Source organism: Streptococcus chenjunshii, from assembly GCF_003086355.1.
Taxonomy (GTDB): Bacteria; Bacillota; Bacilli; order Lactobacillales; family Streptococcaceae; genus Streptococcus; species Streptococcus chenjunshii.
In genome coordinates, this window is record NZ_CP031733.1 from 2,184,646 (window position 1) to 2,299,988 (window position 115,343).

General features: G+C 44.2%; 91 protein-coding genes, 10 tRNA genes, 3 rRNA genes and 4 pseudogenes (1 of these 108 running past the window's edge). 9 read left to right on the plus strand and 99 right to left on the minus strand.

Going from position 1 to position 115,343, the window contains the following annotated elements; genetic code table 11:
* From accD to DDV21_RS10585, 12 genes are all read right to left on the minus strand, one after another.
* A protein-coding gene (accD, locus tag DDV21_RS10530) for an acetyl-CoA carboxylase, carboxyltransferase subunit beta (RefSeq protein ID WP_116879045.1) crosses the window boundary here: on the minus strand, positions 1–513 show its 5' portion. It extends 357 nt beyond the left edge of the window; the window shows 513 of its 870 coding nt (coding positions 1–513); the start codon lies at positions 511–513; its stop codon lies off the left edge, out of view.
* Between the two features lie 15 nt (positions 514–528).
* Positions 529–1,896 carry an acetyl-CoA carboxylase biotin carboxylase subunit gene (accC, locus tag DDV21_RS10535; protein ID WP_116879044.1) on the minus strand — a complete coding sequence of 456 codons (1,368 nt, stop codon included), beginning with the start codon at positions 1,894–1,896 and terminating at the stop codon, positions 529–531.
* A 34-nt stretch (positions 1,897–1,930) separates the two neighbouring features.
* Positions 1,931–2,353 (minus strand): 3-hydroxyacyl-ACP dehydratase FabZ, encoded by a 423-nt coding sequence (gene fabZ, locus DDV21_RS10540; protein ID WP_116879043.1) that lies wholly within the window; start codon positions 2,351–2,353, stop codon positions 1,931–1,933.
* On the minus strand, positions 2,350–2,829 hold the full coding sequence (gene accB, locus DDV21_RS10545; protein WP_116879042.1) for an acetyl-CoA carboxylase biotin carboxyl carrier protein: 480 nt from the start codon (positions 2,827–2,829) through the stop codon (positions 2,350–2,352). The genes fabZ and accB overlap by 4 nt, the downstream gene beginning before the upstream one ends.
* A gap of 2 nt (positions 2,830–2,831) precedes the next feature.
* Positions 2,832–4,064: a beta-ketoacyl-ACP synthase II gene (gene fabF / locus DDV21_RS10550; RefSeq protein ID WP_116879041.1), complete on the minus strand. Its 1,233-nt coding sequence runs from the start codon at positions 4,062–4,064 to the stop codon at positions 2,832–2,834.
* A 190-nt stretch (positions 4,065–4,254) separates the two neighbouring features.
* On the minus strand, positions 4,255–4,986 hold the full coding sequence (fabG, locus tag DDV21_RS10555; RefSeq protein WP_116879040.1) for a 3-oxoacyl-[acyl-carrier-protein] reductase: 732 nt from the start codon (positions 4,984–4,986) through the stop codon (positions 4,255–4,257).
* A gap of 10 nt (positions 4,987–4,996) precedes the next feature.
* Positions 4,997–5,923 carry an ACP S-malonyltransferase gene (fabD, locus tag DDV21_RS10560; RefSeq protein WP_116879039.1) on the minus strand — a complete coding sequence of 309 codons (927 nt, stop codon included), beginning with the start codon at positions 5,921–5,923 and terminating at the stop codon, positions 4,997–4,999.
* A 3-nt stretch (positions 5,924–5,926) separates the two neighbouring features.
* Positions 5,927–6,892 carry an enoyl-[acyl-carrier-protein] reductase FabK gene (fabK, locus tag DDV21_RS10565; protein ID WP_116879038.1) on the minus strand — a complete coding sequence of 322 codons (966 nt, stop codon included), beginning with the start codon at positions 6,890–6,892 and terminating at the stop codon, positions 5,927–5,929.
* Positions 6,893–6,991: 99 nt separating this feature from the next.
* Positions 6,992–7,216, minus strand: a complete 225-nt coding sequence (locus DDV21_RS10570; protein WP_116879037.1) for an acyl carrier protein — start codon at positions 7,214–7,216, stop codon at positions 6,992–6,994.
* Between the two features lie 57 nt (positions 7,217–7,273).
* On the minus strand, positions 7,274–8,248 hold the full coding sequence (locus tag DDV21_RS10575; RefSeq protein ID WP_116879036.1) for a beta-ketoacyl-ACP synthase III: 975 nt from the start codon (positions 8,246–8,248) through the stop codon (positions 7,274–7,276).
* Positions 8,248–8,682, minus strand: a complete 435-nt coding sequence (gene fabT, locus DDV21_RS10580) for a fatty acid biosynthesis transcriptional regulator FabT (RefSeq protein WP_116879035.1) — start codon at positions 8,680–8,682, stop codon at positions 8,248–8,250. The genes DDV21_RS10575 and fabT overlap by 1 nt, the downstream gene beginning before the upstream one ends.
* A gap of 93 nt (positions 8,683–8,775) precedes the next feature.
* Positions 8,776–9,567 (minus strand): enoyl-CoA hydratase, encoded by a 792-nt coding sequence (locus DDV21_RS10585; protein ID WP_116879034.1) that lies wholly within the window; start codon positions 9,565–9,567, stop codon positions 8,776–8,778.
* Between the two features lie 387 nt (positions 9,568–9,954).
* Here DDV21_RS10585 and DDV21_RS10590 point away from each other — a divergent pair, with 387 nt between their 5' ends.
* Positions 9,955–11,316, plus strand: coding sequence for an aspartate kinase (locus DDV21_RS10590; RefSeq protein WP_116879033.1), 1,362 nt, complete (start codon positions 9,955–9,957; stop codon positions 11,314–11,316).
* 184 nt (positions 11,317–11,500) lie between these two features.
* Positions 11,501–12,757, plus strand: coding sequence for an ISL3 family transposase (locus tag DDV21_RS10595; RefSeq protein ID WP_117287801.1), 1,257 nt, complete (start codon positions 11,501–11,503; stop codon positions 12,755–12,757).
* Positions 12,758–12,839: 82 nt separating this feature from the next.
* On the opposite strand, the gene DDV21_RS10600 is transcribed toward DDV21_RS10595, so the two are convergent.
* The 13 genes from DDV21_RS10600 to DDV21_RS10660 all read right to left on the minus strand — a co-directional run bounded on the left by DDV21_RS10600 (position 12,840) and on the right by DDV21_RS10660 (position 18,649).
* Positions 12,840–12,913, minus strand: a tRNA-Pro gene (locus DDV21_RS10600).
* 5 nt (positions 12,914–12,918) lie between these two features.
* Positions 12,919–12,992 (minus strand) — tRNA-Arg (locus tag DDV21_RS10605).
* A 14-nt stretch (positions 12,993–13,006) separates the two neighbouring features.
* A tRNA-Leu gene (locus DDV21_RS10610) sits at positions 13,007–13,092 on the minus strand.
* 6 nt (positions 13,093–13,098) lie between these two features.
* Positions 13,099–13,170: transfer RNA gene (locus DDV21_RS10615), tRNA-Gly, on the minus strand.
* A 2-nt stretch (positions 13,171–13,172) separates the two neighbouring features.
* Positions 13,173–13,245 (minus strand) — tRNA-Thr (locus tag DDV21_RS10620).
* A gap of 10 nt (positions 13,246–13,255) precedes the next feature.
* A tRNA-Leu gene (locus DDV21_RS10625) sits at positions 13,256–13,339 on the minus strand.
* 14 nt (positions 13,340–13,353) lie between these two features.
* A tRNA-Lys gene (locus tag DDV21_RS10630) sits at positions 13,354–13,426 on the minus strand.
* Positions 13,427–13,439: 13 nt separating this feature from the next.
* Positions 13,440–13,512, minus strand: a tRNA-Asp gene (locus DDV21_RS10635).
* Between the two features lie 79 nt (positions 13,513–13,591).
* Positions 13,592–13,664: transfer RNA gene (locus tag DDV21_RS10640), tRNA-Val, on the minus strand.
* 4 nt (positions 13,665–13,668) lie between these two features.
* Positions 13,669–13,784, minus strand: a 5S ribosomal RNA gene (gene rrf / locus DDV21_RS10645).
* Between the two features lie 58 nt (positions 13,785–13,842).
* A 23S ribosomal RNA gene (locus tag DDV21_RS10650) occupies positions 13,843–16,742 on the minus strand.
* A 205-nt stretch (positions 16,743–16,947) separates the two neighbouring features.
* Positions 16,948–17,020: transfer RNA gene (locus tag DDV21_RS10655), tRNA-Ala, on the minus strand.
* A 72-nt stretch (positions 17,021–17,092) separates the two neighbouring features.
* Positions 17,093–18,649 (minus strand): 16S ribosomal RNA (locus DDV21_RS10660).
* The 16S, 23S and 5S rRNA genes sit together here with 10 tRNA genes alongside, the layout of an rRNA operon.
* 431 nt (positions 18,650–19,080) lie before the next feature.
* Here DDV21_RS10660 and DDV21_RS10665 point away from each other — a divergent pair.
* Positions 19,081–20,031, plus strand: coding sequence for an IS30 family transposase (locus tag DDV21_RS10665; RefSeq protein WP_116879182.1), 951 nt, complete (start codon positions 19,081–19,083; stop codon positions 20,029–20,031).
* Here DDV21_RS10665 and DDV21_RS10670 read toward each other — a convergent pair.
* Positions 19,990–20,481, minus strand: a complete 492-nt coding sequence (locus DDV21_RS10670) for a MerR family transcriptional regulator (RefSeq protein ID WP_116878898.1) — start codon at positions 20,479–20,481, stop codon at positions 19,990–19,992. The two genes, DDV21_RS10665 and DDV21_RS10670, sit on opposite strands and share 42 nt — an antisense overlap.
* Positions 20,482–20,644: 163 nt before the next feature.
* On the opposite strand from DDV21_RS10670, the pseudogene DDV21_RS12030 reads away from it, so the two are divergent.
* Positions 20,645–20,905, plus strand: a pseudogene (locus DDV21_RS12030) (site-specific integrase); the annotation flags it as partial.
* 497 nt (positions 20,906–21,402) lie between these two features.
* Here DDV21_RS12030 and DDV21_RS10680 read toward each other — a convergent pair.
* The 9 genes and pseudogenes from DDV21_RS10680 to DDV21_RS10720 form a co-directional block, all read right to left on the minus strand.
* Positions 21,403–22,836 carry an ATP-binding protein gene (locus DDV21_RS10680; RefSeq protein WP_116878899.1) on the minus strand — a complete coding sequence of 478 codons (1,434 nt, stop codon included), beginning with the start codon at positions 22,834–22,836 and terminating at the stop codon, positions 21,403–21,405.
* 267 nt (positions 22,837–23,103) lie between these two features.
* Entirely contained in the window at positions 23,104–24,561 is a 1,458-nt protein-coding gene (locus tag DDV21_RS10685) for a nucleotidyltransferase (RefSeq protein ID WP_116878900.1), read from the minus strand.
* A gap of 13 nt (positions 24,562–24,574) precedes the next feature.
* Positions 24,575–25,273 carry an SMODS-associated NUDIX domain-containing protein gene (locus tag DDV21_RS10690; RefSeq protein WP_116878901.1) on the minus strand — a complete coding sequence of 233 codons (699 nt, stop codon included), beginning with the start codon at positions 25,271–25,273 and terminating at the stop codon, positions 24,575–24,577.
* A 3-nt stretch (positions 25,274–25,276) separates the two neighbouring features.
* Positions 25,277–29,953, minus strand: a pseudogene (locus DDV21_RS10695) (DEAD/DEAH box helicase).
* A 383-nt stretch (positions 29,954–30,336) separates the two neighbouring features.
* Positions 30,337–30,696 (minus strand): transposase, encoded by a 360-nt coding sequence (locus DDV21_RS10700; protein ID WP_116878902.1) that lies wholly within the window; start codon positions 30,694–30,696, stop codon positions 30,337–30,339.
* Complete coding sequence (locus DDV21_RS10705; RefSeq protein WP_116878903.1) at positions 30,693–31,055, minus strand: plasmid mobilization protein; 363 nt, start codon at positions 31,053–31,055, stop codon at positions 30,693–30,695. The genes DDV21_RS10700 and DDV21_RS10705 overlap by 4 nt, the downstream gene beginning before the upstream one ends.
* Positions 31,048–31,338, minus strand: a complete 291-nt coding sequence (locus DDV21_RS10710; protein ID WP_116878904.1) for a DUF5962 family protein — start codon at positions 31,336–31,338, stop codon at positions 31,048–31,050. The genes DDV21_RS10705 and DDV21_RS10710 overlap by 8 nt, the downstream gene beginning before the upstream one ends.
* A 12-nt stretch (positions 31,339–31,350) precedes the next feature.
* Complete coding sequence (locus tag DDV21_RS10715; protein ID WP_116878905.1) at positions 31,351–32,193, minus strand: phage replisome organizer N-terminal domain-containing protein; 843 nt, start codon at positions 32,191–32,193, stop codon at positions 31,351–31,353.
* Between the two features lie 12 nt (positions 32,194–32,205).
* Positions 32,206–32,490 (minus strand): DNA-binding protein, encoded by a 285-nt coding sequence (locus DDV21_RS10720; RefSeq protein WP_116878906.1) that lies wholly within the window; start codon positions 32,488–32,490, stop codon positions 32,206–32,208.
* 153 nt (positions 32,491–32,643) lie between these two features.
* Here DDV21_RS10720 and DDV21_RS10725 point away from each other — a divergent pair, with 153 nt between their 5' ends.
* Together DDV21_RS10725 and DDV21_RS10730 are read left to right on the plus strand one after the other, a co-directional pair.
* Entirely contained in the window at positions 32,644–33,162 is a 519-nt protein-coding gene (locus DDV21_RS10725; protein WP_116878907.1) for a helix-turn-helix domain-containing protein, read from the plus strand.
* A 57-nt stretch (positions 33,163–33,219) separates the two neighbouring features.
* On the plus strand, positions 33,220–34,374 hold the full coding sequence (locus tag DDV21_RS10730; RefSeq protein WP_116878908.1) for a site-specific integrase: 1,155 nt from the start codon (positions 33,220–33,222) through the stop codon (positions 34,372–34,374).
* Between the two features lie 128 nt (positions 34,375–34,502).
* Here the strand turns inward: DDV21_RS10730 and rpsI are convergent, their stop codons facing one another.
* From rpsI to rpsO, 15 genes and pseudogenes are all read right to left on the minus strand, one after another.
* Positions 34,503–34,895, minus strand: coding sequence for a 30S ribosomal protein S9 (gene rpsI / locus DDV21_RS10735; RefSeq protein WP_116878909.1), 393 nt, complete (start codon positions 34,893–34,895; stop codon positions 34,503–34,505).
* A gap of 22 nt (positions 34,896–34,917) precedes the next feature.
* Complete coding sequence (gene rplM / locus DDV21_RS10740) at positions 34,918–35,364, minus strand: 50S ribosomal protein L13 (RefSeq protein ID WP_116878910.1); 447 nt, start codon at positions 35,362–35,364, stop codon at positions 34,918–34,920.
* Between the two features lie 461 nt (positions 35,365–35,825).
* Positions 35,826–36,269, minus strand: a complete 444-nt coding sequence (locus DDV21_RS10745; protein WP_116878914.1) for an Hsp20/alpha crystallin family protein — start codon at positions 36,267–36,269, stop codon at positions 35,826–35,828.
* A gap of 249 nt (positions 36,270–36,518) precedes the next feature.
* On the minus strand, positions 36,519–36,704 hold the full coding sequence (locus tag DDV21_RS10750) for a DUF6440 family protein (RefSeq protein ID WP_116878911.1): 186 nt from the start codon (positions 36,702–36,704) through the stop codon (positions 36,519–36,521).
* A gap of 171 nt (positions 36,705–36,875) precedes the next feature.
* Positions 36,876–37,736: pseudogene (locus tag DDV21_RS10755) on the minus strand (DegV family protein).
* Positions 37,737–37,842: 106 nt separating this feature from the next.
* Positions 37,843–38,592, minus strand: a complete 750-nt coding sequence (gene rlmB, locus DDV21_RS10760) for a 23S rRNA (guanosine(2251)-2'-O)-methyltransferase RlmB (RefSeq protein WP_116878912.1) — start codon at positions 38,590–38,592, stop codon at positions 37,843–37,845.
* Positions 38,593–39,024: 432 nt separating this feature from the next.
* Entirely contained in the window at positions 39,025–39,426 is a 402-nt protein-coding gene (locus DDV21_RS10770) for a Mini-ribonuclease 3 (protein ID WP_116879139.1), read from the minus strand.
* Positions 39,419–40,762, minus strand: coding sequence for a cysteine--tRNA ligase (gene cysS, locus DDV21_RS10775; RefSeq protein ID WP_116879140.1), 1,344 nt, complete (start codon positions 40,760–40,762; stop codon positions 39,419–39,421). The genes DDV21_RS10770 and cysS overlap by 8 nt, the downstream gene beginning before the upstream one ends.
* 138 nt (positions 40,763–40,900) lie before the next feature.
* Positions 40,901–41,071, minus strand: coding sequence for a hypothetical protein (locus tag DDV21_RS11820; RefSeq protein ID WP_162886319.1), 171 nt, complete (start codon positions 41,069–41,071; stop codon positions 40,901–40,903).
* Entirely contained in the window at positions 41,049–41,828 is a 780-nt protein-coding gene (locus DDV21_RS10780; protein ID WP_116879138.1) for a nucleoside phosphorylase, read from the minus strand. Before DDV21_RS10780 ends, DDV21_RS11820 begins: the two co-directional genes overlap by 23 nt.
* Positions 41,829–41,852: 24 nt before the next feature.
* The gene (gene cysE / locus DDV21_RS10785) at positions 41,853–42,476 is read right to left on the minus strand and encodes a serine O-acetyltransferase (RefSeq protein WP_116879137.1); all 624 of its coding nucleotides are present in this window, start codon (positions 42,474–42,476) and stop codon (positions 41,853–41,855) included.
* Between the two features lie 635 nt (positions 42,477–43,111).
* Positions 43,112–43,861, minus strand: coding sequence for an SseB family protein (locus tag DDV21_RS10790; RefSeq protein ID WP_116878826.1), 750 nt, complete (start codon positions 43,859–43,861; stop codon positions 43,112–43,114).
* Positions 43,854–46,028, minus strand: coding sequence for a polyribonucleotide nucleotidyltransferase (gene pnp / locus DDV21_RS10795; protein WP_116878827.1), 2,175 nt, complete (start codon positions 46,026–46,028; stop codon positions 43,854–43,856). The genes DDV21_RS10790 and pnp overlap by 8 nt, the downstream gene beginning before the upstream one ends.
* A 391-nt stretch (positions 46,029–46,419) precedes the next feature.
* The gene (gene adhE / locus DDV21_RS10800; RefSeq protein WP_116878828.1) at positions 46,420–49,101 is read right to left on the minus strand and encodes a bifunctional acetaldehyde-CoA/alcohol dehydrogenase; all 2,682 of its coding nucleotides are present in this window, start codon (positions 49,099–49,101) and stop codon (positions 46,420–46,422) included.
* A gap of 690 nt (positions 49,102–49,791) precedes the next feature.
* On the minus strand, positions 49,792–50,061 hold the full coding sequence (gene rpsO / locus DDV21_RS10805; RefSeq protein WP_067064034.1) for a 30S ribosomal protein S15: 270 nt from the start codon (positions 50,059–50,061) through the stop codon (positions 49,792–49,794).
* A 373-nt stretch (positions 50,062–50,434) separates the two neighbouring features.
* On the opposite strand from rpsO, the gene def reads away from it, so the two are divergent.
* Together def and DDV21_RS10815 are read left to right on the plus strand one after the other, a co-directional pair.
* On the plus strand, positions 50,435–51,049 hold the full coding sequence (gene def / locus DDV21_RS10810; RefSeq protein ID WP_116878829.1) for a peptide deformylase: 615 nt from the start codon (positions 50,435–50,437) through the stop codon (positions 51,047–51,049).
* A gap of 27 nt (positions 51,050–51,076) precedes the next feature.
* Positions 51,077–53,698 (plus strand): LTA synthase family protein, encoded by a 2,622-nt coding sequence (locus DDV21_RS10815; RefSeq protein ID WP_241964719.1) that lies wholly within the window; start codon positions 51,077–51,079, stop codon positions 53,696–53,698.
* A gap of 105 nt (positions 53,699–53,803) precedes the next feature.
* Here DDV21_RS10815 and DDV21_RS10820 read toward each other — a convergent pair whose 3' ends face one another.
* The 7 genes from DDV21_RS10820 to DDV21_RS10855 form a co-directional block, all read right to left on the minus strand.
* Positions 53,804–54,352 carry an NADPH-dependent FMN reductase gene (locus tag DDV21_RS10820; RefSeq protein ID WP_116878838.1) on the minus strand — a complete coding sequence of 183 codons (549 nt, stop codon included), beginning with the start codon at positions 54,350–54,352 and terminating at the stop codon, positions 53,804–53,806.
* Between the two features lie 136 nt (positions 54,353–54,488).
* Positions 54,489–54,914 carry a MarR family winged helix-turn-helix transcriptional regulator gene (locus DDV21_RS10825; RefSeq protein WP_116878831.1) on the minus strand — a complete coding sequence of 142 codons (426 nt, stop codon included), beginning with the start codon at positions 54,912–54,914 and terminating at the stop codon, positions 54,489–54,491.
* A gap of 196 nt (positions 54,915–55,110) precedes the next feature.
* Complete coding sequence (locus DDV21_RS10830) at positions 55,111–59,505, minus strand: PolC-type DNA polymerase III (protein ID WP_116878832.1); 4,395 nt, start codon at positions 59,503–59,505, stop codon at positions 55,111–55,113.
* 470 nt (positions 59,506–59,975) lie between these two features.
* Positions 59,976–61,838, minus strand: a complete 1,863-nt coding sequence (locus tag DDV21_RS10840) for a proline--tRNA ligase (protein ID WP_116878834.1) — start codon at positions 61,836–61,838, stop codon at positions 59,976–59,978.
* A 213-nt stretch (positions 61,839–62,051) separates the two neighbouring features.
* A complete protein-coding gene (rseP, locus tag DDV21_RS10845; protein WP_116878835.1) occupies positions 62,052–63,311 on the minus strand; it encodes an RIP metalloprotease RseP in 1,260 nt (419 codons plus the stop codon).
* A 246-nt stretch (positions 63,312–63,557) separates the two neighbouring features.
* Positions 63,558–64,352 (minus strand): phosphatidate cytidylyltransferase, encoded by a 795-nt coding sequence (locus DDV21_RS10850; RefSeq protein ID WP_116878836.1) that lies wholly within the window; start codon positions 64,350–64,352, stop codon positions 63,558–63,560.
* A 13-nt stretch (positions 64,353–64,365) separates the two neighbouring features.
* A complete protein-coding gene (locus DDV21_RS10855) occupies positions 64,366–65,112 on the minus strand; it encodes an isoprenyl transferase (RefSeq protein ID WP_116878837.1) in 747 nt (248 codons plus the stop codon).
* A 384-nt stretch (positions 65,113–65,496) separates the two neighbouring features.
* Between DDV21_RS10855 and DDV21_RS10860 the strand changes: the two are divergent.
* A pseudogene (locus tag DDV21_RS10860) lies at positions 65,497–66,749 on the plus strand (ISL3 family transposase).
* Between the two features lie 41 nt (positions 66,750–66,790).
* Here DDV21_RS10860 and yajC read toward each other — a convergent pair.
* The 42 genes from yajC to DDV21_RS11075 form a co-directional block, all read right to left on the minus strand.
* The gene (yajC, locus tag DDV21_RS10865) at positions 66,791–67,147 is read right to left on the minus strand and encodes a preprotein translocase subunit YajC (RefSeq protein ID WP_116879072.1); all 357 of its coding nucleotides are present in this window, start codon (positions 67,145–67,147) and stop codon (positions 66,791–66,793) included.
* A 597-nt stretch (positions 67,148–67,744) separates the two neighbouring features.
* Positions 67,745–68,089, minus strand: a complete 345-nt coding sequence (locus tag DDV21_RS10870) for a DUF6568 family protein (RefSeq protein WP_116879073.1) — start codon at positions 68,087–68,089, stop codon at positions 67,745–67,747.
* 53 nt (positions 68,090–68,142) lie between these two features.
* Positions 68,143–70,644 (minus strand): leucine--tRNA ligase, encoded by a 2,502-nt coding sequence (gene leuS / locus DDV21_RS10875; protein WP_116879074.1) that lies wholly within the window; start codon positions 70,642–70,644, stop codon positions 68,143–68,145.
* A 283-nt stretch (positions 70,645–70,927) separates the two neighbouring features.
* The gene (locus tag DDV21_RS10880; RefSeq protein ID WP_116879075.1) at positions 70,928–72,688 is read right to left on the minus strand and encodes a Spy0128 family protein; all 1,761 of its coding nucleotides are present in this window, start codon (positions 72,686–72,688) and stop codon (positions 70,928–70,930) included.
* 314 nt (positions 72,689–73,002) lie between these two features.
* Positions 73,003–74,052, minus strand: coding sequence for a hypothetical protein (locus DDV21_RS10885; RefSeq protein WP_116879076.1), 1,050 nt, complete (start codon positions 74,050–74,052; stop codon positions 73,003–73,005).
* 79 nt (positions 74,053–74,131) lie between these two features.
* On the minus strand, positions 74,132–74,395 hold the full coding sequence (locus DDV21_RS10890; protein ID WP_116879077.1) for a hypothetical protein: 264 nt from the start codon (positions 74,393–74,395) through the stop codon (positions 74,132–74,134).
* Positions 74,396–74,432: 37 nt separating this feature from the next.
* Positions 74,433–74,732, minus strand: coding sequence for a DUF4176 domain-containing protein (locus DDV21_RS10895; RefSeq protein WP_116879078.1), 300 nt, complete (start codon positions 74,730–74,732; stop codon positions 74,433–74,435).
* A gap of 42 nt (positions 74,733–74,774) precedes the next feature.
* A complete protein-coding gene (locus DDV21_RS10900) occupies positions 74,775–75,311 on the minus strand; it encodes a hypothetical protein (protein ID WP_116879079.1) in 537 nt (178 codons plus the stop codon).
* Positions 75,312–75,396: 85 nt separating this feature from the next.
* Complete coding sequence (locus DDV21_RS10905; RefSeq protein WP_142917781.1) at positions 75,397–75,690, minus strand: hypothetical protein; 294 nt, start codon at positions 75,688–75,690, stop codon at positions 75,397–75,399.
* Positions 75,691–76,273: 583 nt separating this feature from the next.
* Positions 76,274–76,549: a hypothetical protein gene (locus tag DDV21_RS10910; protein WP_116879081.1), complete on the minus strand. Its 276-nt coding sequence runs from the start codon at positions 76,547–76,549 to the stop codon at positions 76,274–76,276.
* A gap of 20 nt (positions 76,550–76,569) precedes the next feature.
* Entirely contained in the window at positions 76,570–77,160 is a 591-nt protein-coding gene (locus DDV21_RS10915) for a hypothetical protein (RefSeq protein WP_116879082.1), read from the minus strand.
* 26 nt (positions 77,161–77,186) lie between these two features.
* Positions 77,187–78,521, minus strand: coding sequence for a hypothetical protein (locus DDV21_RS10920; protein ID WP_117287802.1), 1,335 nt, complete (start codon positions 78,519–78,521; stop codon positions 77,187–77,189).
* 35 nt (positions 78,522–78,556) lie between these two features.
* Positions 78,557–79,012 carry a DUF5085 family protein gene (locus tag DDV21_RS10925; RefSeq protein WP_116879147.1) on the minus strand — a complete coding sequence of 152 codons (456 nt, stop codon included), beginning with the start codon at positions 79,010–79,012 and terminating at the stop codon, positions 78,557–78,559.
* Positions 79,009–79,476, minus strand: coding sequence for a hypothetical protein (locus DDV21_RS10930; protein ID WP_116879146.1), 468 nt, complete (start codon positions 79,474–79,476; stop codon positions 79,009–79,011). The genes DDV21_RS10925 and DDV21_RS10930 overlap by 4 nt, the downstream gene beginning before the upstream one ends.
* An 11-nt stretch (positions 79,477–79,487) precedes the next feature.
* Positions 79,488–80,390 carry a hypothetical protein gene (locus tag DDV21_RS10935; protein ID WP_162886320.1) on the minus strand — a complete coding sequence of 301 codons (903 nt, stop codon included), beginning with the start codon at positions 80,388–80,390 and terminating at the stop codon, positions 79,488–79,490.
* Positions 80,391–80,427: 37 nt separating this feature from the next.
* Positions 80,428–81,894, minus strand: a complete 1,467-nt coding sequence (locus tag DDV21_RS10940; RefSeq protein ID WP_117287803.1) for a T7SS effector LXG polymorphic toxin — start codon at positions 81,892–81,894, stop codon at positions 80,428–80,430.
* A complete protein-coding gene (locus DDV21_RS10945; RefSeq protein ID WP_116879099.1) occupies positions 81,884–82,279 on the minus strand; it encodes a DUF3958 family protein in 396 nt (131 codons plus the stop codon). Before DDV21_RS10945 ends, DDV21_RS10940 begins: the two co-directional genes overlap by 11 nt.
* Positions 82,280–82,304: 25 nt before the next feature.
* Positions 82,305–82,739, minus strand: a complete 435-nt coding sequence (locus DDV21_RS10950) for a TIGR04197 family type VII secretion effector (RefSeq protein WP_116879100.1) — start codon at positions 82,737–82,739, stop codon at positions 82,305–82,307.
* Between the two features lie 25 nt (positions 82,740–82,764).
* Positions 82,765–87,183 (minus strand): type VII secretion protein EssC, encoded by a 4,419-nt coding sequence (essC, locus tag DDV21_RS10955; RefSeq protein ID WP_116879101.1) that lies wholly within the window; start codon positions 87,181–87,183, stop codon positions 82,765–82,767.
* Positions 87,184–87,192: 9 nt separating this feature from the next.
* Positions 87,193–88,425 (minus strand): type VII secretion protein EssB, encoded by a 1,233-nt coding sequence (gene essB, locus DDV21_RS10960; protein ID WP_116879102.1) that lies wholly within the window; start codon positions 88,423–88,425, stop codon positions 87,193–87,195.
* The gene (locus DDV21_RS10965) at positions 88,426–88,668 is read right to left on the minus strand and encodes an EsaB/YukD family protein (RefSeq protein WP_116879103.1); all 243 of its coding nucleotides are present in this window, start codon (positions 88,666–88,668) and stop codon (positions 88,426–88,428) included.
* 1,138 nt (positions 88,669–89,806) lie between these two features.
* Positions 89,807–90,274, minus strand: a complete 468-nt coding sequence (locus DDV21_RS10975; RefSeq protein WP_116877860.1) for a type VII secretion protein EssA — start codon at positions 90,272–90,274, stop codon at positions 89,807–89,809.
* 1 nt (position 90,275) lies between these two features.
* The gene (esaA, locus tag DDV21_RS10980) at positions 90,276–93,206 is read right to left on the minus strand and encodes a type VII secretion protein EsaA (RefSeq protein WP_116877859.1); all 2,931 of its coding nucleotides are present in this window, start codon (positions 93,204–93,206) and stop codon (positions 90,276–90,278) included.
* 82 nt (positions 93,207–93,288) lie between these two features.
* Positions 93,289–93,579, minus strand: coding sequence for a WXG100 family type VII secretion target (locus tag DDV21_RS10985; protein WP_067064223.1), 291 nt, complete (start codon positions 93,577–93,579; stop codon positions 93,289–93,291).
* A gap of 412 nt (positions 93,580–93,991) precedes the next feature.
* Positions 93,992–95,134 carry a tRNA guanosine(34) transglycosylase Tgt gene (tgt, locus tag DDV21_RS10990; protein WP_116877858.1) on the minus strand — a complete coding sequence of 381 codons (1,143 nt, stop codon included), beginning with the start codon at positions 95,132–95,134 and terminating at the stop codon, positions 93,992–93,994.
* 257 nt (positions 95,135–95,391) lie between these two features.
* On the minus strand, positions 95,392–95,859 hold the full coding sequence (perR, locus tag DDV21_RS10995; protein WP_116877857.1) for a peroxide-responsive transcriptional repressor PerR: 468 nt from the start codon (positions 95,857–95,859) through the stop codon (positions 95,392–95,394).
* 139 nt (positions 95,860–95,998) lie between these two features.
* Positions 95,999–96,430, minus strand: a complete 432-nt coding sequence (locus DDV21_RS11000; protein WP_116877856.1) for a CoA-binding protein — start codon at positions 96,428–96,430, stop codon at positions 95,999–96,001.
* Between the two features lie 11 nt (positions 96,431–96,441).
* The gene (locus DDV21_RS11005; protein WP_116877855.1) at positions 96,442–96,870 is read right to left on the minus strand and encodes a hypothetical protein; all 429 of its coding nucleotides are present in this window, start codon (positions 96,868–96,870) and stop codon (positions 96,442–96,444) included.
* A gap of 408 nt (positions 96,871–97,278) precedes the next feature.
* Positions 97,279–99,918, minus strand: coding sequence for a DNA polymerase I (gene polA / locus DDV21_RS11010; RefSeq protein ID WP_116877866.1), 2,640 nt, complete (start codon positions 99,916–99,918; stop codon positions 97,279–97,281).
* Positions 99,919–100,162: 244 nt separating this feature from the next.
* A complete protein-coding gene (locus DDV21_RS11015) occupies positions 100,163–100,378 on the minus strand; it encodes a helix-turn-helix transcriptional regulator (RefSeq protein ID WP_116877854.1) in 216 nt (71 codons plus the stop codon).
* Between the two features lies 1 nt (position 100,379).
* Entirely contained in the window at positions 100,380–100,961 is a 582-nt protein-coding gene (locus DDV21_RS11020) for a hypothetical protein (RefSeq protein WP_116877853.1), read from the minus strand.
* Positions 100,962–101,447: 486 nt separating this feature from the next.
* Positions 101,448–103,157: an ABC transporter permease/substrate binding protein gene (locus DDV21_RS11030; RefSeq protein WP_374936031.1), complete on the minus strand. Its 1,710-nt coding sequence runs from the start codon at positions 103,155–103,157 to the stop codon at positions 101,448–101,450.
* A gap of 31 nt (positions 103,158–103,188) precedes the next feature.
* Positions 103,189–104,382, minus strand: coding sequence for a quaternary amine ABC transporter ATP-binding protein (locus DDV21_RS11035; RefSeq protein ID WP_116877850.1), 1,194 nt, complete (start codon positions 104,380–104,382; stop codon positions 103,189–103,191).
* Positions 104,383–104,858: 476 nt separating this feature from the next.
* Positions 104,859–105,500: a GntR family transcriptional regulator gene (locus DDV21_RS11040; RefSeq protein ID WP_116877848.1), complete on the minus strand. Its 642-nt coding sequence runs from the start codon at positions 105,498–105,500 to the stop codon at positions 104,859–104,861.
* 135 nt (positions 105,501–105,635) lie between these two features.
* Positions 105,636–105,773 (minus strand): hypothetical protein, encoded by a 138-nt coding sequence (locus tag DDV21_RS11825; protein ID WP_162886322.1) that lies wholly within the window; start codon positions 105,771–105,773, stop codon positions 105,636–105,638.
* A gap of 79 nt (positions 105,774–105,852) precedes the next feature.
* Positions 105,853–107,826, minus strand: coding sequence for a transketolase (gene tkt, locus DDV21_RS11045; protein ID WP_116877847.1), 1,974 nt, complete (start codon positions 107,824–107,826; stop codon positions 105,853–105,855).
* Between the two features lie 386 nt (positions 107,827–108,212).
* Positions 108,213–109,304, minus strand: a complete 1,092-nt coding sequence (gene ulaG, locus DDV21_RS11050; RefSeq protein WP_116877846.1) for an L-ascorbate 6-phosphate lactonase — start codon at positions 109,302–109,304, stop codon at positions 108,213–108,215.
* Positions 109,305–109,557: 253 nt separating this feature from the next.
* Positions 109,558–111,612, minus strand: coding sequence for a BglG family transcription antiterminator (locus DDV21_RS11055; protein WP_116877845.1), 2,055 nt, complete (start codon positions 111,610–111,612; stop codon positions 109,558–109,560).
* Between the two features lie 35 nt (positions 111,613–111,647).
* Positions 111,648–112,283: a beta/alpha barrel domain-containing protein gene (locus tag DDV21_RS11060; protein ID WP_116877844.1), complete on the minus strand. Its 636-nt coding sequence runs from the start codon at positions 112,281–112,283 to the stop codon at positions 111,648–111,650.
* 4 nt (positions 112,284–112,287) lie between these two features.
* Positions 112,288–113,187 (minus strand): 4-hydroxy-tetrahydrodipicolinate synthase, encoded by a 900-nt coding sequence (gene dapA / locus DDV21_RS11065; protein ID WP_116877843.1) that lies wholly within the window; start codon positions 113,185–113,187, stop codon positions 112,288–112,290.
* Between the two features lie 4 nt (positions 113,188–113,191).
* Complete coding sequence (locus DDV21_RS11070; RefSeq protein ID WP_374936030.1) at positions 113,192–113,803, minus strand: SIS domain-containing protein; 612 nt, start codon at positions 113,801–113,803, stop codon at positions 113,192–113,194.
* 50 nt (positions 113,804–113,853) lie between these two features.
* Entirely contained in the window at positions 113,854–115,116 is a 1,263-nt protein-coding gene (locus DDV21_RS11075; RefSeq protein ID WP_116877842.1) for a PTS ascorbate transporter subunit IIC, read from the minus strand.
* Positions 115,117–115,343 lie beyond the last annotated feature (227 nt).

Below are 115,343 nucleotides of genomic sequence, written 5' to 3' on the forward strand. Positions count from 1 at the left end.
ACCGCCGGAAGCTGTAAAAATCACAACTGGCAGTTTTTCTTTAAGAGCCAGTTCAAACAGCTGTGTGATTTTTTCTCCGACAACAGTCCCCATACTTGCCATAATAAAATTTGAGTCCATAACAGCAAGCGCCGTAAGCTGACCTTTGATTAAAGCCTTACCTGTTATGACAGCCTCATCTAAACCCGTCTTTTTTCTGGCTTGAGCTAATTTCTCTTCATAGTCAGGAAATTTCAACGGATTCTTTGTCTCCATTCCGGCAAATAACTCTTCAAAAGACCCGTCATCGACAGTGATAGCCAAGCGTTCCTGAGCTGAAATACGGAAATTATAAGAACAAGACGGGCAAATCTTAGCTGGCCCCAGATCTTTCTGATAAATCATATGCTTACATGCTGGACATTTAGCAAATAACTCATCAGGAACTTCCGGAGCTTCCCGCTGCGCTTCTCTTTTCACGGAATGATTAGGGTTTATTCTAATATATTTATCTTTTTTACTAAATAAAGCCATGAAACCTCCCTCCTATCAATCCTTCTTATGATAATTCGGCAGGAATGATTCCATCAGGAAAGACGTATCATAATCACCGGCAATAACATGGCTGTCAGAGATTAAATCCATTTGAAAGCTGGTATTCGTTATAACACCTTCAATCTCTAACTCATACAAAGCCCGCTGCATTTTCATAAGCGCATCAAAGCGGTTTTCCCCGTGGACAATGATTTTAGCAATCATACTGTCATAGTAAGGAGGAATAGTGTAACCGGGATAAACAGCAGAATCAACACGTAAACCAACTCCTCCGCCCGGCAGGTAGAGGTCTGTAATTTTTCCGGGACTCGGCGCAAAATTGAAATCAGGATTTTCAGCATTAATTCGGCATTCAATGGCGTGCCCCTTAATGGTAATATCAGTCTGTGTAAAAGATAAAGCCTGACCGGCAGCTATCTTAATCTGTTCTTTGATGATATCAATTCCTGTCACAAATTCTGTCACTGGATGCTCAACCTGCACACGGGTATTCATCTCCATAAAATAGAACTGTCCCGATTTTTCATCCAAGAGGAATTCAATCGTCCCTGCACTTTCATAAGCAACAGCCTGAGCAGCACGTACAGCAGCAGCACCCATTTTCCCTCGAAGTGTAGGGCCGATGGCAACTGAAGGGCTCTCTTCAAGCACTTTTTGATTATTACGCTGCAAGGAACAGTCTCTCTCTCCTAAATGGACGATATGGCCAAAACTGTCTCCCAAAATCTGGACCTCAATATGCCGAGCCGGATAGATAACCTTTTCGATGTACATGGCACCATTCCCAAAAGCGGCTAAAGCCTCCTGGGAAGCAGATTCAAAAGCAGGAGCCAGATCGCTTTTCTTATCAACTTTGCGAATGCCCTTGCCGCCGCCGCCTGCAGAGGCCTTTAGCATGACGGGGTAACCGACCGTCTCAGCTATTTCAAGGGCTTCTTCGACAGTAAAGACTTCCCCGGGAGAACCCGGAATAACAGGAACGTCAGCTTTAATCATCTCTGCACGCGCATTAATCTTATCCCCCATCTTATCCATGATGGAACCGGCCGGACCGATAAATTTAATATTCATTTCCTCGCACATGGTTGCAAATTTAGCATTTTCGCTCAAAAAGCCAAATCCTGGGTGGATAGCTTCCGCTCCAGAGACAACAGCTGCCGATAAGACTGAATTCATATTCAAGTAAGAATCAGCCGATTTGGCAGGACCTATGCAGATTGCTTCATCAGCTAAATTAGTGTGGAGAGCCTCTTTATCAGCCTCTGAATAGACAGCAACTGTTGTAATTCCAAGCTCACGCGCTGCTCGAATAATGCGCACCGCAATTTCACCGCGATTAGCAATTAAAATTTTTTTAAACATAGTGCTGTACTTCTCCTTTATCAGCTTTTTTATTTTAGCTGCCAATCGCAAAAGTTAAGGTCCCGCTGGCGGCTAACTGTCCGTCTACTTCCACCTTTGCCTCAACAACAGCAATCGTCCCGCGGCGTTTTATGAATTTAGCGGTCATAACCAGCTGATCCCCTGGGACAACTTGCTTTTTAAATTTCACCTTATCCATTCCGGCGTAAAAAACCAATTTGCCTTTATTTTCCTCTTTAGACAGCTCCAGAACCCCGGCAGTCTGTGCTAAAGCTTCCATGATTAAGACTCCCGGCATCACAGGATACTGAGGAAAGTGACCGTCAAAGAAAGGTTCATTGATGGTGACATTTTTTAAAGCAACAATTTCATCCTCTTCTGCTTTGATAACACGATCAACTAAGAGCATAGGATAACGGTGGGGCAATGCTTCACGAATTTTTTGAATATCAATCATTTTATACGTACCAACCCTTCGCCAAATTCAATGACCTTTTCATTAACTGCCAAAATTTCCGTCACGATTCCGTCACGTGGTGCAGGAATTTCATTCATGACTTTCATGGCTTCGATAATCAGCAAGGTCTGTCCCTTTTTAACGGTATCGCCAACAGATATAAAAGGCGGTTTATCTGGCGCAGGAGCCAAATAAGCAACGCCCACAAGCGGACTCTCAACAAGATCCCCTTCAGCTTCTGCAGTTGCAGCAGATGCTGAAGGCTCAGCTGAATCCGCAGAAACTAAAGATGAAGGTGCTGGTGATTCCTTTTCTGAAACCGGTTCAGCAACAGAATTGGCAGGAGCTGCAGGCTCTGGTAAATGAGCAGTGTTTTTACTAAAAGTCAGTTCATCATTTGCACTGCGGTAAGAGAATTCCTTAAGACTTGACTGATCAAACTGAGCCATTAAGTCTTTAATTTCTTCAATATTCAAGATTAGTCCTCCCAACGTTTGAAGGCTGTCACCGCATTATGCCCGCCAAAACCAAAGGTATTGGACAAAGCATATTTAATTTCTGCAGCCTGTCCTTGTCCATAGACAACATTAGCTTCGATGTCAGCTGACAGTTCTTTTGTTCCGGCAGTCATCGGAACAAAACTGTTGCGGATTGCTTCAATTGTAGCAATTGCTTCTACACCGCCTGCTGCACCGAGGAGGTGACCGGTAAACGATTTAGTTGATGATACTGGAACATTTTTCCCGAGAACCGCAACAATAGCCTGACTTTCTCCTTTTTCGTTAGCCTGCGTTGAAGTCCCATGTGCATTGACATAATCAATATCTGCTGCTTCAACCCCTGCTTCCTTCATTGCCAGCTGCATAGCTTTAGCTGCTCCGGAACCGTTTGGATCCGGACTGGTTTGGTGATAAGCATCACAGGTATTTCCATAGCCGACAATTTCCGCTAGGATGGTCGCCCCGCGTTTTTGAGCATGTTCAAGACTTTCAAGAACTAAGACTCCAGCGCCTTCTCCCATAACAAAACCATTGCGGTCTTTATCAAAAGGAATAGAAGCACGGTTAGGATCTTCGGTCGTTGACAGTGCCGTTAAAGCATTGAAACCGCCAATACCGATCTCGTTAATAGTACATTCAGCCCCGCCAGCAAGAACAACATCCTGAAAACCAAATTTGATTTCCCGGAAAGCTTCACCGATAGCATCATTAGCTGACGCACAAGCTGTTGTAATAGATTTACATACCCCTTTAGCGCCAATACGAAGAGCAATATTGCCGGCTGCCATATTAGACAATGCTTTAGGAACAAACATTGGCTGGATACGCTTAATGCCTTTTTGGTGCATCCGGATAATCTGTTCCTGCATCTCCTGCAGACCACCAATACCGCTGGAGACAATTACACCCGTACGGTCGCGATCCACTGCTTCCATATCTAAATCAGCATTTGCCAATGCTTCCAAGGTAGCATAAATCGCATAAATCGAATACATGTCCATCCGGTTTTTATCCTTGCGAACAAAATATTTATCAAAAGGAAAATCCTTAATCTCACCGGCATTATGAACTGGAATTTCCGATGTGTCAAATTTGGTGATCGGACCAATCCCAATTTTCCCTTTTTCCAAACTGTTCCAAAATTCTTCTGGTGTATTACCTATTGGCGATGTCACCCCATAACCTGTAACTACAACTCTGTTGAATGTCATAATGTTAAACCCTTCTTTGTTTATTATATTGAGGAAAAACTAGAGATCTTTAGTTTCTCCAAAAACAGCAACTATTACTAGGCATAAGAACTGACCAGCAATATTGATATGATTTTTTCACAATAGTTTAGCGAAAACAAGCTGTATAAAAACCAGCAAAAATGTAAATTTATCCCAAAAATATCAGTACCTACATCGTCATCCCGCCGTCAATGGCAATAACCTGACCTGTAAGATATTCTTGCTGTGCTAAAAAAGCGGCGACTTCAGCGACTTCTTCGGCCTTGCCGATCCGTTTCATCGGTATCTGTGCCAGCATGCTTTCTTTCATCTTATCAGGAATGGCATCTGTCATATCTGATTCAATAAAACCGGGAGCAATGGCATTAATTCTCACCCCACGGGCAGCAACTTCACGTGCAACTGACTTTGTCAGACCAAGAAGTCCCGCCTTAGAGGCTGCATAATTAGCCTGACCGACATTTCCAGTCAAGCCGACAACACTGGACATATTAATAATAGCACCTTGACGGGCCTTTGTCATCGGTTTTAAGACTGACTGTGTCATATTAAAAGCCCCAGTGAGATTGATTTTTAAAACACTTTCAAAATCAGCTTCTGTCATTTTTAACATCAGTTTGTCATTAGTAACCCCAGCATTATTAACCAAGATATCAATATTCCCCAGTTTTTCCTGCGCTTCTTTCACCATCCGCTGAGCATCCGCATAATCCGAAACGTCACCCGAGACAGCAATCACTTTTACACCGTAAGGAGCAAATTCTGCCAAGAATTCTTCCGAAATAGCAGAACGTCCGTTCAAAACAATATTAGCACCCAAAGCGGCAAATTTATGTGCAATGGCTAAACCGATACCCCGTGTTGACCCTGTAATAAAAGCATTTTTATTTTGAATTTCCATGATATCCCCTCTATGACTTTTCATTAACTAATGCTTGAAGACTTTCAAGGTCTTCAACATGTGCAACAGATACGTTTTTATCAATTTTCTTAACAAAACCGCTTAGAACTTTACCCGGACCAACTTCAACAAACGCTTCAACTCCTGCATTTTTCATTGTGGCAACTGAATCATAAAAGCGTACTGGCTCCATCACTTGACGGGCTAAGAGTGCTTTTATATTTTCTGTTTCCATAACTTTGGCCTCTGTGTTGCCAACTAAAGGAATCTGCAAAGGTTTAACAGTTACTTTTTCCAGTTCAGCCGCCAGCTGTTCACTGGCAGATTTCAGAAGAGCTGTATGGAAAGGACCGGAAACCTTAAGCGGAATCAGCCGTTTAACCCCAGCTGCTTTGAAAAGCTCTACAGCATAGTCCACTGCAGCGGTCTCACCGCCGATAACAATCTGCCCCGGAGTATTGTAGTTAGCCGGACTGACAATTCCTTTAACTGACGCCTTTTGGCAGATTTCTTCAATAACAGAGGGCTCTGTATTCATAACAGCCACCATTTTGCCTGTCCCTGCAGGCGCAGCAGTCTCCATAAATTGACCGCGTTTAGCCACTAAATCCACAGCCTCTTCAAAACTCAGTGCCCCTGCAGCAACTAAGGCAGAGTATTCACCTAAAGATAGGCCAGCTACCATATCTGCAGCAAACCCCTTTTCCTGCAGCACTCTGTAAATAGCTACAGAAGTTGTCAGGATGGCTGGTTGAGTATAACGCGTTTGGTTAAGTTTTTCCTCATCATGATTAATCAGTTCGCGAAGATCATATCCCAAAATACGGCTGGCAGTTGAAAAAGTTTCTTTAACGATGGGATACGCTTCATATAAATCAGCTGCCATACCGACTTTCTGTGCCCCTTGACCGGCAAATAAGAATGCTGTTTTTGTCATTTTTTAATTCTCCACATCGGCCCAACGTGCCGCTTCTGCTTTAATGATTTCAGCTGCTCCGTAATACAAATCTTCTAAAATTTCTTTACAGCTTTCTTCCTTGCTGACAAAGCCGGCAATTTGACCAGCCATTACAGAACCATTATCAACATCGCCATCTACAACTGCATTGCGCAGTGCACCCGCACCGAGCTCTTCAATTTCCTGCTCATCTTTGATACCGCGCAGATAGTCTTTTTCAGCGTTGGCATAGGCCGTTGACAGTCTGTTTTTAATTGCCCGCACCGGATGGCCAACTACTTGGGCAGAAATAACAGTATCAATGTCCTTAGCCTTAAGAATCTTGTTTTTGAAGTTTTGATGGGCATTAGATTCTTTAGCTACCGCAAACCGAGTTCCGACCTGAACAGCATCAGCCCCAAGCATAAAGACTGCCGCAGCTCCGCGCCCGTCAGCAACACCGCCGGCACCGATAACCGGGATATCAACAGCAGCAGCCACCTGACGGACTAATGTCATGGTGGTCAATTTTCCGATATGACCGCCGGCTTCCATCCCTTCAGCAATAATGGCATCAGCCCCAAGCTTTTCCATCCGCTTAGCCAATGCAACGCTTGGGACAACCGGAATAACAGTAATTCCTGCTTCATGGAAACGCTCCATATACTTCCCAGGGTTACCGGCTCCTGTTGTCACCACTTTTACCCCTTCTTCTATAACAAGGTCAATAATGTCATCAACAAATGGTGACAAGAGCATAATATTTACACCAAAAGGCTTATCAGTAATTGATTTTACTTTATCAATATTAGCTTTTACGACTTCTTTCGGCGCATTCCCGCCGCCGATGATACCAAGGCCGCCAGCATTTGATACTGCCCCAGCTAAATCACCATCGGCAACCCAGGCCATACCTCCTTGAAAGATAGGATATTTAATATTTAATAATTCTGTAATTTTCGTTTTCATTTACTCAACCTTCTAAGTGTAGCTTTTAATAATTTGACAATCAAACTATCAAAATAAGAAGAGAGAATATTCGGCTACGAATACTCTCAAATCTTCCTATTATTTTGTTTTCTCTTCAACGTAAGCAACCAAGTCACCTACAGTGTTCAGACCATCTTCAGTTTCAATTTGAATATCGAATTCATCTTCAATTTCTGAAATGACTTGAAAAACATCAAGTGAATCAGCATCAAGCTCATCGAAAGTTGTTTCTGCTTTCACTTCTTCAGCTTCTTTGCCGAGTTCTTCTACGATAATTTCTTGTACTTTTTCAAATACTGCCATGTTTATTTCTCCTTAAAATAAATATTTTTTTATAATGTGCTGATGCACAAGATATAACTAGATTTTAACAATTAGTGAGCCCCATGTCAAACCCCCGCCGAAACCAGCCAGCAAAATTGTCTGAGAACCATCTAATTTGATAAGGTTATTTTGAACACATTCAGATAATAGAATAGGAATGCTCGCCGCACTGGTATTCCCGTATTCCATCATATTGGCTGGGAATTTTTGGCGATCAATCCCCATTTTCTTTGCCATCTTATCTAAGATTCGGCTGTTAGCCTGATGCAAAAGAAAATAATCGACTGATTCAGCAGGCAAACCAGATTCAGCAAGCAGGTGAATGATACTTTGTGTAACATCTCTGATTGCAAAATCAAAAATAGCCCGCCCGTCCATCTTCAGAAACTTATCATCTTCACCTTTTTCAGAAAAAGGTGAGTCAAGGGCTGCCACCCCCGAAGATAAACTTTCACCGCGGCTGCCGTCAGAATGCAGCGATTCTGCAAGAAAGTGCTGCTCTTTGCTTTTTTCCAGAAGAACGCCGCCGGCACCGTCACCAAACAGTACAGCTGTCCTTCGGTCAGACCAGTCAAGGGTTTTAGACAGTGTTTCTGCCCCAATAACAAGGCCTTTGCGGTAAGAGCCACCCTCCAGCAGTTTTTGAGCAGCAGAGAGAGCAAAAACAAAGCCGCTGCAAGCCGCTGTCACATCAAAAGCAAAAGCTTTTACAGCCCCAATATTAGCTTGGACACGAGCCGCTGTAGAGGGCATTAAAGAATCCGGCGTAATGGTAGCTATGATAATAAAATCTAACTCTGAGGCATCTGTACCTGACCGCTGTAAAAGTTCCTCAGCAACATGCGTGGCCAGTTCACTGGTTGTCTCAGTTTGACTGATATGACGCCGGCGGATTCCTGTACGAGAGGCAATCCACTCATCGCTAGTATCCATAATTTTTGCGAGGTCATCATTACTGATGACCTGCTGCGGAGCATAGTGAGCCACTTGTGTGATTTTTGCAAATGTCATTACACCAACTCCTCCAGAAACTTATGAAGATTGCTTAGCCCTCGAGTCAAGACTTTTATCTCATCGCTGTCTAAACCTTCTACTATATGTGTAACCATAGATTTGTGAAATCTGCTGTGCAGCCGATTAAGCAGCCGGCCTTTTTTCGTCAGACGCAAATGGACAACACGCCTGTCTGCTGTTGAACGCATTCTTTCAATATAACCTTTTGTCTCTAATTTATTTAAACTGGTTGTAACAGTCCCGAGAGTTAACATCAATTCACGAGCAATATCACTTGGTGTCACATCACGTTGTTTGCCGATAATTTCAATTGTGTGCATTTCTTTTAAAGAAACGTCTTTAAACCGGCTGGTTTTTAGGCTAATTTCTTCAATGACCTGAACTCTATTGAAAATATCAACAAGATACTCGTTTATTTTGTCATATTCCAAGACCTTACCCCCTTACCATAAACTTTGACAATCAAAGTATATCAAAACTTAAAACAATTTTCAATGTTTTTCTGAAAATAAATGAGTATTTGCTTACTTCCCTGTAAACTTTGGCCGCCTTTTTTCGCCGTAAGCCCGAACTCCTTCTTTAAAGTCTTCTTTAAAAGCCAGTTCTTCCTGAAGTTTTAGTTCGGTTTCAGCATAATCATCCCAGCCAGCAAACGAAGAAGCCCAAACCATCTCTTTAATAGCACGGTAAGAATTAATAGAACCGCGCAATAGACGTTTAACAAGCTGCTTGGTCGTCCGTTCAAGCTTTTCACTTTCACACAGCCGGTAAACAATGCCGTAATCAAGTGCTTTTTCTGCTGTTAGGCCCTCCCCTGTCATAGCCAGCTGAGTGGCACGCGTTATACCGATAGCCCTGCTCATCAAAAACAAGCCGCCGGCATCAGGTGCCAGACCAACATTAACAAAAGCCTGAATAAATTTTGTCTGAGGTGTAGCTATAACGAAATCAGCCGCTACTGCCATATTAGCCGCTGCTCCTGCAACTGCGCCGTCAATACTCATAATGACCGGTTTGGGCAATCGTTTAATGGCAAAAGAAATCTTATTGACTAATTCAGCAATCAAAACAAGAGACTGGACATCATCAGCCTCTACTGCCCGCTGCATCTCCACCAAATCGCCGCCAACAGAAAAAACTTTGCCGTTAGCGTTAATAATCAGGATTTTAACCTGTTCATCTGCTTCTGCCTCTGCTAATGCAGCCAAAATTTCCTGACAGACTGGGATATTAAAACCATTTGAAACATCCGGTCGATTAAACGTTAATGTCGCAACCTCATCACTGACACTGTAAAGAATTCCATTATAGGACATGTTTTTCCTCCAAAATAGACTAAAAAGTTTGACAGTCAAATTATTTTTGAAATTGCTTTTATTTTACACAAAAAAAAGCCTGAACGCAAGATAAAAAGCAATTATTTTCTTGACAAAAGCAGAGGCTTCCGCCTAATAACACTGATTTATCAAACTTTCCGATGATAACAAAAATGAATTTAGCAACACAAGATGTTACAAAGCCTCATTATAAACAGAAAGCAGACTGGAACACTTCAAAACAAATACAGTTTACAGCCATATGATCCTGTTTTCCCCCAACTTTTGCAAATATGAAAAGAAAGCAGGCCGATTTTCCGAAAACTGCTGACACCCGCCCTAAATTCTGCTATAATTTACTTAAAAATGACAGTTAATGGAGAAATTATGAAAGTCGTTAAATTTGGTGGAAGTTCATTAGCTTCTGCAGAACAACTGAGAAAAGTTTTTGACATTATAAAATCCGATAAGGATCGCCGCTTTGTTATTGTGTCTGCTCCGGGAAAACGCGATGCTGATGACAGTAAAGTAACGGATGCTTTGATTAGGTATTACCGGGCGTATACGAGCGATCAGGATGTTACAGAAAAACAAAACTGGATTATCCAGCGCTACAAAGCAATTGTTGATGATTTAAATTTAGACTATTCAATTTTAGAAAAAATTTCAGAATCTATCACAAAGCTGGCAACCTTGCCTATCGAGGGCAATGATTTTCTTTATGATACCTTCTTAGCAGCAGGTGAAGACAATAATGCTAAACTCATTGCCGCATTTTTCCGTAAAAACGGTCTGTCAGCCCGTTATCTCCATCCCAGAGAAGCTGGTATTGTTGTCTCAAGTGAACCAGGCAATGCGCGAATCCTGCCTTCCAGCTATGATAAATTGGAAGAATTAAGAGATGAAGATGATATCTTGGTTATCCCTGGATTTTTCGGTGTAACGGTCAATAACCAAATCTGTACTTTTTCACGCGGAGGTTCTGATATCACAGGCTCAATTTTAGCAGCCGGTGTTAAAGCTGATCTTTATGAAAACTTTACTGATGTGGACGGCATCTTTGCCGCTCACCCTGGAGTCGTCAGAAAACCGGACTCCATTAAAGAACTGACTTACAAGGAAATGAGGGAACTTGCTTATGCCGGATTTACAGTCCTTCACGATGAAGCGCTAATTCCAGCTTACCGCGGAAAAATTCCTTTAGTCATTAAGAATACAAACAACCCGCAGCACCCCGGAACTAAGATTGTCACAAAACGCCGCAGCAACGGCATGCCGGTTGTTGGAATTGCCGGAGATGACAACTTTGTCAGCATCAACATTTCAAAATACTTAATGAACCGCGAAGTCGGTTTTGGGCGCAAAGTCATGCAAATTTTGGAAGAACTCAACATTCGTTGGGAACACATCCCTACAGGAATTGACGACATGTCCATTGTTCTGCGTACGCGTGAACTGACACCAATCAAAGAGGAAGAAATTGTATCGCAGCTCACACGCAAACTGGAAGTTGACCATGTTGATATTGAGCGCGATCTTTCCATCATTATGCTTGTCGGTGAAAATATGAAAAGCCATGTCGGTGTTGCTGCAACTGCGACAAAAGCACTGTCAGACAAGGGCATCAATATAGAGATGATTTCTCAGGGCTCCAGCGAAGTCTCTGTCATGTTTGTTATCAAAACCGAAAATGAAAAGAAAGCCGTGCGGGCACTCTACCAAGCCTTTTTCCCGCACGAAAACAGCTAACCACTTTCTTATTTATATTAAAAAAACCGATAAAATCTAAATGATTCTATCGGTTTTTAATGGCTCTATAATATCTGTAGTGGGTAACTCCACACTGGAGATTATGGAGCTTTTTGACTGTAGAAAAAAAGTCCCATATGACTTATAATGAAAAGCGTTCAAACAACTCATTAGAAAGGCTCATATGGAACATCTTAAGCATACCACAGAATTAATCGGAATGAAAGACCCAAATATCATCATAGGGAGTGCTGTTAAATACGATAGTCATATTGTCATCAACGCTATGCTGGATTATCCACCAAAACAGTGTCCTCTCTGTAATCACCACATGATTAAATATGATTTCCAAAAGCCATCTACCATTCCAATCTTAGATATCCAAGACATGCCAACCCTCCTTAAACTCAAAAAAAGACGCTTCCAATGCAAGTCCTGCCGTAAAGTCAGAGTCGCTCAAACAAGTTTGGTTAAGAAGAATCACCAAATCTCACATCCTGTCTGCCAGAAAATCACCCAACTTCATACCGAAAAACGGACCAATACAGACATCGCTAAAGCCCTTCATATCTCCGTTTCTGCCGTCCAACGACAGTTAGAACTATTGACCTTCAAAGAGGACTTTTCAAGACTTCCTGAGGTCTTATCCTGGGATGAATTCTCTTATCAAAAAGGAAAACTCGCTTTTATCGCTCAAGATTTTCAAACCAAAAAGATTATGGCCATTTTAGACAACAACCGGCAAACAACTATCAAGAACCACTTTTTGAAGTACTCTCGAAAGGGTCGTGAGCAGGTTAAGGTCGTGACCGCAGACATATCTGGAAGCTATATCCCCCTAATCAAAAGATTATTTCCAAACGCCAAGATTGTGTTGGACCGTTTCCACATTGTGCAGCACCTAGGACGTGCTATGTTGGCTACCAGAATTGCCATCATGAAAACCTTTGATAAAGGCTCATTACCTTATCGTGCCTTAAAAAATCACTGGCGACTCTTCCAAAAAGAGAGTCGGAAGCTCTCTGACAAACCCTTCTATTCACGAACTTTCAGACAGACTTTAACACCTCGTGAAATCATTGAGAAAACATTAAATCTCTCAGACGAACTTCGCTATTACTATGATCTTTATCAGCTGCTCTTATTCCATTTTCAGCAAAAGAATTCCAAGTACTTTTTCGAACTGATCGAAGAACACATGGGCACGGTCAACTCAGTGCTTCAAACGACCTTTAAGACCTTCAAGAAATACAAAAAAGAGATTATCAACGCCCTTGAATTCCCCTACTCCAACGCCAAACTCGAAGCTACCAATAAGATTATCAAAGACATTAAGCGAAATGCCTTTGGTTTTAGGAACTTCAAAAACTTTAAAACTAAAATTCTAATCGCTTTGAACATTCAAAAAGAGAGAACCTCTCTGATTCTCTCTCGTGCTTAGCTATAAGTCACCCACTACAGTTGACAGTGAGCCTTTTTAATGATAAATTCAAACAGCCAGCTGAGCTACACCGCCATGCGCATCGGGAAGACAGGATTCGAACCTGCGGCCCCTTGGTCCCAAACCAAGTGCTCTACCAAGCTGAGCTACTTCCCGCTCTATGCACCCTGCAGGATTCGAACCTGCAACCGCCTGATTCGTAGTCAGGTACTCTATCCAGTTGAGCCAAGGGTGCTGATTACCTTTTAATGCCGAGGACCGGAATCGAACCGGTACGATGTGAAACCATCGCAGGATTTTAAGTCCTGTGCGTCTGCCAGTTCCGCCACCCCGGCGCTAAAAGCGAACGACGGGATTCGAACCCGCGACCCCCACCTTGGCAAGGTGATGTTCTACCACTGAACTACGTTCGCTATGCCGGCTACATGACTTGAACACGCGACCCTCTGATTACAAATCAGATGCTCTACCAACTGAGCTAAGCCGGCCTTTCCTCTATGCGGGTGAAGGGACTTGAACCCCCACGCTTCCTTAAGCGCCAGATCCTAAATCTGGTGCGTCTGCCAATTCCGCCACACCCGCCTCTTCTCCCCTCATGACCCGTACTGGGCTCGAACCAGTGACCCTCTGATTAAAAGTCAGATGCTCTACCAACTGAGCTAACGAGTCCTCTACTGCCTAACGGTCCCGACGGGAATTGAACCCGCGATCTTCGCCGTGACAGGGCGACGTGATAACCGCTACACCACGGGACCAGGTAACTCTTGTACAATCAAATAAATAGTACTCAGGCTAAAAGCATGCGCCTTTCTTAACGCCCTTAGTTACTTTTTATGGGAGTTAACGGGATCGAACCGCTGACCCTCTGCTTGTAAGGCAGATGCTCTCCCAGCTGAGCTAAACTCCCCCTTGCTAAGCGACTTCCTTATCTCGCAGGGGGCATCCCCCAACTACTTCCGGCGTTCTAGGGCTTAACTGCTGTGGTCGGCATGGGTACAGGTGTATCCCCTAGGCTAGCGTCACTTAACTCGATGAATAAACCTCTAGTCTACTCAAAATTGAATACCTCTCCCTCTCCTTACGCCTTGGTTAAGTCCTCGAGCAATTAGTATTAGTCCGCTTAATAGCTCACACTACTTACACTCCTAACCTATCTACCTGTTCTTCTCTCAGGGCTCTTAATAACCTACTGTTATGGGAAATCTCATCTTGAGGCAGGCTTCACACTTAGATGCTTTCAGCGTTTATCCTTCCCCTACTTAGCTACCCAGCTGTGCCCTTGGCAAAACAACTGGTACACCAGCGGTAAGTCCACTCCGGTCCTCTCGTACTAGGAGCAGCCCCTCGCAAATTTCCTACGCCCGCGACGGATAGGGACCGAACTGTCTCACGACGTTCTGAACCCAGCTCGCGTGCCGCTTTAATGGGCGAACAGCCCAACCCTTGGGACCGACTTCAGCCCCAGGATGCGACGAGCCGACATCGAGGTGCCAAACCTCCCCGTCGATGTGAACTCTTGGGGGAGATAAGCCTGTTATCCCCAGGGTAGCTTTTATCCGTTGAGCGATGGCCCTTCCATACGGTGCCACCGGATCACTAAGCCCGACTTTCGTCCCTGCTCGACCTGTATGTCTCGCAGTCAAGCTCCCTTCTGCCTTTACACGCTATGATTGATTTCCATCCAATCTGAGGGAACCTTTGGGCGCCTCCGTTACCTTTTAGGAGGCGACCGCCCCAGTCAAACTGCCCGTCAGACACTGTCTCCGTAAGGGATAACCTACCGGGTTAGAGCAGCCGTAACACAAGGGTAGTATCCCAACAACGCCTCCAGAGAAACTGGCGTCCCTCCTTCTTTGGCTCCTACCTATCCTGTACATGTCTTACAGATACTCAATATCAAACTGCAGTAAAGCTCCATGGGGTCTTTCCGTCCTGTCGCGGGTAACCTGCATCTTCACAGGTACTAAAATTTCACCGAGTCTCTCGTTGAGACAGCGCCCAAATCATTACGCCTTTCGTGCGGGTCGGAACTTACCCGACAAGGAATTTCGCTACCTTAGGACCGTTATAGTTACGGCCGCCGTTTACTGGGGCTTCAATTCACACCTTCGCTTCCGCTAAGCGCTCCTCTTAACCTTCCAGCACCGGGCAGGCGTCACCCCCTATACATCATCTTGCGATTTCGCAGAGAGCTGTGTTTTTGATAAACAGTTGCTTGGGCCTCTTCACTGCGGCTGACCTTAGTCAGCACCCCTTCTCCCGAAGTTACGGGGTCATTTTGCCGAGTTCCTTAACGAGAGTTCGCTCGCTCACCTGAGGCTACTCGCCTCGACTACCTGTGTCGGTTTGCGGTACGGGTGGTATCTCTCTACGATAGAAGCTTTTCTTGGCAGTGGGACATCACTCACTTCGCTACTATTAACTTCGCTCCCCTTAACAGCTCAGTGTCATTAGTGATAAGCATTTGACTCTTCACTCACCTCACTGCTTGGCCGGACTCTTCCATTCGTCCGGTTGAGCTAGCCTCCTGCGTCCCTCCTTCTCTCCTGATACCAGTACAGGAATATCAACCTGTTGACCATCGGATACACCTTTCGGTCTCTCCTTAGGACCCGACTAACCCAGGGCGGACGAACCTTCCCCTGGAAACCTTAGTCTTGCGGTGGACAGGATTCTCACCTGTCTTGCGCTACTCATACCGGCATTCTCACTTCTATGCCCTCCAGTGCTCCTCACGGTACACCTTCGCCGAACATAGAACGCTCTCCTACCATACCTTGCGGTATCCACAGCTTCGGTAAACTATTTCAGCCCCGGTACATTTTCGGCGCAGGGGCACTCGACTAGTGAGCTATTACGCACTCTTTGAATGAATAGCTGCTTCTAAGCTAACATCCTAGTTGTCTCTGCACCCCCACATCCTTTTCCACTTAATAGTTATTTGGGGACCTTAGCTGGTGGTCTGGGCTGTTTCCCTTTCGACTACGGATCTTAGCACTCGCAGTCTGACTGCCGGGCGGAAGTCTATGGCATTCGGAGTTTATCTGAGTTTGGTAATCCGGGAAGGACCCCTTACCCAAACAGTGCTCTACCTCCATGACTCCTTCACACCGACGCTAGCCCTAAAGCTATTTCGGAGAGAACCAGCTATCTCCAAGTTCGTTTGGAATTTCTCCGCTACCCACAAGTCATCCAAGCACTTTTCAACGTGCCCTGGTGCGGGCCTCCAGTGCGCTTTACCGCACCTTCACCCTGCTCATGGGTAGGTCACTTGGTTTCGGGTCTACATCTAGATACTCATCCGCCCTCTTCAGACTCGGTTTCCCTGCGGCTCCGCCTCTTCAGCTTAACCTCGCATCTAAACATAACTCGCCGGTTCATTCTACAAAAGGCACGCTCTCACCCATTAACGGGCTCGAACTTCTTGTAAGCACACGGTTTCAGGGGCTATTTCACTCCCCTTCCGGGGTTCTTTTCACCTTTCCCTCACGGTACTGGTTCACTATCGGTCACTAGGGAGTATTTAGGGTTGGGAGATGGGCCTCCCAGATTCCGTCGGGATTCCTCGTGTCCCGACGTACTCAGGATACTGCCGGTTATATATAACTATTTCAAATACGAGGCTCTTACTCTCTCTGGCTTATCTTCCCAGATAATTCTTCTATAGCTCTATGTAACCTGACGGCAGTCCTTCAACCCCGAAGTGTAAACACTCCGGTTTGCCCTCCTGCCCTTTCGCTCGCCGCTACTCAGGCAATCGCTATTGCTTTCTCTTCCTGCAGCTACTGAGATGTTTCAGTTCACCGCGTCTTCCTTCCTCACACGCTATCGTGTGGGATACCAGCCTCTAGCTGGTGGGTTCCCCCATTCGGACATCTCTGGATCCTCGCTTACTTACAGCTCCCCAAAGCATTTCGTTGTTTGTCACGTCCTTCTTCGGCTCCTAGTGCCTAGGCATCCACCGTGCGCCCTTACTAACTTAACCTTATTTTCTCTCTTCGGTCTTCTTTCAGCGTTTCGGTTTCTTTTTATGTTCTATCATGGCAGGCACAGACCTCTCTCTGACCTGCCATCATAAATGTGGTTGAGGTATTCAATTTTCAATGGACTAAAGCATAGAACCATCCCCCCTGCGACTTGCGCATGAGGCGGCATACGTCCTATCTCTTTATCTAGGTTCCCCTAGATAATGGAGCCTAGCGGGATCGAACCGCTGACCTCCTGCGTGCAAAGCAGGCGCTCTCCCAGCTGAGCTAAGGCCCCACATGACCTCTCAAAACTGAATAAAAACCTCTGACGTATCCGTTCTAAAGTCTTGCGACTTCTTTTCCTTAGAAAGGAGGTGATCCAGCCGCACCTTCCGATACGGCTACCTTGTTACGACTTCACCCCAATCATCTATCCCACCTTCGGCGGCTGGCTCCATTAGGTTACCTCACCGACTTCGGGTGTTACAAACTCTCGTGGTGTGACGGGCGGTGTGTACAAGGCCCGGGAACGTATTCACCGCGGCGTGCTGATCCGCGATTACTAGCGATTCCGACTTCATGGAGGCGAGTTGCAGCCTCCAATCCGAACTGAGACTGGCTTTCAGAGATTAGCTTGCCGTCACCGACTCGCAACTCGTTGTACCAGCCATTGTAGCACGTGTGTAGCCCAGGTCATAAGGGGCATGATGATTTGACGTCATCCCCACCTTCCTCCGGTTTATTACCGGCAGTCTGGCTAGAGGGCCCAACTGAATGATGGCAACTAACCATAAGGGTTGCGCTCGTTGCGGGACTTAACCCAACATCTCACGACACGAGCTGACGACAACCATGCACCACCTGTCTCCTCTGTCCCGAAGGAAAAGTCTATCTCTAGACCTAGCAGAGGGATGTCAAGACCTGGTAAGGTTCTTCGCGTTGCTTCGAATTAAACCACATGCTCCACCGCTTGTGCGGGCCCCCGTCAATTCCTTTGAGTTTCAACCTTGCGGTCGTACTCCCCAGGCGGAGTGCTTATTGCGTTGGCTCCGGCACTAAGCCCCGGATAGGGCCTAACACCTAGCACTCAGCGTTTACGGCGTGGACTACCAGGGTATCTAATCCTGTTTGCTCCCCACGCTTTCGAGCCTCAGCGTCAGTAACAGACCAGAGAGCCGCTTTCGCCGCCGGTGTTCCTCCATATATCTACGCATTTCACCGCTACACATGGAATTCCACTCTCCCCTTCTGCACTCAAGTCCTGCAGTTTCAATAGCATACATTGGTTAAGCCAATGCCTTTGACTTCTGACTTACAAAACCGCCTGCGCTCCCTTTACGCCCAATAATTCCGGACAACGCTCGGGACCTACGTATTACCGCGGCTGCTGGCACGTAGTTAGCCGTCCCTTCCTCGTAAGTTACCGTCACTGCCTGAACTTTCCACTCTCAAGCACGTTCTTCACTTACAACAGAGCTTTACGAAACGAATTCCTTCTTCACTCACGCGGCGTTGCTCGGTCAGGGTTCCCCCCATTGCCGAAGATTCCCTACTGCTGCCTCCCGTAGGAGTCTGGGCCGTGTCTCAGTCCCAGTGTGGCCGTTCACCCTCTCAGGCCGGCTATGTATCGTCGCCTTGGTAGGCCTTTACCCTACCAACTAGCTAATACAACGCAGGTCCACCTCTAAGCGGAGCTCTTGCCCCTTTCTTCCCTCAAACAGGCGTCTGAGAAAAATATGCGGTATTAGCTATCGTTTCCAATAGTTATCCCCCTCTTAAAGACAGGTTACCTACGCGTTACTCACCCGTTCGCGACTCCTCTTCCTTGTGAGTGCAAGCACTCGGTAAGAAAGAAGCGTTCCACTTGCATGTATTAGGCACGCCGCCAGCGTTCGTCCTGAGCCAGGATCAAACTCTCATCACTAATATGAGCTTGTTCTTGCTCGTCTTTTCTGTCCGCTGACAGATTCTTTTTTTGACAGGTTAATTCCTTAACCCGCACGTCTTGGTTTTTATTCAGTTTTCAAAGGTCATGTCCTCCTGCGAGACCAACTCCTTTATTCTAGCAAATCCCGACTCGGCTGTCAAGAACCTTTTGGACTTTTTTTCACGCTCATCACATATCAAAAGCCTCTTAAAGAAAGATTGGGCCTACAGAAACCCTTCCCCCTCTGACAGCTTCATTAGTATAGCATCTCTCTGCCCCTGATGTCAACCCTTGAAAACGGTTTTTTGTACTAGCAACGAGGAGCACTGGGAATTGAAAGTTCTAAAATGAAGTTAGCCACTTAGATGCAAAAAAACACCTCTATGTTACACTTGTAGTTGACGAAAACACAAGTAAAGGACATAGAGATGCAAGACCATTATACACCAACAGGCAAGCACTTGACAATAGCTGATCGCCGCTTGATTGAACGCTGGAAGCAAGAAGGGAAATCTAATCGTGAGATTGCAGGTCTCTTAGGCAAAGCTCCTCAAACGATAAACAACGAGATGAAACGTGGACTGGTCCTCCAACAGGTGCGTAAGGGGAAGTTTGAGAAGCTTTATAGGGCGGATAGAGCTCAGGAAGTGTATGAGATTAATCGAAAAAATAGCCGTAAAGCTGTTAGTCTCACGAAGAAAGTCAAGGAAACCATTGTCCACTACATCAAGCTGAAGTGGTCACCTGAGATGATTTCAAAACGTAAAGTCAACGTCCCACAATCCACCATATACTACTGGATGGACAAGGGGTACCTGGGGCTGACTAAGGCAGATAGGCTGTATCCAAGAAAAGGCAAATCCCCTAAGAAAACAGCCAGTCCTAATTTCATGCCTGTTGGAAAGTCGATTGAGGAGCGGCCTGAAGCGATCACTCAACGACTGGAGGCTGGGCATTATGAGATTGATACGGTTGTTCAGACACGGGCTAAAGCGCCTTGCTTTCTGACATTAACAGATCGAAAAACCAGGTATGAAATCATTCGTTACTTGCCCAGTAAGACAGCACAAGCCGTTAACGAAGCCTTGTCGAGCATTTTACAGGAATATCAGATCACGTCAATCACAGCTGATAATGGGGCAGAATTTGCTAGACTAAGCGAGATTTTTAGTGAAGAGAAGATCTACTATGCTCACCCTTATTGCTCTTGGGAAAGAGGCTCTAATGAGAATCACAACCGTCTTATTCGACGTTTCCTACCCAAGGGAAAAACAAGAGCGACCAGAAAACTGGCCACTCAGATTGAATGGTGGATAAACAATTATCCCAAACGAATATTAAACTACAAGACACCTAGAGAAATTGTATTCAGTGGCTAACTTCAACTTGAAATTTAGCGGAGCACTGGGAATTTTATCTATCTCCATATTTGCTTGGCTGGCCGGCACATCAGCTACTGCAGCTTCTGTTCCGGCAGCGATGGCAGTTTCATAATACCATTCTTTGAATTCAATCTCTTGGAGATAGTGGTTCAGCTTTGTGATTTGATCAAGAATTTGTGCTTTTTGTTCTGTAATCAGTGCATGGCGTTCAGCTAATGTCCCATCGCCTTCTTGAGCCAAATCAACATATTGTTTTATTTTTTTGATGGGCATTCCTGTATTTTTTAGGCAATTCAGGACACGCAGCCATTTGAAATCTTCATCTTCAAAAATACGTTTCCCATTTTTCCGGCCGATCATCGGAAGTAATCCCTGCTGGTCATAATAGCGCAAAGCAGATGGAGTGACTCCCATAATTTCAGCAACTTCTTTTATTGTATAAGACATAAGCACCTCACAATTTTATGTAAATCATATCTATATTAACACTTAAAATAGTGTTTAAGTCAAGCATTATTTTTTTATCTTGAAACGCCTTTTATTTACAGCTTATCGCTGAAAATAAAAGGCTTTATAAATTATTTAAATAGCACAAGAAAAGTCTTAACAGGCAGTTGCACCTCCTTCTATTGAGCAAGACTTTTACTTTGTTTACTGCACTAGATCAAGCTCAACAGACCTACTTCATTCAAGCTATCAACAATGTGCTGTCACGGGTCATCAAAAAACATAGCTTAAGGAAATCGGACCTCATGCGTACCTGAGAGCTGATCCAGTCAATACAGCAAAAAGGCTAGGTCATGTCAGCAGTCAATTGACTTTAAATACTTGCAATCATTCAACAACTAACGAAGAGGATAAGTCAATCTAACAATTATCGGACTATCTCAAAGTAAAATAAGAGCCAAAAAAAATGATGCAGAAGCACTTCCAAAGCGGTATTAAAAGAAAAAATCATCAAAAAAGCACCTTGCAAGAGACTTGCAAAATGCTTGTAAGCGTTGATGTAAAGCAATTTTTAACGTTTTGAGAACTGGCTAGCTTTACGCGCTTTCTTAAGACCTGGTTTTGGGTGATAGAAGTAAAATATCTGCAAAAGGCTATTAAATCAAGCTTTCAATACTCATTTTCATCTCAAATAGACACTTATAACTCAATCTTACAAACAATGGATTACCATTAGATTACCAAAAATCTGTTTTCGGAGCTTATGTAGTTGAGGAATGTCCGTTACTGTATTCTACTGTATTCTACTGTATTCTACTGTATTCTACTGTATTCTACTGTATTCTACTGTATTCTACTGTATTCTACTGTATTCTACTGTATTCTACTGTATTCTTATTACTAATAGTACCCTGACTGCAATCACTTATCAACTAAAAGATAATATTGGTTGCGGTCATTTTTGCTTGAACCAAACCAAGTGATGATTTCTAAATCACGAAGATGATGCAACATTTTAACGACAAACGAGCGACTTCTTCCTGTTAGTTCAATGGCTTTTGCTGTTGTCATTTTCTCACCTGAATTATACATGAAATGAACCAGCAATTGCTCGTCTGCATTGAGGTCTCCAAAATCAGTAAACTGTTTTTCTAAACTGTCTCTGGTTCGCAGGTGTCGGCTGACAATATTATTTTCAAGCGTCAGAACAACCTTGTTTCCAGGTTCAGAGTATTTTGGCTCATGGAGGAAGGCTGATTCCATCTCTGAGTAAATCCGTTTAACACCTTCATTCATCTCACGGACCCATCCAAACTCCGTCAGGGTTCTGGCAATCCGAGGATTTCTTGAAAACCGTTCATGCTTAATATTATCAACAGTGACGATATTTGGTAGCTTTCCTGGGCTATGAATTTCCAAGCGGTCATCAAACATAAGCACACGAATATGGTCGCCATAGACAGAGTAATCACGGTGAGTAACAGCATTGACAACACCTTCAAACCAGGCAAATTCTGGATATTCAGGCAAAATTTGAAATTGCCCATTGTCATCCAGATATTGGAACTCACGCAGCTGGGTACGAATAAAGTCACGAGCCTTGATAATCAGGCTTGGTAGAGCATCATCAAAGGTCACTTCCTTAATGACGTTGAAACTGCTACCTGTCCCCATATCCGTACCATCAAACCGCTGGAAACGAACACGAGCTTGAGGGAAGAAGGCTGATGGATACTTCCCAAAAAGTAATATCGCTGCCTTGGTCAATTTTCCATGGACCAAAAAACGCCGAGCTTTGAGAATTTCTTCCGTAGAACGGTCTGAAATATCAAATCGATTCTTGAAATCCTGCACCAGACTACCATCAATGTCTTCCAAGGTCGCGTCAGCCACAACCTCATCCTCAAAGAAACGCTGTCCCTTATCATAGCTGAGTTGAGTTCGTTGTTCATAACTGAGCTTAACGATCTCATCACCCTGACGCAGGTAAACCTCATCATTAGGCGCAGCAATCACTCGGTTTGAAGACAATTCAACTGAGATGACCAAAATCACATCGTCTTCACCCTTGTGATTAACCACAGGAATTTCTTCAAATGACAAATCCAGAGGTGTCTCACGCATTTCACGGTCAATCTTTTTAAACTCATCAATGGGATAGGCTCTGCCATCTTTGAAGCCAGTAATGATGTTATTTTGCTTGTCGTCCTCAATACCGATTACCAGCTGGCCACCATCTGCATTAGCAAAGGCAATCAGGTGTTTAAGAAGTTCAGACGGCTTTTTGCGTGCAGATTTCCTGTCCAAGTATTGAGTTTCTGGTGAGAATTGGTAGTGGGATAGGGTTTGATTCATATCATTCTCCTGAGTGTTATAGCTCTATTATAACATAACCAAATCAGTTTTTTGTCACTATGGAGCAACTGCCTGATTTATCATGATTACACTCTAATTACGCCTAAACAATTAAATCAAGTAGCATCTAAATACTGTTACAACCCAGCCCTCTGTAAGCCATAATAAAATCAGCAATCTTCGATTTTAGATATGGACCACCTAAACAGACTAGAACAGAACTATTTTTAGATAATAGTGTGTAACAAAAGTACAACCTAGTCCTCGTCACCTTGCAAAATCTATTGAAAATTTATCGGTTATAATAATCTCAAATGGATTACTTTTTCCATAACAGACTCCATTCTTGACTAAATACGCTTCAACATAATGTCTTCCAGTGTAAAGTGTACTTTCTTTTCTAACTCTTCTACCTTCGACTAACTCCGAACCGTAAAAATCACCTCGTAAGGAATTTGCCAATTCAGCTTCTCTACCAGTATTTGTTACCTGCCACCAAATGTCATAATCTTGTAAACCACTAGCTTGTACTTCAAATTTAAGACTACCGTGCTTATTCAATATTGTTCCGCTTTTAATATCCTTCCACCTGAATCCTTTATGCAGATAACTTGCCTTTATTGATACATCTTTTATCAACAGTTCTCTCCATTTTGAATTTTGATGGTGACTGATGGAGTTGACATTAACAACTGGAAATTGATCCCCAATTTTCTTAAATAAGCTTTTCCTTATACAGTTAATTTTGTCTAAATAAGATAAATTATTATTTCCAACATTGAAATCTAGTTTAAGTTGTTCCAACCACTTTTCAAATGCTTCAAAGTAACTACTATCTTTATCCCATTTATTAGATAGGACTTCTGCTTTGTTTACAGGGTTATATACACAAGGTTTTCCGTCTCTAAATTCAATACTATCCTTTAAGTGTTCTATAATATAGTTAATAATATCCATAAAATCACTATGGCTTGTACTAGCAGACTGATATTGCTTTGCTGCTAATGTTGTAATGATAATAGAGCTTGGTTTATGTTCAAAATCTTCTTCAAAACAAACCTCTGCATGACGTTTCAGGAGTTGGACAATCCTTTGCAAAGGAGTTCTTACTTTATATTCAGGAACCTTTTCAATAGATGCATGAAATCTTTTAGCAACTTCTGTTTGATAAATAGAGAACCTTGAAATATCTCGAAACCACGTGGCATATCCTTTTGGATTGCTTGTCTCCCAATTAGAAATTATTTCAAAATAAGCATCATGAGTTTTATCCGTAATTGCTATAAATCCATCATCCTTTTCGTTTAGAGGAACTGATGGTAGTATGTCTATATGAAAGTTGCTTTCATCAACATATTTTAATGTCCAACAACGTTTGCTTTCCTCCGGATCATTAGACATGGACTGAGCTTTAGCATAACTCTTTACAACTTCACCCAAGTCATATTTTAAAGAAAATTGTGATTGATTTTCTCTTCTTAATGCTGTGAAATTGCAAACTATATCTATATCATAACCACCATCATCTGTCAGAGGTCTAACTGCTGTTCCTAGCTTAAACGATCCTTGCAAATATATATCTGGTCTATTTGAATTAAGTTCCGAATTTTTGATATAGTTAGCGATAGAATTATATCTCTTAGTTGCTTGCTCATACTTGGAGTCAGGAACATCTAATTCTTGAATTAGATCTTGAATCTCGTTGTTGATAATAATATCTTTCAAATACTCTTCCTTTCTAAATTATATATTTTGAGGTTGCAGAAATCCTTTTAGAGAGCCCGTCTTTAGTGAAACAATTTTTTTCTATATCCGCAGCCTCTATAATAAAATAGTCATCACTCTCCAATACCTTTTCCAGTATTTCTTTAGGTATGTCTGCTTCAAAGATTTCAAATATCTTTAATTCATCCATTTGAAAGTGAGTTGAAAACATAATCGGTTCCTTAATAGTTTTTAAGTACTCAACTTGTGTCTCTTTTACTAGGTGCTCTATAGAAATTCCAGCAGGTTCTAATTCTTCAATAAGCTCTCTAATTACAGTTACTTCCCTATTTTTCCTCGAATCAAACCAATCAAGAAACTTTACAAGGTGCTTACCTTTTGTTATCAGTCTTAAATCTTCACCTTCGTAGAATCGAGTTTCAGATTCATCTTTCAACTCTAATTCTTCTTTTAGTCTTTTGAAGGAGTCGTGATATTTATAGACACCTCCTATAGGTTGATATTGATCTATTCGTTTCCCTTTTATCAACAAATATCGATTATTATGCTTAATTTGAAATAGATAAGCACAACTCAGTCTTATATTTTTATTCCACCGCAAAAGAGACTGATACAATATTTTTATTCTACGTTTATTATGAAATATTGTTGAGGCAAGAAAACTAATAATAGCAACAATTAGATTGACAATTATGTTCTGTATTATCTCCAAATCCTACTCCTCCACTTCAAACTTAGGCAGACTATTAATTAAATCTACTGTCTGCATTGATACATTGATAATTCTAAGCAATAGATTAAAGATATACTTTTCATCTGTGCTGTAATCGTTAGGGTCATCAGTAATCCCAGACTTCTTATCCGTTTTAACTTGGTACTGGTCCATAATCCACTCAATCGCCGAGCGACCGTTGACCATGTACTCATAGGCTTTTTCAGGAATATTTCTGATGGTAATATCGTTATTATAGACAATAGCAGAACGGTCACCTTTTTTAATAAACTTCATCTTCGTAACCCTGTAAGAAGGCTGACCTGATAGCTGAATCTCCACATCATCATAGACAGGCACCTCTTCATAGTTGAGGTGTAAGTCCATCAAAGCTTTACCGACCTCAACATACTTATCTTTCTGATTAACAATCGGAATCCGAGCCAAGTCTTTCTTCAAGTCATTGGCATACTTTTCTTGATATTCACGAGAATTAAGCAGACCATAAACATAGGCAAAAGTGTCATCCAAACTTAAACCCAACTTGTCAGCAAATGCTTGGTTCATGTTGCTATTAGTTTGGAACAGTTGAGTTTCACCGTTTTCATTATCATAGCGCATGAAGCCTTGACCAGTGTCCATCGTATGCTGATTCGGCATTATATTGCTCACAAGAACGGAAAAATCTCTCGAAACCCCACGTCCTGTTGTATTGAGGACAAGATTATCTTGACCGAATTTATTGTAGTAGAGACGAGCTTCTTCATTAAGTGCCTTATCATGATAGACCTATTTTTTAGTAAATGGTCTATAAAGGCTAAGTTTTAAATGACTTTGATGGTATTCTAGTTCAATATCATTTACAGCAAATCTTTCAAGCTTACGTGACCAGTTGATATAATCAGACTTTCTATTCAGCAAATCTTTTCGTTCACCTGCAGGAATTGTTTTCAAACGTGTAAGTTCACTATTATAATTTTGAATTAATCTTTCAGTATTTTTAGCTACTTTTAACTTTGAATACCCATATACCCAAGTGTCACGACTTGTTAAAATACCCATGGAATTGTTTAAAAACACTGAATCTTGCTCCCCAGCCATAACAGTATATTTTTGGTAATTCGGATCTCTTTGATTGAGCCAGTCATTATTGTCATCAGGTATAATCTCTTGCCATTCAATAGCTGAAGTGTCACCGAAGTCAGATATGATATTTAGCTTTTCTTTTTGTGACAGGTAATCACCAATATCGTGATAATGCAGGACATGGTCATCTGAACCATCTTTAACTAGAATAGAGATTGCAACTGTTGTTCTTGTACCTCCGCCAAAGACATTTCCCCCTTCTTTTTTACGAAGTTCCCCAAGTCCAAGGGCATTCCCACGCATATTGAAAATATAAAGGTGATTAAAATCCTCATAAAGTCCTGCACGCAAACCATCTGTAGAATTTGAATTTAGAAAGCCGCCATTGGTTACAAAACCAATGATACCATTATCCTTGAGACGGTCAGACGCCCAACGGAAGGCTTTGACATAAGAATCATACAGTCCACGTGTTAATCCAGCATTCGACTTAGCCACATAGGTATCTGCCAATCGTTTATCTAATTTTGGATAAGAGATATTTTGGTTATTGTCATTCTGACTGTCTTGTCCGATAGAGTACGGTGGATTACCAATAATGGCTGTAATCGGCTTTTCTTGCTGACGTTTAAGGCGTTGGTCATTGGTGCCAAAGAAGGAATCATCCAGCGTATCTTCGGTTTCTGTCGATTCAAAAGTATCTGTTAAAACAATGCCTTCAAATGGAAGATAATCTTCTTCTCCGTTAATGTCATCAAAGACCGATTCAATATTGATGGCAGCGATATAATAGCTGAGCAGGACGATTTCATTGGCATGGAGTTCTTGCGTGTACTTTCTCACCAAGTCAGCGTAGCTGATTTCCCCCTTATCCATGAGTGTTTTGAGATAGTGGAGGGTTCTGGTGATAAAGGTACCTGTCCCCGTAAAGGGGTCAAGGATATGAACATTCTCGCTGGCTAAGGTCTTACCAAAGTGTTTTCTCAAAACGACATCAACAGATTTGACGATAAAATCTACAACTTCAACAGGGGTAAAGACAATCCCTAGACGCTCCGTGGTAGATTTAAAACCAGTTGAGAAGAACTTGTCATAAAGGGTGATGATGATTTTCTGCTTAGCGTCAGCATTATCAATTCCTTCTGCACGTAAACGGACGGATTCATAGAAGGGTTGGAGTTCTTTTTGTTCTTTTTCAAAGCCATATTGAGACAGTTCTGTCACAATTTGTTCCATGGCAGAGCTGACAGGATTGTTTTTGATAAAACCATACTCACCAAAAAGCGCATCAAAAATAGGCAAGGTAATCAGGTGCTGTGCCAACATTTCAATGGCTTGCTTTTGGTCAATGGATTCATTGATATTGTGTTGTAAACTAGACAAGAACCGTTCAAAGGCTCTTTGACTGTCAGCATTATTTTCCAGTATAATGTTAATCCCTTGAATATGACGTCGTGCAATATCTGCCACATCTTTTGACCAATCTTCCAGATAGCGCCTATCACCCACTTTTTGGACAATCTTCCCATAGATTGCCCCTTCGACAGCTTCCCATTCTAGCTCCAGTTCCGTCTGGTAGCCTACTGTTGGTTCCTCAACAAAACCACCACTAAAATTAGGGTCATCTGGAGCTCCGCCAACACCAATTACTTGAATGTTTTTTGGTTTCTTCCTATTTAACTCTAATTTATTGATTGTCGCCTCAAAACGTTCATCAACCGAACGCAGAGCGTTCAAAACCTGCCAAACCACATCATAAGATTTGTTGTTATCCAAAATTGTTTCAGGGGTTTCACCAGCAGGAATAACAATCGGAAGAATGATGTAGCCGTAATCTTTCCCTTCAAACTTACGGATAATTCGACCAACCGCTTGGACGATATCGACTTGCGATTTACGAGGAGAAAGGAAGATGATGGCGTCCAAGTTTGGCACGTCAATCCCTTCTGTCAAGAATCGGACATTGGATAAAATTCGAGCTGAATCTTCAGGAATATCATCGCTAGCAAGCCAGTCCAACGCCTCGTTCTTCTCCAAGGCGTTCATATTACTGTCAACATGTCGGACATTAACAGAATAGCCATCCTCTGAGTTAAGGTAATCATTAACGACATTTTCAAATTGGGCTGAAAGACGTTTGCTATCTGCAATCGTTCTTGAAAATGCAATGGCCCGTTTCATCGGCTCACCAGATACCTTATCTGTAAAACTCTCACGTTTTACCATCGCATTCCAAACACCGATGATACGACCGACATCATCAATGTTCAGTCCATTTTCAGGGTCTGACAGAGATCTCTGCATGTCTTTTTGAACAACAGTTTCATCAACTGCCAAAACCATGAGCTTATAGTCGGTCAAAATATCATGACTAATCGCATCGCCAAAACCAAGACGATAGAAAACTTTACCATAAAGTGACTCGTCGTCCATACTTGAGATGACAATCGAATTATCCTCTGCTTTTTTCTTAGCATCCGTGCCATAAAGTTTCGGTGTTGCCGTTTGATAAAGACGTTTCATGCCTTTAACATTTACATCGCTATGAACTTTGGTAAATACAGATGCCTCTTCACCAAAAGATTTTGCACCAGTTGTTCGATGAGCCTCATCTGCAATAATCAAATCAAAATCTGGGAAACCATTCTTCTGAGCTTTCCCTAGAACATCAATGGATTGATAAGTTCCAAAAACGACAAGTAGTTCCTTTTTAGGTTGTTTCATCAATTCTTCATAGTTTTCCACTACCTTTTTAGCGGAAGTAGTAGCAGGAAAACCGATATCACTTGCCTTTATCCGAATATCTGATTCATCATTTTTTACGCTTCCACGACTAGCGTTTCTATCACTAGTAACAGCCATAGAAGACATGCTCATAACGGTATCATTATTCCAACCACGTAAAGTCTGAGTTAATAACTGAATACTTGGCACGAGATAAAGGACAACATACTGTTCTTTATAAGCCTCCTCTGCTAGAGCCTCCGCGATTTTCAAACTTGTAAATGTTTTTCCGGTACCGGGAGCCATGATGAGCTGACCACGGTCATGTTCCTTGAAATAGACCAAGGCGTTAGAGATGGCATTGTTTTGATAATAACGCGGTTGCTTTTTCGTTTTAACGCTAACAACATCAGGACGTTCAAAGGAAAACTGTGACCAATCAATACGTGAATTTCTAAGGTCAGATAGACCAATACGGATAACATCACTACGATCAGCTAAAGATTTCTCTGCATTCGCTCCCCATTTATCTGTTGATGCAACGATTATTCCTGACTCATAATAATCTTTGCCTAACTCACCAAGAAACGAATCGATATCTTTCTTCTGAATAACATGATTATAGAACTTGGCTTGAATAGCTACCAGTTCACCAGTGTATCTTTCAGCAACTAAATCCACGCCAATATCAGCTTTGGGAATGCCGTATTCAACTGGAACATCCGATAACATCCAAACATGTTTAAATTCATTTTTATATGTTGGTTCATTTTGAAAATAAGCTCGAGCTAAATATTCAAAATATGTCCCTCTATCTCTCTGTGTTGTTGCCAACTCATTAATCTGTTTAATTAGCGCTTCAAAAGTCATCGTGCTTCCCTTTCTCCCATTAAAGAGCAAGGGACTGATAGGATTAGTGTATTACAATGTAATACACTAAGGGTACCCTTAGCTCATATTTCCATCTCCATTATATCATGTTCTATCTTTTTAATCTCGCACAACTCAATTAGTTTAAGGGGTTTGGGGCTTTGCCCCAAGTACTAAATCCACCACCTAAAGGAGCTGTCTGCTCACTCTGGGTGGTGGATTTTTTGCGATAGTGTGTATACACTATCTGAGCTCGCAAAGACCTAAACTCAAGTTTCTCAGTCCTTTCTCATTGTCCCGGGGTAAATACGGGGGTGACATTGCTAGGCAACTGAATTTCCGAAGAACACAATAAAGCCGCTGGCTGCTGCCAACGGTTTTATTCACTTTTTGCGGGACTTCTTTTGGGATATGACTGAAATTTCTTTCTCCACTGCTTCCATCAATCGAGTCACCAACTGACCAAGCTCTATAAAATCCGATTGCGAAATCATTCCAACCTGAGTTGACAACTTAGCAATCGCATTGATTGAACGACCAAGCTGAATCAATTGCTCTGTCAACTGCTCATACTCAGGAAAACTGACTGTCCATGATTCTAGTTCGTTGTTAAAAAGTTTCTTTCTGGCATAGGCTGAAAAGTTTGTCTCCCCTTCCTCCGACATCAAAGCTAGCAATCTCGCATTTTCTTCCTGAGTCAGAAAGACTTGCTTCACAACATTCTTGATTCTCTTCTTCCTCAATCCACTTTTGATAGCAACCTCTTCCTCTTCTGTTTATGGTGTTTGAGTAACACTTTTTCATACTTTCCAATCATTTGAACACTATATCCCATAGCTCGCATGGCTTGACTATCCTGAGATTGTTCTGCAATCCTTACCAACTGATTCAAATTATTCTCAATTCTCCTCAAGGAAAATATCAATGATTCAAAAGCTGTTTCATCAAATGTCACAACAATTGGCTTTTTCTTGAATAACATTTTCCTAGCATAGCTGGAAAAATTTCTTAATTCTGTATAGCTGATAAGATAATCTAAGGCTTGATTCTGTGATTCAGTAATGTAGAATTTTTTCAGGACTGTTCGATAACGGTCAACCATGCTGCACCTTCTTTCTATAAAATTCCGCCTGAACAACATCATGCTTTCGTAAACGTTCCACCAGGGCTTGATAGTCATGTAGCAAACCTAATTCCAAATCTGGAAAATCATTTTCCTTGGTTTCGATAATAACTTCCAACTGACTAACAATTTCTCTGATTGAAAAACTGTAATCCATCGTCTCAGCTTCGTAGTTTTGCTTTAACTCTTGATAGCGTTCAAATTCATCTTGCGACTTAAAACCAGCCACCAGCATGTTCTCAAGTTGATAATAATTTGTCATTTCTTCTTACCTCTATTTCTTTTGATACTTTCTTCTAGCATTTTCATGGGCAATGGCTTTCGCTTCTAACAACCTCTCCTCCTTTAACCGTTCCATGGAACTGATTAGATAAGCTAGGGGAGATTCTACATCTTCTGGAATCCTATCAATCATAGCCAAAACCTCATCACTTGTCATGTAGCCATCACTCAAAAATTGACCAATCAGCATCTTTTGTTGATGGGTCAGACTATAATTGTAAGGATAAATAAACTTTTCGTTGTACTTGTCTGCAATGATTTGTAGCAAAGAATAATATTCAGGTTTGATATAAGGTTGAGTCTCTCTAGAACTATTATCCAGTATAGTCTTATTCTCTTTCTTATTCTTGTTTTTAATCTGTTGCGTTACTTGACCGTTACCATCCGTTACAGGTAACGCTTCAGTAACGTTACACTCTAGTTTTAACTGCTCTTGACCAGCCACCAAAGCTTTTTGCTTTTGACGGTAGCGAGCCACTCTTTCTCTAGTCTGCTGGCGAATTTTCTCTAAACCATCAATGTTCTGATGCTTTTCCCAATTTGGAATGGTGACAGCACCATCTACAAATGCTATCATGCTAAACTGTTCAAAGGTCTTTAAGGCTAACTTGACCGTTGTAGCTTTTCGCCTGAAAACCGTCGTCAACATTTCTTCAGTGTAAAAGATTTTATCGCCTAGAGCTAATACGCCACTGTAATTCTGTTTACCTGCTAAAACCAACAACTTGAACCAAATAACAATCAGGGTATCTCCTTCTGGCATTGATTCAATCAACTGAATCTTTTCATCATCAAAAATATCCGTTGTAATCTTAATCCACCGAACATCACTCATAAATGTTCCTCTTTATCTTTCATATTGCTTCAACCAGCGTGTCATAGCCCGCTTATCGTAGAGAGTTGCACCATCTATCACCATAGTTGGCATGCCCTCACGTGTCCATTTTTGCAAAGTGGTTGTGGAAACATCTAACCATCTTGCCAAAGCAGCCATACGCACCATCAGTTTATAGAGCTCTTTATCCTCTAAAGCTCGCTCCACTGCTGTTGCAATCATCTCATCATAGTGAGCTCGTAATTGCTTTTCTAGTGTTTTGGGAAGTTGGACAACCAAAGTTGTTTCTTCTGACATATCGTTACCTCATTTCTATTTCTCAATTAAATAAACTCCGAAATTTGTATATTTTTTTATACATCTTAAATTATATATACTTTTTGTGTTTTTGTCAACTAAAATTATACTTTTTGTATTGAATGTGTTACAATATCTAACAGGAGGTTACCCATGACCAATAATATCGCCAAACTTATCGAAGAAAGTGGCAAAAAAATAAAAATTATTAGTGAAGCACTCGATATATCTTATCCCACATTATCTAGCTACAATCAAGGTATACGGAAACCCAAAAAAGAAAATGCCCAAAAGCTTGCAGACTACTTTGGTGTTTCAGTAGCCTATATTTTAGGTCTAGATGATAATAAAAATGCACCATCTAATTTGAAAATCGTCGCAGATAGTTTTAAAACATCAGAAATCACCTCTGTAACGCCCTTTAAGAGCGATATGGATAGACTTAAGAAAAGTATCGAGCTTGGAGAAATTCATCTGTCTATGCCCCTAAATGAGACGTTCTCAGATGAATTTAGACGTGTCTTATCAGGTTACTTGGTTGATTATGAAGAGACATTTATCAAACATTTAATCAAGCACATGAACAGCCAAAATCGTGAATCAGATCTTTGGAAGACCTGGACTCAGACAGAAGAGTATCAAATTAGACGAACAGATCGCGAAAAAAAATAAGCTAACATTTCTCAATTACATAAGCTCCGAAAACTTGAATAAATACGGAGGAATGTTATGTCAATTCATAAATACCAATCACTTAAAGGAACAACCTATTTTGTCAAAATTTACCTTGGTCTAAACGACTACGGTAAGAAAAAATATTACACCAAGAGAGGATTCAAAACTCGCAAGGCTGCAAAAGCACATGAAGCGGCTATTACTCACCAGCTGAATTCTGGAGTTTTTGTTCAACTTTCAAGACAGGCCTCATTTACCTACAAAGAGTTGTATCAAAAGTGGTACGAAGCTTATAAAGATACTGTGGAAGCAACCACAGCTGCGAAAACTGCTGACTTATATCGCCTTCATATTCTACCAATCTTTGGGGAGAAAAAGATTTCAAAAATTAGTCCATTGGATTGCCAAACCTTTATTACAGATAAGGCCAAGTCATTCAAGAATATGAAACAAATCAAGTCATATACCTCAAAAATCTTTGAATTTGCTATCAACATGAATTACATTGAACGTAATCCAATGAGCAAGGTGATTATGCCTAGAATCAAAAAAACTGCCAGTGAAAATTACTGGTCAGTTAGTGAGTTGCAGCAGTTTTTGCAAATCATTTTAGAAAATGAACCTTATAAACACTATGCCTTGTTCAGACTATTAGCTTATAGTGGTTTACGAAAAGGTGAACTATATGCTCTTAGGTGGTCAGACTTTAATCCAGATACCCAATTACTAACTATCAATAAAAGCTTGGGTAGGATAGATGGTCATGCCGTTGAAAAAGACACGAAGAACTCATTTTCTGTGCGTTCAATCTACCTTGACGATGAGACTTGTACCATACTCCATAAGTGGAAACAAGAATCTATCCAAGAGAAAGGCCAGCTACATATCGCACCTCTCTCCATAGAAGATAATTTTATGTTCACTTACTGCACAAGAACAGGTGATATTGAACCTCTTCATGCTGACTACATCAACAACATTCTCAAACGAATTATTCGCCAGTATAAGCTAAAGAAAGTCAGTCCACATGGATTTAGACACACCCATGCTACCTTAATGATTGAAATGGGAGTAGATCCTGTGAATGCTGCCAAACGGTTAGGACATGCAAGTAGTCAAATGACTCTGGACACCTATAGCCATGCCACAAAAGCTGGTGAAAAACAATCCATTACAACATTCGCTGAATACCTCAATAAAGCTAAATAACCTTAGCTTTCTTTTTCCACCAAAATTTAACCAGTTCTTAAGAGATTACCAAGCCCACTTTTCCACAAAAAAAGACACCTTGCAAACCTGTTGCAAAGTGCCTTGAAACGTTGATATATCGCAGATAATTAACGTTTTGAGAATTGTGAAGCCTTACGCGCTTTCTTAAGACCTGGTTTTTTCCGTTCAACCATACGGGCGTCACGGGTAAGGAGGCCTGCGCGTTTAAGCGAGTCACGGAAGTCAGGGTCAACTTGGAGAAGCGCACGGGCAATACCGTGGCGAATGGCTCCTGATTGTCCGGCATAACCGCCGCCGACAACATTGACAAAAACATCATAAGAACCTGCTGTAGACGTTACAGCAAACGGTTGGTTGATGATCAGACGTAAATCAGCGTGGGGAATGTATTCTTCAACGTCTTTTTTATTTACTGTAATTTTTCCAGTTCCTGGAACTAAGCGAACGCGGGCTACCGCATTTTTACGGCGTCCAGTACCTGTATATTGTGCTTGTGCCATCTAGTTAGTGCTCCTTTCTCTCTTAGATAAGTCCTGTAATATCAAGCACTTCTGGCTGCTGAGCAGCGTGAGTGTGCTCCGGACCGACAAATACTTTCAGTTTCATGCCCTGTGCACGGCCAAGAGTATTATGCGGGAGCATACCTTTAACTGATTTTTCAATTAAGCGCACAGCGTTTTTAGAGCGCAGTTCTCCTGCCGAAATTTGTTTCAAACCGCCAGGATACATTGAGTGAGTGTAATAGATTTTATCACTTGCTTTTTTGCCTGTCAGCTTCACTTTTTCAGCATTGATCACAATGACAAAATCACCTGTATCAGTGTGAGGCGTAAAGGTTGGTTTGTTTTTTCCGCGAAGAACGCTAGCAACAACTGCTGAAAGACGGCCGAGGGGCACATCGGTTGCATCGACAAGATACCATTTGCGTTCAACTTCACCTGGCTTAGCCATGTATGTTGTTTTATTCATGATTTCTCCTATACGAATCTTTATGTTTACAAGCAGTGGATGTTCCGGTCCACTAGATATTTGAAGGGTTCCGGGGCCTTTCAAATGGGGTAAACAATACCATTCATAATCATACCAAAAAACCAAGACAAAAGTCAAGGTTTTTTTCTTAAAGGTATGTGTCTGAGTTTTTGAGCAAAGCGTATTTTATAAAAAAGAGCTAAAAATTGTTTTATTTCTCGATTCTCAAGTCTAGGACAGTCTCTCTTGGCTCATTAGTTTTTTCGAACAATGGCTAAACGACACTGTATAAGTAAATTCTTGTCACAGCGGATTCGGATCTTTTACTGCCTAAGTAACAGGAGCTATCCTAATCAGCTGATAGAAAACGGGCTGCCTTACGGCAGTCCGAACATTAAAATTAAAGACGAAGAAAAGCTTACAACCTGAGAGTCCCATCTCCCTCTCTTTTTTTAAAAAGCTTAATCGATTGAAATACGATTAGGATTATCTAGCTTTTCAATAGGCTCTTTTTTAGGAATAGTCAAGGTAAGTACGCCATCCTCAAACTTCCCGCGAACATCATCTGCCGTTATGCCATCGCCTACATAGAAACTCCTGGACATCGTGCCATAATAGCGTTCCTGGCGGATAATGTTATCTTCCTCATCTTTTTCTTCTTGATCATGGCTTTTTGAAGCTGTGATATTAAGATAGCCGTTTTGGAGTTCAATAGTTATATTTTCTTTTTTAACTCCCGGCAAATCAATTTCCACATCATAATGGTCCTTTTTGTCCTTGACATCCATCAACATTTCACGTCCAACGTTTTTACTGAGACTGCGACGAATATTGGTGAATTCTTTTGAGACATCATCAAACCAGTTATCTAATAAGCCATCTGAAAATAATTTAGGTGTCAGCATTTTCATTTACCTCCTCCACCTTATTGTTGTATCCCCTTTTTTCGGAGAAACATTTTTCATGCAGCAAGTAAGACTAATTAAAAAACAGTCCCTTGCCTTACAAGATAATTATACCGCTGGAAAAACCTATTTTCAAGCATTTAGCAGGCTTTTCCTGTGATTTCAACTCACAATCTGCAGGGGCTATTTAAAAGCAGGACAATAGCTGTAAATGCTGGCAAATTCGTTTTGCCGCTTGTTTTTGCATATTTAGAAAGAAGTATCAGCGATCTCTGTTACAACGACCTTTCCTTCTTTGTCCAGCAAAGGGGTTAAACCGCCGGCGTTGCCATTGGAGTGAAAGAAATAGTTGACCCCAGTTTCTTGATCCACAAAGATTTCACTAACAGCCATGGCGCCTTCATTATAAACTCTTTTAAAACGTTTAGTTTTCATTCTTATTCTCCTTGTATATAAACACAAAACGGTTTTTGCTGGTTTCCCAGTTATTCCTGACCTCATTTATCATGCAGAATCCACTGCCTCAGAATATGCCCAAAGACCCGGTCCCTTCACTTCCGTGTGTCTTTAATAGATCTCAGAACGTTCAGTCAGCCGAGCTTTTACTCATCTCGCACTTTTAGTAATTGTAAACACGGCTAACGTATTAGGTCCAACATGGGTTGAGATAACAGGACCGAGAGGAAGGATGACAACCTGTTTTATAGCTTCATACTCTAAAAGCTGCTCTTTCAGGTTCTGAGCAGCTTCAGCATCATTGGCATAGGCAACTACAGCAGTATCATGAGCGAGATTGACAGCTGCTTGCTTCACCATTTCCCTCATGCCTTTTTTACGACCTCGCAGTTTTGCAAGAGGAACGAGTTTCCCGCTTGCATCCAGCCACAAGAGCGGTTTGATATTAGCGAGGCTGCCGACCACCGCTGATGCTTTGGAAAGCCGTCCGCCGCGCATCAAATGGTAGAGATTATCAACGAGGAAAAAGGTACGCAGCCGTGGAGCTGTATCCACAATCAGCTCTTTGACAGCCTGCAGTGACTTCCCCTGTGATCTGGCCTGAGCAGCCAGCATTACCAAGTAACCTTCTCCTCCTGCTGCTGCCAGAGTATCCACAATTTCAATGACAGCTTCTGGATAATCTTCTAATACAAGATCACGCGCGATCAGAGATGACTAATAGGTCCCTGATAAAACAGACGAAAAGGCTATATAGAGCACTTCTTCTCCGTCTTCAGCCGCCTGCCGAAAAACCTTTTCAAACTGACCGGCATTCACCTGGCTTGTGGTCGGTTTACTGCCATCTGCTATCTTTTTCAGCAAAACCTCACTGGTCAAACGGTTAGGGCCAACTGTCTCATAGGTCACACCATCCAGCTGAACGGTCAGTCCCAAAATTTGAACATCGTTTTCCAAAGCCCAGCTCTCTGGTAAATCGGCTGTGGAATCCGTTATGATTTTAAATCCCATATTACTCCTTCTCAACTCACCTCTCTTATATCATTTGACTGACAAATGATGTAAGATATTATAGCAAAAACCAGCTCAAAAGCGATTGAGCTTCATAAACATAAAATTAAGACAAGCGGCGTCTAAAGACCTCGTACATAAGAATCCCAGCAGCAACACCTGCATTAAGACTCTGCACATGCCCATTCATTGGAATAGCAATCATTTCGTCAACCTGCTTTTTAAGCCGAGGCGAAACCCCTTTGCCTTCGCTGCCAATAATGAGGGCCAGTTTCCCTTCTGTTCGCCAGTCATAAACAGGTGTGCCTGTCATGTCAGTACCAAAAATCCAAAATCCCTGTTCTTTAAGCTTATCTATTGTTTGACTAAGGTTAGTCACACGGGCAATAGGGACATGCTCAGCTGCACCGGTTGATGTTTTAAAAACAGCAGGCGTTACCCCAACTGCCCGGTGCTTGGGGATGATGACCCCGCAAACATTTGTCGCATCAGCGGTTCGCAGAATTGACCCAAAATTATGCGGATCAGTCAGTCCATCTAAAATAAGCAGAAGAGGATTTTCTGCGGCCTGAGCTTTTTGCAGCAGACTATTGAAATCTGTATAGGAAAATTCAGGCACCTGCAGGACAAAACCTTGATGCACTGCTCCAGCAGTCATATCGGACAACTCTTTTTTAGACCGGTAAGAAACGGTAACCTGTTTAGCAGCTGCCAGTGCTTTGATTTGATTAAGATTTTTTCCCCGCAAATCTTCCTGAATATACAGCTCGAGACCGCTGTTGACCTGCAGGCTTTCTGTTACAGCATGCACCCCATAAACTATATTAGAAGGTGTTCCAGAATGTCTATTTTTCATAACAACATTATAACACGAAAACAGCTTTTGGATAGAGCAAATAAACAAAAGATACAAAGGCCGTTAAGAACGCAAAGAGAAAATAGGAGTCTGACCGCCGAGTCACTAAAGACTCAAGGGAGGACTGTCTTTTTCTCACAGCGTTTAGGCCGTGTTCAATTCCAACAAGATACAAAAGCCGTGAAGAACGCAAAGAGAAAATAGAAGTCTGACCGCCGAGTCACTAAAGACTCAAGGGAGGACTGTCTTTTTCTCACAGCGTTTAGGCCGTGTTCAATTCCAACAAGATACAAAGGCCGTGAAGAACGCAAAGAGAAAATAGGCGGTAAGTCCGAAATTTTTGATTTCGCAGACGCACCCCTGCCAGGATGACTAGGGGCGAGACAGAATCCTAGACTATAACGTTCGACGTCCCACCGTCTCCCTAGGCGGCTAGCCATTATTTTCTACTGCAGCCAGACACCAGGTAATGACTTCCTCCAGCCGACTGTGCTGCTCGGTCATGTGCAGATAGCCGATAACTGCTTCAAAACCTGTAGACATACGGTAGGTAACGATGTCTGCATTCTTGGCTTTAGTATAGCTTTTAGCATTGCGGCCGCGCCGGTAGACAGCCGCCTCTTTTTCAGTTAAAAAATCAATTGCCAGCATTTGCTTGATTAGCTCAGCCTGCGCTTTTGCAGAAACATAGTAAGTAGCCCTGCGGTGAAGCTGATTAGGTTTAGTCAGTCCTTGAAAAATCAAATGCCGGCGGACATACATCGAATAAACTGCATCTCCTTCAAAGGCTAAAGCAACACCGTTAATCAGTTCAACATCAAGTCGCTCATTCACGGCTCCACCTCACCCCGTCCTTGGTATCAAGCAGCTTGATGCCCCGTGCTGCTAGTTTGTCACGAATGGCATCTGCTTTCGCAAAGTCACGTTTAGCGCGGGCTTCCTGCCGTTCCTCAATCATTTTTGCGATATCTGTATCTAAAACGTCTTCTTCAAAAACAATCCCAAAGACAGCCAGCATTTTGGCAAAGGCATCCTTGACCGCCTGATTATAATTACCAGAGTTAATCCATTTGGCCAGATCAAAAAGAACTGTGATGCCGTTCGCTGCATTGAAATCATCGTCCATTGCAGCCTCAAAATCGGTCATAAAGTCTGCCAAAACTGCTTCATCTGGCGTTCCGCTGACAGGCAGTGTAAAAGTATTTTTGAGATATTTAAGATTGACTGCAGCATCATGAACAGCTTTTTCTGTAAAATTAACCGGCCTGCGGTAGTGCTGAGTTGCCAAGAAAAAGCGCAGCACCTGACCATCAACCGTCTTTAGCATATCATGAACGGTTACAAAGTTGCCCAGAGATTTAGACATTTTCTCATTGTCAACATTGACAAAGCCATTGTGCATCCAATAATTAGCAAATGTTTTACCTGTTTTAGCTTCTGACTGGGCAATTTCATTGGTATGATGAGGAAATTCTAAATCGGTGCCGCCGCCATGGATGTCAATGGTATCTCCCAGAATCGCTGTCGCCATTACAGAACATTCGATATGCCAGCCGGGACGTCCGGCGCCCCACGGGCTTTCCCAGGAAATTTCTTCCGGTTTCGCAGCCTTCCAGAGAGCAAAATCAAGCGGATTTTCTTTATCAGCACCTTCTCCATCTACTCTGCCGCTGGCGCCAGCTTCAAGCTCTGCCAGTGTTTTATTAGCCAATTTAGCATAATTGTGGGATTTAGCTACACGAAAATAAACATCGCCATGACTTTCATAAGCATAACCTTTATCAATCAGTACCTCTACAAAGCTGATAATCTCATCCATATAATCAATCACACGCGGATGTTTTGTCGCAGGTTTCACCCCAAGCTGTTTCACATCTTCCATAAAAGCAGCGATAAACTTATCAGAAAAAGCTTTGGTATCCATGCCAGTTTCACGTGCGCCATTTATAATCTTATCATCAACATCGGTAAAATTGGAAATATAGTTGACAGTGTAACCGCGGTATTCAAAGTAACGGCGAATAGTGTCAAAAGCAACAACACTGCGCGCATTGCCAATATGAATATAATTATAAACAGTTGGCCCGCAGACATACATGTTGACTGTGTTCTCCTGCAGGGGCACAAATTCACGCAAACTGCGGGTCATGGTGTCATAAATTCGAATCATAGGCATGTCTACCTCCCTTTAACATTTAGTATCTCTTTTTACTGGATTTTTCTCTGAACAATAAGGGGTTATTAGCTGTTTCGAACAGCCTTGGACATTAATTATAGACGTCCTGCTGAATCCTAAATCAAGCATTCACTATTTCCTGTTTTTATCTGCCCAATAAAGATATAAAAGCAGACTGGGAATTAAAATAAGCACCGGATAAACGGTCTTGTAATGACCTGTCTGGATCTGTGAGCTGACATAGCCAAGACTGCCTATCAAATAAACTGCCAGCCACTTGTTACGTTTCCAAAATTGCTTCATCTTCAACCTCTTTTGCAATCGTTAAAGCCAAATCAAGCAGTGCTTCTGAAGCAGCAAGGTCCTTGCGTCTTGTTTCCCACTTATGGCTGATAGAATTAACATAATCAGCCGGATAGAAAAACTGATAGACTGGCACTTTACGAAACTGTGCCCAAGCCATAACAGCCGCCGCTTCCATGTCAACCACCTGTGCACCAGCTGCCAGACGCCGCTGCGCCTTCGCTGGAGTCTCACGGTAGAAAGCATCTGTCGTCCAAGTTTTTGCAGTGATATAGCCGATACCGTGTCTGTCAAAAATCTTTGACATAGCTGAAAGTAAAGCTGAATCATAAGCTATCTCATCACTGGGTGCAGCATAGTGATAACTGGTTCCCTCATCACGCAAAGCAGCAGCAGGTAAGATAAAATCATGGTTCTTTATGGTTTCATCTAAAAAACCGCAAGTCCCCATGATGATAAAACGGCGGAAGCCTTTGGCATTTAATTCTTCCAAATGCCCCACCAATGCGGGAGCCCCAACAGGGGCCAGACTCACTGCGGCTTTGAATTTATCTTTTTCATAAATATACCAAAAATGCTTCCCATTGAGGTTCTGCAAATAGCCGCCAATATGTGTTTCAGGACAGGCTGCCGCTGCTTGGACCGTCTCTCCGGCAAATGGGAGGATAATCGTATCACAGATTTCTCCGCCGCCTCGAATCCCCCGATCTGTTGGCTCAATAATGGCCGGAATATTTTCAAATTCATTTAAGAGCATGCCTTTTCCTCAACAGTTTTTACGTCAAAGCTTAGACGAATGCAGACTTTCATAACGAGCTTCTTCCAGCTTCGAAGTATAATATTTAGATTCCCGCTCTTCTTCCAACTGACTGATCGCTGCCTCATCCTTCTTCCCGTGAACACGCACAACTTTAGCTGGAACACCAACAACAGTCACATCCGGCGGTACATCTGAAACAACAACCGCTGCAGCGCCGACCTTGGCATTCTCACCGATTTCAATAGGTCCAATAACCTGTGAATGCGCTGATACCAGTGCCCCTTGGCGAACGGTAGGATGGCGTTTGCCAACATCTTTTCCCGTACCGCCTAAAGTCACACCATGGTAGAGCATTGCCCCTTTTTCAACAATGGCAGTCTCTCCAATGACCAGACCTGAACCGTGGTCGATGAAGACACCTTCGGCAATTTGAGCGCCGGGATGAATTTCAATCTGAGTCCAAAAGCGCCAAAACTGGCTGTGCATCCGAGCTAATAGACGAAAACCATGTTTCCATAAAAAGTGAGAAAGCCGGTGTGCAGCCAAAGCTTTGATACCCGGATAGGTTAATAAAACTTCAAGCGATGTGCGGGCAGCCGGATCATTTTCTTTTACAATATCAATACTTTCTTTCCACCAACCCATAGTACTCCTTCCCCAAGATACAAAGGCCGTTAAGAAATCCGCATGAAAATAGGGGATGGCAAGTGATGCCTAAGCATCACGATGACAGCCATCTTTTTCACTAGGATTTTAGGCCGTGTTCAATTCACAAGATACAAAGGCCGTGTAAAAATCCGTATGAAAATAGGGGATGGCAAGTGATGCCTAAGCATCACGAAGACAGCCATCTTTTTCACTAGGATTTTAGGCCGTGTTCAATTAAACAAGATACAAAGGCCGTGTAAAAATCCGTATGAAAATAGGGGATGGCAAGTGATGCCTAAGCATCACGATGATAGCCATCTTTTTCACTAGGATTTTAGGCCGTGTTCAATTCACAAGATACAAAGGCCGTGTAAAAATCCGTATGAAAATAGGGGATGGCAAGTGATGCCTAAGCATCACGAAGACAGCCATCTTTTTCACTAGGATTTTAGGCCGTGTTCAATTAAACAAGATACAAAGGCCGTGTAAAAATTCGTATGAAAAGACGGTAAGCCAGAAATCTTTGATTTCGCAGACGCACCCTTACCAAGATGACCAGAAAGCTGCCGGCGACTGATGCTAAATCAGCTCCAGAAGGAGAAAACCTTTTTGCCGCAGCTTTCATCCCCACCTTAAACATCAATGTCTGACCAATTGATTAAAATTTGCTCTTCATCAAAAGGATTAACGGCCAAGCCAAATGTCTCTTCTAAATCATTTTCTCCGTTTCTCGGTTTATAAATATCCTCGATTTTCCAAGTCAGAATTGAACCTTGTGCCTGCCGAAACGCACCGCCGAATTCTGCTTCATTGTACCATTTAGCAAAACTGGCTAAGTTGGAAAAGATAGGAACATAGCGCTCCCCTTCCGGTGCTGTCATGATCGGAAACAGACGCTCAAAGCGGCTCTCCCCTTGAGGATGAATATAAACCGGAACCAAGTAATACTTATCCATAGTGTCAGCCTGTATATTATTTTCATTAAGCAAATCATCCAAAATGGATGTATAGGCATTCAAAAACTGGATCATGTCTTTACTTGTAAAGATAGTTGAATTCCCAAAATCTCCCGTCTTTTTCAGATTAAAAACCAAGCCGGATGATCTTTTGGCAATAGCCTCCTCTAAAACGGTTAAGGCCGACCGCTTGGTCCAATGCTGATTTCTGGCACTGACTTCCTCTTTTTTAAACCGGTCCAAGTCAGTAAAATCAGTAAAAACAGGTGTCACCTGCTGGCCGCTGACTTCAAGAATATAAGGCTGGTCACTGGCCAAAACAGGGTAGCTGTGAAGGGCATTAACTAAGGCAATACTATACAGAAAATGCTCTGGATCTTCGATAAACTTTCTCAGACTGTAATCAACTTCTTCTATGTTAGCCATGATTATTTTCTTTCTTATTATGATTATGCTTGTGATTCGAATGCTCTCGGTGACTCTTTTCTGATCTTGGCGGACGCGGCAGCAGAGCTTTCATGGAAGCGTCTACCCGGCCCTTGTCATCAATCTTAATGACCTTAACATCCACTTCATCGCCAAGGTTCAAAATATCTTCCACTTTATTGACCCGTTTCCAAGCCAATTCGGAAATATGTACCAAAGCATCCGTTTTGTCGAAAAGGTTGACAAAGGCCCCAAACTTTTCAATCCGAACAACCTTGCCGTGATAAATTTCATCTACCTTGGCCTCGCGAACCAAGTTGGCAATAATCTCCTTAGCCCGATCAATCGCTGACTGGTCGCTGGAGAATATGGCTACATTGCCTTCCTCGTCAATATCAATCTTAACACCAGTTTCCTCGATAATTTTATCGATAGTTTCCCCGCCTCTGCCGATAACAATCTTGATTTTATCAACATCAATTTTAACAGTATCAATTTTAGGAGCTGTAGGAGCCAATTCTGGACGCGGTTCAGCGATTGTCTCTTCAATTAAATCTAAGATTTCAAAACGGGCTTTCTTGGCTTGTGCTAAGGCTTCCTTTAAAATCTGCGGAGTAATACCGGCAATCTTAATATCCATTTGCAAAGCCGTGATGCCTTGCCGTGTTCCGGCTACTTTAAAGTCCATGTCGCCAAAATGGTCTTCTAACCCTTGAATATCTGTCAATATTGTATACTGTTTGCCATCTGAAATCAATCCCATAGCAATACCGGCAACAGGCGCTTTGATTGGAACACCGCCGGCCATTAAGGCCAGAGTGCCTGCACAGATAGATGCCTGCGAAGAAGAGCCGTTTGACTCTAATACTTCCGCCACCAAGCGAATAGCATATGGGAATTCCTCCAAGCTTGGCAGCACCTGAGCCAGAGCGCGTTCACCGAGTGCCCCGTGCCCGATTTCCCGCCGGCCAGGGGCGCCATAGCGGCCAGTTTCACCAACAGAATACTGCGGAAAATTATAGTGATGGATAAAACGCTTCTTGTATTCCGGTTCTAAGCCGTCAACAATTTGGGTTTCTCCCATGGGAGCCAAGGTTAAAACTGACAGAGCTTGAGTTTGCCCGCGCGTAAAGAGCCCCGAACCATGGACCTGAGGCAGAAAATCTACTTCTGCTTCCAGCGGTCGGATTTCATCAATTTTACGGCCATCCGGACGAATCTTGTCTTCAGTAATCAGGCGGCGCACCTCAGCGTGCTCCATCTGCTCAAGTATTTCAGAGACATCACGCATGATCACATCGAGATCTTCGGCATCAGCAAATTTTTCTTCATAGACAGCCCTGACATCTTCTTTAACCTTCTCTGTAGCTGCTTCACGAGCCAGCTTCTCTTCAGTCTGAACAGCCTTCTGCAGTTCCGATTGATAAACGGCAGTAATCTCTTCCTGAAGCTGACTGTCAACCTGCAAGAGTTCCACTTCAGCTTTAGCTTTCCCGACTTGAGCTATGATGCTTTCCTGAAAAGCAATCAGCTCTTTGATCGCTTCGTGCCCTTTAAGCAAAGCTGTCAGCATGATCTCTTCAGATAATTCCTTAGCCCCGGATTCCACCATATTAATAGCTTCTTTGGTTCCTGCTACAGTCAGTTCCAAAAGCGAATCCTCTTTTTGCTGTGCCGTTGGATTAATGATATATTCACCATTAATATAGGCGACCTGAACACCTGCGATTGGACCATTAAACGGAATATCAGAGACAGACAGAGCCAGCGAAGAACCAAACATCGCAGCCATCGGGGCACTGGCATCGGCATCGTAGGACAGGACAGTGTTAATGACCTGAACTTCATTGCGGAAGCCTTCTGCAAACAGCGGCCGAATCGGACGGTCAATCAGCCGGGCGGTCAAAGTTGCATCTGTCGACGGACGGCCTTCCCGTTTATTAAATCCTCCCGGAAATTTCCCGGCAGCATACATCTTTTCCTCGTAATTAACCTGTAAGGGAAAGAAGTCCCCTGTAGACATTTTTTTAGACATTGCAGCAGCGGTCAGCACGGTGCTTTCCCCATAACGAATCAAGGCAGCGCCGTTAGCCTGTTTAGCCAGCTGACCAACTTCAACGATCAGCGGTTTCCCCGCAAAAGTTGTTTGAAAAACCTGTTTTGTCATTTATGACTCCTTTTGTTCATAATACAAGAGCAAAAAGAAACGCTCAAAAACAAGAGGCTGACAGCTGTTTTTCTGCAGCTTTCAACCCCCACGGTTTTTAACGACTGAGGCTGAAAAATTGTCAACTAACTCCCAGTTATAACTTTCTTTTTGTTCTTAATGATTTACCATACGCCGTTTTCTACAAAAACCAATCTGTAAAGAATTACAAACTTGTTTTTGCATAAAACCACGTATTGTTATTATCATACCATAATTTAAGCAAAATAAAAAATCCGGAAAACTGTCTCCTTTTAAAAAAAGACTGCTGTCTTTAAAAAGAGCAGCAGATGATTTTCTCTTCCCTAATAAAGAAAAACCTCCCCTGAAGGGAGGTTCAGTCAATCAGCTCTTAGAACTGGTCAATCAGTAATTGTTTCAGCTCTGCAATGTAAGGCTGACGTGGGTTTGCTGGAGTACATTGGTCGTCATACGCCAGACTTGCCAGACGGTCAACAGCTGCATCAAAGGCTTCTTTTGTAACACCGTTGGCAGACAGTTTCGGCTCAACACCGACAGCGTGCATCAGCTTATCAATACGCTGGCAGAGCGCTTCAACCAATTCAGCATCATCTTTGCCTTTCAGGCCGAGATAACGGGCAATATCGGCATAATCCCGCTGTGCACGGTATTCTTCATAACGCGGATAAACGGAGCGTTTCACATTGCCGGACACCCCATTATAGCGGATAACATGCTGCATAGCAATAGAAATAGCAAGACCGTGCGGCAGTCCAAACTCACCGCCGGTTTTGTGAGCCAAGGAGTGGTTGATTCCTAAGAAAGCATTGCCGAATGCCATACCGGCAATTGTTGAGGCGTAATGCATGTTTTCTTTGGCCTGCTCGCCGCGCAGAGTTGGATTCTGAGGGTCATAGTTGTAAGCATCTTCTAAGTTTTCAATAATCAGCTTAATCGCTTCAAGTGACCAAGGACGGGTGAAATCAGAAGCCATCACAGAAACATATGATTCAAGCGCATGCGACAGAGCATCGAGACCTGACCAAGCAGCCGTCCGTTTTGGCACAGTCATGACAAATTCCGGATCAACGATAGCCACTTGCGGAACCAATTCATAGTCTGCCAATGGGTACTTCACATGGGTAAAGTCATCTGTAATAACGGCAAACGGTGTTACTTCCGCACCTGTACCGGAAGTTGTCGGGATACAGAAGAGACGGGTTACAGTCTGATGTTTAAATTTAACGATACGCTTGCGGATATCGATGAATTTTTGCTGCAGTTCAAGGAAGAATTCGCTGACATTGTCATAGCTGTCAAGCCAGCCATCCTCTTTGTCGAGCGATACTTCATAGATCAGACGGGCAATCTTAGATGCATCAATTGCCGAACCGCCCCCGATAGCAATAACTGTATCCGGTTTGAAATCACGCATCTGTTTAGCAATTTCGATAGTTTGTCCCAGTGTCGGATCCGGTTTGATCGTTCCATAGAGCGATGTCACAACTTTCTCATCACGCAGGGCCAGCTGTGCATAAACAGTATCAACGAAACCAAACTGAACCATACCCGGGTCAGCTACAATCAGTGCGCGTTCCATTGGTTCATAGGCATCCTGCAAGTAGGAAATAGCGTTCTTTTCGTAGTATGTTTTTTCCGGCAGACGAACCCATTGCGGACGGTTGCGGCGTTTGGCAACAGTTTTCACATTCAGAAGGTCGCTGGTTGATAAATTGTGAGACAATGAATTTTTCCCCCATGATCCTGTTCCAAGAGTTAAGCTGGCTTCCAATGCATCCGTATAAACATCGCCGATACCGCCGACTGAATCCGGTTGGTTAACCAAGACACGGGATGAATTCAAAGCATCGCCAAATTCGGTGACAAATGGGTCGGCTTGTGAGCCGATTTGGATAGCGCAGTTGTGGCCTGCCCCTTGGTAGTCCAAGAGAGCAGCTACAATTTCAATACCATCCTGACGGTCCTTAGCCTTGTAAACAGACAAGAGCGGGGAGAGTTTTTCAGATGAGAGCTTTTCTCCAATGTTTTTCTTGTCCAGTTCAAACAAGAGAACATCTTTGCCTTCAGGCAGTTTTACACCAGCCTGTTCACAGATCCACTGTGCTGACATACCTGCAACCGGTCCGTTAACGCCGTGACCATCATTGAACACGAAATCTTCAAGTTTCTTGTAGTCTTTTTTAGGAACTAAGTAAGCTCCCTTTTCCTGCATTTTTTCCAGCCATTCTTGATAGATTGGCGCTTCGACAACTGCTGAGTTTTCAGTTGCACAAATCATACCGTTATCGAAACGTTTTGACAGAAGAAGATCTTCGACCGCACGGTCAAGGTGAGCTGTCGCATCAACGAAGACGGCACCGTTGCCGGCTCCGACACCCATAGACGGGTTCCCTGATTTAAGAGCTGCGTTAACCATGCCCGGCCCGCCGGTTGCCAAAATCGAAGCGATCTTTTTGTTGGAAATCAAGGCACTGGTATTGGCAATTGAAGGGGTATCAATCCATTGGATAATATCTTTAGGTGCCCCAGCTTTAAGTGCTGCGTCATACAGGATTTGAGCCGCATGAGCTGAACAGTTCTGTGCTGCCGGGTGGAAGGCAAAGACAATAGCGTTTCTGGTCTTTAAAGCTACCAAGATCTTAAACATGGTTGTCGATGTCGGATTAGTCGTTGGAACAATACCTGCTAACACACCGAGAGGAGCCGCGATTTTGATACTGCCTGACACCTTATCTTCACCGATAATGCCTACCGTTTTTTCATTTTTAATTCTTTCATAAACATTCTCTGTCGCAAAGTGGTTTTTCGTATCCTTGTCTTCAACAACACCGCGCCCTGTTTCTTCGTGCGCTTCTTTTGCCAGCTGCAGGGAAGCTTCAGATCCGGCTAAAGCCATAGCCGCTACGATTTTATCAACCTGCTCCTGTGTATAGGTCGCATAAGCTTCCTCGGCCACCAAAGCTTTTTCAACTAAGGTATTTGTGTACTGTGCCGCAGCTTCTTCCGCGGTAAGCTCTGTCTTTTCGACATTTGTTTTTGCTTCTTTAACCATTAAAAACTCCTTTACAAAAATAGCGCCGGATACTTTCCTTTAGCTTAAGAAAAGTATTTTGTGATTTTTTTCACTTGCTATTATATAATTTTCCGCAGGTGAAATCAAGTATTTTTTGTGATTTTTTTCATTTATTTTCTCTCCCAGTATCGAAGGGCTGATTTACAGGCGTCCCAAAGCTTTTTGATAAAAACGGCAGCCACTGTACAGCTGGGAAGGAAGCTGATGGAAGGTCCCTATTATCTTTGTGTTTGCAGCATTTCAGCCGAAACCTGTCTCAGCAGTTTCCACTATGGCCTTTTATCTTGTCAGAACTGAACACAGCCTAAAACTCTTTGCAAAAAAGATATAGCTAAGTTTAGAATTGATTTAAAGTTAACTAGCCGTGGGCATCTGAAAGCTTTGTCGCCTTAACAGCCGACCGCATCCTTCTAATCATCCTGGCAGGGGTGCGTCTGCGAAATCGGAGATTTCGGACTTACCGCCAGCCGTAGCTGATTGAAGGCTTTGTCGTCTTAGCAACCGACCGCACCCTTCTAATCATCCTGGCAGGGGTGCGTCTACGAAATCGGAGATTTCGGACTTACCGCCTTTTCATATGGATTTCTTAGCGGTTTTTGTTTCTACATAAAAAAAACAAAGCCAAGAATCGTCTGTTTTGGCTTTGGTTTTTTAAAATGATGAGTTTGCTTAACGGCGCAGTCCCAATGACTGAATCAGTTCACGGTAGCGGTTAACATCTGTGCGGCGCAGATAAGCCAGCAAATTGCGGCGGTGACCGATTTTCTTCATCAAGCCCCGGTATGTTGCATGGTCTTTTTTATGCTGTTTGATGTGTTCGTTCAAATGGTTAATTTCCCAAGTCAAAACAGCTACTTGAACTTCTACGCTGCCGGTATCGCCCTCATGGCGCGCATACTGTGCAATAATTTCATTTTTTTTCTCTTTTGAGATTGCCATAATCATTTCTCCTTTTATTGCTTCATCCGAGTTCTGGGTTTTGGCAGCTCCCGGAACCAAGAAAAAGTTAGTTTGTCTTTGCGACTGCTCCTATTGTAACAAATTCAAAAAAGCCCGTCAATCATTACCGGGCAAAAAGAATCGTAAGCCAGATAATTCTGATAAATGGGGCTGAACTGCTGGTTACCGATAGAATGGCTGCTGCAATAGAGTTTGGATTGTCTCTATTGCAGCCCCTGATTATACATGACAGAGACAGCTGCCGAGCATTTCATAAAGAAGGCTCACTTCTTTATTTACGGGGCATTTTGTGATATAGTAGATTTGTTTGAATTCAAAATTAATTTAATGTTGAATTAATAAAGGAGATACTATGTCAGTACAGGACAAATTAATACGGCCGAGCCATAATATTAATATGGACGATATTATCCGCGAAGGGCATCCGACGCTGCGGGCGCGGGCCAAAGATGTCTCTCTTCCTCTTAAGGATGAGGACGTCATTCTGGGAGAAAAGATGCTGCAGTTTTTGAAACACTCACAGGACCCTGTGATGGCTGAAAAAATGGGGCTGCGCGGTGGCGTAGGTCTGGCAGCCCCCCAATTGGACATTTCCAAACGGATCATCGCTGTTTTGGTTCCTAATCCGGAGGATGAAGAAGGCAATCCGCCGGAAGAAAGCTACAGCCTGCAGGAAATAATGTACAATCCGCGAATTATCGCCCACTCTGTTCAGGAAGCTGCCCTAGCTGACGGTGAAGGCTGTCTGTCTGTTGACCGGGAAGTTCCCGGCTATGTTGTCCGGCATGCCCGTGTAACCGTTGAGTACTTTGATAAACAAGGCAGCAAAAAGCGGATGAAGCTGAAAGGCTACCATGCCATTGTGGTTCAGCATGAAATTGACCACACAAACGGTATTATGTTCTTCGACCGTATCAATGAAGCCGAACCCTTCGCCGTTAAAGAAGGCATGCTGATTATTGAATAAAACATCAAGGAGAACATTGTGAAAAGAATGATCAATTGGGTAGAAAAGCGGCAGAAACTTCTAATCAGTCTGGTCTGCGCCTTAGCTTTTTTTTCCTATGTTTTTTTGCTGCGCAATGAACTGAAAGTTGCAAATAATAACGGGAATATCAAAATTGTCGCAGCCAAGCAAAAAGATCCATTAGCGGCCGGTTACCGTGAAAATACCAGACAGATTGCTCTTGAAGGACAACCCCTGAATGATGATGAGATTGTGCGCAATGACTGGGGAGTCTACAGCGCTGCTGTTCCTATTCCTATTAACATCACCGAAGCCACAGATGACTTGGAAAATCCGACTATGGAAATCCAGCATGATGGACCGGTCAGAAATATTTCCTTTGAATACAGCCGCTACTATCTTGGCGGCTATCTGCAGATCTATCTGGATGATGTGCTTTATATGCAGCTCAACACATATCAGGAAGAAGAGAGCTACGAACTGCTGACTATTGATTTTCCTCAGCATTACGGTCTAAGCAGCACCAATGCTGTCTGGTGGCTGCAGATGGCCATTTTAGCAGCAGCGCTGCCGCTTTTTGTGCAGCTGGAACTCTATAAACGGCTGCCCTTCCGGCGGTTCCTGCTGGCTTTTATCTTGCTGGCTGCTTCCTATTATGCCTTAGCGGCGGGCTTGAACTATACCCTGCCGCAAAGCTTCGTTTTTTCCAACACCCTATACAGCTTCAATAAAGCTATGCTGGTGCTGACGTTATTCACTTTTTTTGCTTTAATATTGGGTCAGGTTCTGTTCTACTTTGTAAAAACACGCTGGCGCTATTGGGGACAGCTCCTTTACTTGCTCCTGATTGTGCCCGCTCCCTTTTTAACTTTTTATCTGCTGGAAATGCCTTCCGCTTATGATTCCTATCTAAAAGCTGCGGATATTCCGGCTAATCTGGCTATCATTACTGTCATCTGGCTGACGTTGGCTATGCTGACGACTTCCCTGCGTATGGCAAGTATGCTGGCTGCTGCGGGCGGACTGATTATGGGCATTGTCAATAAAGCGCTGATTGCTATCCGGTCCACACCGCTTCTGGCCTATCATTTCCTGCAAATTCGCGATGGTCTGAATGTTGCGCAGAACACCAAAATCACTGTTGAATTAATTATTCCGGAGTTAATCTTTTTAACCGCCTTTTACCTGATTGCACTGGCTTTCCTGCCGCCTTCCAGAACATTATTTGCCTGGCCTGAACCGCTTCCGTTTTGGCAAAAACTGCCGAACCGCTTAGCTTTTCTAAGAAAAACACTTTACCAGAAGCTGATAATCTCGGCTGTTGGTATCCTGACCGCACTCTTTGCCCTAAGACCTCTAGTTTATCATATCGCTAACAGTGTGGATATGGATTTGCTTTTCTTTTCCATGCAGAAAACCTACTATGAACATGGTTTTGCCCTTTCATTTACAAGATTTTATGAGGTTTCACAGATTACTGAACCAGAGGGATACAGTAGCGAGGCCGTAACAGATATTTTGGATCACTATCCCAGAAAAGACAATTCTGCCAAGCAGAAACCTAATATTATCATTATCCAAAATGAATCGCTGACTGACTACGGTCAGCTGACCTCTCTGAACTTTAGTCCCGATCCGCTGGAATTTATCCATTCCATGACCGATAATACAATTAAGGGGGCTTTTTATGCCTCTGTATTGGGCGGCGGTACTGCTAATACTGAGTACGAGGTGCTGACCAGCAACAGTTTAGCGATTTTGCCGCCAAATGCTTTCCCTTATCAGCAGCTGATTACTTCTCCCAAAAATAACATAACCAGTGCTTTAAACAGTTACGGCTACCAAAGCGTGGCCGTTCATCCCTATCTCGAAAATTTCTACCGGCGCAATCTGGTCTATGATTATTTAGGTTTTGATGAGTCCTATTTTAATAATTCTAAGCCTGCAATCTCCGATCTTGTTGACGTTGAGAATCTGCGGGGTTATGTCAGCGACGAATCCCTTTATCAAGCCAGCCAAAAGCTGATTGAAGACACAGATGACCCCCTCTTTAATTTTATCGTGACAATGCAGGGGCATGAGAGCTACGGTCTTTCAGAAGAAGAAAATCCAAGGACTGTCTCTATTACCAACAGCCCCGATGACAGCAGCGCCACCGATTTTCTATCCAGTGTGAGGGCTTCTGATCAGGCGTTCAAAGATTTCATCAACTCTCTTAACGCTTCGGATGAACCCACTGTTGTTATCATGTACGGTGACCATCAGCCCGAGCTCTCCAACAGTTATTTTGAGCCGGCTTTGGATGCCAATGACCCCAGCGCTAAATACCAAACCCCTTTTATCATGTGGGCTAACTTTGATTTGCCTCAGGACGATGACATCAAGCTCAGTCCTAATTACCTTGTGCCTTATCTCCTCAGTACTCTGACAAAGACGGATTATCCGCTGCCGGTCTCCTCTTATTACCAGTTCCTCTCCGAACTGCAGCAGCAAATCCCGATTATGACCACTTGGGGCTACTATAATGCCGATTACGCTTACTCTGCTGAAGCACCTGCTGATAATCAGCTGCTCAGTCAGTACCGCCTGATTGGCTACAATAATGTGGTGGATAAAAGCGCCTTGAGCTTGACAAACTATTATGAATAAATAAAAAAAACTCACCTGATGTGAGTTTTTTTATTAGAACTAGAACTCTGTGAAGCTCGGTTAAAAAGCCTAGGTTCATGTTGTACAGGCTGGGCTGCTGCAAAATCAGCCCTTCAGGGCAGACAGAACTGCTTCTGCCTGTTTGCCTAATTCTTCCAAAATATCATCGCTTAAGGTCAGTTCTCCTGTTGCCCAAGCTTCATCATTAATGCGGGAAGCTGTTACCTGATCTACAAAATTGGTCCGAATAAACGGAAGCAGAGCGCGGTAAATATCTGCAGCCTGTTCATGACCGCCGTTAGCCAGAAGAGAAACTGTAGTGACTTTACTGTCAATAGCGGAAGGGCCTGATGGATCTGCAAGATCAACTGCACGCGATGCCCAGTCTAACAAATTTTTCACTGGTCCTGGAATTGAAAAATTATAAACCGGCGAGAAAATCCAGACAGCATCTGCTTCCTGAATAGCCTTGCGGACTTCTGCTACTGCAGGCAGTACCGGAGTTTCAAGATCCTGATTAAAAATAGGCACTTGACTGTAATCTAAATATGAGACCTGTGCTTTTCCGGCGAGGATTTTTTTCGCTGCTTGAGCCATTTGCAAATTAAAAGAACCTTCACGGAGGGAACCGACAACAAATAAAATAGATTTCATTTCTTCTCCTTTAAAAAACTGTTTTAGTGAGCTAATAAAAGACATGTGCACTCCTATCTGTTTACTGCTATATAGCTACATTTATTACTATGTAGTAAATTATAAAACAGCTTGCTGCTAAAGTCAATCATAATGCTTATAAGTCTTTAAACCTTTTCAGCAAAGCAGTCAGCTCTTCTTGCTCTCTTTCTGAAAGCAGAGAAAAAACGTCTTCTATTTTTTGAATATGGGCCGGAAGAGCATGTTCAATGACCTGTCTTCCTTTATCTGTCAGATCTACCAGATAGGCGCGCCTGTCATCAGGACTTGTCCGGCGGCTGACCCAGCCCTTCTTTTCCATATTTTTGATAACAACTGTCATATTGCCTGATGTGGCCAGCACATTGTCGATTAACTCTCCGATTTTCATCTGTCCCTTGGCGTAAAGGACATCAAGGACGGCGAACTGAGCGGCTGTCAGATTATCCTCTTTATATGATTCTGAAACCTTGGTATCAATTGTCCGAAAAGCTTTACGCATGACAACCATTAACTTAACTGCTGCATTTTTAAATTCTGCCATTCTCTCCCCCTCATAGTGATTTTCTTCTATCCTAACACTAATTAGGTATTTTCTCAACTGGCAAAAAAGCTCCAGGCAGTCGGGCCGACTGTCCGGAGCAAATAAGTTTATGCCGTGATGACTCGGCGGGCGGGCCATCAGACAGGGCACTGTTTTTGCCCTTTCAGGATAAATGCCTTTTGAGCTCAACGGCTGATCAAAAGAAATCATCAAACAGACTGAGCTGATTGTCTTCCGGCATATTGCCCAAAATCCCCATTTCATCCATCTTCTCAACAAGAGTAGCCGGAACACCGCCGCGTTTGCGCAGCTCCATTTTCGATAAGAATTCTCCTTCTTTCCGGGCGCTGACAATCTGTCTGGCAACATTCTCACCTAAGCCATCTAAAGCCACGAAAGGCGGTATCAGGGTATCGCCGTCAATCAAAAACTCTACAGCATCGCTGCGGTAAAGATCCAGCTGACCGAATTGATACCCGCGTTCCAGCATTTCGTTGACAATCTCTAAGCTGGTGAACAGGTCTATTTCAACATTAGAAGCCTCATTATTTCTTCGTTTTGTACTGATATCCGCCATCCGCGCTTTAACTGCAGCCAGTCCGGCACTCATCGTTTTCAGCTCAAAGCCCTTAGCTCGGATAGAAAAGTAGGCACAATAGTAATAAAGCGGGTAGTGGACTTTAAAGTAGGCAACACGCAACGCCATCAGCACATAAGCAGCGGCGTGAGCTTTAGGAAACATGTACTTAATTTTCCCGCAGGACTCAATGTACCAATCCGGAACATTGTTCTCTCGCATCGCCTGAATATAGCCATTGCGCTCTTCTTCGGAAATTTTCAGCCAAGCTCCCTTGCGGACGCGTTCCATAATGGTAAAAGCCATTTTGGGTTCGAGCCCTGCGTGCATGAGATACACCATAATATCATCACGGCAGCCGATAACCGTTGATAAGGTGGCAATCCCTTCCTTAATCAAATCCTGGGCATTCCCCAGCCAGACATCCGTTCCGTGCGACAGGCCTGAGAGCTGCAAAAGTTCGGCAAATGTGGTTGGATGAGTTTCATCAACCATGCCTCGGACAAAATTGGTCCCAAATTCCGGAATCCCCAGCATGCCGGTCGACGCTCCGATTTGCTCCGGTGTAACTCCCAGTACATCGGTTCCTGAGAAAAGTTTCATCACATCAGGGTCATCAGCAGGAATTTCAGTTGGGTCAATCCCTGACAAATCCTGCAGCTTGCGAATCATCGTGGGGTCATCATGCCCCAGAACATCCAGCTTAAGCACATTTTCATCAATATCGTGGAAGTTAAAATGGGTGGTTCGCCACTCAGCGTTCGAATCATCAGCGGGGTACTGGACCGGAGTGAAGTCATAGACATCCATATAACTAGGAATAACAACGATCCCGCCAGGATGCTGGCCGGTTGTCCGCTTGACTCCGGCAGAACCGCTGGCCAAACGATCCACTTCCGCATCGCGGTAGTATTTTCCATAATCACGCTCATAGCCTTTAACAAAACCGTAGGCTGTTTTTTCGGCCACTGTGCCTACTGTTCCTGCCCGGAAAGCATACTCTTTGCCAAAGATATCACTGACATCGCGGTGAGCCCTCGGCTGATCATCACCGGAAAAGTTTAAATCGATATCCGGCACCTTATCGCCATCAAAACCTAGGAAGGTTTCAAAAGGAATATCCTGACCGTCTTTTTGATAAGGCGTTCCGCATTCCGGACAGTCTTTATTCGGCAAATCATAGCCGGAACCGACTGAACCGTCTGTAATGAATTCTGAATGCTGACAGTTGGGACAGACATAGTGCGGCGGCATAGGGTTAACCTCCGTAATGCCAATCATCGTCGCAACAAAACTTGAACCGACCGACCCGCGCGACCCGACTAAATAACCGCGTTCATTAGAACGGTTAACCAACATTTGTGAAGCCAGATAAATCACTGCAAAGCCATTTCCCAGAATAGACGTCAGCTCTTTTTCAATCCGCAAATCAATAATATCAGGCAGTGGATTGCCATACACGGCAAAGGCTTTTTGGTAGGTCATCTCAGCCACCCGCTCTTCTGCATTTTCAATAAAAGGCGTATAGAGGTCCGATTTTACCACCTCGACCTCTTCAATCTTATCAGCGAAAGCATTGGTATTTGTGACAACAAGCTCATAGGCTAAATCTTCGCCTAAAAAGGCAAAGTCATCCAGCATTTCATTGGTCGTGCGGAAATGGGCCTTCGGCAGAGGAGCAGGCTGAGCATCTTCGCCGCGGCCGATCGGCCTGTTTATAGCCGCTCCCTGACCCAAGCTGCGTACAATAATTTCCCGGTAAATGTCTTCTTCAGGTTCAATGTAATGAACATTCCCGGTAGCCATGACAGGTTTTTGCAGACGCCGGCCAACTTCAATCAGATCTTTGATCAGCTGCTGAATTCCTGCTTCATCCTTAACCAGCTCACGTGCAACCAGCGGCTCATAAATGGCCGGCGGCATCACTTCAATGAAATCGTAATATTTAGCAGCTTCTACAGCGGCATCAACACCGCTGGTCAGCACAGCATCAAAAACTTCACCTTCAGTACAGGCAGTCCCAAGCAGCAAGCCTTCACGGTGCTGATCCAAAACCGTTCTGGGAATTCGGGCAACACCGGCAAAATATTTCACATTCGCCAGACTGACCAATTTAAACATATTTTTCAGCCCTGTTTGATTCTGTACATATATCGTCGCATGCTTAACCCGTGCTTTTTTATAAGAATCCTGAGCGACCAGCTTGGTATTAAGGTCTGCCAAATCAGTTAATCCGTGTTTGTCACGCGCTTCCTGCAAAAAGATAAACAGCAGGCGGCCTGTCGCTTCCGCATCGTAATTAGCCATATGATGATGCTCAAGAGCAACCTGAAAACGTTTGGTCAGAGGACCCAGACCGTGGCGCTTGTACTCCGGATAAAGATTGCGGGCAAATTCTAAGGTATCGATAACCGGCTGGCTGATGATTGGCAAGCCCTGACGCTCATAATTGGCATTCATAAAGCCGACATCAAAACTGGCATTATGTGCAACCAGTACTGTGTCCTGACAAAAGTCCTGAAACTCCTGTAAAACCTGCACTAAAGGCTTGGCACCTTTAACATGGTTATCTGTAATACCGGTCAAATCTGTCGTAAAAGCGGACAGAGGATGTCCCGGGTCAATAAACTCATCAAACTGCTCCACAATATTCCCCTTAAACATTTTAGAAGCAGCAATTTGAATCAGGTCATTATTGACAGCAGAGAGCCCCGTAGTTTCAACGTCAAAGACAACATAGGTCGCCTCATGCAGATCTACAGAAGCAGGATGGTAAACAATAGGAACCTTATCCTCAACGATATTAGCTTCTAAGCCAAAAATCGCCTTGATCCCAGCCTGCTTAGCCCTATGGTAGCCGTGCGGAAAACTTTGGACATTGCCGTGATCGGTGATGGCCACTGCCCGGTGTCCCCACTTAGCTGCTGTATCAATCAGCTTTTCGACAGTTGGTAAAGCATCCATCGTCGACATATTAGTATGGGCATGAAGCTCAACGCGTTTCTGCCCTTCCGGCATTAAATCTTTGCGTTCCTGATGGGCGATGGCCTTGACATCCTGAACATTCATGGTTAACGTCCGGGTAAACTGATTATTTTCAATATTTCCCCGGACACGCAGCCAGGCACCTTTGGCAATCATATCGTACTTTTTGAGCTCATCATCATTTTTCACCCATTTTTGCATGGCAAAACTGGATGTGTAATCTGTCATCTTGAAATTAATAATATGGCGGCCGGTCCGCGTCGTCTTGCGTTCAGCTTCAAATACCATGCCTTCAAAAACAATGCGGTTTTCTTCTGTTTCAATATCCGCCATAGGTGTAATGGCCGCTTTTTCAAAACTGGACTGCCGTTTTTGACTGTAACCGGCAAAATCATAACTGGCTTTTTCCGGTTCCTGAGGAGGCGGGGCTGCAGCTTCCAGTGCTTTTTGGGACTCCCAGCTGTCCTGTACAGCCTTCTCCAGCAGGGCCTCACGGCTGGCCTCAAAAGAAGCTTTGAGCTCTTGAGTCATCGCTTCATCGGCAGCGATGGCAAAATGTACTTTTCCAAAACCAAAAAGCTCGAACTGCTCTTTCAATTTTGGCAGATGGTTTTTGGTGAAATGTTCATTGCTGACAAACTGAGGAGCCGTAATCAGAATCTGATCGCCATCGCAGCTGAGAGGCAGATGGGCAAAAGCCGATTTGAAGCTGGCACTGCTGCACAGCGGCAGTTCAAAAGCATAGCGGTAATAGTCCTGCAGCAAATCCAGAGAAAAATCGACTGTTTCCGCCTGAATCGTAAAAGTGGTTTTAATATCTGCCTTTTGAAAGGCTGATGACAAACGAAAAGACAGTTCACGATAATAGTCAAGCGGCAGAATTTCCGGGAAAGCAAAATGAAACTCCCACAGACGCGAGACAGAGTGCAGTTTCACTTCAATAATATCCGCAGCTGAAAAAACACTTGAAGTTTTTATTTCAAGCGGCATTTCGATTTGATCCATCAATTGATTAAATAAATCTGACATAGTTTTTCCCAACCTCTTAGCATTATTCTATCACAACCCTCTCTAATTTTCGAGCAGGAATTGAACAGGCCTGAGCCCCTTGCCAGCTGCCTGATTTCTCTTGGCATAATACCTCCTTTGCTTAAAACTAAACACGGTCTGAACGCTGTGGGAGTGCACAGGCAGTCCGAACTTGAAAATTAGAGAGTGAGGGAATCCTCTAATTTGAGGTTCTGTCACAAGACTTAGCCAGCCGTAGCCGTCTGAAAGCTTTGCCGTCTTCACAGCCGACCGCACCCTTCTAATCATCCTGACAGGGGGCGTCTGCGAAATCAAAGATTTCGGACTTACCGCCTATTTTCTCTTTGCGTTCTTAACGGCCGTTGTATCTTATAAAACCGCTGAGCACAGGCAAAGCGGTTTTAACAGTTCGTTTATTAGCTGTTCGTTTTTCTCATCACAGATGCAGAAAGGCAAACAGAAGCTCTGTTTTAATCAGCGTTTCTGTCGGTCAAAATACCAAGCGTTTCACTTAGATTTTCGGCATTAACCTCAATGGTGTCGCCTGTGGCTTTTATCTTCACTTCAACAATCCCTTCAGCAGCTTTTTTACCGACAGTCACACGGATCGGCAGACCGATCAGATCGCTGTCCGAAAACTTAGAGCCGACACGCTCATTGCGGTCATCGGTCAGCACCTGATAGCCTTGCTCCTGTAAATCGCGTTCAATCTTAGCCGTCAAGGCACTAGCCTGCTCGTCTTTGACATTAACAGTGATCAGGTGAATATCGTAAGGGGCCAGTTCCTTAGGAAAATTAATGCCCCAAGAATAGCGATAATCCCCTTTTGGTGTTTTGCTGACAAAGAGGCGGGCATGCTGCTCAATAACGGCTGACAAAATACGGCTGACACCAATACCATAACTTCCCATTACAATAGGCACAGCACGGCCGTTTTCATCAAGAACGGTTGCCCCCATGCTCTCAGAATACCGCGTCCCCAGCTTAAAGATGTGACCGATTTCTATTCCCCGAGCAAATTTGAGGATACCTTGCCCATCCGGTGAAACTTCCCCTTCTCTGACTTCACGGATATCCGCATAGTCAGCTGTAAAATCACGCTCGGGGTTGACACCTGTCAGGTGATAGCCATCAGTATTGGCTCCCGCAACCGCATTAGTCAGCGCTTCTACTCTGCGGTCCGCAACCAGCTTAACAGAGTCTGGCAAACCAACCGGCCCCAAAGATCCAAAGCCGGCACCAAAGAGTTCCCGAGCTTCTGCCTCACTTGCAGGCTCCAGAAAATCTGCTCTAAGAAAATTCTTAAGTTTGACCGTATTGACCTGATCATTGCCGACAAGAAGAACAGCCAGCAGCTCATCATCAGCCCTAAATAAAAGTGTCTTAATGGTCTGTTCCTCAGGCACTTGTAAAAAGGCAGCCACTTCGTCAATTGTTTTACAATCTGGTGTTGTTACACGCTCAACAGCTTCTTGGACAGCCACTTTAGTGGACGGCTTATATTCACTGGTGGCCATCTCCAAATTAGCTGCATAGCCCGATTTATCAGAATAAACAACTGTATCCTCACCAGCCACCAGCCAAGACTGCAGCTCTGCCCGGATATCCGCAAGCACAGCCTCAGGAATCTCCTCCAGAGAAGCTATCGATTTATCCAAAACCAGCCAATGACCGAGGTCGGTACGGTCAGGCGTAATAGCCATAAATTCTTGACTGTCCTTGCCCCCCATGGCACCGCCATCACCGATAATCCCTTTGAAATCCAGCCCTGCCCGTCTGAAAATAGCCTCGTAAGCTTTGCGGTAATCTTCGTAGGTCACATCTAAGCCGGCATAGTCAGCATGAAAACTGTAGCCATCTTTCATGATAAATTCCCGTGTTCTCAGCAAGCCGTTGCGAGGACGTTTTTCATCTCGGTACTTAGGCTGAATTTGATAAAGATTTAAAGGAAGCTGTTTATAAGACTTGACAGCATCACGGATAAGGGTTGTTAATGTCTCCTCGTGTGTAGGACCCAAAATAAAGTCCGACTGATCACGGTTTTGCAATTTATAGAGATCGTCCCCGTAAGTTTCATAACGTCCGGATTCCCGCCAAAGGTCTGCTGTCAGCAGAGCAGGTGCCAGCATCTCGACTGCATTAATCTTCGCAAACTCTTCGTGCATAATAGCCTTGAGCTTCTCGATCACACGGTTGGCTAAAGGCAGATAAGCATAAATACCAGCAGAAATTTGACGGACATAGCCTGCACGCAGCATAAGGGCATGGCTGATAACCTGAGCATCGCTTGGCATTTCGCGAAGCGTTGGAATAAGCATTTTAGATTGTTTCATAATTAAGATATCAAAAACTTAAAAACGTCAACAAAGGAAAATGGTCAAACATCTCTCCTGTTTTATTGATGTTTTTTCAGTCCTGATGCACTTCCTTTCAAATATTATATGATTAACAAATTAGTTTTGACGATTGATGCGGCTTATTCAGAAGATTATTTATCTCTCAATAAGCCAAACCGGACAGATATTTTCCGGCCGGCAGCAGAGAAGCTAGAAAAAAGCCCGCATAATATCATTCCATGTCACCGCAATCATTAAAATAATCATTAGGGCAACTCCTGCCAATGTAACATAATTTTCTGTTTCCTGCCTGAGAGGCTTGCGGCGGACAAGTTCAATAAGATTAATCAGTATTTTCCCGCCATCCAAAGCCGGTATGGGAATCAAGTTGAAAATTCCCAAGTTGATTGAAAGCAGAGCCATGAGTGAAAGAACGGACTCCAGACCGTTTTGGGCCGCCTGATTGGACAGCTGGTACATGGCAACCGGACCGCCAAGCTGGTCCAGGCTAAAATGGGAAAACAGATTTCTTAAAGCTGTCAGGATGAGGGTAGCACCGTCCCAAGCCATCCTGAAACCGCCAAAAACTTTGTCTCTGAAACTGGTTTTTAAAGCTTGAGATACACCAATATAGTAAGAACCATTTTGCTCCTGCGGCTGAATGGCCAAGTTTTTGGTCTGACCGTTTGTTTCAACTGTTACCGCAATGCTCTCTCCAGGTTTTAGGTTTTCTGTCGCCGCGCTGACAGCCTCAGTCAAATCAGTCCAGTCTGCAATTTTCCGGCCGCCGATCTGTAACACACGGTCTCCATTTTTGACACCGGCCTGAGCCATTGCGCCATCCTCAATGACTCGGACCTGATTCGTATCAGGATTGGCAGCGCCGCCCTGTACAAAGACCAAAAGAATAAAAACAAAGATCCCTAAAATAAAGTTATTTAAGGGGCCGGCAAAGTTCGTGATGAGACGCCCCCAAACAGAAGCATTCTGATACTGAACATCCAGCGGAGCAATCCACAGTTCCGTCCCATCCTCCTCGATAATAGTAGCGTCATGTGCGACGGAATATGTCTTCTCCTCATCCAGCACCCTGCCTGTAATTTCCAGTTTATCCTCTAAGTCGTAGCTTAAAACAGTCATCGGCAGGGCTGTCTGATCAGTGTATTTCGGCGAGAGATTGATCCGGCTGACCAGACCTGCCTGATTGATTGTTAAACTGGCTAAAGAGCCGGTTTTGATGTCAGTTTCATCATCACCCCATCCCGCCATGCGCACATAGCCTCCTAAAGGCAGGATACGGATGGTGTAGGCCGTCCCTTGTCTGTCAATATGTGAAAAAATCTTTGGCCCCATCCCAATGGAAAATTCCCGGACCAAGATACCGGATTTTCTGGCAAAATAGAAATGTCCAAATTCATGGACAACAACCAAGATGCCAAAGACCGCAATAAACGTCAAAATTCCTAGCATAGTTTTCCTTTCAAAAGTCTTTAAGCAAGCAGCCAGCTTAGCGTAAAAGCAGATAGCTTATAATAATTAATGATAAGCCGCTGATTAAAAAAAGAAGAGCAAGGCTTCAGTCCGTAAAATGAAGCCATATTTTTCTGCCATACAGACAAACCTGCAGTTGCTGCCGCAGCCGGCATTATAGCAGAAAAGAAAGGACAGTCTCCCTCCAGTTACAAGCTGCTTTATGGTCTTCAAAGAGACCGCAGCTTAGAACAGACCAAAAAGATGCATAATTGGAAAAACAAAAATCATGCTGTCAAAACGGTCCAGTATGCCGCCGTGCCCTGGAATTAACCGGCCGGAATCCTTAACACCAAAATGGCGTTTAATGGCACTCTCTACTAAGTCTCCAAATTGACCGCAGATGCTAAAAATCATAACCAAAAGCAGCATGACAAAGAAATTGCGGGGTTCATAAACACCTCTTCTCAGCAGCATAAAGACAGCCGCAACAATTAAGGCGGATACGATGCCCCCTAAGCTGCCTTCCACTGTTTTGTTCGGTGACACTTTGGCAAGGAGTTTTCTTTTCCCGAACCGGCGTCCAATCAAATAGGCGCCGATATCGGTTGCCCAAACAATAAAGAGCGCAAGGAGTACCTTGTCTATTCCGCTGATACGGGCATTAACTAAATTTTGGAAGCCAACCCCAACATATAGGCTGGCAGCAATCGGATAGGCAGCATCCTCAAAAGAATAAGAATCACTGCTAAAAACCGTCCCCGCCAGTAAAAAGAAAACAAGCAGACTGAAAACGGAAAAACTGGCATCAATAGGCAAAAAAATTAAATAGTTATCCAAAGGGACCGTAAGAACAAAAGCCCCTAACATAGCGAAAACACCTTCTATTGAAAAGGCTTCGAGTTTTTTCATTCTCAGCATCTCAGCTACACCAAGCATGGCCAGCAGACCGACAAAAAACTGAAAAGGCAGACCTCCCCATACCAGAAAAGGGATAAAGATAAGCAAAGCAATACCTGCCCAAATAACACGTTCTCTCATTATGTCCTTCTTTCTAAACACCGCCGAAACGGCGCTGACGCCGATTGTATTCACTAATTGCTTCTAAAAGACCTTCTTTTTTAAATTCCGGCCACATAGTTGGAGTGAAATAAAATTCACTGTAGGCAGACTGCCAGGACAGAAAATTGCTAAGCCGCTGTTCCCCGCTGGTCCGAATAATCAAGTCAGGATCACGGTAAAGATAAGGCAGACTGCCAGTCATCAAATAACTGGAAAACAGTTCTTCTGTAATATCTCCCGGATTGAGCTTAGCCTCCAAAACATCCTGAGCGATCAATTTAGCTGCATGAGTAATATCAGCCCGCCCCCCATAATTCAAAGCAAAGTTGAGGATTAATCCTGAGTTGTGCTTGGTTTTTTCTCGGGCACGCTCCATCGCATCAAAGGTTGCTTCCGGAAGCTGGCTCACATCTCCTATCACCTGAATGCGGACATTATTGGCATGAAGCCGAGGAACATACTGATCAAAAAACTCCACGGGCAGATTCATAATGAACTTAACTTCCTCTTGGGGGCGTGACCAGTTTTCAGTAGAAAAGGCGTAGACTGTCAGGACTTTAACACCAAGATCCGAGGCCGCAATTGTCACCTCCTGCAGCATTTCCATTCCTGCCTTATGTCCAAAAACACGGGGCTGCATACGCTTTTTAGCCCAGCGCCCATTGCCGTCCATAATAATAGCAATATGATTGGGAATGTCTTCCAAAATGAATTCTTTTTTTCTTCTAAATTTAAACATTGCTCTTCCTACAGATATTATTGCTTTTTCTATTTTACCATACTTTAAACGTTTTTTACCCATTTTATGCATCATTCGCTGCCTTACAAGAAAGAAATGTGTTTCCGCAGCAAAGCCGAACTGAACTGCGATACTGTTTTACATATACCTATTCTCCCTCTAAAACAGCGGTACTTCAACCCCCCGGATATTAAAAACACTCCGCATTCTCACGGAATCAAATAACAAAAAAAGCAGCTATAGGTTAACTGCTGTCTTTTGTGGCTCTATAATTTCTGTAGTGGGTAAATCCACTGCGAAGATTATAGGGCTTTTTAATGCAGACAAAAAGTCCCATATGACTTATAATGAAAAGCGTTGAAACAACTCATTAGAAAGATTCATATGGAACAACTCTATCATACTACAGAATTGATTGGAATTAAAGATAAAAACATTACTCTGAATAAAGTTTTTAAGTGTCAAACACACATTGAGGTCTGGGCTAGGCTTGATTATGAGCCTAAATCTTGTCCAACTTGTGGGGGAAAGCAGATAAAATACGACTTCCAAAGGCCGTCAAAGATTCCATACCTTGAAATTGCTGGATTTCCTAGTCTTATCAAACTCAAAAAGCGTCGTTTCCAGTGCAAAAGCTGTCGCAGAGTTACAGTCGCTGAGACTAACTTGGTTCGGAAAAACTGCCAAATCGCTGAACCTGTTAGACAAAAGATCACACAAGGCTTGATCAAACGTGATGCTCTGACACACATCGCTCAGAACTTGGCTGTTTCAACGTCAACTGTCCATCGTAAGCTCAAGCAATTCACCTTCAAAGAAGACTTTTATCATCTGCCTGAGCTCCTCTCCATCGATGAATTTTCTTATCAAAAGGGTAAACTAGCCTTCATTGCTCAAGATTGTGAAACCAAGAAAATCATCACGATCCTGGATAATCGGACACAAACAACCATTCGCAATCATTTCTTTAAGTACTCTAAAAAGGCTAGAAACAGCGTTAAAAGCGTTACCGTTGATATGTCTGGCAGCTATATTCCTCTTATCAAAACTCTATTTCCTAATGCTCAAATCGTTCTTGATAGATTTCACATCGTACAGCATATTAGCCGAGCTCTTAATCACACTCGCATTCAACTCATGAAACAGTTTGACAAGAAATCTCTGGAATATCGTGCCCTCAAATACTACTGGAAACTGGTCTTGAAAGACAGCCGAAAACGTTCTTTGAACCGTTTTTACTCAAGAACTTTTAGGGAGACCCTGACACCAAAAGAATGCTTGACCAAAATCTTCCAGCTTGTCCCTCAATTACAGGGCTACTATGACCTTTATCAGCTCCTGCTTTTCCACTTGCAAGAGAAAAACGCTAACTGTTTCTTTGACCTGATAACAGAAGCTTTCCCACACCTTAATCAAACCTTTAGAACCACTCTTGCCACACTTGTTCGCTATAAAAAATACGTTACAAACGCCATACAGATGCCCTATTCTAACGCCAAACTTGAGGCTACAAACTCATCAAGGACATCAAGCGTAATGCCTTTGGTTTTCGGAACTTTGACAATTTTAAAACTCGCATCCTTATCGCTTTGAACATAGCAAAAGAGGAGACGAACTTTGTCTCCTCTCGTGCTTAGCTATAAGTCACCCACTACAGTTGACAATGAGCCTCTTTTGTTTACTGGCTGTCAATAGCCGAATCCATTGCATCTTCTGCTTCTGAATCATTATCGGCAGCAGCATCACCCGCTTCCAACACTTCTTCAGCTGCAGCAGATGCCTTAGTAATAACCGTTTTAAGGGCTGATAATTCAAAAGTTAAATAAACGCCATCAACATCAAGCACCATTCGTTTATTCTCATTATCGATCTCATCAATAATGCCGTAAAGTCCTCCGATTGTGACAATCTCATCGCCTTTTTGAACAGCATTCAGCTGATTCTGACGCTCCTGAGCCTGCTTTCTCTGCGAACGCTGCATAAACCACATCAGCCCAAGCAGCACCACCAGCATAATAATCGTTGAATAACCCATAATTTCCTCCTCCAATAAGATACAAAGCCCGTTAAAAGAGCAAAGCAAAAATAGGAGGCTGGACGAAGAGCCACAGGGCTCTAGGACAGACTGTCTTTTTTGCACAGCTCTTAGGGTGTGTTCAGTTCCAATAAGATACAAAGCCCGTTAAGAAAGCGACTGAAAAATAGGGGCCCAACCGATGTGCTGCAAACACGAGGGAGGGACATCTTTTTTCCGAGCTTTTAGGGCGTGTTCAGTTCCGACAGTGTTTAGCACTAAGTGTTACTATACCAAATTTACGGCCAACAGGCAAGTCTTCCTGAACAGCTGGCAAAGGAGCAAGAGATTTTTCTAAACTTCGATGCCTGTATTTTCAATCGATGTTCCGCTGTAAAAAGCGGCTGTCCGATAAATAGCAGCACTGAAATGTTGAAGCCCCCGTTCATATACGGAAATAAAAAATCCCTGTATTGCCTCTGCTCGGATATTCAGAACATTTTTCTGCCTTCAGACTTTTGTTTGGCAGCAAGAGCTGCACGGAGGCGGGATGGTAAAGCCGAAATCGTCATTTTATGACAGCTACCGACTGCTGTCCCACACTCTGCTCTCCCGCTTTTAGCCAATAAACTCTGCAATAGCTTCCTCAGACAGGGAGGAATCGCAGATCACCTTGACTTGTCCTTGTTCAGCTACCAAGAGCCCTGGGACTGTCGGAATCTCATATTGCTGTCTGAACGCCTGAATAGCCTGCGCATCTGCTGCGTCTTCACTGTTTAAAAAGGAAACCTCAGCATTAGCTGCCAGTGCAGCCTGGGCAAGCTTAGGAGCAAAACGCCTGCAGAATGGACAGGTTTCGCGGCCGACAAACAAAATAAATTTGGCTCCGGAGCTTATCTGTTCCTGCGCTGCAGCAGCTGTAATTTCTGTAAAATGTTGGATTGATTCTGTAAATGTTGACATGATTTTCTCCCTTTTTCACAAAAGAACCGTTGACACTCTGATTCCGCTGCCCGCTACTTGACCACAATGTTGACCAGTTTATTTGGTACAGCGATAACTTTGATAATATTTTTGCCAGCCGTTGCAGCCTTAATTCTTTCATCAGCCAGTGCCAGCTCTTCTAATTCAGCACGGCTGGCATCCTTGGCAACAAGCAGCCGGGAACGGACCTTGCCATTAATCTGAGCAACAATTTCAAGCTGATCTTCAGCTAAATAGCGCTCTTCATAAACCGGCCAAGCTTCATAAGCCAGAGACTGCCCCGACTGGGTCACATACTGCCAGAGCTCTTCGGCCAAATGAGGAGCAAAAGGAGCCAGCAGCTGAATATAGCCCTTAGCATAGTCAATAAAGAGCTCATCCTCTTTGTTGGCACTGTTAACAAATACCATGAGCTGAGCAATAGCAGTGTTAAACTTCAAATTTTCAATTTGTTCAGTGACGGCCTTAACTGTTTCATGATAAACTTTGTCCAAAGCGCCTTTATTTTCTGCAGCTATCGTTTTAGTCGTGATTAAGCGGTAGACACGGTCCAAAAACTTCCGGCTGCCTTCAAGTCTTTCCGAAGACCAGGCAATAGAAGCATCAAGCGGTCCCATAAACATCTCATAAATCCGCAGCGTATCTGCCCCAAACTGTTCCACAACATCGTCTGGATTGATAACATTTTTAAGAGATTTAGACATTTTAGCCGGTGCCTGCTCCAATTTTTCACCTGTTTCCAGATGGAAATAAGCGCTGCCGCGTTTCTCAACTTTATCTGTTGCGACCAAAGCTCCGCGGCTGTCACGGTAGCTGGTCCCTAAAATCATCCCCTGATTAAAGAGTTTTTGGAAAGGTTCCTTGGTCGCCACAATCCCTAAATCATAGAGGAATTTATGCCAGAAACGGGCATAAAGCAAATGAAGAACCGCATGCTCGGCACCGCCGATATAAATATCGACCGGCAGCCAGTCCTTAAGCAGCTCAGGATCTGCCAGAGCTTTATCATTATGAGGGTCAATATAACGCAGATAGTACCAGCTGGAACCTGCCCACTGCGGCATGGTATTGGTCTCACGCCGTCCTTTAACACCATCTGCACGAGTCACCTCCAGCCAATCTGTCAAATTAGCCAGCGGGCTTTCCCCTGTTCCGGACGGCTTAATGTCATCTGTCTTAGGCAGGACAAGCGGCAGTTCCTCTTCGGGAACAGCAGTCGAACTTCCGTCTTCCCAATGAATAATAGGAATAGGTTCTCCCCAGTAGCGCTGGCGGCTGAACAACCAGTCGCGCAGACGGTAAGTGACCTTCTCTTCACCTGCCCCCCGAGCTTCAAGCCAAGTTATCATTTCAGCAATGGCGGTATCTTTATCTAAACCGTTTAAAAAGTCAGAATTAATGTGCGGCCCGTCTTCAGTGTAGGCTGCCTGAGCAATATCGCCGCCCTCAAGAACTGGGATAATATCAAGATTAAACTGCTTAGCAAACTCCCAGTCACGTTCATCATGAGCCGGAACCGCCATAATGGCTCCTGTCCCATAACTAGCCAGAACATAGTCAGCGATCCAAATCGGAATCGCTTTGCCGTTAACAGGATTGACAGCGTAACTGCCAGTCCAGACCCCCGTTTTTTCCTTAGCTAAATCAGTACGCGCCAAATCCGATTTGAGGCTGGCCTGCTGCCTGTATGCCGCAACAGCCTGTGCCTGTTCTTCTGTTGTAATAGCCTCTACTAGTTCGTGTTCAGGCGCCAGTACCGCATAAGTCGCTCCAAAAAGTGTATCAGGACGGGTGGTAAAAACGGTAAAGCGCTCACTGCTGTCTTTAACAGTAAAAGTCACATTGGCCCCGACAGACTTGCCGATCCAGTTGCGCTGCATATCTTTGACAGACTCCGGCCAGTCCAGCTCTTCCAAATCATTCAGGAGGCGCTCAGCATAAGCTGTAATCTTTAACATCCACTGGCGCATAGGTTTCCTGACAACAGGATAGCCGCCGCGCTCAGAGGTTCCGTCCGGCAGAACCTCTTCATTGGCAATCGCCGTCCCCAGCTCCTCAACCCAGTTGACCGGAACTTCCGCCTCATAGGCTAAGCCTTTCTCATACAGTTTCGTAAAAATCCACTGCGTCCATTTATAGTATTCAGGATCAGTTGTATTAATTTCCCGATCCCAGTCATAAGAAAAACCGAGAGCATTAATTTGGCGCTTGAAGTTAGCAATATTTTCTGCCGTGAAATCAGCCGGATCATTCCCTGTGTCCATAGCATACTGCTCGGCCGGCAGACCGAAAGCATCCCATCCCATAGGGTGCAGCACATTGTAGCCCTGAGCACGTTTATAGCGGCTGAGGATATCTGTAGCGGTATATCCTTCAGGGTGGCCGACATGCAGGCCTGCTCCGCTGGGGTAAGGGAACATGTCAAGAGCATAAAAATTGGGCTTGGCACTGTCTGTACCGGTTTTAAATGTATGGTCAGCAGCCCAGAAAGCCTGCCATTTTTTCTCAATTTTGTGATGATTATAGAAAGTCATTTTTCCTCCCGTTAAGCGGTCCTGCGACCCATTAGATATCTATCTTTTTATTATATCATTTTTACAAAGAATGAACAGAAAAATCAGCGCAGCAATATTCAGAAAACCGCTGACTCTCATTCGCCGGAACGTAACAGCAGCTACATATAGATAAGAGATAAACCGCAGCTGCCGTTTATTGTTTCTCAAAAAGCAAGAGGTCAGAACTTCTATTCCAACCTCATTCTTGCAACTATCTATAATGCTGACGGTCAGCTGATAAGAACTGACTATTGTTTAATGACTATTTTTTTCGGCGAAGTAGGAAGAGAGCTGCAATTGCTATAATAACTATTCCTAAACCAGTCAGAAAGATACCGGTTTGTTCCCCTGTACTTGGCAGTTTTTTCTGATTCTTCTGGTTTTTAGCACTGCTGCTTGCCGCTGTGGTTGAAGGACCCTGACCGCCCGAAGAAACCGTTGTTCCATTTGTACTTTGCAGGCTTGTTTCTGGATCCCCTGTAGTTGGCTCAGACGTTGTTGCCGGATCAGTTGTCACAGCTGATGTTGTTGCTGATCCAGAAGTGGTTGCTGAACCGCTTGTAGTCGTCTCGGCAGCGGTTGTCGTAACAGCAGTTGTAGTTGTCGTTGCTGTTGTTGTCGTCGACGTAGTGGTCGTCGCAGGTTCTTCCATGGTAGTTGCTGCTTCTGTTGTTGTCGGTTCTGTAAAGGTATTGGTAAAGACCGGTGCCGCATCATAGTCCACAGTCCCCATTTTGACACCATTTTCATCTGTAACCGTTACAGTTGTCCTGTATTCTGCAGAATCATAGGCAATATTTGCTTCTGCAGTATCTTTCTCCTTGATGACATATTGATAGGTTCCCTCAGCCGAATAGGTCATCGCTGAAAAAGTGACCGAACCGTCTGCAGCGTTTGTCACCGTTTGAATAGGGGTTGTTAAATCTTCTGCCGAATAGAGTTCAAAAGTAAATTCCCCTTCTGTCAGTGTTTTACCCTCTAAAAGCTTTGTCGCCTGCAGGACAACATGCTCTGATTTTTCAGATGAAGCTGTCCCAGAAGCCGTCTGCAGCCTTACCAAAGCTTCCACACTGCGCGTTTCAAAATTAGATGCTGACCATGACAGATTATTATTAACAAGGGCACCGGCTGGCGTATTATCCGACAGGTAGGTTGAGTATTCAATATACATCGCCCAGTTATGATTATCTCCGTAAGGAATCGTAAAACCGGTAATGCCTCCGTCTGAATTATAATCAAAAACAGCCTTATCGGTAAAATTCTCAACCGGATCCAAGGTCAGCAGATGATCTTCCGACCGAATTTTAGTTGGTTGTGTTTCATAGCGGACCGCCCGCAGACTTCCGGGCACCAGAGTCTGGCCTTCGCCGAAGACATCTGAAATGGTCATGTCGCGAATCGTATCCTGTGTCGCATTTAAAACAACCCGCCATTTGACAATACCGGCATCTTCCTGAGCTTGATAGCCGTATTTCATTTCATAGTCACCGGCTTCTCCTTCTTCTGTTTTATAGGTATAAGAAAACGTAACACCGCCAAAAGTGACTGTTGTCTCCCCTTCTGTGTTTTTTCCTCTGTCAGCTAGGATAGTGATGTCAAAAGACATCTTTTTGTTTTCCGGAACCTTAGAAAAATGATCGGTAAAAGTAACGGTCACTGTCTTGGAAGCCGCATCCGCCTGAGCCGTTCCGACAACTGTTCCGTCTGCTGCTGTAATCGGAAAGGACATCGTTGTCACTAAGGCAAACTCATCCGGCAAGGTAATGGTCAGTGTATCCCCCTCGTTAATGTCCTGAGAATTAGGAAATTCAATATTATTAACCAGTCTAAGATACACTCCGGACTGAACAACAACCTCTGCAGTCGAGGAGGTGATTTCAATATTGGTTTTTTCCGGATCATAATAAAGCGTGGCTGCATTGCTGTAATTCGTTATTTCTGCAGCCTTGACTGTCGTCAGAGCCAGCAAACTGCCGCATAAGACAGCCAGCACTGAAAACAGGCCTAAAAGCTTTAATTTCATAGCTTAAATCTCCTTGAGCATTAAAATAGTATGATATAGTAATATACCACTAATATTATAACCTACCCTTATCAGAAATACAATACATTTTAAACATTTATTTTCGTTTTAAAAAATAAAAACTGGGTGACACTTCCTCCCGTAAGGGTCCCCCAACAGATTAAAATGATTTAAAAGCTCATACTGCCCCAGCGCATTGATGGCATAAATGGTCTGGTCCGCAATCCCCTGTGCCGCCTTTTCCGGCTGATAGGGCGCTCCAGCTAACACTCCACAATACTATCGAAGCGGTTATCCCTTTTATCTTCTTCGGGCTAATCGTCTTTTGTACCATATCTTTCTTCCAGCCTTTCGTTACGTGTTTTATAATAGCGCATAAACTCCTCATAAGAGTTGACTGTGTGTTCCTGACCGTCCTTGCTGTAGTTAGAAGGGATCGTGACCCTTTCAAACAGATTGGCCCCCTCAGGGTAAAACTGCTTCAAAACATCAGTCCCCACTTTCACCTCTTCATCATCAAAGAGCAGATAAAAATAGCTGTCTTGCTTCTTCATAATCTTCAAAACATCCGGGGACTCACCGGCAACCAGCCAGGTCTTAGTCACTGAAGCCTTTGGAGCACCGTCATCACTAAACATCATAAAGGGAGGATAAAACTCCAGATGCTGGTTGTTCAGCGATGACCTAAGACTCGTTATAGAAATATAATCATAAATCCATACATTCAACTGCCTAAAAGGAGTTCCTGGCACAAAGTCATGAATATCACCTGTGGATAAGTCTATATATTTTTGGATGGGCTGATTCCCAGATGATAAATGATAAAGAGAAATAGTAAGGACTTCCTCTCCTTCTATAATCTCAACTTCCATATTATCACTCAGAGTATAGTCATCTTTATATTCTGATAAAAGCTCATAGAGGTCATAAGTTTTTTTGTGCAGAGTCCCATCCGAGGTGTCATACACACTGAGAGTCCAGTATTCATCCTTCTCCTGCTTTAGGTCAGAATTTAAAAGCTTCATATTTTGCCGGACTATATAGCGTTCCCCAGAGGTCACGACCTCACTAAGACTGTTCTTGACTTCTGCCGTATAAGCCACTGAATTATTCTGATCACGGTACTGTTCAATTAAGGCATCTTCTTCCGGATTCTCACTGACCCACTGTAAGGCAACACCTTTCCCGCTCTTAATGAAAGCGTAGTCGGAAATCGTATAGGTCCCGCTGTATACCGCATACTGACCGTACTTCTCCTCCAGTGCAGCAGTCTGCTGTTCCTGATACCACTGATAGCCCATATAGCCCCCTATGGCCAAAAGGCAGAGGGCAAATAAACTGATTAGCGTTTCTGGTTTTTTCATCTCTGGCTCCTAACTCCCATACTCAAAGCGTTTTAGATAATTTAATAGTTGTTTTTTGCCATCAATTCTTTATTGCCCACTACGCTCCTGCAGTTAGCAGGAAACTCAACACCTCATCAGCCAAAGCTTGGGAGAGGAGTTTAGCCCCTTCAACCAAGGGAATCAGGACAGCACTGGCATAGTTCTTGGCACTACTGTAAGCTTGCCCTTGCAGGTCAGAAGCGCCGATGAAGGTTTCTAAGGCACTGACCAGACCCTCATAGGCCGATGTCCGGTTGGACATGGCCGCTGAGACTGTACTGGCCTGGGTCTCCGAACTCCCCAAACTCATTTTAATCCCCATCTAGTCGCTCCTTTATGCTATAAGAATTGATCATTTTTTATAACTCCTCAATCGTTAAACGTGGATAATTAATTTTATCTGCCTGATTCTTGAACCTTTCCTGAAGCTGTTCCTCTTGTTCATCTATGTAACCGGTGAAATAAGTTTCTGCGATATTCTCATGATTAAAGAAATAGGCTTGATTGTTGGTATTCCCCGCTGGATACAGACAGCCGGCATAATCAAAATAGCCAATTGTTCCTTGGTTATTATAAAGCGGAAAACGTGTCGTAATCATTACTTTTTGTTTCCCATGATGTAGCCGAACAACGCTGCCAAGCGGTAATAATGTTGTCATAAGTGTACTCCCTAAGTTTTTATTGTTTCCTTTAGCTTTAATCTAAATGGTTTGCACTAATTGTTTAATAATCTGCCGTCTTTCCCACAGTCGGCTGCACAAAAACAAAACAAGCGGGAAGGTTAGTACCACAGTTACAAATAAAAAGAGGAAGTAAGAGGTACGGAGGTAGCCGTAGCCACACAGCAGAATGACTGCAGTCAGAATACCAATCGTCAGAAAAGCCGTGCGGACATTCTTCTCTTCTTTCTGCAAAAACGGTTCAAGTTCTTCCTCAGTCAAGAATATTTCCTGTAAATGCAGCCTAAGGTAGCTTTTGCGGGCATAATGGCCTGCAAAAGCAGCAGATGCTGCTATCCCCGCAAATAAGAGAAACAGTCTAGCCCCAAAATCTTCTACTATAAAATCTGCATCCAGCCATCTTACCAAAGGAAGACTGACAAGAGTCAGAAAGACAGTCAGAGTTGTTGAAACTTTCTGCTCATCAGTACTGGTATACCATTCGCCAGTTGCTTTATCATAAAAAAGAGCTTTTTTATTCAAATTTCCAATAGCAATCATTTGTTTAGAATACTTCATTAGCGTTCTCCCTTACTCAAAAGCACTGCTGCGGAAATCAAACTCCATGAACTGCAGTAAATGCCCTCTTGTGTCTTCTCATTTTTTAAGTCATCAGTATTTCCTCATCTAACTCTTTGATAGCCCGATACCGTTTGAACAAATCCAGTTCATTAATAATGAACCAAGAAAAGAGGAAACCTGCAAAGGCAATGGCCAAACCTAACAGAATTGAGAAAGCTAAAAAGAGATAGAAGCCAATAACAGCTGCAAGAGAAAAGGCAACAGTCATAGTGCTTAACCCTTTGACAAGTTTCTTAGAGTGGCTTAGCAAATCACTGACAGTCATTACCTGACTGTCTAATAATACAAAGCCTTTATCATTTGAGTTGCGTTTCACAAAACCATTCAAATAATAACACGCAGCAAACAGCAGAGGCAATAGCTCTGTACCACCTGTTAACCACAATAGATAAAAGCCCAACTGCTGTTGACAATCCTGTAGATTTTGCCAGCAGCTGCTGACTGTGCTCTCTGTATTTCAGCGTATCCAGTTCGTGCTGATAGAACTGCTTAGTCTTTTAGTATCATAATAAAAAGACCTCTCCCCATCGTGAAACAGTTCAACTTTAGGCCCTGACTTCACCGTACTCTTCTCCTGACTATCTATATCTGAACCAGTTTTAACAGTCCCAGCTCCAGTATTACTTTTTCAGTTTTTCAGTTAGCCTGACAATCAGCTTTCGTCTAGCGTGCAGACGTAATGTCGGCGCTATCAGAGAAATGACATACCATAGCAGCACACTGATAATGATAAAGACAGTTCGGGACAGCAGAATAAACAGTATGGCCGTCAGTAAAAATAAGATTATCAGACTCAGCAGCAGTACTGTATTGGCTCTTAAACTGTTTTGGGCCTTTGACAGAATATCTGAAAGGTCATTTGCAGTAGCCGAAAATTCCTTATACTCTACAAATTTTTCCTATCGTTTTAATTGTTTTTGGGACATAAGCACTATCAAAAACATAAATAGGACTAATAGCGCTGTATTAAAAAAAGGTGTTGAAAACGGCAGATACAGTCTATCTGCCTGCTTAATGACCGCTGCTCCGGCAATATATAAAAGCAGCAGCCTATTTTGGTTTGCAGATACTGTCTTCGTCTCAAAAACTTTATACAGCTGACCTGTCACGCTGTCGCCGTAAATAAAATAGCTGTCTTCCTTGATTAAAGGAACTTTGGTTTTATCAAACAGCATCGTTCTCCTTTATCGAAACACTAACTTTTAACCGCCTTATGTAATACAAAATAAGATGTGACTGAGGTCACCAAGAATAGGTAGTTTGTTAACAGAAACATCAGCAGGTACAGAAAAAGAATCAGCAAGTGCGAAAAAAACCAAAACAGCAGACCAAAAATCAATGTGATGACCGCAAAACACAGCCTGACGGCAAAAACTTTCCAGCAGTGCCTGCGGACTTTCAGCACAATCGCTTTGACTTCTTCTAAACTGTAAGTCATTTTTAAGTAATCTAAGCTCCTGTAATAAGCCGCTTGCCTTTTCTTAAAAAACTTAGCATATTGCAGGAAGAGCAGCTGACAAATGAGTGAAAGCCCCGCTAAAATAGAAACATTAGCAGCAAATGTCGTCCATGCCTCAAAATAAGCTGAAAAGTAAGCACCTAAGATTAAGAGTATCGGAATAATGACGGGAAAGCTTTTTCTGAAAAAAGAGACTGCTGTCAGAATCTTTTGTTCTTTCTCAGAACCATATACTGACAAGTTCAAAGCACGGTAAAAATGCTTATCTTCTGTGTCAAAATATAAATAAAAATCGTGATCAATACTGTATAAAGGTAGTTTATTCATCGTCCTCATTGTATATGTTAAAAAAATCAGTTAAAAGCACTGCCTAAACCAGAAAAGAAACCGGAAACTGCATCTCCCACTTCATTCAATGTTTGACTGACATCGTCAATAAACTGTTCCCCAGTATTTACAATGTCATCTTTGAAATTATCATAGCCCCAATCAAAAATCATAGAACCTGCAACACCAACAATAAAACCGGCCACAGCTCCTACAGTAGCACCTGATACCGTTCCTATACCAGGAAAGACTAAAGTCCCTATTGAAGAACCAATTGATGCGCCAACCTTAGCTGCTCCAATACCAATAGCTACATGCGCACCAGTTTTAATAGCGGCATCTCCCACTTCTTCACCGCTTGATACCTGCATGCCAAAATCAAGAGCTGCACCTAACACTGGAGCTCCGTATCTAGCTGCACCGCTGACAAAATTACTATAGGCTGGATTGACATTTATCGGAACGGTATAGTTACCACCGCCGACTACTGCGCCTACTGCGCCGAACTGCATATTTTGAACATTACGGGTTAACCATTCTAAAGCTTCTTGTGTAAAGGTTTCAACAGCAACATCCGTAACCTTGCTTTGAGCCAACTCTTTCAAAAATGCTGCCCCGCCACTGATAATACCGCTCCATATTGAGCGATAAGTCTCTTCAGAAATAAGTCCCTTTTTCTTATCTTCCTCGGCCTGTTTTAAAATAGCCTTTGAATCATCATCCAGTATAGCTTTAGAATTATCATTGCTTGCACTGATAGCCGTCTGAATGGTCTGCAGCCAAGGCATGGACCGCGTGCTTACATCCGGAAAAGTCCCGCTGAAGCCCTTTAAATCACCCTGTACTTCTGATAGCCCTTGGTTAACCGCCTGTGATAAACCGTCTAAATCACTAGTATAACCAACAGACGCTCCATCATAAGCCCTCAGCTTGGCTAACTTCTCCTCGGCCTTCTGCTTATAAGCGCTGGCTACCGTCATCGCCTTCTGATACTGCTGGATCGCCGCGTTCAATAACGATTCGTTGTTGCTCAGGATAGTCTCATAACGTCTGATTTCTTCCAATAGCAGGTCTTCATCTAGGTCTTCATCCCCAACCATACTCCTGTAGTTGGTCGGAAACTTGACCGCATCATCAGCCAGGGCTTGGGAGAGGACCTTAGCCCCTTCAACCAAGGGAATCAGGACAGCACTGGCATAATTTTTCGCACTGCTGTAGGCTTGCCCTTGCAGGTCAGAAGCACCGATAAAGGTTTCTAAGGCACTGACCAGACCCTCATAGGCCGATGTCCGGTTGGACATAGCCGCTGAGACTGTACTGGCCTGGGTGTCTGAACTCCCCAAACTCATTTTAATCCCCATCTAACCGCTCCTCCTTCTTCTCCTCTTCCTGTCTCTCAATAAGCGTAGCCTAAAAAAATAGTGATTCGCCTTGGGTCTTCCTGAGAAATGACATGGTAAAAAGGCGTATTAACTTCCTGATGGTTCACGTCCAATGTCCACAGGAGTTTGGCATAGGCCTCTTCTGCTAAGGTGTTATAGTCATGGTCAACCACTGTCAAAATCGTATTATTCATCTCAAAGTAAGACGAAAAAGCTAATCCCCCCTGACCAATCTCTGTTTCTTGAATCGGCAGGAAAAATTCAATGTCCACCATTTCATCATAAGGAACATTGTTAAGACTGTAAAACAACGAACCTTTTGGGTGCAGACCCTGTGAAGCCACCTCGTCTAAAAAAGCTTCCGCTTCCTGCGACATCTGGCCGACAGGAAAGGTCAGCCGTTTTTTAACAACATTCTCAGCCGAAAAAACATCGCTGTTCGTTACGCCTTCTGCTACTGTATAAGTCATACCTCTACCTCACTGTAAACATCCACCATTAAGTCTTCCCCCTGATAGAACAAGACGTGGTAGATAAGGATAGCTTCTAATTCTGCTTGGGAATACTGCTGAGAAAGGGTTTGGTAATAGTCCCCAAGCTCTTCCGGCCTTATACGGGTATAACCCTTGCTCTTTACCAAGACCGTCTCCTGAAAAAGAATCGAGCTGGTGTTCTCCTTGACCCGCTCAAAGGCATTCCCAAACGTGGTGAAGATGAAAAGCTCCTGCCTTCGAGCTGAAGACCGTGAAAAAGGAGACGACCGGAAATAAACCGGGCCGTCTGAATAAAACCCCATATCCAAAAGATCAAAAATGAAATTTTGGGCTGATTTAAACACTTCCTGACAAAGACTGGGGTAAGACCAGTCTTTAGGCAAGTGTGTCACATAGCCAACCTGATTGGTTAAGCATAAACTGCGTGTCTCTAACTCCATAACATCCCTCCTCACTTCGAACGCTTAAACAGCCCAAACACTTTTCGGATAAGCTTAAAAACCTGCCAAATCGCCATACCGATCCAGTCCACCAGGAAAACAAATCCCAGAACCCGCATCCAGGGAGCGGGATCAGTGCTTGCAAAACCAGTTAAAGCTCCTTGTGCAAACGCTAAGGTAAGGAACAAACCTATCTCAGTAAATAAGCGGTTGCCCGGTTTCCTCAGTGCTGTTAACAGAACCCGCCATAAGCTCTCCGGACTCTGAACGTAAACTTCCCGCTCAGACGGGTTCTTCCTCAGGCAATAGATGGCATAGCTGCAGTCCACAATCAAAGCCGGAAAAACGGATGTTATCAACAGGCTAATAACCAAACTAAACACCAGCAAAATGCGCCCTGTTAACAGGGCCGGTGCCAAGATGGCCAGCCCAAAAATCCAAAGCCAGCTCTCATTATAGTTAAAACGCTCTTTAAGCGTCTGTTCCAAATCAGTTACTGGCGGCCCGGCCTGTCTTAGATGGGCCCGTCTGTAGATTAAAGCATAAATTGCCGTAGCGGCACAGAAAACCACGAGCATGGCTGCCGCGTAGAGCTGCTCAGGAAGACCCTGCAGCAGCAGCCCCTCAAGACCGTCTGAACCATCATAGTAGCCGCCGCAAAAAAGGAACAAACCGAGGGCATCTATACAAAAGATGAACAGCAGAAACTGAACAGCCGATGCCGCCAGAACCAGCAGCTGAAAGCGGTACAGCAGCTTACGGAAAAAGCCCATCACAGCCCACAGCACGCTGTGGATCAAACCAAAAGCCACCACCAGATAGGTCAGTGGAATAAAGCCAAAGGCCCCTCTGACAAGGCCGTACAGCAGTAAAAAGAAAAAGCAGTTAACCCATGTAACATAGATAAAATTCACCCGAGCCGGGCCGGATAATATTTTGAGATAATACCGTTCAGTCATTTCCGCCATACACTCCTTTTATACTTTCTTTAAACCAACCAGTGATGCTTTGTTTGCCAAAAAATTCAAAATCATAGTTTAGAACAACATTCGCAAACATACCCACGCCTGCTCCAATAACTGTCCCCAACGGTGGGACAAAGAAGGAGCCTATCGCTGCTCCTGCGGCAGTCGCTCCGGCAGCCGACCCTAAATCAATAGACGTATCCACCGCAAAATTAGCCCAATTCTTCCCGTCATTGACACCATTGTCACTTTTGATAAAGTTCTCATTAATATTGCTTCCAATAGTCAGACCGGTACTGAGAATACCTAAGAACTTACCGGTCTTCGTTAACTTGGTCGCCCCTTTCCAGCCTTTAAAATCCGTCAAAGGATTGATGGCTTCCTTGAAAGCCACTTTGCCTACCCGTCCGGCTTCTTTCCAGTCTAATGTGCCTGCAGCTGTTCTAGCATACGATGTTTTAGCAATATCAATCCCTGAGCTGGCTTGGAGCTCTTTCCCAGCATTGTAGACATTACCGGTAGTTTTATTGTAAAGGAACCGTTTGCCCCATTTAATGCGCCCCATCGTATCAACAGTAATCGCTTGGCCGTTTAAAAAGGCTTTGCCGTCTCGGTATTTGACATAAGTTGCCAGAACTTTTTGAGCTTTTTTACTCCAGCCTACCGGTGCCTTGGCCATAAGAATATAATCCATGACCTCTTCTACTGTCAGACCGCTCTCTTGAGCTATTTTCTGAACCTCTTTGTCAAAGTCCTGCTCTTGTACCTTAGACAGGTAAGCTTGGTAAGGGTGAGAGCCATTGGATTCCTGCTGGGCTATAGCCGTCTGAATGGTCTGCAGCCAAGGCATGGACCGCGTGCTTACATCCGGAAAAGTCCCGCTGAAGCCCTTTAAATCACCCTGTACTTCTGATAGCCCTTGGTTAACCGCCTGTGATAAACCGTCTAAATCACTGGTATAACCAACAGACGCTCCATCATAAGCCCTCAGCTTGGCTAACTTCTCCTCGGCCTTCTGCTTATAAGCGCTGGCTACCGTCATCGCCTTCTGATACTGCTGGATCGTCCGCTCATCCGGGGTCTCCTGCTTCATCGCCGCGTTCAATAACGATTCGTTGTTGCTCAGGATAGTCTCATAACGTCTGATTTCTTCCAATAGCAGGTCTTCATCTAGGTCTTCATCCCCAACCATACTCCTGTAGTTGGTCGGAAACTTGACCGCATCATCAGCCAGGGCTTGGGAGAGGACCTTAGCCCCTTCAACCAAGGGAATCAGGACAGCACTGGCATAATTTTTCGCACTGCTGTAGGCTTGCCCTTGCAGGTCAGAAGCACCGATAAAGGTTTTTAAGGCACTGACCAGACCCTCATAGGCCGATGTCCGGTTGGACATGGCCGCTGAGACTGTACTGGCCTGGGTGTCTGAACTCCCCAAACTCATTTTAATCCCCATCTAGCCGCTCCTCCTTCTTCTCCTCTTCCTGTGCTAACCGCTGACGCTCGTGATAAAGATTGTCCAAAGAATCATTCAGCTCTTTCTTCCCCTTTTTTAGATCTGTTTCTTGTTTCTCAAGAGCCTCATGCAAGTAACGATGAAATAAAGTCATATCACTGTGAACTTCCTGTACCCCCTGCAATGAGCTTGGCGATAGAGGAAGGAGTTCCAAATGCTGCAAAAATTGCCGCGTTTCTCCTTCAGTATTGGCCACTTGGTCAGATAAACGTGACAGACGTCTTTCTTCATGCTCTAAGTCGTCCAATTCTGCTAAAGTTTTCTTTTCCAACTGCAGATTAGCATCTATTTTTTCTTCTTTTGTCAGTTCTTTTTCTTCAGTCATTTTTGCTCCTTATTAGCTTTGCGGGTTAATTTCCAAACAAAGAAGTATTTGGAATAGTCCCTTCTGAAGCTGTTGCCTTTTCCCATGGAGGGGCACCAATACCTTCTGTATAAGATGAAGAAAGAGAGGTTGATTTAGATGCTGTTTGACTGGGAGAAGACATCCCGTCCAAATAAATAAAACCGGATTGTTTTTCAGCTATTTGCTGGCTCAAAGCGCTATCTAAAACATCAAATTCATTAGCCACTCCCTGAATAGTACTGACAAAGCTGCCAATTTTACTGCCAACACTGTTAGCCAGACTGGCTTCATTCGTTATATGGCTTTTCATGCTCTCATTCCCTTGAATAACGCTGACTGTGTCCTGAACAGCAGTACCGCCATTATTAACAGCACCGACACTGCTCATAATCCCAGTGGCACACATGCTTGGTGTCGTCTGGTTACTTTGGATAGTCATAACTTTTCCTTTCTTACTCTATAAATCATAAATGACTGATTTTTATTTTTTTATATTGTTTTCTATTATGTAAATAAATCTCATCCGCTTCAAGCCGTGCCTCTTTAGCATTATAAACTTTATCCAAAAAGCTTTGATCATTGAGACGCATACCAAGAATAATCCACTGAAATTCTGAACGGATGGACTTCAGTAAATCATCAATCGATGTTCCAATAAACTGATGGAAACAGCCAATAAGTAAGTACATCCCGTATTTCCAGCCAATTTTATATAGACGCATCAGCTGATCCCGTGTAATGGCACTTGCAGATAAAAAGTTATCTAAATCTGGAATAATAATAACCCATTTTTCAAAATGGTTCAACTCCTGACGCTTATCTAACTCCAGCATCAGCTGATTGCCCATATCTTGCAGTGTTTCATCATCATTGACATAGGTCGAAACATTCTCTTTGAAATTCAGAAATTCACTCTGACTGTCTAGTAACATGACTTTTAAATGCGACGATACAGCGGTAGCCTGCACTAAATGGTTTGTAATAGCCTTCAATGAATCACCATTGTCCGAAACATATAGCAGATGCTTGAAAGTTTGAATAGGGATATTTTCTGCTTCAACTGTTTCAAAGTCCAGACCAATCGAAATATTCCCCTCGTTAAGTGCTGTTTGGACACTGTCTATAGCCGTAAACTCTGCTATCGTCAGCTTCTCAGGCACCACAGGAATAGGAAGCGGACGCGGACCTAGCCAGGCGCTGTCCATCTGAGCCACTAAGTTCTGGAGATTCTCAAGCACCTCAAAATGCTCAGCTCCATAGGCCGGTAAAGCCGCCTGAAAGACCTCTGGACCGTCATAACGAACCAAACCGCGGCCCGGCAGGTCTTCCATGAGGTAGTCATGCCGCCCCATTAAGGTTTTGTTGTCGTTCTCGTCAGTCATCTTAAAAATCAGCCGGCTCTTCATATTCGCCTGCAGGGCCGGTCGGATAATCCCCGAACGGCTGGCGGTAATCACCACATAAATCCCTAAGCTGCTGCCATCCCGAGCCACACTTTGAATCGTCCCTTCTAAATTGGGACCAATCTCGGTGTCCTCTCTCAAACTGTCATAGCCATCAATCATTAAAAAGACATAAGGCAGCCGGTCACCGCTCATCTGCCGGTACATGGTCATGTTAGCCGCACTGTAGCGGCTGAACAGCCGTTTCCTGCGGGCAATTTCTTCTCGTATCCGCCGCATAAACTTCGGTAATTTTTCCGTATCTTCCAGAGACAGACTGTCAATCACATGCGGCAAACGCCGAAGCGGCAAAAGACCGTTGGTGCCAAAGTCAAACAGGTAAAACTGGACATTTTCGGGGGTATGCTGCTGAGCTAAATCCATAATCATGGTCTGCAGCAGGGTGGATTTCCCCATACCAGGACCAGAGTAAATCACAAGATTGCCCTGCCGTTCAAAGTTGTGGCTGACAATCTCCTGGGTCTGCAGACGAGGCAAATCGACAAAGCCCAGTAAGGCAGACAGACCCTCCTTAGCCTCTTGCCAATGTTCCTTAAAGGAACCCGGCCGTAAATCCTGCGCATAAATCCGCTCTTTTAACGGCGGCAGCCATGGTTTGGTCAGCTCACCAATGTGTTCCCTAGCCGCAACAGAACCGATTTCGGCTACCACAGCCTCCAGCTCCGTCGGCACTTCCTCGATGCTCTGGGCACCGTCTAAACCGGATAAGTCCTGATTTAAAAGCTCATACTGCCCCAGCGCATTGATGGCATAAATGGTCTGGTCCGCAATCCCCTGTGCCGCCTTCTCCGGCTGGTAGGGCGCCCCCGACCAGGCCGACTGAAAGAGCTCATACACTTCGTTGTTGCCCACCTGCAAGTAAGCCCGGCCGGTCTGCGTAATCTCCGCCGCATCCGGTGTCTTGAGCATCTCCGTCGAATCCTGACGGTTGGCTACCTTCAAAGCAATCTTAAAGCGGGCATTGGACCAAATCTGATCGTTGACCACCCCTGACGGTTTCTGAGTCGCTAGGATTAAATGCACCCCCAAGGACCGCCCCAAACGGGCCGTCGACACCAAGTCATCCATGAAGTCCGACTGGTTGGCCTTCAGTTCCGCAAACTCATCACTGATGAGAAAGAGGTGAGGCAAGGGTTCCTTCGCTTCCCCCTCCTTAAAGAGCTTCTGATAGGCATTGATATGATTGACCCCGTACTGGCTGAACAGCCGCTGCCGGCGCTTCAGCTCCGCATCGATGGCAATCAAGGCCCGCCTGGACTGGGCCCCGTCCAGATTGGTAATAGTCCCTAAAAGATGCGGCAGGTCTTTAAAGAGGTTGGCCATGCCGCCGCCCTTATAGTCAATTAAGAGAAAGCCCACATCATAAGGGTGAAAACTGACCGCCAAACTTAAAATATAAGACTGAATCAGCTCCGACTTCCCGGAACCAGTGGTTCCCGCAATCAGACCGTGTGGGCCGTGCGCCTGCTCATGCAGGTCCAGAGCCACCACATCCTCCTGCCCCCGCAGCCCTAAAGGGACCGATAAGGTCCGGTGAGGGGCATGTGAGGCCCAGCGTTTGGCAATCCCTAACTCACTGACTGTCTCCACACCGTAAAGCTCCAAGAAGGAGACCGTCTCCGGAATAGAGGCTTTCAGGTTCTGCAGGTGATTCAGAGGCGCTAAGCGTCTGGACAAGGCTTCCTTGTCATAGCCCGCTGGGAAATGGTCCAGAGCAAACGGCACGGCACGCAGTTCCCCTTCCTCCAAGACCAGCTCCCCGCTGTTGCGGTCCTTGATGGTGACAATGGTCTGCACATTCTCCGACAGGCTGGACAGCACGTCCTCCACAAAGACCAAGGAACAGCCCAAGGCTGTTGGGTCTTCGGTGAAGAACTCCATAATCACATGGTCCATCATCAAAGACCGGTCCGTCACCAGCACCACATAGTGGGGACTGAAAACCGTCCGCTCCTTCTGCCCTTCCTGCCGCTGTCCCTGACGGACCTTTAAGGTTTGGTTGAGACTGGTTAAGACCTGGTCCCGGGTCCGCTGATTGTAGACCAGCCCCCGGACATTGAGCGCCTGGAGCTTGGCATGCGGCAGCCAGCGCAGCCAGGACCACTGGGACACCTCCTCTTCCGGCAGCACGACGATAAACTGCAGGTCATGATAAGAGTGGAAAAAGGCCAGCTGCCGCACCATCAGCTGCAGCTGCTCCAAAACCAAAGCCCTGGGACCCGTATAGCCCACCGGACCATGCATGAGATTAGCCGCAATCGGCATCCCCGTGAGCTCCCGGCTCTTCTGATAAAGCTGATAGCCCTGAGCTTCCAGCGGATCGGTCTGCCCGCTCCGCTCCGTCTGGCTGTACTTGAGAGGGTAGCTGGCCGCCACCTTCCCCAGACCCAGACGGTAGTGCAGGGCATCGAACTGCTGCAGGGTCTTTTCATAAATGCGGTGATGATACTGCGCCGCCATCTCGTCCAGCTGCACCGTATCCGGGTAGTGATAGAACTGCCCTTGACGCTGGTCTCTGGCCAGAGCTTCCAGCTCCATGGCCTTATCGGACAGGTAGCGCTGGTAGTGGGCTACCCGGTCCTTCTTATCCCGCTTGTACTGCCGGCGTTTCTTGAAGTAATTGCTTATGGCAAAAATCACCGTCACCGTGGACATGGCCATGGTGATGATGATATAGATCCCCCGCGGCTGAATGATGGAGATGACAATCAGGAGCGAGACCATAATCAGAGGCGGCAGAATCATGCGCAGGAGCCCGTCTTCCGGCTTTTTAGGCTCCTTTTCCGGCGCATTGATGGTCACCGGGTCTTCCGAGCTCCGGTAAATGATGCGCGGCGAGCGGTGATAGTCCGGATAGCCCTCGTAAAAACTGTAGCGGGAGGCAGCCATTTCGGCCAAGGCCTCTGAAACGGCAAAAGCCCCGCTCACCCACAGCTCTTCGCCGTAGACCTTGAGCAGAAGCCCCTGCATGCTAAGTTCATCCCCCGGTTCCAGCTGGCAGACCGACTGGCTCAGGCGCCGATTGTTGAGATAGAGCTCGCCCTCCAGCAGATGCAGTTCCCAGCTTTTCTCTTTGCGCCGCAGCCAAAAAGCAGCAGGGCTCTTCTCCAGATAGAGGTCGCTCCCCGAACGGCTCCCGATTAGCAATTCCTGCTTGTCCAGCAGATTGTAAACCTGTCTGGCACCATCCAGACTGTAAAAGGTCAGACCGGCAAGCTCAAGACCGTCAGTGATCCGACCCTCTGTTTTTTCATACCGATAGGTCAGCTCCCCTTCAGCCCAGCGCAGGGTCACAGGAGAAGACAGACTGCTGATGAAGACCGCAGCGGGCTCTGACGGAGCCAGCACAGCCTCCTGCCCTTCGGCCAGGGACAGACTGTAACGGTAGTTATCCGTATAGATGGCAATAGCTTTTGTCATAAACTCCCCTTATTCCTCTTCTGCAGATGCAGTCTGCGACGAAGCGCTCTCCCCGGAGGCTGCCTTCGCATCGTCACCGTCATTGAGACTGGTCTGCCGGTCCTCCCAGTATTTCTCATACTCGGACTGCAGACTAGCCAGTTCCTCTTCGCGTTCGCTTCCGGACAGGCTGTCATCATTGCGGACTTCCCGAATCTTTTGCACCAAACCGTAGATAATCAAATCCGAATCATCCAGACGTTTGGCGATATCGATGGCCTCATCATTGCGCTCACGGCCGCTCTCAATCCAGTAATCCAGATAGAGCTCATCTGATTTCAGGCTGACATTGTTCAGGATAATCTGCCGCTGTTCATCCGAGAGCTTCAGCACCTGAATATAGGCATAGGCCAGCTCATATTTCTGTGTATAAGGCAGAGCTGCCACATCCACATCTTTCAGTTTATCAATCACGCCCGAGTAATCCACCTTGATAAAAGCCGTATCCGCTTCCAGCATTTTTTCCTTAAAAGGATTGCGGACAAAAACCAAGTAAGCCAAAGGCAGCAGCAGCATAACCATACCGGCCGTCAGCCAAATGGAAGCATATTTGTAAAGTTTATGGCGGGACTTATTGACCAGAACCAGACTGTTGGCCTCCTGCTCCAGCCGCTGGCGGTAGCTGGTCTCAAGTTCTGAGCGGAGCTCCGCAGCTGTTTCCAGCGGCCGCAGGGCCTTTAGAAAGTCCGGCAGTTCAGCCACTTCCAAAGCCCCGTTGTAGAGCGACAGAAAATCATATTTGGTAAAAAGACTGATAATAAAGCACTTAGCCTGCTTGACAAAATCTGCCTCGTCCATCTGTGCAGGCACCATGATTTCGGGAAGCCCCCGATAAGCGATTTTAAACTGCTGATCCTTAGTGATAAACAGATTTTCCGGATGCAGAAAGAAGGTCACCGGCAGGCTGAGCGCCTGCTCCAAATCCAGCAGATTGAGAGCCAGACGCAGACGTTCAGACATCAGGCGCTTCTTGGCCGCCTCATAGCTGAGACCGTCAGCAGGTAAGCCATAAGTAAAAACAATCTCATCATCGTCAAAGGCTGTCTTCTGTTCCAAAAAGAGGGGGTGGTGCAAGTCCAAAAGCACCAGTTCCTCCAAGGTCTGGCTGGCCACATCCGAACGCTTCAAGGTCAGCTGCCACTGGTCAGCCTCTTTGCGGTAGACAAAGGCCTGCTCCAAAAAATCAAGATGCACCTCTCTCACTTACTCAACCTCCTCAATGTTGACAATATCTCCCGTGGTCACAGGAAAATCTGCCAGATTTTTTCCCTCATCCAGCAGCAGCCCCTTATTGACGACCCGCAGCTGATATTTACGGCGTTTCTTCCCATAACCGAAAATACCATCCAGTTCCTCAATGAGCGCGACCACCTCTATCTTCCGGGGAATCCGAATATCCATGACCTTCCCCTCCCAAATCAAACTCACATTAATATGATCCATCACACCACCAACAAGATACAAAGCCCGTCTAAAGAGCAAAGCAAAAATAGGAAACTGGGCGAAGAGCCGCAAGGCTCTAGGACAGGCTGTCTTTTTTGCACAGCTCTTAGGGCGTGTTCAATTCCAACAAGATACAAAGCCCGTTAAGAAATCCGTATGAAAATGACGGCAAGTCCGAAATCTTTGATTTCGTTGACGCGCCTCTGCCAAGACGACTAGAAAGCTGCGGTCGACTGTTAAGGTGACAAAGCCTTCAGTCATCTACGGCTAGCTAACTTGGAATCAATTCTAAACTTAGCCATATCTTTTTTGCAAAGAGCTTAGCCCGTGTTCAATTAACAAGATACAAAGCCCGTCTAAAGAGCAAAGCAAAAATAGGAGACTGGACGAAGAGCCACAAGGCTCTAGGACAGGCTGTCTTTTTTGCACAGCTCTTAGGGCGTGTTCAATTCAAACAAGATACAAAGCCCGTTAAGAAATCCGTATGAAAATGACGGCAAGTCCGAAATCTTCGATTTCGTCTGCGCACCTCTGCCAGGATGACTAGAAGGGTGCGGCAGGCTGTAAAGACTGCAAAGCCTTCAGTCATCTACGGCTAGCTAACTTGAAATCAAGTCTAAACTTAGCCATGTCTTTTTTGCACAGCTCTTAGGGCGTGTTCAATTCCAACAAGATACAAAGCCCGTTAAGAAATCCGTATGAAAATGATGGCAAGTCCGAAATCTTTGATTTCGTTGACGCGCCTCTGCCAAGACGACTAGAAAGCTGCGGTCGACTGTTAAGGTGACAAAGCTTTCAGACGTCTACGGCTAGGGTTGCTCTGTAATATCCTTACAACGATCGCGGTAAACTCCATCTTTTTCACTAGGATTTTAGGGCGTGTTCAGTTCAAACAAGATACAAAGCCCGTCTAAAGAGCAAAGCAAAAATAGGAGACTGGACGAAGAGCCGCAAGGCTCTAGGACAGGCTGTCTTTTTTGCACAGTTCTTAGGGCGTGTTCAATTCAAACAAGATACAAAGCCCGTTTAAAGAGCACAGCAAACCGCCAATCCGAACCGGCACTTCTTAACAAACCGAAATCCAGGCACTTCTGGTACAGTCTCTTTCCGCTTTTGGCCCGCATTGTAAAACTGTCTTTTTTCAGTCCGGCAGCTCATCTTTTCTGCCGGCCAGAAAACTGGCCAAACCGGCTCCGCCGACAAGCAGCAGGCAGACAGCACTGTAAAAGTAGCTGGCCATGCCGCCCTTTGCCTGACCAGCCGTCTGCGCTGTATCTAACTTGGTGGCATAGCGGTTAGCATCGCCTTCCGCAAAGAGCTGGTCCAGCTGATAGATATCTGTCGCTTCCCGCTCCTTGGTAAAAAGCTGACCGGCCTGACTGTCCAGCGCCTCTGCCTGACTGTCTTTGACCTCGGCTAATTTTTTCGTATCGGCTTCCGAAAAGAGGGAAGCCAAAATCTCCGACTGCTGATAGAAAGCCTGCTCTTCCTCCTGCTCAATACGCCTGCTGTCCAATTTCAGATTATTGTCTTTCAGATCAGCTGCTGACGCGGGCACAGTCTGACAGATACACATAAGGGTTCCCAGCAGAAAAAGGATTTTTTTCATCTTACGCCTCAGAAAATCTTCTTATATTGAATGACCAGCTAAAGAAAACATTGACCGCAGTCAGAGCCAGTACCGCAGCAATCAACAGCAGAAAAGCGGCCAGACCGACAGCAGAACCGTCAAAGTAAGCTGACAGATAGCCTTCGAGAAGCGAAAGCGGATTGATGCGTTTCAGCACTGCCAAGCTCCGGCTCAGACTGGCTGTTGTTCCAATAGCATTTGACAAATACACAAAACTGATAATCATAAAGAGACTGAGCCCCATTCCGGCAGCTTTCAGATTTTTCAGCAGGAAATACTGCCCTTGAGTCAGCAGGAAGCTAAAGAGGGTCACTAAGAGCACCCATGAAGGGAAGAATTCAGCACCCACGCCCAGCTGACGGCCGGAAAGCACACCCAGCAGGATACCGATGCCGGCTGCCAGCAGGCTGAGTATCCTCGCATTGACGATATCGGTATCGGCCAAACGGTCGCTGGTAAATTTGTCTTTTACTTTTTTAATTAAATTATAATTAGCAAAGAGGTAAGCCATAAAGAGGGTAACCACTTCAAGCAGCAAAATCCAGGTGAACGGACGGTAGACATTGACCGAAGCCTTAACAGACGATGAGTTTTCGGTCACTGGATTGGAGAGAAACTTCAGGAGCACATCATTGGCCACCCCATCGCTGTAGGCGTTGTTTAAGACTTTGACAAAAGCTTCAACAAAATCGCCGCTGTCTTCCAGTTCTTCATTAAAGGCCGCCATCAAATCTTCGGCATCTTTGGAAAGTTTTTGGCTGTCCCCCTGTGCTGTCTCAACACTCTGGTTAAAGGAAGAGAAGATCGTTCTGACTTGGTCCGCTTCGGTCACATTGGATTCCGATGACGATTTGGCACTGGCCGTTGCTGTCAGCAGAGACTGCAGTTCAGAACTCAGAGCAGTCAGGCTGCTGTCAGAAGCAGACAGTTTTTCCGAAGCTGAACTCTGCAGGCTGCTGACATTATTGACCTGATTCTGCAAGTCAGAAAGTGCCTGCAGCTGACTGCTGATGTTAGTTGTCACGTCTTCATTGGTTTTTTGAACATCTGCAATCTGATTAGCCAGACTGTCGCGCTGCGTTTCTAAATCTTTTATTTTTTGATCCAGCCCGCTGTCGCTGATGCCGGATAAATTGGCACTAATGGCATCGGTCAGGAGATTTGTCATCAGGTCCTTGGCATTTTGCCCGAACACAGCCATCAAAGTGTTGACTTTACCGTATTTCCCGTTAATTTCCTCAACCTTACGCGCATAGGCCGCCTCTGCTTTACGGTAAGCTTCTTCTTCGGTTGCCAGGCTGGCGACACTGATGCCGTTAATCACAATCTGAATGCTTTCGGAAGTATCGGAAGGAATATTATCATTATAAGTATAGTCGAAACTAAAGCTGTTTCCGGAATCGCTCAAGTCCACTTCAACATCCTGAGTCGCAGTCCCCTTATTTTCTCCGTTGAGCGACCAGCTGTTCAGAGTGATGTGGCTAGGAACCGCAATGCTGACCTTGGCAGAAAGTGAGCTTGTTTGGTTGACAGTCACCGTCTCATAATCATTCTTTCTGTCTTCCAGTTCCTTCTTGGCATCAGTCAATTCCTGCCGCAAAGTCGCAGTGCCTGTCGCAGATGGATTGTAGACAGCAGCCTGACCGATGTTGAAGGCTTGGACACTGTCAGCCGCATTGCCGTCAAGAACTGTCATGTCACTGATTAAATCACTAATCCCCGTACTATCAACTGCCGGCAAGTCAGAAATAGCGCTGGTGAGATCATCGGTCATTTCAGCCGGTTCCAAAAGATCAAAGAGTGTTAAATCAGCAATGTTCTCTTTGTAAGTTGTTTTCAAATAAGATTCGACAAAGCTGCTGATTTGATTTTTAGCACCGTCAATATTGGTTTGCTCTGTTGCCAGTGCTTCTTTCAGGCTGGCAATGGCCTCATCCAGACTGGTGACACTGACACCGCTGGCAGGTGCAGCCGCTGCTGCTCCATTTGCAGGCAGCGCATCGCTGGCAGCCTGGATTTGGCTGCTCAATTTTCCCTGTGTTGTTTGCAAAGTAGTTAAGAGCGTTGTGACCTGTCCGGACAGCACCTCACGGTTCATCTCCATTAAGGCTGTCACAAATTCTCCGTATGAGATTTGGTCTTGCGCCCTTTGCTCCACCAAGGTATTCAGATTGCCGTTAAAGCTCTGCTGTGAATTATCCAAGGTTCCAAACAGCTCGGCCGAACTGCGCAGGGTCTGTACCAGCGCCTCATTAGCTGTCAGTGAACTGTCGGAAGCAGAGACCAAAATAGGAAATCCATTTTGCAGAGCTGTAGCCGCTCCTAAGAGATTGGTCCGGTAAATCCCGACATTGCCGCTCTGTTCTTCTGTAATAGCCAGAATATTTCGCTGAGCCGTGTACAGATTGCTCAGAATACTGGCCATATACATATCCACCAGCTGACTGTTCAAATCGGCTACAATATCCTTGCCCAGTTTTGCCGCCTCGGTTTCCAGTTGCTGATTGCCGTTCCCGTTCACCTCATACTTCACTTTGACCTGATCGACATTCACATTATTGATATCAAGAATTTTCTTAGAAAAATCACTGGGAATAGTCACCGCCAGCTGATATTTCCCGCTTTTGAGACCGCTGTCTGCCGTTCCCCGGCTGACTACAAACCAGTTTTGGCTGTCGTCCCTTTCGATGGTTTTGATATAGCTGTCTCCTAAGCTGTAGCGCACACCGTCTGCAGACACAATCGGCTGATCCTCATTGACGATGGCCACATTCAGCTTGCTTTGCTGGCTGGTTTTCTGAGTCGCTGCTTCATTCTGGCGCCAGACCGCCATATTAAGACCGGCAACAGCTGCTAATAAAACCAGCACGGCTAAAATACTTAATAAATAATTTATAAATTTCTTTTTCATCTTTGTCTTCTGCTCATTAATTATGAAAAAACCGGAACAGGTAAACACCTGTCCCAGTTCCTATTAAGCGTTACCCTAATAATTATTGTTGAATTTGCGATGCAATCTGTGCATCAGTGTCTTCAATAGTAGTAGCAACTTGATTTAACTGCTGATTAATTTCATCCAACAGATCAGCAAATTGGCTGACTTTTGGCGATAATTCATTGAACTGCTGATCAAAGCTGTCAAAAGAAGTACCGCTCCAGTTAGCTGCGATATCAGCTTGTGTGTTTGTCAGTGTCGTCAAAACATCGCGGACTGATGTTGCACCGTTAGTGTAGCTAGTAGCTTGTGAACGAAGTTCTTCTGGTGTTAATTTAATTTGAACCATAAACCAATCTCCTATTTATATTTATTTAATATGATAAGACTAGATTAACACTTTCTTTCCGTTCTGTCAAACGATTGATACCATTTTGTTACATTTTTGTAAATTCTTACAAGATACAAAGGCCGTTAAGAACGCAAAGAGAAAATAGGAGCCTGACCGCCGAGTCACTAAAGACTCAAGGGAGGGCTGTCTTTTTCTCACAGCGTTTAGGCCGTGTTCAGTTCAAATAAGATACAAAGGCCGTTAAGAACGCAAAGAGAACTAGAGGCTGGGACTTTTGTCCCAGCCTCGTTTCACTTTTTTAGACATATAAGCTTGACACAGCGGTTGGTTGGAGGTGAGACGACAAAATCGAAAGCGTCATGGTATGACAATGTACCGATTTTTGCCCCGCTCTCAGCTCTGCAGACGGTTAGAAATTACGGTCAGAACGATTATAGCCATATTTTTCCATGAAATCTGCCCGAAACTCCAGCAGACTATCATCCATAATAGCCTGACGGATGTTTTGCATCAGGTGAACAAGGAAATAGAGATTGTGATAGCTGGTCAAACGCAGGCCAAAGGTTTCATCGGCCTTATGAAGATGACGGATATAAGCCCTGCTGTAATTTTGGCAGGTGTAGCAGTCACACTCCGGATCGAGAGGACCAAAATCCTCTGCATATTGGGCATTCTTGACAACCAGACGGCCCTGGCTGGTCATACAGGTGCCATTGCGGGCAATGCGGGTCGGCAGCACGCAGTCAAACATATCAATCCCGCGGATGACGCCGTCAATCAAGCTGTCCGGCGCGCCTACCCCCATAAGATAACGCGGTTTATCAGCCGGAAGAAGAGGCGTTGTAAAATCAAGAACCGCATTCATTTCGTCATGAGATTCCCCAACAGCTAGTCCTCCTACTGCATATCCCGGAAAATCCAAGCTAATCAAGTCCTTGGCAGACTGGCGGCGCAGATCTTCAAATCCTGCTCCCTGAACAATCCCAAACAGTCCCTGCTCCTGCGGCCGGCGGTGCGCTTTGAGACCGCGTTCTGCCCAGCGGCTGGTGCGTTCAATAGACTGCTTCACATAATCATAAGGCTGATAAAACTGCGGGCATTCGTCAAAGGACATCATAATATCAGAACCGAGATTGTTTTGGATCGCTATCGCTTTTTCCGGCGACAGAAACATCTTAGCTCCATTGAGGTGATTTTTAAAGGTTACGCCCTTTTCGGTAATATTGCGGCTGTCAGCCAAAGAATAGACCTGAAAACCGCCGCTGTCAGTCAAAATAGGCTGATCCCAATTCATAAAAGAATGCAGACCGCCTGCCTTAGCAATCAGCTCATCACCAGGACGCAGCCAGAGATGATAGGTATTAGCCAGAATAATTCCTGCTCCCATTTCTTTCAGTTCTTCGGGAGACTGTGTTTTCACAGTGGCCTGTGTGCCAACAGGCATGAACATCGGTGTCGAAAAGGTCCCGTGAGGCGTCGTGATTTCCCCCAAACGCGCTCCGGTATGCTTTTCTTCTTTTATAAGACGGTAGGTAATCGGGTAAGCTGACATGTCTTCTCCTTATTATTCATTACATCAAGGCTGTTTTAAACAAAGATGCAGCCTTAAGAACTAAACCTTATAAATTCTATCAAAAAAACGGTCTTCTGTCACTAAGCCTAACTGATATAGGACAGCCAGCTGCTTTGCGCTGCCCTCAGCAAAAGACTATTGCAGAAAAAAAGAGCTAGGAAGCTCTGTCCCTAACTCTGACAATATGATACATACTCTCTCCCAGCTAAACAGGCAGAGATTAATGCCAAGCTTGTTTAAGCATTCTTTTTTTGGGCCTGACAGTCCGGACAGATCCCGTACAGTATTAACTGTGCCTTAGTGACCTGATAGCCTGTCTGTTCATGAACTTCCTGATGCACTTTCAGCACATCCACATCCATAAAATCTGTAATTTTTCCGCAGACTTCACAAACGATATGTAAATGCTGATGGCCCAGAAAATCATAATAAGCCGTGCTGTCATTGCTCAATTTCAGCTCGGAAACAAAGCCTTCATCAACGAGGAGTTTGAGATTATTATAAACGGTAGCCAGACTCAGATTAGGATAAAGCGGCAAAAGCTCCTTATAGACCGTCTCAGCACTCGGATGCTCATGACTGTTTACCATATAGGCAATGACCGCTTTACGGGTCTGAGTGAGGCGAATATGCTTTTCCTTAAGATGCATTAACACATTTTCATAAGCATCCAAGGCTTGATGATTATGGGAATGAACGTTCATTGGCCTCTCCTTATTCTTACTTTACTGCATCAGAATGGAGGCGCAGAGCAAACTATCACGCTTTTAAAAAGCTAGCAGGACAGACTGAACAATATAAAACCGGTAAAACGGCTCTCCCCTCATTTGTTCGACTGCAGTACTAAGCAAGAAGATTTAAATACTCTACCTTAATACATTTATTCATGACAATTTTGTCTCGGCCGGCATCCCGCAGAATTTTTTCAGCTTCTTCATTTTGCAGCCCCAGCTGAGCCCAAAAAATATCAGCATCTGCCGCTATAAAATCACGCGCGACATCCGGCAGGAACTCACTGCGCCGGAAAACATCAACAATATCAACAGGCACTGGAATATCCTGCAGGGTAGCGTAGACTTTTTCTCCCAAAATCTCATCCCCAGCCATTCTGGGATTGACCGGAATAATCTTATAGCCGGCTGCCTGCATGACCTGTGACACCTTGTAAGCCGCTGTTTCTTCACGATCAGACAGCCCGACAACAGCGATAGTCTCAGCTGCCTGTAAATAGTCTTTAATCACCTGCTCATCAGGATTTTGAAAAGTATAAGCCATAATAGTTCTCCTTACTGCTCTCTTTTAGAAGCCGGCCACAATTCTTCCATCATAGCCAAGGTCAGACCTTCCCTTTTTAAGAACTGCTCCTTTTGGAAACGGATATAGCCTTGCTCCTCTTCCAGCCGGTACTTTTCCCGCTTGACCTCTTCCAGCGTTTTATCAAAATCAGTTATTATCTTTATCATGTGCCCCTGTGCTTCCTGCACCTGTTTGCTCAAAAGGTCGTTGTGCGTGCTTTGGGCGTAGGCACTTATCTTTTGAATAGCCGGCAGCGTTTCATAGTATGTCCTAAAAACAGACTTTCTTGTCTTTTGGTAACTATCCAATTTTACCTGCCTGACTCTTTCTTTCAGATCCAGCAGCCGCTCTTTAATCAGCAGCCGTTCCCAGTCTTTCTTTTTTTCGACATCAAGCTTTTCTGCCTTATTTTCAGACATAATCCCCCCAATAAGATACAAAGGCCGTTAAAAGCTCACAGCAAAAATAGGAACCTGACCGCCGAGTCACTAAAGACTCAAGGAAGGGTTGTCTTTTTTGCAAAGAGCTTAGGCCGTGTTCAATTCACCAAGATACAAAGGCCGTTAAGAAATCCGTATGAAAATGACGGTAAGTCCGAAATCTGTGATTTCGCAGACGCACCTCTGCCAAGACGGCTAGAAGGGTGCGGTCGGCTGTCAAGACGACAAAGCCTTCAGACGGCTACGGCTAGGGTTGTTTAGCAATCTGCTTACATCACGATGACAGCCATCTTTTTCATTAGGATTTTAGGCCGTGTTCAATTCACCAAGATACAAAGGCCATTAAGAAATCCGTATGAAACATTAGCAAACCGGGCCTACAGCAGCTTACTTAGCTTCATACCAAGTTTGCCCCGCACTTTCATCAGCAACCAGAGGAACAGACAGTTCAATAGCTGTCTCCATGGTTTCTTTCACCAAACGCTTAACAGTTTCCAGCTCGTCTTTTGGTACCTGCAGCACAATCTCATCGTGAACCTGCAGCAGCATCTTGCTCTTTAAATCAGCAGCAGCCAAAGCGCGGTCAAGATTGATCATAGCAATCTTTAAAATATCAGCAGCACTGCCCTGAATAGGCGAGTTTATTGCTGTCCGCTCCGCAAAATTGCGGATATTGAAATTTCTGGAATTGATATCAGGGAGCTCCCGGCGCCGTTTAAAGAGGGTTTCTACATAACCCTTATCCTTAGCTTCACGTACAACGGTTTCCATATAATGCTTAATCCCCGGATAGCGCTCAAAGTAAGTATCAATATACTGCTTGGCCCGCTTGCGCGGAATGCCCAGATTGTTGGCCAGCCCAAAATCAGAAATCCCGTAAACGATGCCAAAATTGACGGCCTTTGCGTTGCGGCGGTCATTTGGCGTGACATCTTCAGGTTTTTCAATGCCAAAAACCCGCATAGCCGTAGAAGTATGGATATCTGCGCCTTCCCTGAAGGCGGCAATCAAATGCTCATCCTGTGATATATGCGCCAAGACCCGCAGTTCAATCTGTGAATAGTCAGAACTCAGCAGCAGAGCATCCTCCTCGGACGGGACAAAAGCTTTGCGGATCAGCCGCCCCTGCTCCAAGCGAATCGGGATGTTCTGCAAGTTCGGATCAACACTGGACAAACGCCCAGTTTGGGTCAAATCCTGCAGATAGCGAGTATGAATCTTGCCATCAGACTGGATAAAGTCCTGCAGCCCCACAATATAAGTAGACTGCAACTTAGCAATCTGCCGGTATTCCAAAATCTTCGAAACAACCGGTGAAATAGGCGCCAGCCGCTCTAAAACATCACCTGCTGTAGAATAGCCCGTCTTGGTCTTCTTGGTCATAGTCAGCGGAAGCTGAAGTTTATCAAAAAGGACTTCTCCCAGCTGTTTAGGGGAATTAATATTGAACTCTGTTCCAGCCAGGTCATAGATTTCCTGTGTCAGCTGCTCAATGGCCTTTTGGTTAGCTGTCTCCATGTCCTGCAATGTTGCCTTTTGGACAGCAATACCGGTGATTTCCATTTTAGCCAGAACGTCAGCCAGGGGCAGTTCCATTTCAAAGAGCAAATCCTGCTGTTCATGCTCTGCTAATTGAGCCAGCATGACTTTTTCGGAATCCTGCAGAACCTTGACCTTCTTTGCTAAATGCGCAAGCAGAATGTCTTTTTCGGGAACAGCCCGTTTAACCCCCTTGCCGTAAACAGCGGTATCGGTCTCCAGCGGCAGGCTGGTATAAAGGCGGGCAATCGTGGATATATCATTATTCTCAACTGTTGACAGCAGATACTTAGCCAGACGGCTGTCAAAAGCGGCCTGAGGCAGGTCAATGCCCAAACGGCTGAGCAAGACTTTGCTGCGTTTGAAATCATAGGTTTTTATCGGCCGTGACAGTGCTTCTTTAAAAAGCGGTTCCTTCAGCAAAGCCACATCAGCCGAGGCATAGATAGCCTGGTCATTCCCCCAGGCGAAACCTATAATATCCTCAATATGATAGTTTTCTCCAAGCACTTCAAAGTAGAAAAACTGATTATCTGCAAACATTGAGGCAGACAGGTCGTTCACTTCAGTATAAGCGGCCTCAAAACTTTCTTGGGCAGTGTCCCCATCCAAAGCCGCTCTAAACTGCTTAAATTCCATTTCGTCATAAAATTTAAGCAGCCTGTCATTGTGAGGACCTTCATAAACAATATCTTCAAGACCGATAGCAATCGGCGCTTCCGTATTGATTGTGGCTAACTGTTTGGACAGAAAAGCCAGCTCCTTATCATTGATAAGGTTTTCTTTCATTTTCGACCTTTTAAAGGATTCAATATTGTCATAGATGCCCTCCAGACTGCCGTAATCGCTCAGTAGTCTCAGGCCGGTTTTTTCTCCGATTTTAGTTACACCGGGAATATTATCAGATTTATCACCCATTAAGGCTTTAAGGTCGATAAACTGCTCAGGCGTAATTCCCATCTTTTCCTTAAGATAGGCGGGAGTAAACTGTTCAAAGTCCGCCACTCCCTTTCTTGAAATCTCAACAACCGTATTATTATCGGCCAGCTGGATGAGATCGCGGTCCCCGCTGACAATAGTGACCTCATACTGCTCCCCGTTTTCAGCTAATTTATCCAGAGTGCCAATAATATCATCCGCTTCATAATTCGGCAAATCATAGAAAGCTATCCCTAATCCCCGCAGCATATCACGAATATAAGGGAGCTGTTCACGGAATTCGTCCGGCGTTTTAGCCCGTCCGGCCTTATAATCCGCAAACATTTCTGTCCGAAAGGTTGTTTTCCCAGCATCAAAGGCCACCAGGACATGAGTCGGCTGCAGACGTTCAAGCAAATGATTCAGCATCAAGTGAAAGCCGTAAATGGCATTCGTATGCAGACCGGAGCGGTTCTTAAAGCGGTCGATCTGATTATAAAGGGCAAAGAAAGCCCGGTAAGCGACGGAAGAACCATCGATTAAAAGCAGTTTTTTCTTCTTATCGTTCATAATGCTATTATAACATACTAAAGGGCAGAAACTCATTTTCAAGTTTTTAGTCTGCCGTAAATCTTCAATGAAATACTGACCGTCACTGCAGCCGGCTGCAGAAATCTGAAACTCAGTGCTTCGGTTCATTTTTCACTTTTGTAAAAAAACACCCCAAAAGTGAGAGCTTACAGCTAATCTTTGGGGTGCCCTTCAAACTGAACGTTTAACAGACCAAAACATTTCCGGTGAAAGATAAGCTGACCTAACTGTCCTTATCCTCATTTAAACGAAAAATATCTTCTACAGGCAGCTGGATAACCGCAGCGATTTTCAGTGCCAGCTCAAGCGAGGGATTGTAGCGGTTGTTTTCCAAATGCACTATGGTTTCCCGCCGAACGCCGACCAGCTGGGCCAGATCCTGCTGGCTCAGCTTTCTGGCCTTGCGCAGCTCTTTGAGGTTTGTTAAAATATTGGCCACTTTAACCACCTCGCTTCTCAAAGACATAAAAAGCAAGGTCAAAAATGAAGATCATCGCAGCGCTGAAAATGAGAACCATACCAGCAGTCAACGTAAAAGGCCTAAAGAAAGTCACAAGACTTAGCACAATGAAACTGAGCAGCACTAACAGCAAAGTGAAGCAGGCCGCCTTTGCTAAATTGGTGTAAAAACGATCATCAGGCAGTTCATCGACCTTTTTAAAGGCGAAGTAAAGCGTCAGCCCGGCAAAAACAGCTAAGCCAAGACCTAAAAACACGTGCTTTATCCAGACAGGATCAGTATCCGGCGTAAGTGCCCAGAGACCCTTAATGTAAACAGCAAAAGCTGTAAAGATGGTGATAGTGTAAAGCTTTTCTGTTAAGCCAAAAAAAGGCTCTCTCTGAACTTCTGATTTTTGGAATAGCTGTAATTTTAGTATGATAAAAAAGCAGATCAGCTGAAGCAGCATAGTAATCAGAAATACAAGATGTTTAATCCATGACGGCTGACTCGGAGGAGTCAGTATCCAAATAATGAACATGGTTGACAGCCAAGGAATAATGATGGATGTGAAGTATTTCATGTTAACATTCCTTTCTAGCTTTTCTCTGGCTTATAGCAGCCTATCTGTTAAAGCAGCTGATGGATGACATCGCCGCGCCTGCCTTCCATAAAGCTTTTTTCTTTTCTGTTATAAATATATCACATTTTCCGGTTTTTATCAAGAAAAAGTTAACTATTTATAACAAAAATAGAATCAATGACAGTCTGCAAGTGAGGGAACTTTGTTATCTGAGTTCTGTCTCGCTCCCTAGCTGTTCTGGCAAAGGGGGGCAGACGAAATCACAGATTTCCGGCTTACCGTCAGCCCTAGACGTCTGAAGGCTTTGTCGTCTTGACAGCCAGCCGCGCCCTTCCAGTCAACCACCGCGCCAAACTTATCTGTTTAAAAAGTAAAAGGACTCAGTCCTGTTCAATACAGAACTAAATCCTTTCAATAATTAATTGTCCAACTTTTGGGGGCCAGTTCACTTTTGTCCCAGCCTCGTTTGAAATAACAGGTTTAGTCTTATTTTGTCCATTCGGCAACTTTATCAGGATTGTCCTCAATCCACTTTTTCGCTGCTTCTGCAGGCGATGAGCCGTTGCTGATATCCAGCATAACAGACTGCATGTCCTCATCGGTCCAGTTAAAGCGGTCAATGATCTGATAAGCCTTGGCATTGTCCTCTTTCAGCCCTTGACGAGCAATGGTGTGAATATCTTCAGAACCGCCATAGACACCTTCGGGATCTTCCAGCATCGTTAGGTCATACTTGGCAAAAATCCAGTGCGGTGTCCAAGCCGTAATGACAATTTCTTCCTGATTTTTGATGGCTTGTTCCAGCGAGGTCACCATAGCACCGGTTGACGAAGGTGTCAGTTTCCAGCTGGAAAGGTTTGAATACGTATCCAATGCTTTTTCTGTGCTGGACATAATTCCGGCACCAGGCTCAATTCCCACAATTTCTGAATTAGCCTGATTTGTTAAATCAGAGATACTGGTGAGATTCATGTAAGAAGGAACGGCTAAACTCAAACTGGTTCCCTTTAAATTAGCGCCTAAATCATCGAGCTGATCTTTATACTGTTTGTACTGTTCTGCATGGGTTGTCGGCAGCCAGGCGCTGGCAGAGGCATCTGCATTGCCCTCAGCAATCGATTTCCACATAACAGTATTATCCAGAGGAACCAAATCAACATCATAGCCTTCTTCTTTCAGCACTTCCGCTAACACATTAGTGGAAGCAACTTCTGAATCCCATTCCACATATGCCAGTGTTACTTTTTCTTTTTGTTCGCTGCGGCTGCTTAAGAAGGCCTGCGTTATCCCAGTCATAAAGAAAGCGGCTAAGAGAACTGGAGCAATAAATTTCTGCCATTTGGCTTTCTTCTTGGCTTGACTTCTGTTCGATCCGCCTAAATTTTGCGTAAAACGGTCGATAACAATCGCTAAAATAACCAGAGCCAGACCATTGACGAAACCTGCCCCAACTTCTGCACGCTGCAGAGCAGAGAGCACGCCGTTACCAAGCCCCGGCGCCCCAATCATTGAAGCTGTTACAACCATGGACAGTGACAGCATAATGGTTTGGTTGATTCCGGCCATAATTGTATTTTTAGCCAGCGGAAGCTCGACTTTAAACAATTTTTGAACATCTGTGCTTCCGAAAGCGTCCGATGCTTCGATCAGTTCTGTCGGGATTTCCCGAATCCCCAAATTGGTGAAGCGGACAGTCGGAGGCAGGGCAAAGATGACCGAAGCGAAAACCCCAGGCACCATACCAATACCAAAGAAAGCTACTGCAGGAATCAGATAGACGAAAGCTGGCATGGTCTGCATGAAGTCAAGGATAGGATTAATGACCTTTTTGGCTCCTTCGCTTTTCGCCATCCAAATTCCCAAAGGAATCCCGATAACAATGGAGATAATACTGGAGAGCAGAACCAAGGTGAAGGTATTAATCATATCTCCCCAAAGCTCTTGATTATAGATATACAGAAGACCGACAGCCGTTAAAAGCGTAAACCCCCAGCGGCGCTTTGAGATGACGTAGGCTAAAGCCACAATAATCAGCATCAGCAGCCAAGGGTTGATAAAAGCCAGTGTATCTGAAATAAAATCCATAATACCGCTGCCGATAGCCTGAAGAACATTGAAGAAACCGGAAAAAACATCTGTAATCCAGTCAACAATCCGGTCGACAGAGTCTGCAACCGGCAGTTTAGTTTGTATGATATTGCCAACGTTTTGTAATAAATTCACTTTTCTATTCTCCCTCTTCAAGACCTTGCTTGGTCAGAGCTTCAATCACCCGTCCTTTGATGATAACGCCGACCAGTCTATCCTTGTCAATAACCGCAATCGGTGCGGCAGAATCGTAAATCAAAGGCAGGATATCTGTTAAAACTGTATCTTTGGTGATTGTGCGGATATCAGGGTCCACACAGTCAGCTAGAGGACGTCTGTTTTTTCGGGCCTCATAAGCCGCTTCAGCTGTGATGGTTCCCAGCAGTTTACGCTTACGGTTGGTTGCCAAAAGCATACTGACCTCTTCGGTATCCATCCGCTTGAGAGCCACATTAGGACCGTCAATATCCACATTCGTGGTAATCGGTTTAATCATAATATTTTGGGCTGTCAAAACTTTAGAACGGTCAACATCTTCAACAAATTCACGGACAAAATCATTAGCCGGCTGTGTCAGGAAGTCCTCACCAGTCCCAATCTGTATAATTTCCCCGTCTTTCATCAGTGCAATACGGTCACCCAGACGCAGTGCCTCATTTAAATCATGGGTAATAAAGATGATGGTCTTTTGCACACGATCCTGCAAGTCAATCAGCTCATCCTGCATCTCTTTGCGAATCAGAGGGTCTAAGGCTGAAAATGCTTCATCCATCAGAAGGATTTCAGGATCATTGGCCAGCGCCCGTGCCAGACCGACACGCTGCTGCATCCCGCCGGAGAGCTGATCAGGATACTGGTCTTTGAAAGCCAGCAAATTAGAATTTTCCAGAGCCTGCTCAGCCATCTGCTGCCGCTCTTCTTTTGGAACGCCGCGGAGTTCCAAACCGTATTCGGTATTTTCTAAAATTGTTTTATGCGGGAAAAGTCCGAAATTCTGAAAAACCATGTTGACAGAATGACGGCGGATTTCTCTCAACTCTGCTGTGTTCATCTTGGCAATGTCCTGGCCGTTCAGATAAATATCGCCGGAAGAAGGGTCAATCAAGCGGTTCAGCAGCCGGACTAAGGTGGACTTTCCGCTCCCGGACAGCCCCATGATAACGAAAATTTCGCCTTCTTTAACTGTAAAATTGGCATCGTAAACACCGACTGTACAGCCTGTTTTCTCTAATATTTCTGTCTTGCTTTTCCCTTGTTTAACCATTTCCAAGGCTGCTTTTTGCTTTTTCCCAAAGATTTTAGTTAAGTGCTTAACTTCAAGAATGTTTTCCATCTGTATCCTTTCCTATTCTACAGAAAGCTTGTAATCATTTGCTACTCCTTAAAAATCAAAACAGCAGGCCGGAAGCAGGATAAGCCCCCAAACCGCAGAAACCGCACCAGCACCTCAGGGCAGGATCTGGCAGAAAATGCAGCTGTTCATCCATTTCTGAAGGACTTAACTGTTCTGATTTTCACTGAGTTTAAATGCTATTATGTTATAAAACAACTACTTTTATAAAAAAAGAAACTGTTGTAATGAACAACAGAACATTTCCATTTTATCATATGTGGTCACTTTTGTCAACCAACCGCAGGGATTCCCAACCGTCTGAAGCGCAAAACAGCCTAAATATCCTGCGTTTTCCCTAGCAGAGCAGAAGTTACTTATGGCTGAAGCACAGGTGACTGTCTGTCAACGTTTTGACACATAAAAATAACATAGATTTAGTCAGTCCTCCATGATCCATAATTCAAAAAATCTTTGCTCTAGCGCGTGCTGTCTAAGTTGAAAACATTTTGCATTCGCGAATACGACAGCTCATCACCGATAAAAAAAATGTGATCATCTTTCTCCAGAACAGCATACGGGCCCGGAGAAATCAGGAGTTCTCCCTGATGCTCAATGGCGATAACAGTAGCGCCTGTCGCCTGCCAAAGATTCAGTTCATCAAGGGGAATTCCAAAACTGGTGCAGTCTTCTTCCAGCAGAAGTTCATAAGGTTCAAAAGGAAATTTCTGGTTCAAAAACCTATTTTGGGACACCAGACTGTCCACCAGACTTGACAGGTGCTGCAAATCTTTTTGTTGCTGGCTGATGCCAGCACGAATTTCTTTTTTGATATTGCTGAGAGAATTCGTCATCTCAAAGTTCTTAAGAAATTCCTGAGCCCGCTCTCTTGAAATAATGGTAACGCCGCTGCCGTGCTTAACCTCTGCTATATCAAGATCTACCAGAATATTGATGGCTTTGCGGGCCGTTTCCGGAGAAACATTAAAATTACTTGCCAGAGTTGAACGAGATTTGATTTTTTCTCCAACACGGTATTTCCCAGCAACGATGCGCTTGGCTATCCCCACAGCAACCTGCTGATAGCGGGCCTGCTGACGGTTTGAATGCGTTTTGGCCATTTTACCCCCGTTTCTTTGTTTTGAAGATACTTTAATTGTAAGGTTATTTTTCTAAATAATCAAGTTAATAAATAACGTTTGAAAGAGCAGAACACATCAGGCGCGGTGCAGCGAAAGTGTTTTATCGTGAACATTTCAAAAACAAAAGAGCAGAACAGCAATCGGTAAATGGCCATAAAATGACGTTTTCGATTTTGCCGTCCCGCCTCCGTACAGTTGATTAGAGATGGCTGTCCCTTGTGCAGCAAGGGATAAGAATTTCCAATCAGCCACTGTGCTATACTCTTCTATAAAAAAAGCAAAACGAGGCAGGACTTTTGTGCCTGCCTCTTGTTCTTTCCCAATGCTTGGCCTATAGCTGCCGAACCATTTTTATAATATTATCTACAGTAAAGCCATACTCTTCTATCACTTGAGCAGCCGGCGCCGAAGCCCCAAAACTATCTATCCCCATAACAGCACCGTCTAAACCAACATATTTATACCAAGGCTGGCTGGCAGCCATCTCAATAGCCAGTCGGCGGCGAACGTTGTCAGGCAAAACGGCTTCTTTATATTCGGGGCTTTGCTGATCAAAAAGATTAGTCGCAGGGACTGAAACGACCCGAATTTTTTCACCCTCTTCCGCTAATACCTTAGCAGCACGAACAGCTAAATTCACTTCAGAACCCGAAGCCAGTAAAATCATATCAAAGTCCGGATCTGATTCATAAACAACATAGGCGCCTTTAGAAACCGATTTAAAGCTTGACCCCGCCTCAACTTCTAAGTTTTGCCGACTTAAGACAAGCGCAGTCGGCCCTTCTTTGCTGGTCAAGGCATAGTGCCAAGCAGCTTGTGTCTCACGGGCATCTGCCGGACGAAAAACAGTCAAATTAGGCATGGCCCGCAGACCAGCCAGATGTTCAATCGGCTCATGTGTCGGTCCATCCTCACCAACTGCAATAGAATCATGTGTGAAGACATAAGTCACTGGCAGTTTTTGAAGAGCTGACAGCCGCATAGCAGCTTTTAAATAATCTGAAAAGACAAAGAAAGTCCCGCCGTAAACGCGTAAACCGCCATGCAGCGCCATCCCATTCAAAACAGCAGCCATGGCGAACTCACGGACGCCAAACTGAATATTGCGCTCCAGCGGATGCTGCGCATCTTGCAGAGCATCGTCCTTAATATAGGTCATGTTTGAATGTGCTAAATCAGCCGATCCGCCGAGAAAATTTGGCAGCACCGCTGCTGCCGCATTGATGGCATCCTGTGAAGAAAGGCGGCTAGCTTGTGAGAAACCATTTTCATAAACTGGAAAATCCCCTTCTTTAACCGTTACCGGATCCTTGCCCGCAATAATGGCATCGACTTCGCGTGCCAGTTCCGGATAAGCTTGGCGATAGCCAGTCAGCAGATTTTCCCAGTTATCATAAGCAGCACTGCCGCGCGTGGCAACATTTTCTTTAAAGTCAGTATAGACCTCTTCAGGAATCTCAAACGGCCCATAAGACCAGCCGAGGTTTTCTCTGGCTGCGGCAGCTTCCTCGCTTCCCAGCGGCGCACCATGAACAGCATTGGTGCCTCCTTTAGTCGGCGCACCGAAACCGATAACCGTTTTGACTTCGATCAGGCTTGGTTTAGCAGCGCTCTTTGCTTCAGCAATAGCCAACTCAATCGCTTCCAGATTATTACCATCTTCAACAAGACTGGTATGCCAGCCGTAAGCTTCATAACGGGCCCGAATATTTTCAGTAAAGGCATCCTTGGTTTCACCATCCAGACAGATAGCATTGGAATCATAAAGAACAATCAATTTATCAAGACTTTGCTTAGCGGCATAAGATGACGCTTCGCTGGCCACTCCTTCCATAAAATCACCGTCCCCGGCGATGACATAAGTATAGTGGTCAAAAATAGGATAGCCTTCTCTGTTATACTTAACTGCCAAAAAACGTTCTGCCTGCGCTAAACCAACAGCCATCGACAACCCCTGGCCCAAGGGTCCTGACGTCGCATCAACACCGGCTGTATGGCCGAATTCAGGATGCCCGGGCGTTTTAGAGCCCCACTGACGGAAAGCTTTCAGTTCCGACAGAGGCAGATCTTTAAAACCTGATAAATGCAGCAAGGCATACAGCAGCATGGAGCCATGGCCGGCTGAAAGAACAAAACGGTCACGATTCAGCCAGCCCGGCTGATTAGGATTGATACGCAGATGTTTAGTAAAAAGACTGTAAGCCATCGGTGCAGCCCCCATGACAACACCAGGGTGACCGGACTTAGCCTTTTCAATAGCATCAACCCCCAAAAAACGAATCGCATTAACTGATAAATCTGACATAAACTTCTCCTTTAACAAAGATACAAAGGCCGTTTAAAAATCCGTATGAAAATAGGGGCTGTCTTCGTGATGCCTAAGCATCACGAAGACAGCCATCTTTTTCACTAGGATTTTAGGCCGTGTTCAATTCACAAGATACAAAGGCCGTTAAGAACGCAAAGAGAAAATAGACGGTAAGTCCGAAATCTGTGATGTCGCAGACGTCCCCCTGTCAGAAAAAACCTGAGGCAGAAATCACAATATTCTGATTCTCTGTCTTTCTGCAGATGCTACAGCCTAACAAAATACCCGCACATCCTGCGACATGCGGATACGAAAAACCTTCAACCAGTTGCAGCTGACTGCTGAAAAAACTTATGAGGCAAGGGGAAAATCTAAAAACAGATTTACAGTAAGGCCTTAAATTGAATATTGGAATCTTCTTCAAAACAATCATCAAAGCCGCGAGGATGGTGGTATTCAATAAGGTCTTTATCCTGAGGATAAGTGTATTTGCCGCCGACTTCCCAGATAAATGGATGGAACTGATACTGAAGACGGTCTTTACGCATCTTCCAGAGCTGGATAATTTCATCCGTTGAAGCCATGAAGTTAGACCAGATATCATAGTGTACCGGAATAACAACTTTTGCCCGCAGATTTTCAGCCATACGCAAAAGATCAATCGAGGTCATTTTATCTTGAATCCCAACGGGATTATCACCGTAATTATTGATAGCAACATCAACATCAAAGTCTTTGCCGTGTTTGGCAAAATAATTAGAAAAGTGTGAGTCTGCTCCATGGTAAACCGTACCGCCAGGCGTTTCAAAGACATAGTTAACAGCCTTGCGCGCCATTTCTTCGTCTGTAACAGGCAGTCCTGCCAATTCTCCGTCCTGAGCCTCAGCACCTTCTACCGGCAGAGTTACCAAGCAGGTCCGGTCGAAAGATTCAACAGCAGTGATTTTAAGATCTTTTAATGCAATCGTGTCGCCGGGTTTGACAACAATGATACGGTCTTCATCCACTCCCCAGTTCTTCCAAATCTTAGCGCATTCGTAAGGGCCGACAAACTTAACATGGTCGAGTTTAGGATTGTTAGCGATAGCTGCTGCAGTGTTGATATCAATATGATCGCTGTGAAAATGCGAAACTAAATAGTAATCCAATTCATTAATGGCAAATGGATCGATAACCATAGGCTGAACACGGAGATTAGGCTGCAGTTTTCGTACTCCCGCCATATTAGCCATTTGATGGCCGCGAACCATATCTTTAACCTGCTTAGTATGTTTGCCTCGATTTGACCATAAATCCATGACAACATTGGCTCCGCCAGGGGTTTTGAACCATACGCCGCAGTTGCCCAGCCACCACATAGCAACATTGCCGGCTGGAACTGCTTCAGCTTCAATTTCTTCATTGAGCCAAGTTCCCCATTCCGGGAAGGTGTTTAAAATCCATGACTCTCTGGTAATGTCTTTAACATTTGGCATAGTTTTATCCTCCTGAAAGTGTTACATTTTTCTACACTATTAGTATAGCCCCAAAACGGGACACAAAAAAGACCAAGTATCACACAAGCATGTGTACAAAAATGTGCTAAAGGCGCTGAATGGCCTTCATTGCTCAGAAGTCAGGACAAACTTGGAGAGCTGGGAAACACTGGCAGATACCGGCACTATCGCTTTTACAATTAGATTAAAGCCAGCTGTCTGCGCTTTGAGGAACTGGGTAACTCAAGGATTATTATTGGTTGGCTACAATATAGTCGTAAATTTTATCAGGGGCTGACTGGTCAAGCGTTTTGAAAAAATCCTTTCGGGTAAGCAATTTCAGCAACTGATTCATGGCTAACAGATGGACACTGCTCTTAGGTGCTGAAAGCAGTAAAATGTATTTAACTTTTGTCTGTGCTTTTATCACATAAGGTTTTTTCAAAACAATCAGACTCATACCTAAGTGGTTGCCGCCTGTATCTCTGGCATGCGGCATACAAAACAGGTCTGTCAGCTGCATAATCTTTCCGGACTGATAGTCTTCCAAAAGTTTTTTTAAATATGACTCTTTAATGATTTTACTTCTCAGCAAGGGAGCGGCTGCCAGAATAATGCCTTCTTCATAGCTGGATATTTTAACAATACTTTGAATAAATTCCAAGCGCAAAATATCTGATAAGTTTGGTTTGGCCGAACCTTTTTCCTTATCTGTATCAATTGCCGGGCTCAGTAAATAATCATATAATTCACCTTTGAGCTGCTCAGGATTTTTGATATCGCTGTTTTTACTGATAATAGCCATCAAGTCTGTTACCTTAGGGAAGCGAACCTGGCCGATACCAAATCTGCTGTAGACTTTCTTGAGCAGGTGATAGCGTTCCTGTGGTGTCATTGCCGGATTGACAATAAAAATATTTTTGTTGGCTTGATATAAGTCAACGTTATTTTCGGTTGAAAAAATCAAGTCAACCGAAGAAGTTTCCTGCAAAAAATGCTGACTGTCGTAAGGGCCGATGAAATGAAAATCCGGAAAAAGCAGCTTGAGCTGCTGAAAAATAAAACTTGAACTGCCGATACCTTTCTGACAAATAACAGCCGCAACTTTTTTTCCATCTTTTTTAATCCCGTAATCTTCAATAGCTACAATGAAATGCATGCTTAAATAAGCTACTTCTTCATCAGGAATCGGGAATTGATAGTAGGATTCAATCGCTTTTAAAGAAGAACGGACAAGCTGAAATAAGTTGGCATACTGTGAACGAATCCGTGCTGAGAAACTATTGAGAATCGGAATCTTATATAACATGCGGTAGTGAACCGCCCGAAAATGGCTGTACAGATTGCTTTTGACTTCTTTAATATTATAAAATTCAATACCGGATAAAAGTTCAAAACGATTGATGACCTTATTGACTAGATTAAGTATAACAGTCCGGTCAAAAGTGGCTTCTGAGATAGATACAGTTGTAAAGGTCAGAATCCATGAAGTCAAAAAACCAACAGCCTTTGGACTGGGAGAAAGGGCCAGAATTTTTTTGAGCACTGCTGCAGCAATCATGAATTCCTTGGATGATTTTAAAGAAGTATAGCCCACTGTATCCTGAGGGGCTGTCTTAGCCAGATAAGGCTTGAACAGGGTCAAAGTATAGGTAATTTCGAGCAGCTGCTTATCCGTAAGCGACAGTCCGTATTTTTCTACAGCATAGTGCCTAAAAATGGCTTTGATAGATGCTAAATCGTTAATTTTTTCATTATAAAACAAATAATCATAGAAAAAAGTCTGCCAATCTGAGGATAAGTCCTCTAAAATATAAGACATTGCCAAATAACGAATTTGATAGTCATCACCCGATAAGTAATAACCGACAGTTCTGTCATTAGCAATACGGATATGATAAGGGAACAGTTCTTTTTGCAGCTTTTTAATATCTTCCATAACGGTCGATTTACTGACTTTTAATGAAGCAAGGAAGTCGCTGGTTGACAGATAAGCTGTCCCCTTCCGAAAAAGAATAAAGTAAATATATTTGCGGCGTTCCTCTGCAGTCAGGAGATAATCATCAAAAAAATGCTCCTTATTAAAACAGTCAATAAAAAATTCTTTATTCTTAAAAGATAAGATAAGGTTCTGCTGCAGTAAAGACAAAGCTTGCTGATGATGGTCCTTTAAAAAATCATTAATATAATCCAGTGTATAAAGAATCTGTTTTTTTGATAAACCTGTCCTTGCCATGAGCTTGTTTAGGCTGATTTCTTCTTCACTGATAAGAATATTAATGATTTGGATTGATTTTTTATCTAACATGGCCTTCTCCATTAGATCATCCTGCAGCAGTGCTGTTATGAACGTCTAATATATCGTTTAACAGCCTGCCGCAACAGACGGGCGTGTTCCTCAATTGTGTGAGCGTTCCCGTTGGTCAGCAAAGACCCGATTCCCATACAGTCCACTCCGGCCTCTAGCCAAGCGTCTACATTTTCTAGAGTAACCCCGCCAGAAGAGAGAAGCGGAATAAAGGGAAGAGGTGTTTTTAGGGCGGCAACCAGATTTGGCCCCCAGAATGATGATGTTGGGAAGGCTTTAATCATTGCCGCACTGGCTTCTAAGGCTGCAACAGCTTCTGTTACGGTCGTGCAGCCGGGCATATAAGCGATTTGATAGCGATTGCAGATTTTCGCTACATCTTCTTTAAAAGTAGGAGCAATGATAAACTGCGCCCCTCTCATGATCGCTTCCCAAGCCGTCTCGCTGTCCAGAACCGTCCCGGCCCCTATCAGCAGTTCTTCTCCATATTCTTTATGCAGTTCTTCAATTAAATGACTGGCATTAAAATGAGTGTAACTGATTTCCAGACAGCTGACACCGCCGGCTAAACAGGCTGCTGCAATCTCTTTAGCCCTCTCTAAGCTTTGTGTGCGGACAATAGCCATAATTTTGCCGCTGTCAATTTTATTTAATACAGCTAATTTTTTCATGTTACTACCTCATAAATCCTTCATATTCCTGATAAGCAGCTAGCACCTGAACAATCGCCTTTTTTTGACGGTCAGTCAGGCAGCTGCGTACTGGGGCCAGCGCTTGGCCAACAGGAATGCCAATTTGACTGAGTGAAAATTTCAAAACAGCCGGCACTGTGGCCAATTTAAGAACTTTGCGGAAAGCTTCGATACTGTTTTGAAGTTCCTGAGCTTCTGCCAGACGACCTGCAGCAAAAGACTGATAAATCCCCACATCTGTTTTGGTTAAAAGATTGGATGTTGCTGCAACTGCTCCCTTGGCTCCTAGTTTTAAGGCTGCTAAAATCTTCGAATCCGATCCGACAAGTACTGAGAAATCTTCGTGAGCCGTCAGTTCAATATAACGTTTAAGCTGTTCAAGATCGCCGCTGCTGTCCTTTACAGCGATAATGTTAGGTATTTTAGCCAAACGGCCTACTGTTTCTGCTTCCAAATTATTACCGCTGTTTTTCGGTATATTATACAAAATAACCGGCAAATCAACAGCTTGAGCAATAGCCCTATAATGATCGTATAACTCTTCTTGTGTCAATGAGAGAAAATACGGGGTAATAACAGAAACAGCAGCAACTCCTGCATCCGCCATGCGCCTGCTTAAATCAATAACTTCCCTAGTTGCAACAGCTCCCGTCCCAGCATAAACCGGCAGACGGCCTGCTGTTTTTTCGACAACAAGCTTAGCATAAGCCAATTTCTCATCCGGACTTAAGCCGTAAAACTCACCGTTGGTTCCAAGAATAAATAAACCCTGTACACCGCCTGCCACTAATTTTTCGATTAACTTTTCAATTCCTTCATCAGAAAAACTGCCATCAGCAGCAAATGGCGTGACCATAGCTGTTATGATACCATCGATAGTCAATTCTTTATTTCCTTTCTAACGATTCGCCCAAGGCTCCTCCCGGATGCCAGAGATGGTACTGTTTCAAATCAAGCCTGTTTTTTTCCTGTAAAACAATCGATAAGGCTTGTAAAATCAAGATTTCGACAACAACTGAGGCTCTGGGAGGTTTATTAAAAGAGTCTCCTTCCTGTTCTACACCAGCAAATAAGGTTAAATCAGTATTCTCCGACAGCCAGGAAGATGCCCCGCCTGTAACAGCAATGATAGTTACTCCCAGTTTTTTCAAAGCTCCAACCGTCCTTTGCAGCTCCTGTGTTTCTCCGCTGTTTGAGACAGCAATCACAATATCTCCGCCCATAACCTGTCCGGCAGAGCCATGAAGTGCTTCTGTCGCATCTAAAAAATAACTGGGGGTTCCGGTTGAAGAAAAGAGAGCCGCAATGTACTGTGAAACATGGCTGGGTTTGCCGATACCTGTAATATGGACACGGCCTCCCTGCTGTTTAGCACTTAGGATAAGTTCGGCAGCCTGATAAATTTTGGACTTATCTAATTGCGCCATAAACTGACTGACTTCAGCTGCCAGTGTTTCTGTAAAATAGTTCAATTGTTTTTCTGCTATGTCGTTTGTCATAACTCCCTCCTGTTAACTGTTAAAACGTACTTCTTCCAGTTTTCAGCAATTTAACGGCCCAGTAGCTTTAAAATAAAGTCCAGCAGGTTTCCAATGATGTTATAGTCAATATTAGGAAATGTAGAGCCCTCAATTCCTAAAGAACCGTAAAGCGGATAGAGCAGAACCGGCAAAAAGGCTAACAGGAGACCTTGAATAAAAGATCCCGCCAAAGCTCCCCGCCAGCCGCCGGTGGCGTTGCCAAATACTGCAGCTGTGCCGCCGGAAAAAAAGCAAATATGCGCTGCCGGAATAATGATAACCGGAAATTTGAATACAACCATGACAAAGACAGCGATTAAGCCAGCTATGTACGAAGAAATGAAACCGATAATAACAGCTGTCGGTGCAAAAGGAAAGACTGTCGGAACATCCAAAGCCGGACGGGAATTGGGAATAAATTTTTCTGAAATAGAGACAAAAGCCGCCGTAATTTCCGCCAAGAACATTCTAACTCCTGTCATCAAAATAGACATACCGGCAGTGAAGGTAAAGGCTTGAACAAATGGGAAGACCAGCCAATGGGTATCACCGGCTAATGCCTGTGTTGCTGCCGGTCCCGCTTTCAAAGCCGACAGATAAAAAAGCAGCAGCATAATAACAGCCACACCCATCAAGAAATCACGGAAGATGGATAACCAGCCGGGAAAATTAAAGCCTTCTGTTGTCTCTTCTTCATGCTTTTTAAAAAGTTTACCGATATAGCCTGAAGCGGCATAGCCAATCATATTAAAATGTCCGATTGCGGTAGCATCGCTGCCGGTAATCTTTCTCATAAAAGGCTGACATAACTGCGGTAAGGCTGCTGAACAAAAACCCAGAATCAAACCGCCGCTGATAATGGCCGCAACATCACTGATCCCGTGAGCTTTTAATACAAGTGACAGCACACAGGCAAAGAACAGGCTGTGCCCAGTTGTGAAGAAAATATTTTTAAAGGGTGTTAGTCTGGCGACAACTAAATTCATCACAAAACCCAAAATAAGCGTACAGCTTGTAACAAAAGCAAATTCGCTCTGTGCAAGAGCAGTCGCTGCTTCTGGAGAAGCAACAACTCCCACCAAATGGAACCCTTTCTGAAAAAGTGTATTAAAATTTTGAAGGGCCGCAGTCATAATAGAACCGCCAGAGCTAAAGACAACAAAACCAATAACCGTTTTAAAGGTACCAGTCAGAACCTCAGGGCCAGTTTTTTTCTGGGCCAGAAGTCCGACCATAGCCACTAACCCCAGCAAAATAGCCGGTGTGCTTAAAAAACTAATAATAAAATCCATTTTTCCCCCCTCACACAAAGATACAAAGGCCGTCAAAAACGCAATGGGAAAATAGGCGTCCGACCGCTGAGTCACTAAAGACTCAAGGGAGGGCGGTCTTTTTCCCGCAGCGTTTAGGCCATGTTCAGTTCACACAAAGATACAAAGGGCGTTTAAAAATCAAAGCAATAAAGAGGCTTATCGATAATTCTAAGAGTTACTGCTGCTAAAAGTAACCTTGCTCATAA

Coding starts and splice junctions, on each gene's coding strand:
- accC (WP_116879044.1), bottom strand. CDS start 1,896: ATGTTTAAAAAAATTTTAATTGCTAATCGCGGTGAAATTGCGGTGCGC.
- fabZ (WP_116879043.1), bottom strand. CDS start 2,353: ATGATTGATATTCAAAAAATTCGTGAAGCATTGCCCCACCGTTATCCT.
- fabF (WP_116879041.1), bottom strand. CDS start 4,064: ATGACATTCAACAGAGTTGTAGTTACAGGTTATGGGGTGACATCGCCA.
- fabG (WP_116879040.1), bottom strand. CDS start 4,986: ATGGAAATTCAAAATAAAAATGCTTTTATTACAGGGTCAACACGGGGT.
- fabD (WP_116879039.1), bottom strand. CDS start 5,923: ATGACAAAAACAGCATTCTTATTTGCCGGTCAAGGGGCACAGAAAGTC.
- fabK (WP_116879038.1), bottom strand. CDS start 6,892: ATGAAAACGAAAATTACAGAATTATTAAATATTAAATATCCTATCTTT.
- DDV21_RS10570 (WP_116879037.1), bottom strand. CDS start 7,216: ATGGCAGTATTTGAAAAAGTACAAGAAATTATCGTAGAAGAACTCGGC.
- DDV21_RS10575 (WP_116879036.1), bottom strand. CDS start 8,248: ATGACATTTGCAAAAATCACACAAGTGGCTCACTATGCTCCGCAGCAG.
- DDV21_RS10585 (WP_116879034.1), bottom strand. CDS start 9,567: ATGTCCTATAATGGAATTCTTTACAGTGTCAGTGATGAGGTTGCGACA.
- DDV21_RS10590 (WP_116879033.1), top strand. CDS start 9,955: ATGAAAGTCGTTAAATTTGGTGGAAGTTCATTAGCTTCTGCAGAACAA.
- DDV21_RS10595 (WP_117287801.1), top strand. CDS start 11,501: ATGGAACATCTTAAGCATACCACAGAATTAATCGGAATGAAAGACCCA.
- DDV21_RS10665 (WP_116879182.1), top strand. CDS start 19,081: ATGCAAGACCATTATACACCAACAGGCAAGCACTTGACAATAGCTGAT.
- DDV21_RS10670 (WP_116878898.1), bottom strand. CDS start 20,481: ATGTCTTATACAATAAAAGAAGTTGCTGAAATTATGGGAGTCACTCCA.
- DDV21_RS10680 (WP_116878899.1), bottom strand. CDS start 22,836: ATGAATCAAACCCTATCCCACTACCAATTCTCACCAGAAACTCAATAC.
- DDV21_RS10705 (WP_116878903.1), bottom strand. CDS start 31,055: ATGGTTGACCGTTATCGAACAGTCCTGAAAAAATTCTACATTACTGAA.
- DDV21_RS10710 (WP_116878904.1), bottom strand. CDS start 31,338: ATGACAAATTATTATCAACTTGAGAACATGCTGGTGGCTGGTTTTAAG.
- DDV21_RS10715 (WP_116878905.1), bottom strand. CDS start 32,193: ATGAGTGATGTTCGGTGGATTAAGATTACAACGGATATTTTTGATGAT.
- DDV21_RS10720 (WP_116878906.1), bottom strand. CDS start 32,490: ATGTCAGAAGAAACAACTTTGGTTGTCCAACTTCCCAAAACACTAGAA.
- DDV21_RS10725 (WP_116878907.1), top strand. CDS start 32,644: ATGACCAATAATATCGCCAAACTTATCGAAGAAAGTGGCAAAAAAATA.
- DDV21_RS10730 (WP_116878908.1), top strand. CDS start 33,220: ATGTCAATTCATAAATACCAATCACTTAAAGGAACAACCTATTTTGTC.
- rpsI (WP_116878909.1), bottom strand. CDS start 34,895: ATGGCACAAGCACAATATACAGGTACTGGACGCCGTAAAAATGCGGTA.
- rplM (WP_116878910.1), bottom strand. CDS start 35,364: ATGAATAAAACAACATACATGGCTAAGCCAGGTGAAGTTGAACGCAAA.
- DDV21_RS10745 (WP_116878914.1), bottom strand. CDS start 36,269: ATGCTGACACCTAAATTATTTTCAGATGGCTTATTAGATAACTGGTTT.
- DDV21_RS10750 (WP_116878911.1), bottom strand. CDS start 36,704: ATGAAAACTAAACGTTTTAAAAGAGTTTATAATGAAGGCGCCATGGCT.
- rlmB (WP_116878912.1), bottom strand. CDS start 38,592: ATGAAAAATAGACATTCTGGAACACCTTCTAATATAGTTTATGGGGTG.
- cysS (WP_116879140.1), bottom strand. CDS start 40,762: ATGATTCGAATTTATGACACCATGACCCGCAGTTTGCGTGAATTTGTG.
- DDV21_RS11820 (WP_162886319.1), bottom strand. CDS start 41,071: ATGAAGCAATTTTGGAAACGTAACAAGTGGCTGGCAGTTTATTTGATA.
- DDV21_RS10780 (WP_116879138.1), bottom strand. CDS start 41,828: ATGCTCTTAAATGAATTTGAAAATATTCCGGCCATTATTGAGCCAACA.
- cysE (WP_116879137.1), bottom strand. CDS start 42,476: ATGGGTTGGTGGAAAGAAAGTATTGATATTGTAAAAGAAAATGATCCG.
- DDV21_RS10790 (WP_116878826.1), bottom strand. CDS start 43,861: ATGGCTAACATAGAAGAAGTTGATTACAGTCTGAGAAAGTTTATCGAA.
- pnp (WP_116878827.1), bottom strand. CDS start 46,028: ATGACAAAACAGGTTTTTCAAACAACTTTTGCGGGGAAACCGCTGATC.
- adhE (WP_116878828.1), bottom strand. CDS start 49,101: ATGGTTAAAGAAGCAAAAACAAATGTCGAAAAGACAGAGCTTACCGCG.
- rpsO (WP_067064034.1), bottom strand. CDS start 50,061: ATGGCAATCTCAAAAGAGAAAAAAAATGAAATTATTGCACAGTATGCG.
- def (WP_116878829.1), top strand. CDS start 50,435: ATGTCAGTACAGGACAAATTAATACGGCCGAGCCATAATATTAATATG.
- DDV21_RS10815 (WP_241964719.1), top strand. CDS start 51,077: ATGATCAATTGGGTAGAAAAGCGGCAGAAACTTCTAATCAGTCTGGTC.
- DDV21_RS10820 (WP_116878838.1), bottom strand. CDS start 54,352: ATGAAATCTATTTTATTTGTTGTCGGTTCCCTCCGTGAAGGTTCTTTT.
- DDV21_RS10825 (WP_116878831.1), bottom strand. CDS start 54,914: ATGGCAGAATTTAAAAATGCAGCAGTTAAGTTAATGGTTGTCATGCGT.
- DDV21_RS10830 (WP_116878832.1), bottom strand. CDS start 59,505: ATGTCAGATTTATTTAATCAATTGATGGATCAAATCGAAATGCCGCTT.
- DDV21_RS10840 (WP_116878834.1), bottom strand. CDS start 61,838: ATGAAACAATCTAAAATGCTTATTCCAACGCTTCGCGAAATGCCAAGC.
- rseP (WP_116878835.1), bottom strand. CDS start 63,311: ATGCTAGGAATTTTGACGTTTATTGCGGTCTTTGGCATCTTGGTTGTT.
- DDV21_RS10850 (WP_116878836.1), bottom strand. CDS start 64,352: ATGAGAGAACGTGTTATTTGGGCAGGTATTGCTTTGCTTATCTTTATC.
- DDV21_RS10855 (WP_116878837.1), bottom strand. CDS start 65,112: ATGTTTAAATTTAGAAGAAAAAAAGAATTCATTTTGGAAGACATTCCC.
- yajC (WP_116879072.1), bottom strand. CDS start 67,147: ATGGGTTATTCAACGATTATTATGCTGGTGGTGCTGCTTGGGCTGATG.
- DDV21_RS10870 (WP_116879073.1), bottom strand. CDS start 68,089: ATGTCAACATTTACAGAATCAATCCAACATTTTACAGAAATTACAGCT.
- leuS (WP_116879074.1), bottom strand. CDS start 70,644: ATGACTTTCTATAATCATCACAAAATTGAGAAAAAATGGCAGGCTTTC.
- DDV21_RS10880 (WP_116879075.1), bottom strand. CDS start 72,688: ATGAAATTAAAGCTTTTAGGCCTGTTTTCAGTGCTGGCTGTCTTATGC.
- DDV21_RS10885 (WP_116879076.1), bottom strand. CDS start 74,052: ATGAAAAAACCAGAAACGCTAATCAGTTTATTTGCCCTCTGCCTTTTG.
- DDV21_RS10890 (WP_116879077.1), bottom strand. CDS start 74,395: ATGGGGATTAAAATGAGTTTGGGGAGTTCGGAGACCCAGGCCAGTACA.
- DDV21_RS10895 (WP_116879078.1), bottom strand. CDS start 74,732: ATGACAACATTATTACCGCTTGGCAGCGTTGTTCGGCTACATCATGGG.
- DDV21_RS10900 (WP_116879079.1), bottom strand. CDS start 75,311: ATGAAGTATTCTAAACAAATGATTGCTATTGGAAATTTGAATAAAAAA.
- DDV21_RS10910 (WP_116879081.1), bottom strand. CDS start 76,549: ATGCTGTTTGATAAAACCAAAGTTCCTTTAATCAAGGAAGACAGCTAT.
- DDV21_RS10915 (WP_116879082.1), bottom strand. CDS start 77,160: ATGAATAAACTACCTTTATACAGTATTGATCACGATTTTTATTTATAT.
- DDV21_RS10920 (WP_117287802.1), bottom strand. CDS start 78,521: ATGGGGATTAAAATGAGTTTGGGGAGTTCAGACACCCAGGCCAGTACA.
- DDV21_RS10925 (WP_116879147.1), bottom strand. CDS start 79,012: ATGACTTATACAGTAGCAGAAGGCGTAACGAACAGCGATGTTTTTTCG.
- DDV21_RS10930 (WP_116879146.1), bottom strand. CDS start 79,476: ATGGAGTTAGAGACACGCAGTTTATGCTTAACCAATCAGGTTGGCTAT.
- DDV21_RS10940 (WP_117287803.1), bottom strand. CDS start 81,894: ATGGGGATTAAAATGAGTTTGGGGAGTTCAGACACCCAGGCCAGTACA.
- DDV21_RS10945 (WP_116879099.1), bottom strand. CDS start 82,279: ATGACTGAAGAAAAAGAACTGACAAAAGAAGAAAAAATAGATGCTAAT.
- DDV21_RS10950 (WP_116879100.1), bottom strand. CDS start 82,739: ATGACTATCCAAAGTAACCAGACGACACCAAGCATGTGTGCCACTGGG.
- essC (WP_116879101.1), bottom strand. CDS start 87,183: ATGACAAAAGCTATTGCCATCTATACGGATAACTACCGTTACAGTCTG.
- DDV21_RS10975 (WP_116877860.1), bottom strand. CDS start 90,274: ATGAAAAAAATCCTTTTTCTGCTGGGAACCCTTATGTGTATCTGTCAG.
- esaA (WP_116877859.1), bottom strand. CDS start 93,206: ATGAAAAAGAAATTTATAAATTATTTATTAAGTATTTTAGCCGTGCTG.
- DDV21_RS10985 (WP_067064223.1), bottom strand. CDS start 93,579: ATGGTTCAAATTAAATTAACACCAGAAGAACTTCGTTCACAAGCTACT.
- tgt (WP_116877858.1), bottom strand. CDS start 95,134: ATGTCAGCTTACCCGATTACCTACCGTCTTATAAAAGAAGAAAAGCAT.
- perR (WP_116877857.1), bottom strand. CDS start 95,859: ATGAACGTTCATTCCCATAATCATCAAGCCTTGGATGCTTATGAAAAT.
- DDV21_RS11000 (WP_116877856.1), bottom strand. CDS start 96,430: ATGGCTTATACTTTTCAAAATCCTGATGAGCAGGTGATTAAAGACTAT.
- DDV21_RS11005 (WP_116877855.1), bottom strand. CDS start 96,870: ATGTCTGAAAATAAGGCAGAAAAGCTTGATGTCGAAAAAAAGAAAGAC.
- polA (WP_116877866.1), bottom strand. CDS start 99,918: ATGAACGATAAGAAGAAAAAACTGCTTTTAATCGATGGTTCTTCCGTC.
- DDV21_RS11020 (WP_116877853.1), bottom strand. CDS start 100,961: ATGAAATACTTCACATCCATCATTATTCCTTGGCTGTCAACCATGTTC.
- DDV21_RS11035 (WP_116877850.1), bottom strand. CDS start 104,382: ATGGAAAACATTCTTGAAGTTAAGCACTTAACTAAAATCTTTGGGAAA.
- DDV21_RS11040 (WP_116877848.1), bottom strand. CDS start 105,500: ATGGCCAAAACGCATTCAAACCGTCAGCAGGCCCGCTATCAGCAGGTT.
- tkt (WP_116877847.1), bottom strand. CDS start 107,826: ATGTCAGATTTATCAGTTAATGCGATTCGTTTTTTGGGGGTTGATGCT.
- ulaG (WP_116877846.1), bottom strand. CDS start 109,304: ATGCCAAATGTTAAAGACATTACCAGAGAGTCATGGATTTTAAACACC.
- DDV21_RS11055 (WP_116877845.1), bottom strand. CDS start 111,612: ATGTTAGATAAAAAATCAATCCAAATCATTAATATTCTTATCAGTGAA.
- DDV21_RS11060 (WP_116877844.1), bottom strand. CDS start 112,283: ATGAAAAAATTAGCTGTATTAAATAAAATTGACAGCGGCAAAATTATG.
- DDV21_RS11070 (WP_374936030.1), bottom strand. CDS start 113,803: ATGACAAACGACATAGCAGAAAAACAATTGAACTATTTTACAGAAACA.
- DDV21_RS11075 (WP_116877842.1), bottom strand. CDS start 115,116: ATGGATTTTATTATTAGTTTTTTAAGCACACCGGCTATTTTGCTGGGG.